At 48.3% G+C, this 115,343-nt stretch carries 109 protein-coding genes, 1 pseudogene, 2 riboswitches and 1 other annotated feature (2 of these 113 running past the window's edge); of the genes and pseudogenes, 15 read left to right on the forward strand and 95 right to left on the reverse strand.

Annotated elements, in window-relative coordinates:
• Together FD09_RS02725 and FD09_RS02730 are read right to left on the reverse strand one after the other, a co-directional pair.
• A protein-coding gene (locus tag FD09_RS02725) for a RecQ family ATP-dependent DNA helicase (protein ID WP_057818065.1) crosses the window boundary here: on the reverse strand, nt 1–38 show its start. Its footprint begins 1,432 nt before the window's first position; 38 of the gene's 1,470 nt are visible here — the first part of the coding sequence; the start codon lies at nt 36–38; its stop codon lies beyond the left edge, outside the window.
• Entirely contained in the window at nt 31–993 is a 963-nt protein-coding gene (locus FD09_RS02730) for a YpbB family protein (RefSeq protein ID WP_057818067.1), read from the reverse strand. Before FD09_RS02730 ends, FD09_RS02725 begins: the two co-directional genes overlap by 8 nt.
• 47 nt (nt 994–1,040) lie before the next feature.
• Here FD09_RS02730 and FD09_RS02735 point away from each other — a divergent pair, with 47 nt between their 5' ends.
• Complete coding sequence (locus FD09_RS02735) at nt 1,041–1,331, forward strand: ferredoxin (protein WP_057818070.1); 291 nt, start codon at nt 1,041–1,043, stop codon at nt 1,329–1,331.
• Between the two features lie 68 nt (nt 1,332–1,399).
• On the opposite strand, the gene FD09_RS02740 is transcribed toward FD09_RS02735, so the two are convergent.
• The 11 genes from FD09_RS02740 to dnaE form a co-directional block, all read right to left on the reverse strand.
• Nucleotides 1,400–1,963: an ECF transporter S component gene (locus tag FD09_RS02740; RefSeq protein WP_057818072.1), complete on the reverse strand. Its 564-nt coding sequence runs from the start codon at nt 1,961–1,963 to the stop codon at nt 1,400–1,402.
• A 79-nt stretch (nt 1,964–2,042) separates the two neighbouring features.
• Nucleotides 2,043–2,166, reverse strand: a riboswitch (FMN riboswitch).
• Nucleotides 2,167–2,222: 56 nt separating this feature from the next.
• On the reverse strand, nt 2,223–2,951 hold the full coding sequence (locus FD09_RS02745; protein WP_057818074.1) for a pseudouridine synthase: 729 nt from the start codon (nt 2,949–2,951) through the stop codon (nt 2,223–2,225).
• A 10-nt stretch (nt 2,952–2,961) separates the two neighbouring features.
• A complete protein-coding gene (scpB, locus tag FD09_RS02750) occupies nt 2,962–3,576 on the reverse strand; it encodes an SMC-Scp complex subunit ScpB (RefSeq protein ID WP_057818076.1) in 615 nt (204 codons plus the stop codon).
• On the reverse strand, nt 3,573–4,343 hold the full coding sequence (locus FD09_RS02755; protein WP_057818078.1) for a segregation and condensation protein A: 771 nt from the start codon (nt 4,341–4,343) through the stop codon (nt 3,573–3,575). The genes scpB and FD09_RS02755 overlap by 4 nt, the downstream gene beginning before the upstream one ends.
• Nucleotides 4,340–4,720 (reverse strand): hypothetical protein, encoded by a 381-nt coding sequence (locus tag FD09_RS02760; protein ID WP_057818080.1) that lies wholly within the window; start codon nt 4,718–4,720, stop codon nt 4,340–4,342. The genes FD09_RS02755 and FD09_RS02760 overlap by 4 nt, the downstream gene beginning before the upstream one ends.
• Nucleotides 4,721–4,789: 69 nt before the next feature.
• A complete protein-coding gene (gene xerD / locus FD09_RS02765) occupies nt 4,790–5,680 on the reverse strand; it encodes a site-specific tyrosine recombinase XerD (RefSeq protein ID WP_057818082.1) in 891 nt (296 codons plus the stop codon).
• The gene (locus tag FD09_RS02770) at nt 5,670–6,560 is read right to left on the reverse strand and encodes a CvfB family protein (RefSeq protein ID WP_057818084.1); all 891 of its coding nucleotides are present in this window, start codon (nt 6,558–6,560) and stop codon (nt 5,670–5,672) included. Before FD09_RS02770 ends, xerD begins: the two co-directional genes overlap by 11 nt.
• Before the next feature lie 7 nt (nt 6,561–6,567).
• The gene (locus FD09_RS02775; protein WP_057818086.1) at nt 6,568–7,050 is read right to left on the reverse strand and encodes a DUF441 domain-containing protein; all 483 of its coding nucleotides are present in this window, start codon (nt 7,048–7,050) and stop codon (nt 6,568–6,570) included.
• Nucleotides 7,051–7,202: 152 nt separating this feature from the next.
• On the reverse strand, nt 7,203–8,972 hold the full coding sequence (gene pyk, locus FD09_RS02780; protein ID WP_057818088.1) for a pyruvate kinase: 1,770 nt from the start codon (nt 8,970–8,972) through the stop codon (nt 7,203–7,205).
• 60 nt (nt 8,973–9,032) lie between these two features.
• Nucleotides 9,033–9,992 carry a 6-phosphofructokinase gene (pfkA, locus tag FD09_RS02785; RefSeq protein ID WP_057818091.1) on the reverse strand — a complete coding sequence of 320 codons (960 nt, stop codon included), beginning with the start codon at nt 9,990–9,992 and terminating at the stop codon, nt 9,033–9,035.
• A gap of 110 nt (nt 9,993–10,102) precedes the next feature.
• Nucleotides 10,103–13,474 carry a DNA polymerase III subunit alpha gene (dnaE, locus tag FD09_RS02790; RefSeq protein WP_057818092.1) on the reverse strand — a complete coding sequence of 1,124 codons (3,372 nt, stop codon included), beginning with the start codon at nt 13,472–13,474 and terminating at the stop codon, nt 10,103–10,105.
• 124 nt (nt 13,475–13,598) lie between these two features.
• Between dnaE and FD09_RS02795 the strand changes: the two genes are divergently transcribed.
• Both FD09_RS02795 and FD09_RS02800 read left to right on the forward strand, forming a co-directional pair.
• Nucleotides 13,599–13,787 carry a YjzD family protein gene (locus FD09_RS02795; protein ID WP_057818094.1) on the forward strand — a complete coding sequence of 63 codons (189 nt, stop codon included), beginning with the start codon at nt 13,599–13,601 and terminating at the stop codon, nt 13,785–13,787.
• A 150-nt stretch (nt 13,788–13,937) separates the two neighbouring features.
• Nucleotides 13,938–14,882 carry a GntR family transcriptional regulator gene (locus tag FD09_RS02800; RefSeq protein ID WP_057818096.1) on the forward strand — a complete coding sequence of 315 codons (945 nt, stop codon included), beginning with the start codon at nt 13,938–13,940 and terminating at the stop codon, nt 14,880–14,882.
• Here the strand turns inward: FD09_RS02800 and FD09_RS02805 are convergent.
• From FD09_RS02805 to FD09_RS02870, 14 genes are all read right to left on the reverse strand, one after another.
• On the reverse strand, nt 14,872–15,696 hold the full coding sequence (locus tag FD09_RS02805) for a hypothetical protein (protein ID WP_057818097.1): 825 nt from the start codon (nt 15,694–15,696) through the stop codon (nt 14,872–14,874). The two genes, FD09_RS02800 and FD09_RS02805, sit on opposite strands and share 11 nt — an antisense overlap.
• Nucleotides 15,697–15,698: 2 nt before the next feature.
• Nucleotides 15,699–17,285 (reverse strand): bifunctional metallophosphatase/5'-nucleotidase, encoded by a 1,587-nt coding sequence (locus tag FD09_RS02810; RefSeq protein WP_057818099.1) that lies wholly within the window; start codon nt 17,283–17,285, stop codon nt 15,699–15,701.
• Nucleotides 17,285–17,824, reverse strand: a complete 540-nt coding sequence (locus FD09_RS02815) for a DUF1836 domain-containing protein (RefSeq protein WP_057818101.1) — start codon at nt 17,822–17,824, stop codon at nt 17,285–17,287. Before FD09_RS02815 ends, FD09_RS02810 begins: the two co-directional genes overlap by 1 nt.
• 193 nt (nt 17,825–18,017) lie before the next feature.
• Nucleotides 18,018–18,215: a 50S ribosomal protein L32 gene (gene rpmF / locus FD09_RS02820; protein WP_057818103.1), complete on the reverse strand. Its 198-nt coding sequence runs from the start codon at nt 18,213–18,215 to the stop codon at nt 18,018–18,020.
• A 141-nt stretch (nt 18,216–18,356) separates the two neighbouring features.
• Nucleotides 18,357–20,990 carry an ATP-dependent chaperone ClpB gene (gene clpB, locus FD09_RS02825; protein WP_057818106.1) on the reverse strand — a complete coding sequence of 878 codons (2,634 nt, stop codon included), beginning with the start codon at nt 20,988–20,990 and terminating at the stop codon, nt 18,357–18,359.
• 22 nt (nt 20,991–21,012) lie between these two features.
• The gene (locus tag FD09_RS02830; RefSeq protein ID WP_057818108.1) at nt 21,013–21,435 is read right to left on the reverse strand and encodes a LapA family protein; all 423 of its coding nucleotides are present in this window, start codon (nt 21,433–21,435) and stop codon (nt 21,013–21,015) included.
• A gap of 22 nt (nt 21,436–21,457) precedes the next feature.
• Complete coding sequence (locus FD09_RS02835) at nt 21,458–22,264, reverse strand: SDR family NAD(P)-dependent oxidoreductase (RefSeq protein WP_057818110.1); 807 nt, start codon at nt 22,262–22,264, stop codon at nt 21,458–21,460.
• Complete coding sequence (gene rnz / locus FD09_RS02840) at nt 22,248–23,204, reverse strand: ribonuclease Z (RefSeq protein ID WP_057818112.1); 957 nt, start codon at nt 23,202–23,204, stop codon at nt 22,248–22,250. Before rnz ends, FD09_RS02835 begins: the two co-directional genes overlap by 17 nt.
• A gap of 37 nt (nt 23,205–23,241) precedes the next feature.
• Nucleotides 23,242–25,236 (reverse strand): acyltransferase family protein, encoded by a 1,995-nt coding sequence (locus FD09_RS02845; protein WP_157053665.1) that lies wholly within the window; start codon nt 25,234–25,236, stop codon nt 23,242–23,244.
• Between the two features lie 29 nt (nt 25,237–25,265).
• On the reverse strand, nt 25,266–26,564 hold the full coding sequence (gene obgE, locus FD09_RS02850) for a GTPase ObgE (protein WP_057818116.1): 1,299 nt from the start codon (nt 26,562–26,564) through the stop codon (nt 25,266–25,268).
• A gap of 282 nt (nt 26,565–26,846) precedes the next feature.
• Nucleotides 26,847–27,317 (reverse strand): class Ib ribonucleoside-diphosphate reductase assembly flavoprotein NrdI, encoded by a 471-nt coding sequence (gene nrdI, locus FD09_RS02855; RefSeq protein WP_057818118.1) that lies wholly within the window; start codon nt 27,315–27,317, stop codon nt 26,847–26,849.
• A 30-nt stretch (nt 27,318–27,347) separates the two neighbouring features.
• Nucleotides 27,348–29,144 carry an excinuclease ABC subunit UvrC gene (gene uvrC / locus FD09_RS02860; protein ID WP_057818120.1) on the reverse strand — a complete coding sequence of 599 codons (1,797 nt, stop codon included), beginning with the start codon at nt 29,142–29,144 and terminating at the stop codon, nt 27,348–27,350.
• Nucleotides 29,145–29,347: 203 nt separating this feature from the next.
• Nucleotides 29,348–30,088, reverse strand: coding sequence for an amino acid ABC transporter ATP-binding protein (locus FD09_RS02865; protein WP_083487464.1), 741 nt, complete (start codon nt 30,086–30,088; stop codon nt 29,348–29,350).
• A complete protein-coding gene (locus FD09_RS02870; protein ID WP_057818122.1) occupies nt 30,081–31,538 on the reverse strand; it encodes an ABC transporter substrate-binding protein/permease in 1,458 nt (485 codons plus the stop codon). Before FD09_RS02870 ends, FD09_RS02865 begins: the two co-directional genes overlap by 8 nt.
• Nucleotides 31,539–31,713: 175 nt before the next feature.
• Between FD09_RS02870 and FD09_RS16540 the strand changes: the two genes are divergently transcribed.
• Entirely contained in the window at nt 31,714–31,866 is a 153-nt protein-coding gene (locus tag FD09_RS16540) for an SPJ_0845 family protein (RefSeq protein WP_164480540.1), read from the forward strand.
• Nucleotides 31,867–31,934: 68 nt separating this feature from the next.
• Here the strand turns inward: FD09_RS16540 and yihA are convergent, their stop codons facing one another.
• The 21 genes from yihA to mgtA form a co-directional block, all read right to left on the reverse strand.
• Entirely contained in the window at nt 31,935–32,525 is a 591-nt protein-coding gene (gene yihA, locus FD09_RS02875) for a ribosome biogenesis GTP-binding protein YihA/YsxC (RefSeq protein WP_057818124.1), read from the reverse strand.
• Between the two features lie 31 nt (nt 32,526–32,556).
• Nucleotides 32,557–33,798 (reverse strand): ATP-dependent Clp protease ATP-binding subunit ClpX, encoded by a 1,242-nt coding sequence (gene clpX, locus FD09_RS02880; protein ID WP_057818126.1) that lies wholly within the window; start codon nt 33,796–33,798, stop codon nt 32,557–32,559.
• Nucleotides 33,799–34,004: 206 nt separating this feature from the next.
• Complete coding sequence (gene tig / locus FD09_RS02885) at nt 34,005–35,288, reverse strand: trigger factor (RefSeq protein ID WP_057818128.1); 1,284 nt, start codon at nt 35,286–35,288, stop codon at nt 34,005–34,007.
• A gap of 165 nt (nt 35,289–35,453) precedes the next feature.
• Complete coding sequence (gene tuf, locus FD09_RS02890) at nt 35,454–36,644, reverse strand: elongation factor Tu (protein ID WP_057818130.1); 1,191 nt, start codon at nt 36,642–36,644, stop codon at nt 35,454–35,456.
• A gap of 231 nt (nt 36,645–36,875) precedes the next feature.
• Nucleotides 36,876–37,832: a hypothetical protein gene (locus tag FD09_RS02895; protein WP_057818133.1), complete on the reverse strand. Its 957-nt coding sequence runs from the start codon at nt 37,830–37,832 to the stop codon at nt 36,876–36,878.
• Complete coding sequence (locus FD09_RS02900) at nt 37,832–39,586, reverse strand: ribonuclease J (protein ID WP_057818136.1); 1,755 nt, start codon at nt 39,584–39,586, stop codon at nt 37,832–37,834. Before FD09_RS02900 ends, FD09_RS02895 begins: the two co-directional genes overlap by 1 nt.
• A gap of 184 nt (nt 39,587–39,770) precedes the next feature.
• On the reverse strand, nt 39,771–40,820 hold the full coding sequence (locus tag FD09_RS02905; RefSeq protein WP_057818138.1) for a hypothetical protein: 1,050 nt from the start codon (nt 40,818–40,820) through the stop codon (nt 39,771–39,773).
• 106 nt (nt 40,821–40,926) lie between these two features.
• Complete coding sequence (gene rpsO / locus FD09_RS02910) at nt 40,927–41,196, reverse strand: 30S ribosomal protein S15 (protein ID WP_057818140.1); 270 nt, start codon at nt 41,194–41,196, stop codon at nt 40,927–40,929.
• Between the two features lie 146 nt (nt 41,197–41,342).
• Entirely contained in the window at nt 41,343–41,597 is a 255-nt protein-coding gene (rpsT, locus tag FD09_RS02915; protein ID WP_057818142.1) for a 30S ribosomal protein S20, read from the reverse strand.
• Nucleotides 41,598–41,965: 368 nt separating this feature from the next.
• Nucleotides 41,966–43,003, reverse strand: a complete 1,038-nt coding sequence (holA, locus tag FD09_RS02920) for a DNA polymerase III subunit delta (RefSeq protein ID WP_057818144.1) — start codon at nt 43,001–43,003, stop codon at nt 41,966–41,968.
• On the reverse strand, nt 42,973–45,264 hold the full coding sequence (locus FD09_RS02925; protein WP_057818146.1) for a DNA internalization-related competence protein ComEC/Rec2: 2,292 nt from the start codon (nt 45,262–45,264) through the stop codon (nt 42,973–42,975). Before FD09_RS02925 ends, holA begins: the two co-directional genes overlap by 31 nt.
• Nucleotides 45,261–45,998 (reverse strand): helix-hairpin-helix domain-containing protein, encoded by a 738-nt coding sequence (locus FD09_RS02930; RefSeq protein WP_057818148.1) that lies wholly within the window; start codon nt 45,996–45,998, stop codon nt 45,261–45,263. Before FD09_RS02930 ends, FD09_RS02925 begins: the two co-directional genes overlap by 4 nt.
• 68 nt (nt 45,999–46,066) lie before the next feature.
• Nucleotides 46,067–47,131, reverse strand: coding sequence for a SepM family pheromone-processing serine protease (locus tag FD09_RS02935; RefSeq protein WP_057818150.1), 1,065 nt, complete (start codon nt 47,129–47,131; stop codon nt 46,067–46,069).
• Nucleotides 47,121–47,630 (reverse strand): pantetheine-phosphate adenylyltransferase, encoded by a 510-nt coding sequence (coaD, locus tag FD09_RS02940; protein ID WP_057818152.1) that lies wholly within the window; start codon nt 47,628–47,630, stop codon nt 47,121–47,123. The genes FD09_RS02935 and coaD overlap by 11 nt, the downstream gene beginning before the upstream one ends.
• A 3-nt stretch (nt 47,631–47,633) precedes the next feature.
• On the reverse strand, nt 47,634–48,185 hold the full coding sequence (gene rsmD, locus FD09_RS02945; RefSeq protein ID WP_057818154.1) for a 16S rRNA (guanine(966)-N(2))-methyltransferase RsmD: 552 nt from the start codon (nt 48,183–48,185) through the stop codon (nt 47,634–47,636).
• Nucleotides 48,185–48,466: a YlbG family protein gene (locus FD09_RS02950; protein ID WP_201782853.1), complete on the reverse strand. Its 282-nt coding sequence runs from the start codon at nt 48,464–48,466 to the stop codon at nt 48,185–48,187. Before FD09_RS02950 ends, rsmD begins: the two co-directional genes overlap by 1 nt.
• The gene (locus FD09_RS02955) at nt 48,453–49,640 is read right to left on the reverse strand and encodes an FtsW/RodA/SpoVE family cell cycle protein (RefSeq protein ID WP_057818157.1); all 1,188 of its coding nucleotides are present in this window, start codon (nt 49,638–49,640) and stop codon (nt 48,453–48,455) included. The genes FD09_RS02950 and FD09_RS02955 overlap by 14 nt, the downstream gene beginning before the upstream one ends.
• A 129-nt stretch (nt 49,641–49,769) precedes the next feature.
• Nucleotides 49,770–51,617 carry a translational GTPase TypA gene (gene typA / locus FD09_RS02960; protein ID WP_057818159.1) on the reverse strand — a complete coding sequence of 616 codons (1,848 nt, stop codon included), beginning with the start codon at nt 51,615–51,617 and terminating at the stop codon, nt 49,770–49,772.
• Nucleotides 51,618–51,730: 113 nt separating this feature from the next.
• Nucleotides 51,731–52,522, reverse strand: a complete 792-nt coding sequence (locus tag FD09_RS02965; RefSeq protein WP_057818161.1) for an inositol monophosphatase family protein — start codon at nt 52,520–52,522, stop codon at nt 51,731–51,733.
• The gene (locus FD09_RS02970; protein WP_415649235.1) at nt 52,515–52,817 is read right to left on the reverse strand and encodes a UPF0223 family protein; all 303 of its coding nucleotides are present in this window, start codon (nt 52,815–52,817) and stop codon (nt 52,515–52,517) included. The genes FD09_RS02965 and FD09_RS02970 overlap by 8 nt, the downstream gene beginning before the upstream one ends.
• 95 nt (nt 52,818–52,912) lie before the next feature.
• Nucleotides 52,913–55,543: a magnesium-translocating P-type ATPase gene (mgtA, locus tag FD09_RS02975; RefSeq protein ID WP_057818163.1), complete on the reverse strand. Its 2,631-nt coding sequence runs from the start codon at nt 55,541–55,543 to the stop codon at nt 52,913–52,915.
• A gap of 261 nt (nt 55,544–55,804) precedes the next feature.
• A riboswitch (M-box (ykoK) riboswitch) is annotated at nt 55,805–55,970 on the reverse strand.
• 116 nt (nt 55,971–56,086) lie between these two features.
• Between mgtA and def the strand changes: the two genes are divergently transcribed.
• Nucleotides 56,087–56,641, forward strand: a complete 555-nt coding sequence (gene def, locus FD09_RS02980; RefSeq protein WP_057818164.1) for a peptide deformylase — start codon at nt 56,087–56,089, stop codon at nt 56,639–56,641.
• A gap of 53 nt (nt 56,642–56,694) precedes the next feature.
• Here def and FD09_RS02985 read toward each other — a convergent pair whose 3' ends face one another.
• The 3 genes from FD09_RS02985 to FD09_RS02995 are packed head-to-tail and all read right to left on the reverse strand — an operon-like array spanning nt 56,695 to nt 60,750.
• Nucleotides 56,695–58,467, reverse strand: coding sequence for an ABC transporter ATP-binding protein (locus FD09_RS02985; RefSeq protein ID WP_057818166.1), 1,773 nt, complete (start codon nt 58,465–58,467; stop codon nt 56,695–56,697).
• Complete coding sequence (locus FD09_RS02990) at nt 58,464–60,191, reverse strand: ABC transporter ATP-binding protein (RefSeq protein WP_057818168.1); 1,728 nt, start codon at nt 60,189–60,191, stop codon at nt 58,464–58,466. The genes FD09_RS02985 and FD09_RS02990 overlap by 4 nt, the downstream gene beginning before the upstream one ends.
• A 58-nt stretch (nt 60,192–60,249) precedes the next feature.
• The gene (locus tag FD09_RS02995; protein ID WP_057818170.1) at nt 60,250–60,750 is read right to left on the reverse strand and encodes a hypothetical protein; all 501 of its coding nucleotides are present in this window, start codon (nt 60,748–60,750) and stop codon (nt 60,250–60,252) included.
• 196 nt (nt 60,751–60,946) lie between these two features.
• Between FD09_RS02995 and FD09_RS03000 the strand changes: the two genes are divergently transcribed.
• The 3 genes from FD09_RS03000 to FD09_RS03010 all read left to right on the forward strand — a co-directional run bounded on the left by FD09_RS03000 (nt 60,947) and on the right by FD09_RS03010 (nt 63,949).
• Nucleotides 60,947–61,159: a DNA-directed RNA polymerase subunit epsilon gene (locus FD09_RS03000; protein WP_057818172.1), complete on the forward strand. Its 213-nt coding sequence runs from the start codon at nt 60,947–60,949 to the stop codon at nt 61,157–61,159.
• Between the two features lie 3 nt (nt 61,160–61,162).
• A complete protein-coding gene (gene rnjA / locus FD09_RS03005) occupies nt 61,163–62,848 on the forward strand; it encodes a ribonuclease J1 (RefSeq protein WP_057818174.1) in 1,686 nt (561 codons plus the stop codon).
• A 96-nt stretch (nt 62,849–62,944) separates the two neighbouring features.
• Nucleotides 62,945–63,949: a diacylglycerol/lipid kinase family protein gene (locus FD09_RS03010; protein WP_057818176.1), complete on the forward strand. Its 1,005-nt coding sequence runs from the start codon at nt 62,945–62,947 to the stop codon at nt 63,947–63,949.
• Nucleotides 63,950–64,007: 58 nt separating this feature from the next.
• On the opposite strand, the gene FD09_RS03015 is transcribed toward FD09_RS03010, so the two are convergent.
• The 10 genes from FD09_RS03015 to FD09_RS03060 form a co-directional block, all read right to left on the reverse strand.
• Nucleotides 64,008–65,222: a GNAT family N-acetyltransferase gene (locus FD09_RS03015; protein WP_057818178.1), complete on the reverse strand. Its 1,215-nt coding sequence runs from the start codon at nt 65,220–65,222 to the stop codon at nt 64,008–64,010.
• Nucleotides 65,222–67,678: an SF1B family DNA helicase RecD2 gene (gene recD2 / locus FD09_RS03020; protein WP_420806835.1), complete on the reverse strand. Its 2,457-nt coding sequence runs from the start codon at nt 67,676–67,678 to the stop codon at nt 65,222–65,224. The genes FD09_RS03015 and recD2 overlap by 1 nt, the downstream gene beginning before the upstream one ends.
• The gene (locus tag FD09_RS03025) at nt 67,638–68,315 is read right to left on the reverse strand and encodes a tetratricopeptide repeat protein (RefSeq protein WP_057818182.1); all 678 of its coding nucleotides are present in this window, start codon (nt 68,313–68,315) and stop codon (nt 67,638–67,640) included. The genes recD2 and FD09_RS03025 overlap by 41 nt, the downstream gene beginning before the upstream one ends.
• A 20-nt stretch (nt 68,316–68,335) precedes the next feature.
• Nucleotides 68,336–68,998 carry a histidine phosphatase family protein gene (locus FD09_RS03030; RefSeq protein ID WP_057818184.1) on the reverse strand — a complete coding sequence of 221 codons (663 nt, stop codon included), beginning with the start codon at nt 68,996–68,998 and terminating at the stop codon, nt 68,336–68,338.
• Between the two features lie 115 nt (nt 68,999–69,113).
• Nucleotides 69,114–70,238 (reverse strand): tRNA 2-thiouridine(34) synthase MnmA, encoded by a 1,125-nt coding sequence (gene mnmA / locus FD09_RS03035; protein ID WP_057818186.1) that lies wholly within the window; start codon nt 70,236–70,238, stop codon nt 69,114–69,116.
• 354 nt (nt 70,239–70,592) lie between these two features.
• The gene (locus tag FD09_RS03040; protein ID WP_057818188.1) at nt 70,593–70,940 is read right to left on the reverse strand and encodes a DUF1831 domain-containing protein; all 348 of its coding nucleotides are present in this window, start codon (nt 70,938–70,940) and stop codon (nt 70,593–70,595) included.
• 76 nt (nt 70,941–71,016) lie between these two features.
• The gene (locus tag FD09_RS03045) at nt 71,017–72,186 is read right to left on the reverse strand and encodes a cysteine desulfurase family protein (RefSeq protein WP_057818191.1); all 1,170 of its coding nucleotides are present in this window, start codon (nt 72,184–72,186) and stop codon (nt 71,017–71,019) included.
• Between the two features lie 347 nt (nt 72,187–72,533).
• The gene (locus tag FD09_RS03050) at nt 72,534–73,226 is read right to left on the reverse strand and encodes a 5'-methylthioadenosine/adenosylhomocysteine nucleosidase (protein ID WP_057818193.1); all 693 of its coding nucleotides are present in this window, start codon (nt 73,224–73,226) and stop codon (nt 72,534–72,536) included.
• A gap of 26 nt (nt 73,227–73,252) precedes the next feature.
• Nucleotides 73,253–73,513 carry a hypothetical protein gene (locus FD09_RS03055; protein ID WP_057818195.1) on the reverse strand — a complete coding sequence of 87 codons (261 nt, stop codon included), beginning with the start codon at nt 73,511–73,513 and terminating at the stop codon, nt 73,253–73,255.
• Nucleotides 73,503–74,105 (reverse strand): NUDIX domain-containing protein, encoded by a 603-nt coding sequence (locus FD09_RS03060; RefSeq protein WP_235812198.1) that lies wholly within the window; start codon nt 74,103–74,105, stop codon nt 73,503–73,505. The genes FD09_RS03055 and FD09_RS03060 overlap by 11 nt, the downstream gene beginning before the upstream one ends.
• Before the next feature lie 164 nt (nt 74,106–74,269).
• Between FD09_RS03060 and FD09_RS03065 the strand changes: the two genes are divergently transcribed.
• On the forward strand, nt 74,270–74,998 hold the full coding sequence (locus tag FD09_RS03065; RefSeq protein ID WP_057818197.1) for a 5-bromo-4-chloroindolyl phosphate hydrolysis family protein: 729 nt from the start codon (nt 74,270–74,272) through the stop codon (nt 74,996–74,998).
• Nucleotides 74,995–76,218 (forward strand): toxic anion resistance protein, encoded by a 1,224-nt coding sequence (locus tag FD09_RS03070; RefSeq protein WP_057818199.1) that lies wholly within the window; start codon nt 74,995–74,997, stop codon nt 76,216–76,218. Before FD09_RS03065 ends, FD09_RS03070 begins: the two co-directional genes overlap by 4 nt.
• A gap of 74 nt (nt 76,219–76,292) precedes the next feature.
• Here the strand turns inward: FD09_RS03070 and FD09_RS03075 are convergent, their stop codons facing one another.
• The 17 genes and pseudogenes from FD09_RS03075 to FD09_RS03155 all read right to left on the reverse strand — a co-directional run bounded on the left by FD09_RS03075 (nt 76,293) and on the right by FD09_RS03155 (nt 93,966).
• Nucleotides 76,293–76,514 carry a cold-shock protein gene (locus FD09_RS03075; RefSeq protein WP_057818201.1) on the reverse strand — a complete coding sequence of 74 codons (222 nt, stop codon included), beginning with the start codon at nt 76,512–76,514 and terminating at the stop codon, nt 76,293–76,295.
• Nucleotides 76,515–76,538: 24 nt separating this feature from the next.
• On the reverse strand, nt 76,539–79,325 hold the full coding sequence (gene ileS, locus FD09_RS03080; protein ID WP_057818204.1) for an isoleucine--tRNA ligase: 2,787 nt from the start codon (nt 79,323–79,325) through the stop codon (nt 76,539–76,541).
• A 244-nt stretch (nt 79,326–79,569) separates the two neighbouring features.
• Nucleotides 79,570–80,454: a DivIVA domain-containing protein gene (locus tag FD09_RS03085; protein WP_057818206.1), complete on the reverse strand. Its 885-nt coding sequence runs from the start codon at nt 80,452–80,454 to the stop codon at nt 79,570–79,572.
• Between the two features lie 23 nt (nt 80,455–80,477).
• Entirely contained in the window at nt 80,478–81,260 is a 783-nt protein-coding gene (locus FD09_RS03090; protein ID WP_057818208.1) for a YlmH family RNA-binding protein, read from the reverse strand.
• Nucleotides 81,261–81,282: 22 nt separating this feature from the next.
• The gene (locus FD09_RS03095; RefSeq protein ID WP_057818210.1) at nt 81,283–81,576 is read right to left on the reverse strand and encodes a YggT family protein; all 294 of its coding nucleotides are present in this window, start codon (nt 81,574–81,576) and stop codon (nt 81,283–81,285) included.
• Between the two features lie 14 nt (nt 81,577–81,590).
• A complete protein-coding gene (locus tag FD09_RS03100; protein ID WP_057818211.1) occupies nt 81,591–82,031 on the reverse strand; it encodes a cell division protein SepF in 441 nt (146 codons plus the stop codon).
• 493 nt (nt 82,032–82,524) lie between these two features.
• A pseudogene (gene ftsZ / locus FD09_RS03105) lies at nt 82,525–83,476 on the reverse strand (cell division protein FtsZ); the annotation flags it as partial.
• 25 nt (nt 83,477–83,501) lie between these two features.
• A complete protein-coding gene (ftsA, locus tag FD09_RS03110; protein ID WP_057818214.1) occupies nt 83,502–84,875 on the reverse strand; it encodes a cell division protein FtsA in 1,374 nt (457 codons plus the stop codon).
• A 142-nt stretch (nt 84,876–85,017) separates the two neighbouring features.
• Nucleotides 85,018–85,893: a cell division protein FtsQ/DivIB gene (locus FD09_RS03115; protein ID WP_057818217.1), complete on the reverse strand. Its 876-nt coding sequence runs from the start codon at nt 85,891–85,893 to the stop codon at nt 85,018–85,020.
• 28 nt (nt 85,894–85,921) lie between these two features.
• On the reverse strand, nt 85,922–87,019 hold the full coding sequence (gene murG, locus FD09_RS03120; RefSeq protein ID WP_057818220.1) for an undecaprenyldiphospho-muramoylpentapeptide beta-N-acetylglucosaminyltransferase: 1,098 nt from the start codon (nt 87,017–87,019) through the stop codon (nt 85,922–85,924).
• Entirely contained in the window at nt 87,016–88,398 is a 1,383-nt protein-coding gene (gene murD / locus FD09_RS03125; RefSeq protein ID WP_057818222.1) for a UDP-N-acetylmuramoyl-L-alanine--D-glutamate ligase, read from the reverse strand. Before murD ends, murG begins: the two co-directional genes overlap by 4 nt.
• A gap of 27 nt (nt 88,399–88,425) precedes the next feature.
• A complete protein-coding gene (gene mraY / locus FD09_RS03130) occupies nt 88,426–89,382 on the reverse strand; it encodes a phospho-N-acetylmuramoyl-pentapeptide-transferase (protein WP_420542915.1) in 957 nt (318 codons plus the stop codon).
• Between the two features lie 12 nt (nt 89,383–89,394).
• Nucleotides 89,395–91,578 (reverse strand): penicillin-binding protein, encoded by a 2,184-nt coding sequence (locus tag FD09_RS03135; RefSeq protein ID WP_057818225.1) that lies wholly within the window; start codon nt 91,576–91,578, stop codon nt 89,395–89,397.
• A complete protein-coding gene (gene ftsL / locus FD09_RS03140) occupies nt 91,575–91,967 on the reverse strand; it encodes a cell division protein FtsL (RefSeq protein ID WP_057818227.1) in 393 nt (130 codons plus the stop codon). Before ftsL ends, FD09_RS03135 begins: the two co-directional genes overlap by 4 nt.
• Nucleotides 91,968–92,008: 41 nt before the next feature.
• On the reverse strand, nt 92,009–92,953 hold the full coding sequence (gene rsmH / locus FD09_RS03145; protein WP_057818230.1) for a 16S rRNA (cytosine(1402)-N(4))-methyltransferase RsmH: 945 nt from the start codon (nt 92,951–92,953) through the stop codon (nt 92,009–92,011).
• Between the two features lie 9 nt (nt 92,954–92,962).
• Entirely contained in the window at nt 92,963–93,394 is a 432-nt protein-coding gene (mraZ, locus tag FD09_RS03150) for a division/cell wall cluster transcriptional repressor MraZ (protein ID WP_057818232.1), read from the reverse strand.
• A 209-nt stretch (nt 93,395–93,603) separates the two neighbouring features.
• Entirely contained in the window at nt 93,604–93,966 is a 363-nt protein-coding gene (locus FD09_RS03155) for a DUF3397 family protein (RefSeq protein WP_057818234.1), read from the reverse strand.
• Nucleotides 93,967–94,017: 51 nt separating this feature from the next.
• Here FD09_RS03155 and FD09_RS15840 point away from each other — a divergent pair, with 51 nt between their 5' ends.
• Nucleotides 94,018–94,167: a DUF4044 domain-containing protein gene (locus tag FD09_RS15840; protein ID WP_083487476.1), complete on the forward strand. Its 150-nt coding sequence runs from the start codon at nt 94,018–94,020 to the stop codon at nt 94,165–94,167.
• Here FD09_RS15840 and FD09_RS03160 read toward each other — a convergent pair.
• The 16 genes from FD09_RS03160 to FD09_RS03235 form a co-directional block, all read right to left on the reverse strand.
• Nucleotides 94,124–94,996 (reverse strand): amino acid ABC transporter substrate-binding protein, encoded by an 873-nt coding sequence (locus tag FD09_RS03160; protein WP_057818236.1) that lies wholly within the window; start codon nt 94,994–94,996, stop codon nt 94,124–94,126. The genes FD09_RS15840 and FD09_RS03160 overlap by 44 nt on opposite strands.
• Nucleotides 94,983–95,633, reverse strand: a complete 651-nt coding sequence (locus FD09_RS03165) for an amino acid ABC transporter ATP-binding protein (RefSeq protein WP_057818238.1) — start codon at nt 95,631–95,633, stop codon at nt 94,983–94,985. Before FD09_RS03165 ends, FD09_RS03160 begins: the two co-directional genes overlap by 14 nt.
• Before the next feature lie 15 nt (nt 95,634–95,648).
• The gene (locus tag FD09_RS03170) at nt 95,649–96,296 is read right to left on the reverse strand and encodes an amino acid ABC transporter permease (RefSeq protein ID WP_057818240.1); all 648 of its coding nucleotides are present in this window, start codon (nt 96,294–96,296) and stop codon (nt 95,649–95,651) included.
• A gap of 355 nt (nt 96,297–96,651) precedes the next feature.
• Nucleotides 96,652–97,449 carry a septum site-determining protein MinD gene (gene minD, locus FD09_RS03175; protein WP_057818242.1) on the reverse strand — a complete coding sequence of 266 codons (798 nt, stop codon included), beginning with the start codon at nt 97,447–97,449 and terminating at the stop codon, nt 96,652–96,654.
• Between the two features lies 1 nt (nt 97,450).
• The gene (locus tag FD09_RS03180) at nt 97,451–98,119 is read right to left on the reverse strand and encodes a septum site-determining protein MinC (protein ID WP_057818244.1); all 669 of its coding nucleotides are present in this window, start codon (nt 98,117–98,119) and stop codon (nt 97,451–97,453) included.
• Nucleotides 98,120–98,137: 18 nt separating this feature from the next.
• Nucleotides 98,138–98,659 (reverse strand): rod shape-determining protein MreD, encoded by a 522-nt coding sequence (gene mreD, locus FD09_RS03185; protein WP_057818246.1) that lies wholly within the window; start codon nt 98,657–98,659, stop codon nt 98,138–98,140.
• A gap of 5 nt (nt 98,660–98,664) precedes the next feature.
• Nucleotides 98,665–99,525: a rod shape-determining protein MreC gene (mreC, locus tag FD09_RS03190; protein ID WP_057818248.1), complete on the reverse strand. Its 861-nt coding sequence runs from the start codon at nt 99,523–99,525 to the stop codon at nt 98,665–98,667.
• A gap of 56 nt (nt 99,526–99,581) precedes the next feature.
• On the reverse strand, nt 99,582–100,586 hold the full coding sequence (locus tag FD09_RS03195; protein WP_057818250.1) for a rod shape-determining protein: 1,005 nt from the start codon (nt 100,584–100,586) through the stop codon (nt 99,582–99,584).
• Nucleotides 100,587–100,781: 195 nt separating this feature from the next.
• Entirely contained in the window at nt 100,782–101,447 is a 666-nt protein-coding gene (gene radC, locus FD09_RS03200; RefSeq protein ID WP_057818252.1) for a RadC family protein, read from the reverse strand.
• A gap of 177 nt (nt 101,448–101,624) precedes the next feature.
• Complete coding sequence (locus tag FD09_RS03205) at nt 101,625–102,275, reverse strand: HAD family hydrolase (RefSeq protein ID WP_057818255.1); 651 nt, start codon at nt 102,273–102,275, stop codon at nt 101,625–101,627.
• Nucleotides 102,262–103,575 carry a bifunctional folylpolyglutamate synthase/dihydrofolate synthase gene (locus FD09_RS03210; RefSeq protein WP_057818257.1) on the reverse strand — a complete coding sequence of 438 codons (1,314 nt, stop codon included), beginning with the start codon at nt 103,573–103,575 and terminating at the stop codon, nt 102,262–102,264. Before FD09_RS03210 ends, FD09_RS03205 begins: the two co-directional genes overlap by 14 nt.
• Nucleotides 103,572–106,226, reverse strand: coding sequence for a valine--tRNA ligase (locus tag FD09_RS03215; RefSeq protein WP_057818259.1), 2,655 nt, complete (start codon nt 106,224–106,226; stop codon nt 103,572–103,574). The genes FD09_RS03210 and FD09_RS03215 overlap by 4 nt, the downstream gene beginning before the upstream one ends.
• A gap of 53 nt (nt 106,227–106,279) precedes the next feature.
• Nucleotides 106,280–106,479 (reverse strand) — a binding site (T-box leader).
• 15 nt (nt 106,480–106,494) lie between these two features.
• Nucleotides 106,495–107,175, reverse strand: a complete 681-nt coding sequence (locus FD09_RS03220) for a redox-sensing transcriptional repressor Rex (RefSeq protein ID WP_057818261.1) — start codon at nt 107,173–107,175, stop codon at nt 106,495–106,497.
• Nucleotides 107,176–107,335: 160 nt separating this feature from the next.
• Nucleotides 107,336–108,556 carry a tRNA uracil 4-sulfurtransferase ThiI gene (thiI, locus tag FD09_RS03225; RefSeq protein ID WP_057818263.1) on the reverse strand — a complete coding sequence of 407 codons (1,221 nt, stop codon included), beginning with the start codon at nt 108,554–108,556 and terminating at the stop codon, nt 107,336–107,338.
• A 10-nt stretch (nt 108,557–108,566) separates the two neighbouring features.
• The gene (locus tag FD09_RS03230) at nt 108,567–109,739 is read right to left on the reverse strand and encodes a cysteine desulfurase family protein (protein WP_057818265.1); all 1,173 of its coding nucleotides are present in this window, start codon (nt 109,737–109,739) and stop codon (nt 108,567–108,569) included.
• 279 nt (nt 109,740–110,018) lie between these two features.
• Nucleotides 110,019–111,734 carry a septation ring formation regulator EzrA gene (locus FD09_RS03235; RefSeq protein WP_057818267.1) on the reverse strand — a complete coding sequence of 572 codons (1,716 nt, stop codon included), beginning with the start codon at nt 111,732–111,734 and terminating at the stop codon, nt 110,019–110,021.
• A gap of 137 nt (nt 111,735–111,871) precedes the next feature.
• On the opposite strand from FD09_RS03235, the gene FD09_RS03240 reads away from it, so the two are divergent.
• Both FD09_RS03240 and rpsD read left to right on the forward strand, forming a co-directional pair.
• Nucleotides 111,872–112,339, forward strand: a complete 468-nt coding sequence (locus tag FD09_RS03240; protein ID WP_057818269.1) for a GAF domain-containing protein — start codon at nt 111,872–111,874, stop codon at nt 112,337–112,339.
• A 175-nt stretch (nt 112,340–112,514) separates the two neighbouring features.
• On the forward strand, nt 112,515–113,126 hold the full coding sequence (rpsD, locus tag FD09_RS03245) for a 30S ribosomal protein S4 (RefSeq protein ID WP_057818272.1): 612 nt from the start codon (nt 112,515–112,517) through the stop codon (nt 113,124–113,126).
• 73 nt (nt 113,127–113,199) lie between these two features.
• Here the strand turns inward: rpsD and msrA are convergent, their stop codons facing one another.
• Nucleotides 113,200–114,030: a peptide-methionine (S)-S-oxide reductase MsrA gene (gene msrA, locus FD09_RS03250; RefSeq protein ID WP_057818274.1), complete on the reverse strand. Its 831-nt coding sequence runs from the start codon at nt 114,028–114,030 to the stop codon at nt 113,200–113,202.
• 140 nt (nt 114,031–114,170) lie between these two features.
• Between msrA and FD09_RS03255 the strand changes: the two genes are divergently transcribed.
• On the forward strand, nt 114,171–114,614 hold the full coding sequence (locus FD09_RS03255; protein ID WP_057818276.1) for a YueI family protein: 444 nt from the start codon (nt 114,171–114,173) through the stop codon (nt 114,612–114,614).
• Nucleotides 114,615–114,640: 26 nt separating this feature from the next.
• Nucleotides 114,641–115,343, forward strand: the 5' portion of a protein-coding gene (locus FD09_RS03260; RefSeq protein ID WP_057818278.1) for a replication-associated recombination protein A. It continues 587 nt past the right edge of the window; only the first 703 of its 1,290 coding nucleotides appear in the window; its start codon is at nt 114,641–114,643; its stop codon lies off the right edge, out of view.

The following is a 115,343-nucleotide window of genomic DNA, read 5'->3' on the forward strand; positions in this document are numbered from 1 at the left end:
CCAAAGTAACGCTGCAAGGCAGCCCTTAAATCATTCATCGATGATGTCCTCTTTCATTCGTCGTGCCGCGATAGCGCTCAACCGATCACGGAAAAAATCTTGGACATGGTCGCACCCGACCGGTGCCAGTCCCCATTCCGGTGTTTCGGTTAATACTTGATCACCCAGCATGGCCGCTTCTAGAATATGTTCACGAATCGTACTTTCGGCTAGACGGCGCTTTGCCGCCACTTGATGGATCGTTCGCCCAGGTAATAACTGCATCGTCGTTTGAGCACTCGCCGTGACAGCGGCGGTGGGTGGCGGAAACAATGGCCGCCAGTATTGATTCTGCGGTTGCTGGCACAGTGTATAAAGCTGGGCGATTCCGTCCACCCACATGAGCTGCACAATAAATGGGTCTAAATGGCACTGTTTAGCTAAGTCATCCCACGAAGCGACATCTAAATTGCGGCCCATGAACCGATTAACGACCACCAGGGCTTGTATTGGCGGTAACTGATCGAGCAAGTCGGCCAGCTCGGCTGTGACCGCCGCCAAGTGAGACTGGGCCACTTGCCGATACCACTGTTTCACCCGCTGTTGAATGAGTATATGCGGTGTGACTGGAGCAAAATGAGGATCATGCTGGCTCAGCTGGCTGAGCAACTGCACCGCCAACGTCAATAAGTCACCGCTCTCCCGATACGGGGGCATGACTAATCCCGCCACATGCCGCGGCCACCACATCGGGGACTGGTCTATCTCAGTCGTGTCCGTCACAGTCAAATAACCGTCCGGGTCAGCAACCAACTGGTTTCGCCGAATCAATGATTGGATTTCTTTTTCGTAAGCTGCTCGTTCCAGATGGGGAAGCAACCCCCAATACGGTAATAAATCATTGATGAAGGCTGCATATAAATTGGAAAAAGTTCGTTTTCCGCGTAAAATATGATACATCGTAATTGGACGAACATGCCGCTTTTGAAATAGCTGAACTAAAAACGTCGGCATCATGTCGCTCCTCGCAAATAATTGAATTTTAGAAAGAATGGTCATTCATGACGGACAAGCCGTCCAAAACTGACTGGTACACCAAGATCGACCGGCAACGCTGCATCGCCTGCGGACTATGTGCACTGCATGCCCCCGCACTTTATGATTACGATGAGGACGGAGTTGCTTTCGCTAAGGCAGATCATAACACGGGACAAACACCGATTTCCCCGGAGCAACTGGCCGCCTTCAAAACCGCCTATAAAGACTGCCCAGTGCAAGCAATTCTCCGTAATCGACACCCATTTCCTCCTGATCCACCGAAAAACGCGCCATCAATTCATTATACAAATTGAAAATGCGAAAAGAAAATAGAGGACCCTGCGACGAATTGTCGCTTAGGTCCTCTATTATTAATACACTTTTAGTGCACCATTGTGCGGCGGCGAATCATCCATGGCACAATCTTATAAAATGGCAGGAATACCACCGTTAACACGACTCCCTTGAGCAGGTTGAATGGCACTACCACCGTCAAGATATAAGTGGACATCGCTGTGCCCAGATTAAAGTTCATCACAGCTGCGTATAGCGGCACCAATACTGCCCAATTCAACAGCGCCATGATGATAGTTAAACTGGCGGTGGCTATCGCTGCAGCCAGTGTCCGCTCCCACCAGTTACCGGTGTGCCGAATGAACAGGAAGTATAGCGGAACCACGAAGGCTACTGAGGAAATAAAGGCCGCTGTGTCGCCAATTAATGCACCAACACTGGCTCCTGCCAAGATAAAGTGCACCACGACTTTCATCGCGGCGACGCCAATTCCGGCACCCACACCATAAATACTCATGGCCAGTAACACGATCACATCACTGAGATCGAGCTTGAGAAAACCACCCACCGGGATCTCAATAAACATGATCGAGGCAGCTAATGCGCCAAATACGGCGATACCAATCGCCTTTTCCAAACGGTTTGATTGCATTGTTAACACCCTCCATAATGCGAGGCTGCTTCAGGAAAAGAAGAGGAGCCAAACAGAATATGCTTGTCTCCTCTTCCTTGCATATCTTCTTCCATCTAGACTTTACTATCGGTCCCGGAATTGCACCGGGTCAGCCGCAGTATTCACTGCAGGTCGCGGACTTTACCGCCGGTCGGGAATTACACCCTGCCCTGAAGACAAACCAAATATTTTATTTTAAAGACAGTATAACCAATATACTTACTTTTGACAAGCAAATCTACTTCTGCTTTTCCAACAATGCGTATAACTGGTGCACTTCTTCGTGCCGCAGTGAACGATATTCACCCGCTGTCAAACTGGTAAGATCCAAAAAGGCAAACTTTTCACGCATCAGTTTTTCTACGGGTAAACCAACCGCCTCAAACATCCGCTTGACCTGATGGTGCCAACCTTCATGGATCGTGATCTGGACGATTGTGTACTGCTTGGCCTGCTCTGTCCGGATGACCTTCACCTTGGCGGGGCGTGTCCGGCGTCCATCCAATACCACCCCATGCGTCAGTGTTCGTAAAGCATCGGGAGTCGGGACACCCTTGACCCGGGCCACATAAGTCTTATCGATTTGGAACGATGGATGCATTAAACCATTAGCCAAATCGCCATCATTCGTTAACAACAGCAGACCTGATGTGTCATAATCCAGCCGGCCCACAGGATAGACCCGTTCTGGTACATCGCTTAAAATATCCACCACGGTTTTGCGCCCCTTGTCGTCGTGGGCAGTCGTCACGACCCCCCGGGGCTTGTAAAGCAGATAATACACTTTTTTTTCCTGGGAAAGCGGCACGCCGTCCACTTCAATGGTATCGCTGGAATCAACCTTAACACCCATTTCAGTGACTATTGCACCGTTGACTGTGACGTGACCCGCCGCAATTAATTTTTCTGCTCGCCGCCTGGATGCGACCCCGGCATTGGCAATGGCCTTCTGTAATCGTTCACTCATATGTGTTTTCTTACTCCTTTTCTGAGTCAGCTGATGCTGATTCATCCGTGTCGCCGAGTTCTGCGTTGAATGTCGCAAAGAGATCCGAGGACTCTCCTATATCAGCCCGGCTGCGAGTCAGCGGCGGCAAGTCACTGAGCGCCGTTAATCCAAAATAATCGAGAAACGCCGGTGTCGTCTGATACAGAATCGGCCGTCCTGGTGCATCTTTACGCCCTGCTTCAGCAATCAAGTCATGGGCCAGTAATGTCTGCAGCGCACCCGCACTGTGAATTCCGCGAATCTCATCAATTTCAATCCGCGTGATGGGCTGTTGATACGCCACAATGCTCACCACTTCGACTGCTGCCTGGGAAAGATGGCGGCTGCCGGCGTCCACCAGGTAGTTGCGAATCATGTCCGCAAAAAGAGGTTTGGTCACCAATTTGTAGCGCTCACCAAAATGGGCTAGATATACGCCACGGTCTGACGCCGATTGTAATTTTTGTCCCCATTGGGTAATTTGTTCGCGCATCGCCGGAACAGCAATATTGAGTGTGCTTGCCAGGTCGGGTAATGTCATACCGTCTTCGCCGGCCGCATATAGAACTGCCTCCAAGGCCGCCTCATAGCCTTGTTCACTCATGAAATCATTCCCTTCGCGACATTTTGCGCCGAGCGCCACTGGACGAACAGTGGGGCACCAAAGCTTTCTTGGGTACATGTAATCTCTTCATCTTTGAGCATTTCTAATACAGCTAAAAATGTCGTGACCACTTCATCGACTGAGGGCGTTGTCGATAATAGTCGCTCAAAATGAACGGCACGCTTTGCCCCGACTGCCCGTAAAAATTGGCGTACCCGTTTGATTTGCGTGCCAATAACGTGTTTCTCCAACGGAATTGTTCGTTGGGGGAACTTTGGCCGTTGTTCCCGCTGCCAGATCCGTTCCATCGTCAAGCGGAGGGCATCAATGGTTAAAAGACCCGGTGCTAAAGGCTGGACGGTGTCCGACGGTGGAGCCTGCGGCGGGCGATCAAATGATAATGCTCGTTTATCTGCCATTTGCCGTAATATCACTGCCGCTTTTTGGTAACTTTCATAAATCAGCAGTTGATTGACCAGCCCTTCCCGCGGATCTTCGGTGGCGTCATCCGTTTCTTCTGTCAACGGGTTATTTGGCAACAACATTTTGGACTTAATCGCCATTAAGGTGGAAGCCAACACTAAATAATCCCCCGCCGAATCCAGCGCCAGCACCGCGTTGTGGTGAATATAATCCAGGTACTGACTGGTAATTTGAGCAATGGGAATATCGTAAATATCAATTTTTTGCTGGCGAATCAAGTGGAGCAATAAATCTAACGGGCCGGTATAATCCTGTACTGAGAAAGTCAGTCCCAGTGTACTCATTGATTATCCTCAGCTTCTTGATTTTGTGACTGTTCCCACTTCACCAATAGCGGCGTGGTTTCAAACGTCCCCATTAGCTTTTGGTGCGGATATAGTTTAGCCAGCTCGGTAAAAATCAGGTACGTTTGGTGGCTGCCGCGCTCAGAAGGCATCAAAGAAACGTGCCGGACGAGCACAATATCACTGCTCAATTGAATCCCCACCACGCCAGAAAAATCACGATCACCCTCTGGTCGCCATAAATATAATAAGTATTCTGGATCATTTTGATACAAGGCCATTTCGGTTTGTAAATGATTCAATGGCTTCAGATCCGGAACATACGAAAGCAAACCCATGGCTATCTTTTCGTAGTCATTCTTGTACTTTACTAACATCGTGTCCTCCAATTTGCCTGTTGTTCTCTTACATAAGGTAGCACAACCCAAAATTTGCAACAAGCAGGCTCATTCGTAACGGGGATGGTACTTGGCATACACATCTAATAACCTGGTCTTAGAAATATGGGTATAAATCTGGGTCGTCGCGATATCAGCATGGCCCAGCAATTCTTGGACAACCCGCAGGTCTGCTCCATTTTCCAACAGGTGGGTGGCAAAGGAATGGCGCAGTGTATGGGGTGTCACATCTTTTTGAATCCCCGCCTGAGCAACATATTTTTTGATCATTTTCCAAATACTTTGTCGAGACAGACCGTTGCCATGAAAATTCAAAAAGACAGTTTGGTCCCGGCCGTGCAAATACCCCGGACGAATATCTCGCAAATATTGTTCCAACCAATTGACGGCTGTATCACCAATCGGAACGATCCGTTCCCGATCACCTTTCCCCACAACTTGCACCAATCCAAGATCCAGATGCAGTTGTGTAAGTTGCAAAGTGGTCAATTCCGAAACCCGCATACCGGTGGCATACAGGACCTCCAAGATTGCCCGGTCACGCATGCCCAATGGCTTACTCGTATCGGGTTGGGCCAACACGGACTGCACTTCGCCTATTGAGAGCACATCAGGCAGATGGTGAGTGGCTTTGGGGGCATCGACCAGCGTCATGGGATCATGAGCAACCAAGTGTTGGTGGATGGCAAAACGATAGAATTTACGCAGTGATGCGACCAACCGAATTTGGGACTGGACGGCCTTGCCCGCAGCTGCCTGGGTCTGCAAAAATGCTTCAATCACCGGTGCACTGGTGGGCAATGGTTCATGTTGTTCGTTCAGCCATGATAAAAAGGTGCGCACATCCCGGCAATAACTGAGCCGGGTATTCTTCGCCAATCCTTGGTCTAATTGCAAAAATCGGGAAAAATCAGCCACCCAATCTTGTTCACGACTCATCCTTGGTCACCAGCTGCAATTGGCCGTCTTTTTGTTCAATTCGATGCTGCTTAAGCAGATTACCCACAGCCCGTTTGAAGGCCCCCTTGGAAATTGCAAATGTGGCGGCGATGTCTTCAGGCGTACTCTTGTCGGAAAATGGCAGCACCCCTCCTGGGGTTTGTTCCAGCATCGCTAGGATCATCTGTGCATCATCCGAAATTTCTTCGTAAGCCATGGGCTTCATCGATAAATTCAAACCATGGTGTTGGGTGGTACCAATAACCCGGGCCTCGATCTGTTCGCCCAATCGGGGCTGTGTGAACCATTCTGAATAATGGATAAAGGCGCCTTGATAGTCGTCCGTCAATACATTGATTCCCACGTCCCGCACACGGACGACTGTGCCGTGGATAGTCTGATTACGTTGTCCCGCTTTAGCAGGTGAGGCAATAGCTTGGACAATGTCTGGACCAGCCAATTGGCCCCACAACCGGCCCTTACGATCCACCGTCAGAGAAACCAGTAATCGATCATTGGGCTGGGGCCAAATAGACGGATCTTCCGGTAAAATATCCAAAGACACCACAATGTCTTTATCGGGTAGACCGATATCTACAAACACGCCTAATTTGGGTAATTTGCGGGTGACCGTGCCAAAAGCATAATGATCGATACGGACCAAGGGCAGCTTTGTGGTGCCGCGCAAATGGTCATGCATGTCGGTATAGACAAATAATTGTACGTCGCTGCCAGTGGCTGGAACTTCTGTAAATTCAGTCAGGGGAACAGCAGCAGTTTGGCCCGCGACTTGGACAAATACGAACTCGTCATTATGATCGCTGATCTGGCCGGTGAGTACCTGACCTTGAAGCGATGCTTGTGTTTCATTTTCACTCATATGCCTATTAACCTCCTAAGCCAGCGGGCAACTGATGGATCACTGTTAAAATTGTATAGGTGATGCCCGCCGCAATCACTGGTCCCGCAGCGATTCCCTTTAGGAAAACAACCCCTAAGATCGTGCCAAAGACCAAAGCGACGGTCATTTCTGGACTGGCTGCTAACAGCCCGACTCCTTTGGCGGAAAGAATGGCCACCAGGATACCGCAGATCACTGCGATATATCCTGCAGGCGAACGGAAAGCATTCATGAGATCCGCAAAACCAATTTTACCCGTTGCAATGGGAACCAAGATCGTAATTGAAATAACGGTGACTCCCCAATCAATTCCAGAAGACCCAATCGTGTCCAACAGTTGATCTGTTCCGGGTATTGCTTTTAATAATCCAACCACCAATACGGCAATGATCAAGGAACGATTCTTGCCAAGTGTTGCGACGACTAAAATTGCGGCCAGGAAAAGCCAGCTTTCCCATTGATTCGTCATGTTCGCCCTCACTTTCCTAATTGTTCTTATTGTACCCGAATTTGTGCTTGGACAAAACGGGTCAGTCATTTTTCTATTAACTAAAACAGATCCCGCTCGCCGAGAAGCGAACGGGATCTGTTCATCCATGAATTGATTAATTCACTTGCGGATTAAAGAGCGTTGCTGGCACCACGATAAATCATGCCGCGACGGGAATCAACAGTGATGACCTCACCGTCTTGTACCAGCTTCGTCGCGTCTTTAGCGCCAACGACAACTGGAATACCCATTGCAATACCGACAACAGCTGCGTGAGAAGTTAAGCCGCCAGTCTCAACGACGATAGCGCTAGACTTCTCAATGGCTGGCAGATAGTCCTTATCGGTTGTCTTAACAACCAGGATACCGCCGTCAACGGCCTTTTCGTTAGCTTCTTCAGCAGAGGAAGCCACAACAGCCTTGCCGACAACAGTTTCATCACCAACACCTTGGCCACTGGTCAACTTGGAGCCGATCAGTTGGATCCGCATCAAGTTGGTTGTGCCACTTTCACCAACAGGAACACCGGCGACGATCAAAATCAAGTCGCCTTCCTTGGCAAAGCCTTGGTCTTGGGCTAATTGAGCAGCCGCATTGAACATTTCATCAGTATTAGCCGGACGCTTAGTCAATACAGGATGAACACCCCAACTGACAGTCAAGGCACGTTCTGTATTTTCATCAAACGTCATAGCCAAGATATCAGCAGCCGGACGATACTTAGCAATCATCCGCGCAGTGTAACCGGAATTAGTGGCTGCCACGATCGTCTTGATGTGTAAGTCATTGGCCGTATTCACAACCGCTTCACCAATTGATTCAGTGGCGTTAGCGCCGCTGTATTCACGAATCCGTTGATAGGAAAGCGTACCAGTGGCATCCACTTCTTGTTCTGTCCGTTCGTCGATCCGAGCCATGGCAGAAACAGATTCAACAGGATACTTACCATTAGCTGATTCGCCAGAAAGCATCGTTGCATCAGTACCATCTAATACTGAGTTAGCCACATCGGTCACTTCAGCACGGGTTGGCCGCGGGTTCTCTTGCATGGAGTCCAACATTTGAGTCGCCGTGATAACTGGCTTGCCCAATTGGTTGCACTTCTTGATCAAACGTTTTTGAACAAACGGTACATTTTCAAACGGAATTTCAACACCCATGTCGCCCCGGGCAACCATTAAACCATCGGAGACCTTCAGAATCTCATCAATGTTGTCGATACCTTCTTGGGATTCGATCTTTGGGAAGATCATGACATGTTCCATGTGCTTTTCTTCCAGTAATTCGCGAATGTCCAAGACATCTTGCGCCTTACGAACGAAGGAAGCAGAAATGAAGTTGATGTTGTGATCCAAACCAAAACGAATATCGCTGGTATCCTTTTCAGTGATCCCAGGCAACCGAATTTCAACACCAGGTGCGTTAACCCCTTTACGGGAACCAATGTAACCATCATTTTGAACTTGGGTAACCAGTTCACGGTGGGCATCATCTTTTTCCGTGATCTTCAAGTCCACCAAACCATCGTCAATCAGGACGTGGCCACCAACGTGGGTGTCATCGTACAGACCAGGATAAGTTACAGCGATCTTGTCGGGTGTTCCTTCCAGATCAGCATCCATAGAAACACGGATGACGTCACCGGTATGTGCTTCAAAGCCCTTGTTCTTTTGAACAGTTGTCCGAATCTCGGCACCCTTCGTATCCAAACAGATACCAACGATCTTGCCTGTCTTCTTTTCGGCTTCATGCACCATGTTCATCCGGGACAAATGTTCAGGGTGATCACCGTGAGAGAAGTTGAAACGGAAAACATTTGCGCCGGCTTCAATCAACTTAACGATTGTATCGACGTCGTTGCTGGCTGGTCCTAATGTACTAACGATTTTGGTCTTTTTCATAACTTGCAAAAACCTCCTGTGATTTAGTTACCGCACAACACACTTCTATGGTACCAAAGATTAATGGGATAAGTCACTGTTCAAATCATACAATGACATATCCGCCTTGTGCTTGGAATCGAACAAATCATCCATCTTGTGGTAAGTCAGTTCGTTGTTTTCGATGCCAACAGCCAAACCGCCCTTGCCTTGCATCAGCAATTCAACGGCATAGGCCCCCATCTTAGAAGCCAATACCCGATCCCGAGCGCTTGGTGCACCACCCCGTTGAACATGGCCCAACACGGTGGAACGGACATGGAAATCACCGAATTTACTGAGTTCTTCAGCAAATTCTGGTGCGTGCATGACACCCTCTGCCAAAATCACGACAGAGTGCTTGCGACCGGCTTGCCGATCGGTGTTGATATGAGCGGCCACTTGGGCAATGTCAAACTTCTTTTCTGGGATGATAATTTCTTCAGCCCCTCCGGCGACACCTGCCCAAAGCGCAATATCACCAGCGTTGCGGCCCATCACTTCCACGATGAAAGTCCGTTCGTGACTCGCTGCGGTGTCCCGAATCTTATCGATGGCATCCAGAGCCGTATTCACTGCCGTATCAAAACCAATTGTGAAATCTGTGTAGGGAATATCATTGTCGATTGTGCCTGGCAGGCCAATTGCATTGTAACCATGTTCCGTCAAACGCAATCCACCATGATAGGAACCATCGCCGCCGATGACGACCAATGCCTCAATCCCAAACTTTTCCAACTGTTTGATACCGGCTAATTGTGCGCTCTCCTGCGCAAATTCTGGATAACGAGCAGAATAAAGAAAAGTACCGCCCCGTTGAATGATATCCAACACGGTGTCCTTATCCAGTTGGAAAATGTCCCCAGCAACCAGGCCAGCGTAGCCATAGTTAATACCATAGACTTCGATGCCTTCGTGCAAGGCTTTGAGGGTGACGGCACGAACGGCTGCGTTCATGCCGGGCGCGTCGCCGCCACTCGTCAAAATACCAATGCGTTTCATCTTTTCACCTCAGGAATAAAATACTGGAACCACACGTTCCATAACACTAACAATATATCACGTTCATGTAATAAAATCTTGTTTTCTTCTGAATTTTCATGACCGTTTTCCTAGTGACTGGCCCGCAAGACCACATTGGTCGACCCCAATAAGTCGATCAACGCTTGCTGCTGTGCCTTGGCGCCCGAGAAACCGTGGGGGGCGGCAAACAACCGCTTCTCACCCGTCTTTGGTCGATACAGTACAATTGGAATTTGCCCCTGCTGCTGACCCAGCAAGTGCATGATTTCCTGATTCACTACAGGGGTATCCTTTTGTGCAGGAATCTGCAAGTAAAGAGTTGCTGGAATATTTTCAGCCAATATGGTCTGGGCGTTTTTGATCGTATCCGCAACGACTTGGATTTCCCCATTGCGCTCCTGAGTTTTGCCTTGAATTAAATAGACGGCGTCTGATTCAAGATGCTGGCCCACTTGCCGGTAAAGATTAGGGAAAACTGTCACATCGGCACTGCCGCTGGCATCTTCTACGGTTAAAAACGCCATCTCGTCGCCCTTTTTAGTTCGAATCACCTTGACCTTGCGCACATAGAGCAATAGTGTGACCGCCATATTAGACGTCATGTCACTCACGTTCTTAATCGGAAAGCGGCCTTTCAATAGCACATACCGATCGGTAGGATGACCGCTGATGTAAGCGCCTAAGTATTCCGCCGCTAAATCAGCCCGCTTTGCCGGTTCATAATCCGGAATTTCTTCCTCTTTAGGCTGCAACACACTAAACAACGACGTATTCTCGCCGGCAAACTCGGCGCTCTTAACCCGGCCAGCAATATTAGCCGCCAGTTGCCGCCGGTTCTTATCAAACCGATCAAACGCCCCTGTTAAAATCAGCGCGGTCAGCGCATCCTCTTTCAAAAATTTGGGGTTTTGCCGCCGCAAAAAATCATCCACGGACTGAAATGGTCCATGATCATGCCGCTCCGTCAAAATGCTGTGGGCAAAATCCGTGCGAATTCCCTTAATCAACGTCAAGCCAAAGTGAATCGTGTTTTGGTACACACTGAAATAAGCACCAGATGCATTGATGTCCGGTCCCACCATTTTGACCCCATGCTGCCGTGCTTCCTGCACATAGGTTTTAATTTTGGCATCATTGCCGCGGACCGAATTTAATAATGCTGCAAAAAACGGGGCCGGATAATGGACCTTCAAAAAGGCTAACCAAAACGCAATCATACTATAGGCCACCGCGTGGGACCGGTTAAAGCCATAGTTGGCGAAGCTTTCGATATAGTCGTAGACCTTTTGTGCATCTTCTACCGAGTAGCCCTGGGTCTGGGCGCCTTGCAAAAAGTCCGCCCGTAAACTATCGAGCACGCCCTTCTTCTTCTTACTCATGGCTCGCCGCAAGGAATCGGCTTTGGCCAAACTGAAGCCGCCCATGACATTGGCCACTTGCATGACCTGCTCTTGATACACGAGCACGCCATATGTGGGCGCCAAGATGGACGTCAACGCCTTGGCGGGATATTCAATGGGTTGCTGCCCGTGCTTACGAGCGATAAAGGTGGGGATGTTGTCCATTGGGCCCGGCCGGTATAAAGCGTTAGTCGCCACGATGTCCTCAAAGCTGGTGGGCGCTAACTGCCGCAAGACATTTTTAATGCCGCTGGATTCAAACTGGAAAACACCATTGGTATCGCCGGCGCGGAAAAGCGCCAGCGTCGCTTCATCAGTCAACGGGATCTTGCGCGGATCAAACGCCTGCCCAGTTTCCCGCGCAACCGAATTTATTGTTGCCGCTAAAATTGACAAATTACGCAGCCCCAAAAAGTCCATCTTTAACAGGCCTAGCGCTTCAGCATTGCCCATGGGCTGCTGAATCAGCTTGACCCCATTGCTGCCAGCCTGTACAGCCACCACATCAGTTAAAGCGTGATCACTGAGGACGATCCCCGCCGCATGGGTAGAGGTGTTGCGAGGCAACCCTTCTAACCGTTGGGCGGTGTTAAATAACAGACGATTACGATCATTATCATTAATTCGGTTTTGCAGCGGCAGTGATTCTTTGGCAGCCTGGGTTAATGACACGTGCAGCACCGGCGGAATCGTCTTTGTCCAGGCATTCAGCTCGGGCATGCTCAAACCAAATGTCCGGCCCACATCCCGCAACGCTGCTTTAGCGGCTAGTGTACCAAATGTGACGATCTGGGCCATATGCGTATCGCCGTATCGTTCGTGGACGTATTGAATGAGTTCTTCTCGGCGGTTATCTGGAATGTCCAAGTCAATATCGGGCATCTGCTGCCGCTCGGGGTTGAGGAAACGTTCAAATAGTAGGTGGTACTGAATGGGATCCACCTCGGTAATGGCCAATGCGTAGCTGACCAGTGAACCGGCTGCAGAACCCCGTCCTGGCCCAGTCATGACGTTGGTCTCGTGCATATGTTTCATGACGTCCCAGACAATTAAGAAATAATCAGGAAAGCCCATTTGATCGATCACGGATAATTCATACTGTAGCCGATCCTGATACTCTTTTGGAATGTTTTCTTTGCCAAAGCGGGCACGCAACCCCTTCTGGGCTAATTCAGTCAAATAGGCCAACGCAGATTTGCCGTTTGGTGTGGGAAAATGGGGTAATTCCGCCCGTTTAAAGGTCAACGTCACGTCTGCTTGCGCCGCCAGATCAGTACTTTGAGCCAAAGCGCCCTCCAAGTGAGCAGACTGGTAGGCCTGCTCCACTTCTGATCGGGGAGCCAATGAGAAGCGCCCACGGCCGGTAGCCAATGTTTCGGGATGTTCTAATACTTCGCCCCGATCCACCGCTTGTAATACCCGAGCAGAAAAAGCATCATCGCTATCCAAGTAGCGCACATCATCTACCGCCGTTAACGGCAACTGGGTGGTGATACTCAGTTGTCTTAAAAACGATTGCTCCATACTGGACTGGTGCCGACTGACTCCGAGATATACGGGCGTATCACCAGCGGCAGCCTGTACCCGAGCCAGGATAGCGTGTGCCCCAGCGGTGTTTTGGCTGTGCCCAAAATAGGCCACCTGGCTGCCAAACGGCGGCACAATGATTGCCAGGCCTTGATGATAAGCGGCCAAATCAGCCCAACTGCATTGCTGTGGTGTGCTGGTCATGACAGCACTGGAAAGCATGATCAGATTGTGGTAACCCGTCTGGTCCATGGCTAATAATAAAAGACGGCCACTGGGTGCTTGGGCAGCCTCCCCCGCCACCAACGACGGTTCATCGGCAGGGGCCATATTCACGATTAATCCTAAAATTGGTTTAATCCCCGCGCTGTTGGCCAACCGATAAAAATCAACCGTGCCATACATGACGTTGACATCAGTTAAGGCGATGGCATCATAACCGCGATCCGCCGCGGCTTGGATCAAATCCGCCACCCGGGTTGGGCTGGTCAGTAGACTGTAAGCAGACAACACCTGTAATTGCGCAAACGCCATTCGTTCATCAACCTCGTTCCTAAATCTCTTCTTTACAGTATAGCAAATAATAGTACTCATCATTGAGCTGGATTAGCCGCCTGTGGTATACTGACACCAGTTTACAGAAAGAGGGTCCATCGCCGTGAAACACATTATTACGATTATCTGGGGCGGAATCTTAGGTCTGGTCATTGGCTTCATTGGTTCTGCATTGACCCAGACCCAGTTTCAGTTGCAGACCGCAGTGACGGTCACAGCTATCGGCGGCTTGCTGCTGAACGTCTTGGCGATGTATATGGAGAAACAAGCCAAACCCACCAAAACGGAGTAAGTCATGTCATTCCGTTAACCAAATATTCCGTTACCCGTTTGGCGGTAACGGTTTTTTTGTGCCCGTCAAAGGCTGAAATTAGTATGTGTTTCGCGAAAAATATGATATATTTAATTTGAAAGTTAGTATATCTTTTATGGAGGCGTTACAATGAGTCAACCCCGATATCGCCAGATTGAAGCGGCCGTGAAGGAACGGATCATCAGTGGCACTTATCCGCCAGGGAGCCAAGTACCCACAGAGAAAGCCTTGGCTGCTGAATTCAGCGTCAGTTTAATCACAAGCAAACGCGCATTAACCGAATTGGCGGACCAGGGCCTCATCGTCCGTCGGCGGGGCGCAGGCAGCTTTGTTCGCCAGACCGCCACCGGGCACCCACGTTCAGCAGCCACATTAAAGACTGAGCGCACAACTTATTATATCGATGCCCAAATCCCCTTGTTCTTAACTGATATCCAGCAGCTGGCATTGCCCCTAACCCGCATTCACCAACTCAATGAAGCATTACCGACAAGCGGTCCCGTCGTCATGGTGGGGCCAGTTCCGGCCACTGAAAAGATATACTCTTTAACCAATAAAGATATACCTTTTCTCGTTGGCAGTACCGCCGCCCAAAGCCTACCTTTTCCCCAAGTTTCCTTCGCAAATGATGCCGCTGCAACACTCACTAAGCAGGCCATCCAAATGCGTGGTCCAGGCCAGTCACTCCCACTCTTTTATGATGATGATGGGACCGCCCCATATTCGGACCAATTAAGTGCGCAAGCGCGGTATATTAGTTTTAGCCAGACATTTACCGATCTCCAACCTATGCCGCAAACAATGTCAGATGGTATTTTTGTATTCAATGAGCTGGAGCGGTTACAGCTTTTTTTGGCAAAAGAAAAACACGCTGATATTCAGCGTGTGGCATACTTCTTTTTAATTACGTATTTACCCTTACAACTAGCCAAACAACTTCAACGGTACCTCGTAAATGCCGGCGTACAGGTCATCAATTTCGATTGGCAAGCGCTGCTTTCAGCCGCGACAACCTGGCCGGGAACGATGCAGCCATGGCAAAAAACTGTGCCCCCCCGCTTTGTTACCGTGTGATATAGATGTACAGTTTGGTCGGTGAAAAGCCAATGTTGAAATGCACGTTTTTAGACACTATGGTTTTCATTGTGGTTTGACTGCTTTGGGCATCTTTTTGCTGTTTCTGGAAGTCCTTCAAGACGTTTTTGGCGTCGGCGCCCATCGTGCTGGCAATGAGCGAGAAGGTCGTGATGAACGATGCCGCTTCTTTCTTATTTTTCAGTACACTTGTCGGCACGATCGTGGTCAATCCAATTAACTGCTTGTCTTGGACATTGACCCGGACTACGGTTTGGCCAATTGTCGCCAAGTTATGGATACCTTCTGCAGCGGTGAGTGGCAATGCCCCCTTCTGCTGGTTGGCAGCTTGTGCCATCTGGGCCTTCATTGCTGCTTCCGCCTGTTTGGCCGCCGGTGTGCTGGCTTGGGTGGATGAGCTGTTCTGCGCGCTGGTGTCTTTCTTTTGCGGGTTATTCATTTGCAACAAAATAAAATTGTATTTTTGCGCAAATGCGGCATATTGGCCAAATCCAGCGCTGGCGGCCACCGTAATCGCCCGTTTCGCTGAACCACTGTGAAAGACTACTTGTTGGGCCTGCGTTGTCGGCGCAACAGTGTAAACAAAGTTGCCGTCATGATTGGTGATTTTTTCGGTCTTTTTGCCGGCAATCGTGGCTGTGATCTTCTCGTTATGGGGGGCAGTTCCCTTCACGACTGCCACCATACCATCAGCTGCATAGTGCCGTTGAGGGGTGGTGATTTTTTGTTGTCCGCACCCGGCCAACAACGCCATGCCGAAGACTGCGATAACTGGTAATATCTTCTTAAACATTGTTAATCCTCCGCTGTATTTTGATTGGTACTGTTAATCACGTGAAAGTTGTGATCCGCTTGGGCAGTGATTACCGGATGCTTGCGTAAGTAATCCGCAATCAATTCGGTCATGTCTTTTTGGTTTTCTCGAATGATTGAATCAGCACCAAACATCGCATAATTGCCGCCGCCCACGGCTCGATATTGATTGACGACAACAGCCAACTCTTGTTTCGGTTGAACTGGCGCACCGTGATAATTTAACACCACAATTCTCTGACCCACCGGCTGCGCGACATCAATCGTATAATCGATTCCTTGATACATATCGTAATTGTAACGTTGCGGCTTGGGCTTAATAAAGTGGGGATTCACAGCCACAGTGCCTTGGGGGCCAGGCATGAAATACTCCGCACTTTTTTCCAAAGCAGCCTTCAACACTGCCCCGTTTAGTTTTAGCACGGCCAGTGTATTGGGATAAATGTAATTGGTCATCACGTCCCGCAGTGAAATTGTTTCACCAAAGCCGGCCCCTTCATTGTTAAAAAGGGCGGTCCCTGAAATATCGGTTTGGGTCGCTGCCATTTGCACCCGTTGAATAAACTCAATATAAGGGCTCTCGTGGATGCGGGCGTCATCGGGGTCAGTAATACGCATATCACCGGCCACTCGGCCCAGCGGCTTGTCCAGCCAATCCTCCACGGTATTTTCCACGGGAGCCATCAGAGCCGTGATGGCTGGATCTGGCACTGCCTCCCCGGTGGGCAGTAATTTAGCCGCACTATCGGTCACTTGCCACTGGCCGCCTTTTTTCGTGATGGTCAAATCAATGCGTCCCACCATTTCTCCGCGATACCCAGGCTGCGTGGTAGGCACACCAAACAGATGATCCGCAATTTGCCTGTGTTGGTGACCGGTAACTAACGCATCAATTCCTGGAATTTGGGCCAATTGATAGCCGACATTTTCGCCGGTCTGCCGCTCAGTTGGCCGACCAGTGGCCAGATCCCGTTCAAAACCGCCGTGATAAGCCACGACGACGACGTCCGCCTGCTGCCGCAGTATCGGTACCCAGTGCTTGGCTGTGGCCAGCACATCCGCAAACGTGAGTCCTTCAATATGATCGGGGCTTTCCCAATGGGGAATATAATTAGTGGTCAACCCCAATACGGCAATCCGAATTCCTGCCTTCTCAATGATCCGGTAAGGTTCTCCAAACGCCGCATGATCATTGTGCAAAATATTGGCTTGCGCCAGTGGATAGTTCAATGTATCCAGTGCTTCTGCTAAGTAATCGGCACCATAGTTAAATTCATGATTGCCTAGCGTCCCGACGTCGTAACCCACGGCATTATACGCTTGAGTCAATAATTCCGGCGCAAAATGGCCTGTGCCCTTTACCGCGTAATAGGCCAGTGGTGAGCCTTGTAAAAAATCGCCATTTTCAATGACTAGAGTGTGGTCCGGATCCTGTTGCCGCACTGCTTTAATCACCGTTGCTGCACGGGTCAAGCCGAAAGGCAAGGCCGCATGCCGCCGGACGTAATTGGTCGGAGAAACAAAACCATGGGTGTCGCTGGTCGAAAGAATCGTTAAGGTGACCGCCATTATTTGCCCTCCTTTGCCACTGGTTCTGCGACCAGCGCATGGTGGACAATAGCCTTTTGAATCACGCTCAAGACCGCGATCTGAATGATTGGCGCGCTCATTGCCACGATCTGTCCTTCTGTCTGACCAGGAATCAAAATATCCTGTTGAAAATTCGTGGCATAACGATGCACATTGTTCAATGTCGTGAGTACAAAGAAGTCATAAATACGGGCTGCTTCAGCGGGCTTGCTGAGTAACGTCACCCCGGCATGAATATCGCTCAACGGGTAGACTTCAGAGAAAAAGGCGATGGCCATGATGGCTGCGATCCCCTTCTGATCAAATTTTTTCTTGCTGGCTTCCGTGACCACTTTCTGTTTGACCCAGTAATTAATATCGCTGGTCGTGACCGCGGCAAAACCAAACGGGGCAAATGCCTTATTCACAATGTCTGCGGCCTGTTCGGCATAGACCGGAAACGCCGGTAAGTCTGCCCACCGCGGAATTGCCAGTTGCTGTAATTGGGTAATGTATGTTGTCACTGCTGATTGTGCCAAGAAAAACGCCTACCTTTCAAGTTAACTGTCACAAATCATTGTAACACCCGCCAGGACGCACCGGGAATAACTTGCGGCCATGATCGGTATTCACCACAAAAAAACTGATCCCGGACTGCTTCCCAACGGAATCAATCCAGTGATCAGTTTGCTGACGTTAACAAACATCGCGTCCAAAAACACACGAGTTTGATTACTTGTTATCGGAACTATCGTCGGCGGCCTTCTTGACCACTTGTTCACCCTTGTAGAAACCTTTGGGGGAAACGTGGTGGCTCAGGCGATATTCGCCGGTGGCTGCGTCAAAATGCATGTTAGGAACAGTCAATTTGATGTGTCCACGACGCATGCGCTTCTTGGTTTTAGATGTTCTCCGTGCAGGAACTGCCATTGTCAAAACTCCTTTACGATGGATTGATGATATCGACGTATCAACGTACCGGCCAGTTAGCCGGTCTGCTGTCAAGGAAATACTATTGACAGCTCACTCAAAATATAATACTATCTTTTGCCCCGCGGGGCAAGGGTTCTTTCACGATTTTGTCTCCGCTGCCCCTATATTCTCAGTATCTGCGCTGTTAACCGCTTTGAAAACAAGTTGATCATGATCACCACGATCTACCGCAATCGTGCTGTTCGGTGCGAAATCACCAGCGATGATTTTCTTGGCCAACGGAGTTTCCACCGCCGTCGTAATCAACCGCCGTAAGGGCCGCGCACCAAATGCCGGATCATACCCATTGTCCGCCAGCCAATCGATAGCGGCGCTGGTTGCTTTTAAGTGCAGATGTTGATCAGCCAACCGCGTACTGAGCGCCTGGAGTAAATGACCGACAATTTGGTGAATGGCGCCGCGACTCAATGGTGTGAACATAATAATGTCGTCAATTCGATTCAGAAACTCTGGTTTAAAATGGGCCCGCACAATTGTGTCCACTTTTTGCCGCGTGGCATCGGTAATGTGCCCATCTTGATCCAATCCCTGCAACAAGGCTTCGGAACCGAGGTTACTCGTCATAATGATCAATGTATTCTTGAAGTCCACGGTCCGCCCTTGACTATCCGTTAAGCGACCATCGTCTAAGACTTGCAGCAAAATATTGAATACATCGGGATGGGCCTTCTCAATTTCGTCCAGGAGGACAATGGTGTACGGATTGCGCCGCACTGCCTCAGTCAGCTGGCCGCCCTCTTCGTAGCCAACATAGCCGGGCGCAGCGCCCACCAAACGGGACACGGAATACTTTTCCATGTATTCACTCATATCAATGCGGACCATGTGCTTTTCAGAGTCAAACAGATTATCTGCTAATGTTTTCGCCAGCTCCGTTTTGCCCACACCGGTGGGACCCAGGAAAAGAAAGGAACCCAGGGGCCGATTAGGATCCTGTAAACCTGCGCGAGAACGCAACACCGCATCGGCCACGGCGTTGACTGCTTCGTCCTGACCAACGACGCGCTCATGCAAGTGATCCGCCAAATGAAGCAATTTATCCCGGTCGCTTTGGACTAATTTAGCCACTGGAATACCCGTCTGACGCGCCACGACAGCGGCAATTTCGGTCGCTGTGACGGATTCCTGAACTAGCCATTGACCGCTGTGCTCTTGCGTTTCTAACGTCTTTAATTCTTTTTGCAGCCGCGGCAAATCGCCGTGCTGAATTCGAGCAGCTGTTTCCAAGTCATACCGCGACTGGGCATCGGCCAAGGCATGCTGGGTATGTTCAATCTCACTTTTCTTATCGTTCACAGCTTTGATCGCTTGTTTCTCGTTTTCCCATTGCCCAGATAACCGGTGATGAACCTCCCGCAGATCGGACAATTGTTTATCCACCGCTGCTAAGCGATCCTTCGAGGGCGCATCGGTCTCACTCTTGAGAGCTTGCTGCTCAATTTCCAGTTGCATGATGGCGCGGGTGTTTTCATCCAATTCAGTGGGCATGGAATTCATTTCGACGTTAATCGTTGCAGATGCTTCATCCACCAAATCGATGGCCTTATCGGGTAAGAAACGATCCGTGATGTACCGATCTGATAAACGGGCAGCGGCAACCAGTGCATCATCGTGGATGCGGACGCCGTGGAAAATCTCAAAGCGCTCTTTCAAACCTCGCAAAATTGTAATTGTTTCGGCCACTGTCGGTTCCTGGACTTGAACCCGCTGAAAACGACGTTCTAATGCCTTATCCTTTTCAATATTATTACGGTATTCATCCAGTGTCGTCGCCCCGATCAGATGTAGTTCGCCCCGGGCCAACATTGGCTTGAGCAGGTTGCCGGCATCCATACTGCCCTCAGTTTTGCCAGCCCCCATAATAGTGTGAATTTCATCGATAAACAGAATAATTTGGCCATCACTCTTTTTGACTTCATTCAACACCGACTTGAGCCGCTCTTCGAACTCACCACGGTACTTGGCCCCAGCAATTAAAGCGCCCATGTCCAGTGAGATCACGGTTTTGTCCCGCAAATTTGCCGGTACGTCGCCGCGGACAATACGTTGGGCTAAGCCTTCCACAATGGCCGTTTTCCCCACCCCGGGAGCGCCGATCAACACTGGATTGTTTTTGGTCTTGCGGGACAGGATGCGAATGACATCCCGAATCTCATCATCCCGACCGATAATCGGATCTGGATTGCCTTGACGGGCTTCCTGGACCAGATCTGTGCCGTATTTTTTTAACGCTTGATAATTTGCTTCTTGATTTTGAGAACGGACATGTTGTCCGCCACGAATCTTGGTGATGATATCGCGTAACCCTTTCTCGGTTAGCCCTTGCGCGACGAGAAACTGCGTCAGCGGATGATACTGCAGCTGATACAATGCGAGAAACACCAATTCACTGGAAAGAAAATCATCTTGAAATTCCTTGCGTAGTTGATCTGCCGCCACCAGCAACTGATTCAAATTCTGGGATAACACACTGCCATAATCACTCACGCCGCCAACTTGGGGAATGGCATCCAACTCCTTATTCAACTCTGCCTGCCACAGGCCAGTATCAATATGGGCCTGAGTGAGAATGGTTTGGCCTAATGTCTCCGGTAAAGTCAGCGCCAAAAATAAATGCGGAATGTCCACTTCTTGGTGGTGCCGCACCACCGCTGTTTGCCGTGCTTGAGTCAACGCGTCTTTCACTGCCTGGGTCATTTGTTCCGGATTCAAGGTACCCCCACCTCTCTACCAATTATTGGAGATTATCGTTGCCCTCGCTGCTTTGCCCCTTTTGCTGAGTCAATGTGTTGCTTTGCCGTTGCAATGCTTTGATTTGGGTGTCTTTTTCCGCCAACGCCTGATTCATTTCCGTGGTCATGCGGTCAGTTTCATTCTGAACCGCGGCGTCAACGGCTACCTGTTGGGCCTTGTCGGCTTGGGCGACCTTAGCTTCAGCGTCTTTGACTTGTTTCTTCATCTGGTTCTGCTGGCCAATGGAAATGAGGCCAGTAATCACGACACCAATAAAAACAGCCCCAATGATAACCAGCACTAACGGCATTTGGACTTTGGCAAAGCCGAAACTAATGGCGACGGAATCCACGTTGAGTACCGCAAAAATAACAATCAGCAACGTGAGTGTGACCGTAATAATTAAACGTACTTGTTTTTGCAAGGTTCTCCCCACTTTCCTATTCTTACTTTTGGTTCCCGAAAGTACCGGCAATCACATCTCCAATACGGGGTGCCAATGGATAAAGTACACTGGCCACGGCCATAATGAACGGTGCGTTAATTTCTCGTTTCGTGGTCCCCATTGCATTCACAATTTTCGTCGCCAAAGTACCCGGATCAATCGTGAACGCAGCTACTTTATTTAAGTATTGACCAGATTTGTCTGCAATATTGAAGAAGTTAGTGGCCACGGGTCCCGGGTTGATACTGGTCGCAAGAATGCCGAAGGGTTTTAGTTCCAATCGTAAAACGTTCGTAAATTGAATGACTGCAGCCTTGGCGGCTGAATAATAAGCAGATTTCGGCGTGGGCATTTTACCCGCCATTGAACCGACATTCAAAATGTGACCATGTCCCTGAACCATCATTAAACTGACAATTTTTCGCGAGAAGTACATTAAACCCAGTACATCCACTTTGAACAGTTTTTCCACCACTGCCCAATCTGTGTCGACAATGGATTCAAAATCGCCAAAACCGGCTGCATTGAGTAGGATGTCCACCCGACCGGTCAATGTGTTAATTTGCTCGACCGCGTCGTCAATGGCGGCCCGGTCACCCACGTCCACCGGTACCACATACGCAGGCGCTCCAGAAAGAAGCGTCACGTCTTGGGCGAGTGCTGTGAGTTTATCTGCGGAACGCGCCATTAGAATAAGCGTAGCCCCGCGCCGGGCAGCCTCATAGGCCACGGCTTCCCCGATCCCGGAACTGGCTCCAGTGATGGCGACAACAGAATTGGTTAATGATTGCTCATGACTTGCTTGCATAATCCACACCCTGCTTTCTGAACGGAATTTTGATTGTCTCTAAATCATGAACGATTTTCGTATTGGGAAAAACGGTTCGTGCCTCAGTGACTAACTGATGAGATGCATTGCCTAAGTAACGGGCCGAAATGTGCGTCAGTAATAACAAGCCCACGTGGGCTTGCTTAGCCGTCTCAGCCGCGCTTTTACTGGTGGAATGATAGTAACGATGAGCCAATTTGGCCTCACTGGCGCCAAAGGTACTTTCATGAACCAAGACATCCGCATCCATGCCTAATTTTACCGCATTTGGCGTCTTTCTCGTATCCCCAAGAATTGTCACGATCCGCCCAGGCTGCGGGCGATCGACAAAGTCTGCCGCGTGAATCACGCGGCCATCGTCCAAGGTCACGTCCTGACCGGCCTTAATCCGTCCGTATAACGGTCCAGAGGGGACCCCGGCCGCCTGTAGCTCATCGACGAGTAAGGCCCCCGGATGCGGTTTTTCGATGACCCGATAGCCAAAGCTTTGAATCCGGTGATCAAGTTCGCCAGCAGAGACGGAGAAAGTGGGGTCGTCAAAAATCTCACCCGCGCGCTTCAGCTCCACAAATCGCAACGGATAGCTAAGATGAGTGTCAGAAACGCGTAGGGACGTTTCTAAGAAGTCTTTGACGCCAACTGGGCCATAAACAGTTAGCGGCGTGTTTCCTCCTTGAAATGAACGAGAGGCCACCAAACCGGGCAGCCCGTATAGATGGTCGCCATGTAAGTGAGTAATAAAAATCTTGGTGATCTTGCGGGGGCGTATATTGGTCCGCAAAATTTGGTGTTGGGTGGCTTCACCGACATCAAATAGCCAAATTTCGTTTCGTTCTGCCAGCAATTTTAACGCGATACTGGTCACGTTCCGTGATTTAGAAGGAACCCCGGCACCAGTACCTAAAAAAACCAACTCCATAAGTTATCGTTCTCCGTCCTATTTCAATGTGGTGTACTCATTTCTTCTCTGGCGCCTGTTGGGCATTCTTTTCGCCATTGAGTACTTCTTTGGCGACGAATGTCGCGTAATATGGGCTGCCAGTGTTGTTGGGGTGCACTTGGTCATTCCAGAACCAATCATTGTGCGGGTTAGCATATGCGAACCAATCAATAATATGCAGGTTGGCATAGCGTTTGGCGGCATCGGCCAATGTACTATTCACCTGACCCTGCCACTGCCGCGTAGGTACCCGTGCATTGATCCAATAAACCCGACGGTTTTGCCCCACGGCCTGCATAAATTGATCCAGCTGATCCATGGTGAACGGTCCATTCGTCCCCAAACCAACCAGGACCACATCGGCCATCGCGCCCTGCGCGGATAAATTCTTCACGCTGTCGATCGTATTGACCATCTGCTGACCGACATTGGCTTGAATATAAATTTTCGGAAAAATCCGGGTCAACAGTGGTTGCCCATCAATCATCACTGAATCACCAAATGCGGTGATCGGTAATTGCTGAGCCCGTTGCAGCTGCACTTGCGTCAAGCCGTACTTTTCTAAATCTTGATTCACTGGATGTTCCTTAGCTCGAGATTCTTCTGCGGCGCTTTGAGACTTGGAAAGCGACTCTGACAATGATTTATTTTGTGCCGCCTTTTTCTTTTCTTCGTTTGCCTTCTTAATCGCGGCCAACTGCGACTTACTGCGCTTATCATTAGCCTTCGCATTGGCTTTGATCTTTTGAGCCAATTCCGATTTATCAGCCGCATCTGGGTTAGTCTGCGCACCTTGAACTACAGCCACACTGCCACCCACCATAATCAAAGCAACGATTGCTGAAACAGTACGGGTAATCCATTCCTGGGGCGTATTGCCGTGGAACAAGTCTGAGAACCACTCTCCGATTCGGCGGAAATCAAATTGGCCAATGGGTTTTTCGATCCACCGATAGGACACTTCACTGATCGCAACAATTAAGACGACTTCAATGACGGGGTAAAGAATCGGATGATTCGCCACATCAGGAAATTTGGACTCAAAGAAAATCATCACCGGGAATTGATATACATACAATCCATAACTGCGCGATCCGACCCAGTCAAAGAACGGATTGCTCATAATACGATTCCAATCTGCACCAGGATGGGCAATGACGGCAATGGCGAGCACCGTGAATAACGTGAACAGGAACATGCCGCCACGGTAAGTCCAACTGTTTTGGGCATCCAATGTAAAAATCAGCCAAAGCATACCGGCAATCCCGATCAAACCCGCGACATCCAAAGTCCAACGATCACGATTGCCCACTTTTCCTCGTAAACGATCCGTCGGCCAGACAAAGGCCAAAGCCACACCAAGGAAAATGCTAAAAAGCCGCGTATCTGTCCCGTAATATAGACGGCTAGGGTCCACATGCGGCTGATAAAGAACCGCCATTAATAATCCTGAAATCACCGAGATTAACAGTGCCGTATTAAACAACCACTTCCGATTGTTTTTGAACAGGTGGAACAGCAAGATGATGAGCAGCGGTCCGAAGATGTAAAACTGATTCTCAATCGACAGTGTCCACATGTGCGTGAACGGTGATTCATTATTGGCAAAACGTTCAAAATACGACTGTCCATTGAAAATTTGCCACCAGTTATAATAATTCAAAAGGTTAGCGGCCACGATCTTGTGCAGATTAGCCAGTAAATTCCGTTGAAACAGCACGATATACGTACTAGTCGCAAACAACATCACGATCAATGTCGGATAAATTTTCTTTAAGCGGCGGCCATAAAACCGGCGCAACCGAAAATGTCCGGTGCTGCGTAATTCGCGCATGACTTGGTCCGCGATTAAATAGCCCGCTAAGGCCAGAAAAATCGGAACCCCTAAATAACCACCGCGGAAAATATTGGGATTCAAATGATACAGGATCACGCCCAGCACCCCAATGGTGCGTAATCCGCTAAAACCTGTAATGAAGCGCCGCTTCTTTGTCTGCCCAGCCCGTTGCATTACTTCCCTATCACCTTTCATGGTTCATGTTATTCTACGAAGTCAAAGGTCAATTCACCAATCGTCACGGTGTCGCCATCCTGGGCACCCGCCTGACGCAGTGCCTCATCGACTCCCATACCGTGTAATTGACGGTCAAAGCGAATGAGTGAGTCTTGATGGTCCAAGTTGGTCATCTGGGCCAATCTTTCGACGCGCTCCCCAGTCACGACAAATACACCATCTTCATCACGAGTGACGTGGAAGGTCGGAGCTGCTTGCTCCGCCGTGTAGGTCCGCTCTGTCGGACCCGCCTCTTTCGCTGCAGCCGCTTCCTCGGCTTGGACTGAGTGTAACAACGCCGCTGTCTTTTGCAGTAAAGGCCGCACACCCGCATGGGTTACATTGGAAATGGGCATGACCGGTAACTCAGACCATTCAGACTCAGCCAGCTGCTTTTGAAATTCTGCCAACCGCTCCTCGGCACCCGGAATTTCGATTTTTGTGGGCACCACAATTTGCGGCCGATGCAGCAGCTTTTCATCGTACGTGACCAGCTCATGTTCAATTTGTTGGAAATCATCAAAAGGATCCCGGCCATTATCCGGGTCCATATCCACTAAATGCAAAATTACCCGAGTGCGCTCGATATGCCGCAAGAATTGGAAGCCTAACCCGACGCCCTGCGCAGCACCAGCAATTAATCCTGGCAAGTCGGCTAGCACAAAGTCATTACCGTCATCGACCCGGACCATCCCCAAATTAGGGGTCAAGGTCGTGAATTGATATGCCGCAATTTTTGGTTTGGCTTTGGTTACCACAGATAAAAAGGTGGATTTCCCGACAGAAGGATAACCGACTAAACCCACATCTGCTAACAATCGCAATTCTAGCCGAATGCGTCGCTCCTCACCAGGCGCGCCATTCTCTGCAATTTCCGGAGCAGTATTGCGACTGGTGGCAAAATGAATATTACCGCGGCCGCCCCGACCACCCTTGGCAACTACCAAAGTTTGGCCGTCTCTGGTAAGATCGCCAATTTCTTCTCCGCTGTCTGCGTCATAAACCACAGTGCCAGCGGGGACTTTGACCTCCACATTGTCGGCACCGCGACCATACATACTCTTAATCATCCCATTTTGGCCGGGTTTAGCCTTAAAATGGTTTTGGTATCGAAAATCCATCAGTGTCCGCGAGCCTTCATCAGCTACGAGCACCACATCCCCACCGCGACCGCCATCACCGCCGGCTGGTCCGCCCAAAGGAACGTACTTTTCATGGCGGAAAGCGACTGAGCCGTCGCCCCCCTTACCTGCCTTAACATTGATTGTCACTGTATCGACAAACATCGAAAAACCTCCTAAATTCACTGAAAAAGCCGCGTGTACTTGAATGTTGAATGAAAAATAGCTCTCACTCAGACCGAGTATGCTTCCCTTCAATCGGCGGAAACCGCTATCAGCGGCCGCCGTGCGTGTATATTCCTTGTCTCATTCTAAAGAAATCACCGTCGTTTGTAAACGGACAGTCATGTTTCTGAAAAGAAAAGAAAATGGGGACGGCTTTGCGTTCCCATATTTTTTATTATGTTAACTAACTTTTGAAGCACAATGTGTGGATGCCCAAAAGTATTAATGGGCCGCCGCTGACGCAAATGTTTTCTTCAAAACGTCGTATATCCGAACCACATCTTGGTCTGTCCCCCGCAGCTCATAATCCGCAATAAAGGGTGCATCAAAAGCTGCCGCATAGCGCTTAGCCGTCAGACAGTATTGACGGTTAAAATTTTTATTACCGCTGCCGATGATGCCAATACATAAGCTTGTATTGCCGCCATCCGCAATGTATTCACCCAAAGCGTTGGTCATAAGTTCTTTAACACCGTTATCCACGCCGTTGCCGCCATCCAAATATGTCGGTACCATGGCGACAAACGGTCCAGCTTCTTTGGCTGGGATCGTTGCTTCGGATACTTCTCTTAATTCAATTTCAGGCTCAACAGCGTTTTTTTCGTGCTGAGTGGTGGCATATTCCGCCAATTTTTGAGCAAATGATCGTGTGTTACCGGAAATGGAAATATAAAGAACCTTGATTTTTGTCATATAGCGCCTACTTTCTGTCCCTGCAGCAGCTTACAAACTGAGCAAAATGGTTTGCGCCACTGTTTTTGCAATGCCGAGCGACTCAATATCTGCCACGGAGGCTTCCTTGATCTTGGTCACCGAACCGAAGTGTTTCAATAACTTGATGCGCGTCTTTGGACCCACACCATGGATAGATTCCAATTTAGAAGACAATGAATTCTTATTATGGGTTTGCCGATGGAAAGTGATGGCGAACCGGTGGACCTCATCTTGCACTCGGGTCAGCAAGAAAAAGCCCTGTGATTGCCGATCCAAATCGATAATTTGCGGCGGATTGCCATACAGCAGGTCCGCCGTCCGGTGTTTATCATTTTTTACCATGCCGGCCACAGGAATGTGGAGATTCAATTCATTGACCAACACGTCTTTTACAGCATCCAACTCAATCTCGCCGCCGTCCATCAAAATCAAATCCGGCAATGGCTTCTTTTCTTTCAACAGTCGAGTATAGCGCCGCCGAATCACTTCCCGTGTATTGGCAGCTTCATCGGCCCCATTTTGATGCTCCACGGCGCCTTTTAACTTGTATTTGCGGTACATACTCTTGACGGCCTTACCATCCTCATAATACACCATCGCTGAAACCGGGTCGGTACCTTGGATGTGAGAATGGTCAAAAGCTTCCATCACATGGCCATAGGGCAAACCCAGCGCTGTAAAGATTTCCTCTTGCGCGCCCACGGTCTGGCGGTTGTCCAACTCCAATAGACGGAACTTCTCTTGCAACGCTAACTTAGCGTTTTCTTCCGCCATTTCCAGCAATTGCCGTTTCTGTCCGCGCTGGGGTGTTCTAAACGGCACACCGAGAATTTCTGCCAGCACATTCTTTTCAATTCCCGCCGGGACCAGAATTTCTTTGGGCAATACCTGATTCTTCCGGTTATAAAACTGCAAAATAAAAGTGGCCAATTCTTCCTCCGGCGCATTAATACTGGGAAAGATTCGCTTTTCTCGTTTCATCAAGCGCGCTTGGCGAATGAAGAAGACCTGCACAGAGATCCACCCCTTATCCATGTAAAAGGCAAATAAATCTCGGGGAGTATGGTCATTAGAAATAATCCGTTGTTTTTCGACAGTCTGCTCAATGTAACGCAACTGATCGCGCAAATCTGCGGCTAATTCAAATTGCAATTTGGCGGCGGCATCATTCATCCGCTTAGTCAAAGTGCGTTTGGCTTCAGTGACGTGGCCAGCTAAGAAACGCTTAATTTTCGCAATCTGGGCATCATATTCTTCCTTGGGTACATCCCGAAAGCAGGCCCCTAAGCACTGGCCCATATGGTAATACAGGCAAGGACGGCCCAAATGGCCAGGACACCGGCGCAAGGGATAAACCTTCTGTAAAAACTGGATCGTTCCCTGGGCGGCATAAACGTTTGGATACGGGCCAAAATAATAAGCACCATCCTTTTTGATTTCGCTGGTCAAAACCAACTGTGGATCCCGTTCGTTGGTAATTTTGATATAGGGATAACCGGTCCCCCGCTTCAATTTAATATTGTAATAGGGCTGATATTTCTGAATCAGCGTGATTTCGAGTAAAAAAGCTTCCTTCTCTGTTGTGGTCACGATGGTGTCAAAATCAGCAATTTCCTCATCGGCAATTTGCTCGATTAAGCGGGCCTGACCATTATTTTTATCGCCCTTAAAATAGGATCGCACCCGATTTTTTAAATTTTTCGCCTTGCCGACATAAATGATTTTGGCGTTTAAATCCTTCATCAGATAACACCCGGGTAAATCGGGCAGCAGTGCCAACTTATGTTCAATATGGGGAGACGCCATGGTCACCGATCCTTTCCGACACAATAAAAAAAACAAGCGTTCGTCATTATAGTATACCAATAGTCATCGTAATCGTGAAGCCAGGCGACTCCGTTCACTGCGTTAAGGGAGCCGCTCAATCGTGACCGCCAAAAAAGAGCCGCATCTTTTTTCGGATGCCGCTCCATCAGCGCAAATTTATTATACAGGCTCTGTCAACCGAGTTATTGGACCAATACTTTAGCCAAGAATGACTTGGTCCGTTCATTTTTGGGATGGTCAAAAATTTGCTCGGGTGTGCCTTTTTCTGCCAGCACACCGCCATCCATAAACCAAACTTGATCGGCTACTTGACGGGCAAAGCCCATTTCATGGGTCACGACCACCATCGTCATCCCTGCCTTAGCCAAGGCCTGCATCACTTTCAGGACTTCACCGACCATTTCCGGATCCAGCGCAGAAGTAGGTTCATCAAACAGCATCACATCTGGATCCATGGCCAACGCTCGGGCAATGGCGACCCGCTGTTGTTGACCACCGGATAGCGAGGCGGGAAAGGCGTCGGCCTTATCCGCCAAACCCACCTGCTCTAACAACTGTTGCCCTTGTTCGTTAGCCGCAGCCGCCCCTGTTTTCTTGACCCGTTGCGGCGCCAAGGTCACATTGGCCAGGACATTCATGTTAGGAAAAAGATTGAAGCTTTGGAACACCATCCCCATCTTTTCGCGCACAGTATCCAACTTATTCGTTGGCAGATGAGTAATATCCTCGCCTTCGAAGAATACAGAACCGGCAGTGGGTTGTTCCAACATGTTGAGCATGCGTAAAAAGGTTGATTTACCCCCACCAGAAGGACCAATGACCACAATCACTTGCCCCTTTTCAACCTGCGCATCAATTCCCTTGATGACTTCTGTGTCCCCAAAACTCTTTTTTAGACCAACTGTCTGAATCATACTAGGCATGCTGCATCTTCCTTTCGGCGAAATTCAGTAACCGGGTCAACCCGAATACGAGAACGAAGTAAATGACCATCGCGACAGCATAAGGAGCGATTCCCTTGTAAGTGGCTGCTTGTACCAACCGCAATTGGTAGATAATGTCTGTCACCCCGATAACTGAGACAATGGAACTTTCCTTAATCAGTGAGATAAATTCGTTCCCCAATGATGGCCAGATTATTTTCAATGCTTGGGGCATAATCACGTAGCGGAGCGTGTCTTTAGACGATAGCCCAAGAGAGCGGGCCGCCTCCGTTTGACCCTTCGCGACAGAATCGATACCGCCCCGGATATATTCAGCCACGTACGCCCCAGAGTTCATCGCCACCCCGACCATACCGGCAGTCAATGCCGGTATGTTGAGACCAAAATATAGGAACATGACTTGAATCATCAACGGTGTACCGCGAATGAATTCCACATAACCGGTGGCTAACCACTTCAACGGGGCAATGCTGCCCAACCGGCAAAGTGCCAGCAACGTCCCCAGCAGGACCCCAAGCACAACGCCAACCAAACTAATGAGTAAAGTGTAGCCGATCCCCTTAATAAAGTAGCTGCGGTAACTCCACATGGAGGTATCTGCGACATTGACTTTCAAACTCTTGCCCGCATCAGCTAAATATTTAGTGGTCAGCTTTTGCTGTTTGATCTTAGTAATTGTTTTATTAACTGCAGTGACCAAAGAGGTGGAGTTCTTGGCGAAGGCAATGGCGGTGCCATCACCGGTATCTGTCAAGTCAAAGCCGCCATTAATGACCACGAGATCCGGATTGTTTTTCACATATGCGGTTGCCACAGCAGATTCAGCGACCAGCCCATCAATCTTGTGGGTCTTGAGGGCAATAATCAAATCGGTGACCTTCGTTAAACCAGTCAGTTTAGCACCCTTGATCTGCTTTTTTACCAGGTCATATTGAAGTGACCCTGTTTGAGCCCCTACTTTTTTATTGTAAAAAGATTTGTAGTTCTTGTAAATTTCTTTGTCGGCCTTATTGATAATGATAGATTGGCCTGAAAAGTAATATGGCTCAGAAAAATCAACACTTTGCTTCCGTTCTGGCGTGGGCGACATGGCAGATAACACCATATCAATCTTATGGGTCTCTAAGCCCACCAACAGAGCATCGAAATCCATTTGTTTCACAACCAGCTTGACGCCTAAGTCCTTCGCAATTTGTTTCCCAATGGCGATGTCCATGCCCACTGGTTTATTGTTAACTAGAAATTCGTACGGCGGATAGTCCGGCGAAGTCCCCATAACAATGGTGCCTTTCTTCTTTATTGCCGCCAGTGAATTATCATTTGCGGCCGCTTGAACATTTTGTGTTTGACTGATACTGATGGCTGTCGTCAGTGTGATCAACATACTGCACCAGATCAACAGTTTAACTAACCAGTGCTTTCCCTTCATTACGCTCACTCCAAATTTCATAATAGAACTAATATACCTGCTCTTATTGTAATATTCAAGATAATCTTAAATTTATGCGATTATTTGTGCATAATTTATTAATAAGTGAATACAAAACAAAAAGGATGCGCTTTAACGCAGATTTTGTTAAACTAGGGGCACAGAGGTGAAGACCATGGGATTAACAGTCAAACGCGAGAACACCCTAACAAGTTTATTCGACCAATTTGCCACCTTGCCGGCCGACCTCAAAGAAAAGGTAGACCTCAAAGACGGCGAAAAGAAAGAACAGAAGCCGACAGATAAAAAGGCTGACAAGAAGAAATAAGTCAGCGACGCAAAAAAACTGCTGTCCGCAATCACTAGATTGCAGACAACAGTTTTTTGTTTTGTCCTTTATTCAGCGGCCATATGCGCTTCGATCCAATCCCAGACGGCATCCTTGCCAAAGCCCTCTTGGGCGGAAAAGAGCACCACACGCGTGGCAGGCGTCAATCCCAAGGTCTTGCGAATCATACTCTCACTGCGATTGAACTGGCTGCGCTTAACCTTATCCATCTTCGTTGCCACGACAAGTACCGGCAACTCGTAATAAGCCAAGTAGCGATACATAGAGACATCGTCGGCGGTAGGCACATGCCGACCATCAACCAATTGCACCACACCGCGCAGAACTGAGCGCTTAGTGAGATACGCTTCAATCATGGCACCAAATTCCGCTCGTTGTTTCTTGGACACCTTTGCATAGCCATAACCGGGCACATCTACTAAAAATAACTCGTTTTCTACGGCATAAAAGTTCAATGTCCTTGTCTTTCCGGGTGCACCAGACGTCCGGGCCAATGCTTTGCGGTTAATTAATCTATTGGTTAAAGACGACTTGCCGACATTGGAACGACCGACCAACGCAATTTCGGGCCAACCATCGGTCGGGTATTGACTAGCGGCCACTGCACTAATGCGCAATGAGACATCGTTCACCAACACGGTGACCACCTCTTTTCTTCACTACTGACCATTAGGATGCTTTCTTCAATTCGAGTTCTGGCTTCTCGTCGCCACGGACGGCGGCAGCATTTACAACGACCCGATTCACATTGGGTTCACTCGGCACCTCGAACATGGTGTCCATCATGACTTCTTCCATAATGGCACGTAATCCTCGGGCACCCGTATTACGTTCAATGGCTTCGTGCGCAATAGCTTGCAATGCGTCTGGCGTGAACTCCAAATCAACATTATCCAGCGATAACAGCTTCTTATACTGCTTGACAAGCGCATTCTTCGGTTCCTGTAAAATCCGTACCAAATCATGCTCAGTAAGCGTCTCCAGTGCCGCAATAATGGGCACCCGGCCGATGAATTCGGGAATAATCCCAAATTTCATTAAGTCTTCTGGGATGATTTGCTGCATCAAACTCTTAGACGTATCAATATGCTTCTCCGAATCCGTGCCGAAACCAATCGTCTTTTCACCAAGACGATTACGCACAATCGTCTCAATACCGTCAAAGGCCCCACCCACAATAAACAGAATATTAGTGGTGTCGATTTGAATAAACTCTTGTTGCGGGTGTTTACGACCACCCTGGGGCGGAACATTGGCAGTAGTGCCTTCCAGGATCTTCAACAATGCCTGTTGAACACCTTCACCAGAAACATCCCGGGTAATGGAGACGTTCTCGCTCTTCTTGGCGATCTTATCGATTTCATCGATATAGACGATCCCCTTTTGGGCGCGCTCCACGTTATAATCCGCGTTTTGCAACAACTTCAAAAGAATGTTTTCAACATCCTCCCCGACATAACCTGCTTCGGTCAATGTCGTCGCATCCGCAATGGCAAACGGCACATCCAGCAGTTTAGCCAAAGTTTGGGCTAAGAATGTCTTCCCTGAACCCGTCGGGCCGATCAACGCAATGTTTGACTTCTGCAGTTCTGGACCATCACTGTGGGGATCAGACATTTCGTTGACCCGCTTGTAATGGTTGTAAACCGCTACTGCCAATGCCCTTTTGGCATCATCTTGACCGATGACGTACTCGTTGAGCGTCTTCAAGATGTCAATGGGTTTGGGCACTTTTAACAAATCATCATAGGAGTCTTCCTTGAATTCCTCGTCAATGATTTCTTTGCAAAGATCGATACATTCGTTACAGATATATACACCCGGGCCAGCCACAATTTTTTTGACTTGGTCCTGTGTCTTACCACAAAAAGAACACTTGATGGGACCAGTCGTGTCAATATTATCGAACATTAAACCAACCCTTCTTTAAATCCAATCGATTCACAGGCTACTTATCATCACAAAGAATAACACAGAGAACGCATGGGCGTAAAGAAAATTGCCCAGTGGGAAAACAAGGTTATGCTGTGAATGAAACACGCAACTATCGACCATGGTTTACCAATGGCGACAGTTGCGTGCGTACTGCGAACAAAATTAATGTCGGCTAACTTAAATTATGCTTCCTTAGCAGAAGAAACAATCAAGTCGATGGCCTTCTTGATGCCAATATCGTGTTGCAACATGTCATCCGTCAATGTCTTGCGGACATCTTTTTCAGCCATGCCATATTCAGCAGCTAAGCTCTTGATCTCGTCATTGATATCCTCTTTGGATGCTTCAATGTGTTCCGCTTTAACGATGGCTTCCAACACTAAGTCGGTCTTCACCCGTTGACTAGCATCTTGTTCGAACTGCTTGTGCAGGTCTTCTTCGCTAGTCCCAGTCAATTGATAATACATTTGAGGATTGATACCTTGCCGTTGTAAATTGCCCAGGTATTGATCCATTTGGTTGTGCACTTCGTTGTCGATCATTACTTCAGGCAAATCCTTGATCTCAGCATGCGCCACAGCCTGATTCACTGCAGATTCTTGAATAGCGTCATCCGCTTTTTGATCTTTTTCCTGCTGCAGCTTTTCCTTTTGCTTGGCTTTTAATTCGTCTAAAGTATCGACATCTTCGTCAACATCCTTGGCAAATTCATCGTCCAAAGCCGGCAACTGTTTTTCCTTAATTTCGTGAATCTTCACTTGGAAGACTGCATCCTTACCGGCTAAATCTTTAGCTTGGTAATCTTTCGGGAATTGAACGTTGACTGCCACTTCTTCACCAGATTTGTGACCAATCAATTGGTCTTCAAAGCCAGGGATGAATGAACCAGAGCCAATCTCCAAGGAATAATTGTCAGCTTTGCCGCCATCAAACGGCGTACCATCAATACTGCCTTCATAATCAATGACAGCAGTATCACCCTTTTCAATCGCACCGTCTTCCTTCAGAACAAGTTCAGCTTGCTCTTCTTGCAGAGAATGCAGCTTGTCTTCTAAATCCTTATCGCTGACTGTCCGGTCCTGCTTGGGTACGGTTAAGCCCTTATAATCACCCAAGGTGACTTCTGGCTTGACAGTGACTTTAGCAGAAACGACCCAAGGTTCATTGGGATCCATCTTCTCAACATTGAACTTAGGTTGATCAACAGGAGCAATGGCGGCTTCTTTGACCGCTGCGTCGTAAGCATCGGGCAGCACAATATTTAAGGCATCTTCGTACAATGCGCCTTCGCCAAACATCCGGTTGAATACTTGCCGAGATACATGGCCCTTACGGAAGCCAGGTACATTGATGTTCTTCTTGACCTTAGTAAAGGCTTGATCCATACCCTTTTGGATCGTGTTTAGATCGATATCAAAAGTCAAAGTACCATCATTCGTACCTTGCTTTTCCCATTTTGCAGACATTTAAATACCTCCGGTTACATTTCACATTTTTACTGGCACACCAAAGCGTGCATCGCATACCTAACAATGATATACGAAACAACCGCAGGTGTAAACAGATTAGAAATAAAAAGCCCCGTATCCATAGGGATACGGGGCAATAACTATCTTAGACTAGGTCTAAAATTAGTCCAGAATGTCGGTTACCTGACCGGCACCAACAGTCCGACCGCCTTCACGGACGGTGAACTTCGTACCCTTTTCGATAGCGACCGGAGCAATCAGGTCCACTTCGAAGGTTACGTTATCGCCAGGCATAACCATTTCAACGCCTTCAGGCAATTCAATTACACCAGTCACATCGGTGGTATGGAAGTAGAATTGCGGCCGATAGTTGGAGAAGAACGGCGTATGACGGCCACCTTCTTCTTTCGACAGGATATAAACTTCACCCTTGAACTTGTTATGAGTTTGGATAGAACCTGGCTTAGCCAAAACTTGACCACGTTCTACTTGGTCCCGACCAACACCACGGAGCAAGACACCAACGTTATCGCCGGCTTCACCAAGATCCAGGGTCTTACGGAACATTTCCAAACCAGTGACAACGGATTTGATGACTTCTGGCTTCAAACCAACGATTTCAACTTCTTCGCCGACTTTGATTGTACCACGATCGATACGACCAGAAGCAACAGTACCACGACCAGTGATTGTGAAGACATCTTCGACAGGCATCAAGAACGGCTTATCAACGTCACGTTCCGGTGTCGGAATGTATTCATCGATAACGTCCATTAATTCCCAGATAACCTTCTCTTGTTCGGGGTCGCCTTCCAGTGCCTTCAATGCAGAACCGCGCAATACTGGAATATCATCACCAGGGAAGTCGTATTCAGACAACAGTTCACGAACTTCCATCTCAACCAAGTCGATTAATTCTTCATCGTCAACCAAGTCAACCTTGTTTAGGAAGACAACGATGTAGTTAACACCAACCTGACGAGCCAGCAAGATGTGTTCACGTGTCTGCGGCATCGGGCCATCAGTAGCGGCAACGACCAAGATCGCACCATCCATCTGAGCAGCACCGGTGATCATGTTCTTAACGTAATCGGCATGCCCAGGGGCATCGATATGCGCATAGTGACGCTTTTCAGTTTCGTATTCAACGTGGGCAGTGTTGATGGTAATGCCCCGTTCTTTTTCTTCCGGAGCTTTATCGATTTCAGCGTAATCTTCAGCTTTTGCCAAGCCTTTGGATGCCAATACCTTTGTGATAGCAGCGGTTAAAGTTGTTTTCCCATGGTCAACGTGGCCAATTGTACCAATGTTAACATGGGGTTTAGTTCTTTCATAATGTTCTTTTTCAGCCATGAAAAGAAACCTCCTATGTTTTTCGAGGACTGTGCACAATGACGCACAGTCTTTAGATAAAATTGTACTACTTTTGTTGGGAAAACAAAAGGTTTATTTCCCTTCAAAAATATCCTCTTAGCATTATACGGTGTTTAAAAATGTTTGTAAACACCATCAGCCGGGTTTTTCATTACTAAATCCTAAGCCGGACCACGCCGTGTTGTCAAGACATGCATCAAATCACGCCATTCACAAAGGCTGGTCATTCAATGCTGCTAATTCATGATCAAGCCGATCCTGCCAACGCTTCACCACGGATGCTTCAGTGATGACTTTTTCATTACCGCTCAGCCGTCGAACCACATAATTTGCCCACTCATCCGGGTCAGTCACGACGCTGGTCACCCGCGGAAACAGTAACAGCAAATATAAATGCAGTTCCTGATCAACCATGGTGGCCAATTCAGGTTCGTTGTTTTCGTATTCGTCGACAAACTTTGTCCACGCGGCTTGTACCGAATTATCAAAGGGGTTGTCAACTTGGGCCGGCACAAAGGTGATATCCTCGTCGAACCACCGTAATCCTCTAGTTTCTTCGTCGCCGAGTGTGACAAAATGCAATGCCACCGTGTTCCGCAGTGCCTGGGGCAAATATTGTTCCGTTAATAACCGCGGAGCAATCTCATTGAACGTGGCTAATGGCAGGTTATCCATGTCACTGACCAGCTTGGTCTGCATGAGAACGGACTCCCCGGCAATACCTAAATACTGTTTTGTTTGGGTAGCAATGGCCTCTTTTTCTGCATCCAGATATTGCTTTTCCCGCCCTATCAAAAAATCGCCGGCTTCACTGAACCGCGTTTTTTCCTCAGGTGTGTGGACAAGTGAGCTGAGACTGCGTAACCACTCGTGAGCACCTAAAAAGCGATGACTTTCCGTCAAAACCTGCGCAAACAAGATGCCATCGGTCAACGTCCGGGCATAACCGGTAATAAATTCCTCCGCCACACTCTGAGCTTCCTGGAAATGACCGGCATGCAGCAACGCCTCCGTCAGCATGCGACTGACAGCAAAAGTGTGCTCGTGCGTATAGGCCGCTTCGAAGTGTTCTGCAGCTTGCTCAAACTCGCCAGCGTGCATGGCAGCACGCCCCAGATCTAAATGATGTTCGTCGTTGTGGGGAAATGCCACAATTTTGTTATTCATTACTTCTCCTTGTCGACTGAATTTGCCGGGGTGGCCGGCTTCTTTTCTGGTGCACGTAAACGGCGGCGCGGTTTGACCTCCATGATTACCGGTAAAATAACGGGATGTCGTTTGGTTTGTTCAAATAAGAAATGGGAAAGTTTCTCCCGCATATTCTGTTTCAAATTAGACCAATCCATCTCTTTATTGTCCAGATCATGTTGCACCGTTTCTTTGACAATGGTGGCACTTTCAGCCATCAAATCACGGTTCGCCTTCATATAGACAAAACCACGGGCCGTGACTTTAGGCGCGGATACCACGATCTTTTTGCGGCGATCAATCGAAACCACTGCAATAAATATACCATCATCAGCCAGCATCTTGCGATCCCGTAAAACAATATTACCGATGTCGCCGACGCCCAAACCATCAATCATGGTATTGCCGGCAGTAACTCCTTGGGCCAGGTGCATTCCACTCTTGTCGTAGGAAAGGACATCCCCAATTTTTGTCAAGAAAATATGATCTGCTGGAATACCCGTTTGCTTAGCAATTTCTGCATGAGCGTTCATGGACCGATATTCGCCCTGAATGGGAATCAAGTATTTGGGGTGCACTAAATTGAGCAGCAGTTGTAAATCATTGCGGTATGCGTGCCCCGAAGCATGCAAATCGTCAGAAATTGCCTTCACTTCACCACCGGCCCGATAGATCATATCTTTCGTTTTGGCGACTGTGGTTTCCATGGCATAGGATGGTGTTGTTGAAATAAATACCAGGTCCCCCTGATGAATGTGCACCGTCCGGTGTCGATTGGTTGCCATCTTTTGCAACGATTTGAGGGGCTCGCCAGACCGCCCTGTTTCCAAAATCACCAATTGATGATCGTCATATTTTTTGATGTCTTTGACTGGTACCAAAATATTTGGATTCGGTAACCGTAACAACTTCAAATGCAAAGCTGTTCGGACAATCTTAGCCAAATCGCGGCCAGTCAAAATGACCTTGCGCCCAGTTTTGCCAGCGGCGTCTAAGACTTGCTGAATACGCATGATGTTGGACGCCACTGATGCAACAATGATCCGCCCGGAATGGTATTCAAAAGTCTCCAACACATATTTGCCAATGTCCGATTCACTGGTGTTGGGGTACGGTGATTCAGCGTTGGCAGAGTCAGCCAATAACGCTAATACCGGTTCCGTACCAATTTGGGCAAGGCGGGCAAAATCAGTCTGAAACAACGGCGATGCGGCCTGATCAAATTTGAAGTCACCCGTGTACACGATTTGACCAACCGGTGTTTTAATGACTACGCCGAGTGATTCGGGAATCGAATGAGTTGTTTTAAAGAAGCTCACTGTGGCGGCGTCAAAATCAATCGCCGTATTTTCATCAATGACATGAAAATTATTGAACTTCCGTGATGCCTTAACCGACTTCACTGTGATTTTGGCCAATTCCACAGTCAATTTTGAACCAAAGACCGGAATGTCGTGGTTCCCAATCAAATACGGCAATGCACCAATGGCATCCGCATGACCGTGGGTTAAGAAAATCCCGGCCACCCGATCAATATTCTCCTCAATATACGAAAAATCTGGAATGACGACATCTACGCCGAGCATTTCATTTTCGGGATATTTGATGCCACAATCTAAAATAAAAATATCTGAATTAACTTCCACAGCATAAATGTTTTTTCCGTTCTCGCGGACACCACCGAGAATGACAACGCGAACTTTATCCTGCGTTTTTTGTGTTTTCTGTACCATATTCCACCTCAACTAAAGCCCGCACATCGGCGCGGCTCTTTATTGCCTTTCTGTTTTTCTGATTCACAGATTCTTTTGACACAAATGTGCCACCCGTACATCAAAAATATCTAGTGGTAATTGTAACATATTCGGCGGCAGAGGGGGAAACGCCCTGTCTTGGTATGATAACGCTCACGCCAGACTAATGGTTGGTGAGAGAATGCCGACCTCCTAATGCGGCCGACCGTAGTTTGACCAACGCACGGAAATTCTGCTCGTCGCTAATCCTCAGCTGTTGGGCCATTTGCTGCCAAAACAACACCGGTTGCGGTGTATCCAGACAACCGTGCCAGCGCCATTCATCCTGAGCAGCGCAGATGCGCGTGAGATGCCCTTGACTGACAGGCACGGTCGTACTCCAATAAGGTAAAGCCGACGAGCCTGTGAGCAATGCACTGCCATTTATCCACAAATCCGTTAAAAACAAGCCCTTTCCCAACACTTGGACTGCTGTCTGTGGCAATCCGGCTAACAACCAAGCGGTATCGGCAGATACAGATGGGTGATCACTGGTACCAGCGGTCACAGTGATACTGGCATTTCCTTGACTGAGATAGAGAAGGATCGTGGCGGCTGGTGTGTCCAGCCATGTTGTAAAGCGCGGCGGTGTCGATAAAATCACCGTGGCCACTGGTGATTTCGCTTGCACTGGTGCGGCCAGTCGCCCCAGTGCAAGAACTCGTCTGCTGTAGTTTATCAACACCTTTATCGATGCCTGCCCATTGGCTAAAGAAAAAGTGTCCTGCGGGGTGGTCCCAAGCACGGCGGAAATACCCTGGTCATCACCGCTCACGATAAGTCCGCTCCGGTTTGACCAAGTGAGTTCATGTAAATAATCGGCTGCTAGTAATGTACTGTGGCCGTTGGTTTGTTGATACAGCGAAACGCTGATGGCCACACTCATTACCTGCACAAGGGTATTGACCCGATGGCCAAGAATGACTGTGAGTGCCACGCCAGACCGCTCCCCGGGAACAGGCAACAGACATTGAGTCCAAAATTGGGCGGCCCAACTATTAAGCAGAAACTGGCCGGGAGTGGGTTTCAGCCATTTGATCTGGACGGCCGACTCTTCCATTGGCGCCACTAGCACCATCGTGTCCTCCGTGCGTACGGTCATTGTACCCACGGGCATTGTCGGTAGCAGCTGGGTACTAATCATCTGGTTGCCGATTCGCTGTCTGATCAGCATCGTCTATCATTCCTCCCCGTTTCTTTCTCTCACTGTACGGTCTTCCTAAAATTTGCGCAAGAAAAAACGCTGCTAGCGAATGCCAACAGCGCTCCAAATTTCTAAATTAACGACGCAGACCTAAGGATTGAATCAAGTCGCGGTAGCGTGCAACATCGTTGTCCCGCAGATAAGCCAGCAAATTACGCCGGTGACCAATCTTCTTCATCAAGCCAACATAGGAATGGTGATCCTTCTTGTGTACCCGCATGTGGTCGGTTAACGCATTGATGTCAGCTGTCAAAAGGGCAACTTGGACTTCAGGAGAACCTGTGTCGCCATCATGACGTGCGTACTTGGTAATGATTTCGGTCTTTTGAGTTTGGCTAATGGCCATTGTAACTCCACCTTTCTTCGAATACTCGCCGCACTGTGTCCTCGTCGGTGATTCGTGGAACAAAGTGTGCGAAAAAGTAATAAAACGGCGCTAATACCGCCTTACATAAAGACATTCATAATGATGAATGTGCTCAGGATGCCTGTTTACTTGTTCAGTAAGCGAGTCAAACGAGACTTGTCACGCGCAGCCTTATTAGCGTGGATCAAGCCCTTGTTGTGGGCCCAGTCGATCTTGCTGATGGCGGCAGTATACAGATCCTGCTTGTTATCAGCACCAGCTTCGTTCGCCGTCAGGAAGTTCTTGACAGCAGTCCGCATCGCACTCTTTTGCGATGCATTTTGCAATTTTGCCTTGGTAGCGGTTTTAACCCGCTTCTTAGCAGATTTAATTTGCGGCATGAATTCACCCCCACATGTAGTTTATGTTTAAGTTCCTTATTAAAACTCAACGTCAACCATTATACAGATGGTACTGGTGCATTGCAATAAAAGATTGCAGAGGGCAAAGCCGAGCGGTTAGAAGCGTAGAGATAAGGCAGGGGCGGTGAAAAACTCGCACTTAAGTTTTACACCGCCCCTGCCTTATCTCATAGCTTCTGCTCGGCTTTGCCCGTTTCGGGGAGACTAAGCCCGTTTACGGAGGCTACGGTAAAGACATTTACCCTGCCGTGCAATGCTGCGCCATTCAGCCTCCGATCGCTCCGCATAGGCACTATATTCAGCGTGACGCGGATTTATTCATTTCCGCAAAATCGAAAAAACAATCTCTACCCCACACTCTTCCCCGCCGGTACCGATAAATGATGTACCACCCGCAAAAACAGCAGCATCGGGTCGGGCTGCTGGCTCTTAAACAGCACCTCATTATGGATAAGCTCCGTGAAACATGCAATGAGCGTGGTTAAGCTCAGGGAATGGACACTACGCAAAGCCAATTTGACCCGATATGGATGAACACTCAATTCTTTGGCGATCGCCATTTGACTCAAACCTTTACGACTCAAAATCTTCGTTTGTACCAGCAACCGGAACTGACTAACCAACAGAGCATTCAACCGCAAAGGCTCTTCTTGATTGGCTAACAATTCTTGATACACGCGGACAGCTTCGCCAACATGCTGTTGCGCCAAGGCATCAGTCACTGAAAAGACATTGTCCGTCAGCGTATTGGGGACCAAATCACGGACCAGAGGTAAAGAAATTATTTTGTCTGGTAAAGACCCTAAATATAGCTTAGGCAACTGGGTCACCATCCTCGAATAACTGGCATCGCTTTTGCGGAGAAATAAATTGAGTGCGTCCTCCTCGATTTGGTACCCTGCTGTGCGAATCTGCTCTGCCACTTGGGCACCCACCGCTCCGGCTGGAACTTGTTGGGCATCGATAAGCACCGCATTTTTACGTAATTGCTTGACGATTTTACGGCGTTCATCCAATTTGGGATAAGGGGCGGCGATTACCAATGTCGTGCTTTCAGAGGGATGGGCGAAATAAGCCGTTAATCCGTCAATATCTTCTTTCAATTGGTCCTTACCGGCATTGCCGGTCAAAAATTCTGGTTGAGTCGCCACGACCACTCGCCGCTCACCCAGGAAAGGCATCGCTGTGGCTTCCCCTAATAAATCACCGACAGTGGCGGTGGTCATATCCAAGTGGGCATAATTCATCGTTTTCTCGTCCGCAGTTAATAAGTGTGCAAAAAGTGACCGAGCCGTCTCCTGCAATGCTGTTTCTTCACCAAGAATAAGGTACAACGGAGCAATATCACCGGTCTTCAATTTTTGCTGTAATGTTTTAACATCCATTGTTTTTGCCTCCATTGGCGCATTGTGTGCCAATATGGTTCACCAAAAATTGGCGCCACATATTCAATGTATCCCTGTTCTGCTGTGTTCAAAGCAGTCACTTGGTTGTGTCGTAATCGCTCCACCGTGGTTGGTGCAGGATGATGATAACGATTGTTTTGGCCTGCCGAAATAATACCGATTTGCGGTTTAAGAGCCTGTAATAGTGCGTCCCCGGTGGAAGTTTTCGACCCATGATGACCCAATTTAATGATATCCGCCGTAAGGGAAAAGTGCTGCATGATCCTTTCCTCACCAGCAGTATCCAAATCACCCAACCACAACAAGTTATGGTGTTGCAGTTGAGTCTGTACCACCAGAGAATCTTCATTGGTGCCCGAGCCTGCTTGGAAAGGATGAACGACATAGAAAGTCATCCCGCGAATTGTCACATTTTGGCCAGCTGTCAAAGGAATGACCGCTGGCTTCTGGCGTGCTCTAGTCACAGCCGCGCACAACCCTTCGTGCTCTTGCATCCCAGACGGCACAAAGATCTGATTCACTGCCACCTGTTGTAGTAGATCGCCGAGATTGCCCATATGATCCGCATCTTGGTGTGAAATAAACACCGCGTCCAACCGCCCAATTCCCCAGTAGCGTAACACCGGTAAGACATGATAATCGATTGGCGGCGAATAGTACCGAGTTTGCCATTTTGGACGAGTAAATTGCAATTGCCCGCCGGTATCAATTAAAACCCGGGGACCACTGCCCCGGGCGATAACCAAACTGCTGTCCCCTTGACCGACATCAATAAAGGCGACCCGATCTTGCAGAGGCCACTGACGCCAAATTGTTAAGCCCACCAGCAATGTGCCGAATACACCAAGTGCCGCCAGACGCCAGCGCGGAACAAAGGCAATCAGCAAACTGCAAATAATTAGCACACCCAACATCATACCTGGAATCATCCCAATCGTCCAAACTGCTCCGGGTAGTTGGGCCCACCATGCGAGATGCTGATCCAGCCCGGTCAGTCCAATTTCTAGCATGCGCCAACCGGGCATCCCTATCAGGGCCAAAATCGTGACGAGAAAGACAAGCGGAAAAACAACAAAGTTAAAAAGCGGAATCAGTGCGATGTTCAAAAGCAATGTAAACGGTGACCACTGATATTGAAAGTACACCACAAAGGGCAAACTTAATAAATTGATCCATAGACTTTGCCGCCAAAACTTTGCTGGTGCGTAATACAAGCAAAATGCGAGGAAGAAACTAAGAATATTGCCCAACAATAAGACGCCTAACGGCCGTCCCAAGGACCACCAAATGAACACCACCCCCATCCGGTCCAAGGGGCCTAATGACCACCGGGCTGGTAAACCATGGGCTAAACCAAACATTGCCACAGAGCGCGTGACCCCTGTCGGCCAATCAGTTAACAAGCCATAAGCCAGCAGCAGGCCGATAACCACATATCGGGCCACTTCATAGGGACATCGACCAATCGAAAGAAGACACAGCAAAGCCGTTCCCAATAGCATAACCTGCATCCCCGACAAGCTCCAAAGATGAATGATGCCCAACTTGGTTTGATCAGCCTGTAATGTTTTGGCCAATACTGAATGGTCCTGACCTCCTAGCAACAATCCTTGGACATATATCCGCAGATGCGGCGGTAATGTATCGATGCGCCGCCGCAGAACTTGCCGCCATCGTTCACCGACAAAGCTGAACCATGTCCGCCATGACGGCGTTGGAGTAGTCTGGATCGTGCCGCCTGTCATTTGCCACCGAGTGTGAATATGGTATTGATAATGCGCAAATTGCTGAAAATCAAAAGTTCCGGGGTTGCGGCGGCTAGTTAATGCAGACCGTTCCACCAAACCGGAAATGATGAAAGGTTGATTCTGAGCAAGCAATGATTGTTTTTCCACAGCAGAAGATAATTTGTATTGCCACCATACCATTTTCTCACTTTCTGTGTCTTGAACCCGACCGGTCAACAAATCACCGTTGACTTTTAATCGGCTCGGATAGACCAAAACAGACGCCTGGCCACTGCGCGCCTCTGCAAAACTGGCCGACGGCAATGATAATTGCCATAATCCCGCCCAGCAAACAAGGGTTACGAGCGTCAATAACACGGCCCGCCAGCCTAGCTGACCACTGTGCATCAACGCAAAGAGCAGCAATAAACCACCGCCAAGATGACCGCCGCCAAACAAAATTGCTGCCCCCACAACGGCAATTGCCGTCCAAAAAGCAGTGTGCCTTTTCATACCGTTAATGCCGTTTTTAAATTGGCAATCGTCTTTTCGCCAATTCCGCTGATCTCCTTCAGATCATCCACGGATTGAAAAGGGCCATGGCTTTCGCGATAGGCAATAATTTCTTGGGCCCGCTTTGGTCCAATACCACTGATTTCTTCCAACTCAGCTTGACTTACGCTGTTCAAGTTTTTGGGCGCCTCTGATGCGCCATCAGCAGGCCCACTAGTCGCACTCGCCGCCGGTACCCCGCTCGATGCACTGGCGGCCAGTGGGCCCTGTTCGCCTTGCTGGGGAATATAGACAGCTGTCCCGTCGGTCAACGATTGGGCTAAATTCACTTGGCGACGATCTGCATTCCCCGTTAATCCGCCAGCCATCCGCACGGCATGATCCAGTCGACTGCCGGGAGCAAGTTGGTAAACACCCGGTTGATTGACTGCACCTTGAACATCAACCCAAATTATCGTTTTTTTTGCAACTGTTGTGGATTGCTTCATTTCCTGCTTTGATGAGGTCGAACTGCTTACCTGACCAACCATCCCTTGACGCGTCTGTCGCGCTGATTTCGGGATACTGGCCGGTTGTGTTGGTGTCAATACTGTGGCAGGCTGGATTTGCCGCAAATACCAAAATCCCAGCAACGCCAATGCCGCGAACACACCGACAAAACCGTACCAATAGCGCCGAAAGAAAACGGACCAGCCCCTTGACTGATCCGTTCGCTCACTTCGTTGTCTATGCATGACATCCCCCTCCTTTTCTCCTGACTATCTATTAGATACGAGAAAAGGCGCAAAAGGTGTCGGTTGTTTTAGTGTGTTTCTAAATATTTAACGGCATCACTGAATTTTTCTACAGGGACGACGGTGATCTTTAGGTGGGACGCTTTGGCCGCACGTTTCGCAACCGCATAATTATCTTCTAGGCCCGGCGCGGCTTTTTTAATGGCTTTAGTGATCTTCATGTGCGGCGCGAAGAAAATAGTCGCGCCTGATTTGGCTGCGATATACACTTTCTTCTCTGGTCCGCCAATTTGACCAACTGTACCATCCGCGGCAATTTCACCAGTACCCGCAATCTTGCGGCCCTTACGGAGTTGGTTGCCGGTTAATTGATCATAAATCTGCAAAGAGAACATCAATCCGGCAGAGGGCCCGCCAATATCGCCAGCATTAGCAGTGACCGGAATCCCGGTGGTTGTTTTGGTCCGATCTGTTAGCGTAATGCCAATCCCTGGCTTCTTGGTTTGTGCGAGTTGATAAAGCTTGCCGCTGGCCGTTTTCGTCGTTTGATCATTGGCATACGTGATAGTCACCGTATCCCCCACCTTATGGTTACGCAGGTAATTGATATAGCCCGTACTGGCATCAAAATGATGCCCGTCAATCTTCGTGATTGTGTCCCCTACCTGTAATTTACCGTAAAAGGGCGACTTTTTCTCTACATCGAGGACATAAATCCCGAGATAATCGGTGTGATACGGCTTTTTTGCCGCTTTGAAAGAGACGGTTAAAGCGTTATTGATGGCACTCGTCATATAATAGTTCTGAACTTTTTGGTAGGTGCTGTTGTCCTCCGTACCCATTAGGTCGTTGCGAGAGATTATTTCTTCGTAAGGCTTAAAATGGCTAGTCACCAGTGTTAACGCCGTCGCAGATTGGATACCCACGGTGGTCAGGTTAAAACTACCCTTCGCGGTGTCCCGTTTTCCATCAACCTTTACAAATTGGGCAAGTGGCTCTGCAGTTCCCGGCATTTCAATAAACCAGTTGGGTAATGGGACATACGCCGCCGCCAAGGCCAACAATACCAGTAGACCGGCAACAACGTGCCACCAGCGCAAACCGCGTTTTTGGGGTGTTTGTTTATCGGCCATTCTCATCACGTCCTTGGACAGCAAACTTTTGATGCAGGGCAGCAGCGACATTGGCGGGCACCAGTGTGGAAACATCACCACCGAAATGTGCGACTTCTTTAATCATCGAAGAAGAAACAAAAGCAGTATCTGAATCCGCATAAAGGAATACCGTTTCAATATCTGCATCTTGGGTACGATTGATTTGGGCAATGCCTGCTTCATATGTAAAATCAGCTTCATTGCGTAAACCGCGCAGTAAAAAATGCGCCCCCACACTTTCGGCGACTTGCACGGTCAGCTGATTGGGTGCACTCATCACCCGGACATTAGGCAAATGCGCAATTGCTTCCGTCACCAACTGTTCCTTTTCGTCTGGTGTAAACAAAGCGTGTTTACTCACATTGGTCATCACCGCAATCACAATTTCATCAAATAAGCGGCTGGCGCGTTGAACAGTTTGCAGATGACCATTGGTAAAAGGGTCAAAACTCCCCGGAAAAAGTGCAATTCGTTTCATTAATTATTCTCCTTCATACTGAAAAATGGCGAGTTCTGTAATGCCATAAGCCACTTGCCGGGTCAGTGAAAATTGCGGCACCACGGGGTAAGTCACTTGTGTATCTGTTTCAGCGATGATTTGGGCACCCGGTGCGAGCATCTTTGCTTGCGCCAATTGTTTAATGGTGTCCACAATTTGCTGTTTGGCATATGGGGGATCTAAAAAGACCAAATCAAATTGCATGTGTCCCGCCGCCCGTTTCAAATACGCCGCCGCCGTGCTGTGCACAATCGTGAAACGGCTAGGCGCCTTGGTCACTGCCACATTGCGCGTGATCACTTTAATGGCAGCCCCTTGCCGATCTACTAGTACAGCTTGGTCCATTCCCCGGGAGACGGCCTCAATGCCTAAGCCGCCAGTACCCGCGAATAAATCAAGGACCCGACCACCAGAAAAGTAAGGGCCAATAATATTAAATAAATTCTCTTTGATTTTATCCGTGGTTGGCCGTGTTTTATTCCCTGGCACAGCCAGCAAGTGACGGCCGCCAAATTCACCAGAAATAATGCGCATTAAAGATCGTCATCCCTTTCGCCAATCAACCGATGCTCATATTCCGTCGCAATCGTCCCATGGGGCGATACATCCACAGCCCGGACAAAACGTTGCTTTTCCATTTGTTGAATCGTATTGGCTGCTGCAGTGGAATCGACATACATGACCACATATTTCATTCGTTCTGAAACGTAATAAATGAGGCCATAACGGCGAAGCTTACGGGCCTGCTTAGCAGAATAAAGCCATACAATGATCCCCGTCCGCGGATTGGGAATATTCGTGTCACGCGGTTGCACTCGCCCACGCCCTTTCTTTTTCAATTTGTTCCATACTGCTCACATTCATGACCAGCCCTACGCCAATGGACAACATCATCGTGGAAGAGCCGCCGTAACTAATGAAAGGCAGTGTCACCCCGGTGAGTGGCAAAATACCTAACATGCCGCCAATATTAAAAACTGTCTGGATGAAAAGCCAGGCGCCGATGCCATAACACAAAAGTGACCGATAAGCGGAACGAGAACGAACACCGACCAAAATAATTCGGCAAATGAGAAAGGTCAAAATACTCAAAATAATGATTGCCCCGATGATGCCTAACTCTTCCGTGGTAATAGACATGATGAAATCAGTATACGGCTCAGGTAAGTAACCCTTTTTCTGAATACTATTGCCTAGGCCAACTCCGAAAAAGCCGCCATTACTGATTGCATAGTACGAGTTAACCAATTGCCGCCCACCAGAATTTTCTAATTTAAACGGCGTAAAAAAGGCCAACAAACGTTTGAACTGATAGCTATCTTCAATCCAGGGCAAATGGGCGGTTCGTAAGAAGGATAACATTCCCACGATACAAAGCAGTACAAATCCCACAAAGCTGGTGCTGTAATACCAGCGAATACCAGAAGCCGCCAACATGATAATCGTCAATGTGAGCAAGATCGCGGTCCCGCCCACATCCGGTTCCCATAAAACAAGGACTGCCATTAACCCCGCGACAATCATGGGCGCTGTCAATTGGTGCAGCGCCGTGCGTAATTCAGTGAGTTTTTCTTCCCGGCGGGACAAAATACGCGCGAGATAAAGAATCAACACCAATTTAGCGATCTCGACGGGTTGGACATTCACTGGACCAACTTTAAACCAAGCCACTGACCCGTTGATCGCCATACTTGGCCGCAAATAGCGCATGACGACCAATATAGCCAGCAATAGCAAAGTCACCAATACGGCCAGTCGGGTCAGCCGCCCGTCTTCCACCACGCGTAAAGCGATAAAAAAACTAAAAGCAGCCAAAAAAATACCGATCACGGCAAAAATTGCCTGCCGTTTTAAATACATCGTGGCTGGAAGACCCTGAACGGTCAGGTTATCAGAACTTGCCGAGTAAACCATCACAATTCCGACCCCAATGAGTAATAGGTACGGAATCAAAATCAAATAATCAATGTGTTTCAATCGAGTCCGCATCCAACACACCTTTTCGTGAAATTTTAGAATAGCCCCATTATACCACGTCCGCAAATTCGGCCGGTACATCCTCGAAACGAAAAAAGCACCAGCTCTCAGATGAGAACCGGTGCCCTATCAGTGATTATATTATGCGTCTTTCGCTGCAGTTTTAGCCCGCTTAGCCGCTTTTTGCCGCATGGACGTATTCAAGATTTTCTTACGTAACCGAATATTTGTTGGTGTGACTTCACAATATTCGTCTTCATTCAGGAATTCGATGGATTCTTCCAGTGATAATGACTTCGGTGTCCGGATCGCTGCCGCGTGATCCTTCCCTGCTGCCCGAGTGTTAGTTAAGTTCTTACCCTTGGTAACATTGACACCAATATCTTGCTCTCGGCTGGATTCACCGACAATCATGCCCTCATACACTTGTGTCCCGGCATCAACGAACAATGTGCCCCGATCTTCAACCCCTTGGAGGCTGTAAGTGGTTGCTGTGCCTTGATTAATGGATACCAATGCGCCAGTCCGCCGACCAGGTGTCCAGTTCTTGATAACTGGCATGTATTTCTCAAAAGTATGGTTCATGATGCCGTAACCACCGGTTTGAGACATGAATTCTGTGGAATAACCAATTAAACCCCGCGCCGGTGCCAAGAAGGTTAACCGAGTTTGGCCATTTTCGGTCGTTTCCATATTCTTCATTTCGCCCTTACGCTGGGACATTGAATCGATGACACTGCCCACATATTGATTAGGAGTGTCAATTTGAACAGATTCAAATGGTTCGCAGGTTTCACCGCCGATTTCCTTGTAAATGACTTCTGGTCGAGAAAGTTGCAACTCAAAACCTTCCCGCCGCATTTCTTCCACAAGAATAGATAAGTGTAATTCACCACGGCCAGAAACGACCCAGGCACTAGGCGTATCGGTATCTTCAACCCGGAGGGATACATCTGTATGCAACTGACTCTTCAGACGTTCTTCCAGCTTACGAGAAGTGACCTCGGTACCCTCCTGACCGGCAAACGGTGAATCATTCGCTAAGAAAGTCATTTGCAAAGTAGGTTCATCAATCCGGAGAATTGGCAAGGCATCTGGATGATCAACCGGTGTGACAGTTTCACCCACGAAGATGTCTTCCATCCCAGAAACAGCGATCAAGTCCCCGGCCTTAGCGGAATCGACTTCCACCCGTTTCAAACCAAAGAAGCCAAAGATCTTTGTGACTCGGAAATTCTTCTTCGATCCATCAAGTTTCAGTACCGAAACGTTGTCTCCTAAGTGAATCGCACCGCGGAAAATCCGGCCAATCCCAATACGGCCCACATAGTCGTTGTAATCCAACATGGCGACTTGGAACTGCAAAGGTTCATCACTATTGTCGATGGGTGCCGGAATAGTCTTCACAATGGTATCAAATAGATACTTCATCGTGTGTTCCTGTGTTTCAGGATCAGAATCGAGACTGGATGTTCCATTGACCGCAGACGTATAAACAACCGGGAATTCCAATTGTTCATCGTCGGCCCCTAATTCAATGAAGAGTTCCAATACTTCATCGACCACTTCTTCGGGCCGAGCGCCTGGACGGTCGATTTTGTTGATGACCACGATGGGGGTCAAATGTTGTTCCAAAGCTTTTTTCAATACAAATCGCGTCTGGGGCATCGTGCCTTCATAGGCATCGACAACTAAAAGCACCCCGTCGACCATCTTCATGATCCGTTCGACTTCGCCACCGAAGTCTGCGTGCCCTGGGGTATCCAAGATATTGATTTTGGTCTTGCCGTATTGGACAGCCGTATTCTTGGAAAGGATCGTGATACCCCGCTCCCGTTCAATTGCGTTGGAGTCAAGTGCCCGGTCCTCCAAGTGCATATGCTCATCCAATGTATCGGACTGCTTCAAGAGTTCGTTAACCAACGTCGTTTTGCCGTGGTCAACGTGGGCTATGATCGCAATATTCCGGATATCTTCACGAGTTTTCAAATTTTATTTCTCCCTTTCTGAAACAAATACAGCATTGTAAGCGGTATAATTGTGCTCATATGACAAGAGACTGGCCCTTGAGGTACCAGTCTCCCATGGAAACAAGAATAATCTTACGATGGTGTTGCTGCTAACGCAATCGTTCGGATTGCAGCATCCGTTGATGCTGTCGCAATTAATACATCGCCTGATGTTACCATATCCAGCGGGTGACCGTCAAGGCGCGATAACTGCATTCCTAAAGTCTCGGCCATCACCCGTCCAGCGGCGACATCCCATGGTGCTAAGTGACTCATGTAGGCAATTTGCCGGCCCTCAAGCAATTGGATATATTCAATGCCGGCGCTGCCAATCATGCGGACACCCGAACAGGACTTGAACAACTGATGCGTATGGTACCGATCATAGGCAAACATGCCCGCGTTCATACCGATCAGACCATCTGGCAGAGCCAACGGTGATACATGGTCAATCGGAGTTTCGTTTCTGAAAACACCCAACTGCGGTCCGCCCCAATATAGTTCTTGGCGCATCACATTCAAGATAACACCGACCAAAGGATGCCCATTTTCATAAGCCCCGATCATCACTGCAAAATTAGATTTTTGTTTGACGAAGTTCATGGTGCCATCAATCGGGTCCACAAAGAAAACCAATCCAGACAGATCGGTGACATGATCACCACTGCCCTCTTCGCCCATAATTTGCGCTTGGGGATATTCGGAACGAATTGCAGAAATTAAGGATTTCTCAGTTTGCTTATCCAAGTTCGTCACTAAGTCCACTCGACTAGACTTGGTTTTGACCTGTAAAGGATCATGAATATGATGGCGAATATGCGCCCCGGCGGTACTGACCCAAGCTCGCATGCGCAAAGCCAGCAGTGCTGTCTCAGGCTTATTCATCTGGCTCGCCTCCCTTGAGATGAACCATGGGCTGCTCTCCCATACGGGCAGCCTGCATCGCCCGATAGAGCGAGTAACCAGAAGACTCATTGAATTCGGCATCCAATTGCTTCTCGGTCATTTTGTCGGGAACGACTTCTTTAAACGCTTGATATGCGGCCAACAGTTCTTTGCGGGGGAACCCCTTTTCATAAACCGCTTCGACAGCATTATAAAATGCCATCACGGTAATAATTTCGTCCGTTCGCCATTCAGAGCGAAGCGGGTAGGAATAATTTGGCGTCACTTTTGACACAATGACGGACTCCTTCGTGTTCAGATTTGTTACTTACATTGTAGCGGACGAACCATCAACTGCCAATGGTGCGAACCATTATTCACAGAATTTGGCTACAACCATTCACCTGTTCGCCGTACATAGATCGACTTGGCGATTTCCACAGTCAATAAGTAGGCCAAAATAATCACGGCGACCACAGGCCAGTAAAGCCATGGTAAATGACCAAAGTCAAAGGCTGTACGTAATGGCGAAACGACCAGCAACAAGCCGACTAATAGAGCGGCTGCCGTGGACAACAGGACAACGCCACTGGCTGGCGTTCGCAAACTGGGCACATGGCGTGTCCGGAACACATGAACGATCAAAGCCTGGGTAAACAGTCCTTCGATGAACCACCCTGCTTGGAACAGGTGCTGCCAGGGGATGCTGGCGGCATGGGCACCCACGCCAAGGCCGAACCACAAGAACGCAAAGGTCAGGACATCGAAAATCGATGAGAGGGGGCCAAACAATACCGTATACCGAAATAGCCCTTCCGCCCGCCAAGGCGTGGGATTAGCCAATGTCTCATCATCGACGTTATCCCATGGGATCGCCATTTGGGCGGTGTCGTAAATCAAGTTTTGTACCAGTAGTTGGATCGAGAGCATCGGTAAAAACGGCAAGAAAATGCTAGCAATCAGGACAGATAAGGCATTCCCAAAATTAGACGACACCGTCATCTTGATATATTTCATGGCGTTGGCGTAAACCCGCCTGCCTTCTAAAATGCCATCTTCTAAAACCAACAGGCTTTTTTCTAGAAGAATAATACCGCTGACTTCCTTCGTAATATCCGCCGCAGTATCCACGGATATTCCGACATCAGCCTGTCGTAAAGCGGGGGCGTCATTGATGCCATCACCCATGAAGCCAACCGTGTGGCCATGGCCTTTCATTACGTTGATGATGCGCGCTTTTTGTACTGGATTCAGCTTTACAAATAAATCATGGGTTCCCACGGCTTTGGCCAGGTCAGAATCAGCCAAGTCATCCACATCGTTTCCTTGCAGAACTGCCGGATTAGTAATACCCACTTGACGAGCGACGGTTTGGGTAATCACGGCATTGTCTCCAGTTAAAATTTTGACGTGCACACCATGATCATTCAGCAACTGGATGGCTTCCTTGGCATCTGGTTTTGCCGGATCAAGGAAACCCACAAATCCAGCAATAATCATGTCATGTTCGTCGGCCACAGAATAAATACTTTGTTCATGGACATCCATGCGATATGCCACGGCGATGACCCGCATGCCTTCTTCATTGAGGTGATCATTCGTGGCAATCAAGCGGTCGTGCAGCGCCCCAGTCATTGGCGTCACCTGACCATTGATCAGGACATAATCGGAGACTTGAATCATTTCTTCGAAAGCACCTTTAGTAATCATCCACTGATGCTTATCATTTTCGACCACCACAGTTAAGCGGCGGCGATCAAAATCGAACGGAATTTCATCGATCTTATTGAGATCATCTGGTATTTCAGCCTGTTCCGTGTGATGTTTTTGCATGTAATCAATAACCGCCTGGTCCATTAAATTGCGCCAACCAGTCTGATAATTGGAATTCATGTACGCCAACCGTAAAACAGAGTCATCTTTTTCACCCAGTGCATCGACATACTGCATGACGACAACTCGATCCTCGGTAATCGTCCCGGTTTTATCGGTAAAAAGCGTGTCGATCGCGCCAAGATTTTGGATGGCATGGAGACTCTTCACGATCACTTTCTTCTTGCCCATGGCCAGGGCGCCCTTAGCCAGATTGCTATTCACAATCATGGGCAGCATTTCTGGTGTGAGCCCGACCGCTACAGCAATCGCAAAGAAGAATGCCTGGGACCAGTCATGCTTAGTCAACCCGTTAATCAAAAAGACAATCGGTACGAGAATCATCATCATGGCGATGAGGAACCGGCTGATTTGCCGCATACCAGTATCAAAGTTGCTGGGACCATGATGCTCACTGGCACTTTCCGCGATATCACCAAAGAAAGTAGCCGGACCAGTCTTTACAATAACGGCCAATCCAGAACCAGATAAGACATCGGTACCCATATAGACTAAATTAGGATAATCAAAGGCAGTGGCCTCGTCACTTAAGCGATCTACATCAAACTCTGCTTTTTTCTCCACCGGCATGGCCTCACCGGTCAGTGAAGACTGATTAACGAATAAGTCTTTGGTTTTAAGCAAGATAGCGTCTGCAGGAATCATGTCGCCAGTGGTCAAATTGACCACGTCGCCCGGGACCACTTCGTCCATGGAAATTTCCCGGGTTAATCCATCCCGAGTTACTGCCGTCGTATTTTGAATCAATTTTGTCAAAGCGGCACTAGCCTTTTGCGAACGGTATTCTTGGGTAAACCGAATGCTCACCGACAACAAGATCATAATGGCCATGACAATTGCCCCGTCCCGATCGTTAGTCAAGGCGGACACAATCATTAAAAATAGCAGGACGTATACAAATGGGTCGTTAAATGCGCCGAGCAGCATCCGATAGGCTGGTAACGTATTTTGTGAGCGAACCGTATTCTTGCCGTATTGGATCTGCCGCTTTTGTACTTCAGCCTCATCTAAACCGCTGATCCGGCTTTGGAGTTGGCTGAAAATTTGCTCGTGACTTTCTAAACTGAATTGCTTTAATTCTGCTTGCTTGGCAGCAGCAAGGGTGGTTTGGTTTTTTTTAATAAACAATGTCAAACTCCTCTCTTATTGCGCAAGGAAGTTTGGCCGTCATCCATTTACCTTAGCGGCTGCCACGGGATGGCGGCAAAAATGAAGCTTCTCCTGCGCGGTCTATCATCCGGGTCAGCAGGGGAAGGTAAGGATTCATGTTTCATTTTGGTCACCATCCTTTCATCGATTAATTTAATTGGGCCGTGTCGTTGACTGTTTATTTGGCAGCCAAATTGATCCACGAAAAAAGGTGTGCTCCCGTTCGAGCACACCAAAAATGAGATGTCCCGACGTTGAGCTTTAGCACTGTATGACGTAGAAATTGATCTTTCAGCTGCATTAGGAAAAGCCTTCATCAGCAGTTCCAGTTGACTCGTTGGCATCTCTCGATGTTTCTGAGCAGTAGCATTTGTCCATACAGGAGCCTCACCTAACAGGGTACGGCGATCCAATTGATCTAGCTCTTTAAGTATACGGAAGGCACAGATGCCTGTCAACCGACACAGAAAGACACAGTTTGTGGTACCATATTCTTTGATTCTAAGTATGGAGGTTAAATTAGTGATATTGATGAAAGACATCGTCCGGGATGGCGATCCGGTGCTGCGCGCGGTCGCTCAACCAGTCGCCTTCCCTCTCAGTGCAGAAGACAAAAAATTAGCTGACGACATGATGGAATATTTGGTCAATAGTCAGGACCCAGAAATTGCTAAAAAACATCAACTCCGGGCAGGCGTTGGCCTGGCTGCTCCTCAAGTTGGTGTGTCGATCAAAATGGCCGCCGTGCTCGTACCTGGTGACGACGGTAAAATATTACTTAAAGAGGTCTTATGCAATCCCGTGATCGTCCGTGAATCGGTCAAACCCGCTGCCTTGGCAGAAGGCGAAGGTTGTTTGTCCGTTGATGAGGATATCCCTGGATATGTAGTCCGTCACGACCGGATTACCATTCAGTATCAAAATGTGGCTGGTGAAAAGAAGAGTATTCGGGTGAAAGATTATCCTGCAATCGTGTGTCAGCACGAAATTGACCACTTGAACGGTCATTTGTTCTATGATCATATTAATAAAAAAAATCCCTTCTCGATTGCTCCCGATGCCGTCATCGTTCAGTAATCAGTGTCATGAGGATACACAAAAAGCCGCTTACAGCGGCTTTTTGTTTGCCCTTATTCGCTATCTGCCAAAGAATCGGCATCCGCAAACTGTGAATTATACAATCGTGCATAGAAACCGTTAGCGGCGAGGAGTGAATCGTGGGTACCTTGTTCAATGATGTGACCATGGCGCATGACCAGAATTAAATCTGCATTACGAATGGTCGACAAACGATGGGCGATCACAAAACTGGTGCGATGGGCCATCACCCGGTCCATCGCTTTTTGCAACAGTAATTCCAAGCGAGTATCGACTGAACTGGTCGCTTCGTCCAAGATCATCATCGGTGGGTTCTTGATCACAGCTCGGGCAATGGTCAACAATTGCTTTTGCCCTTGGGAAACATTATCTGCGTCTTCCGAAATCATCATCTGATACCCGTCTGGCAGGGTATGGATAAAGTGATCCACATTGGCCGTTTTGGCTGCCTCGACTACCTCGTATTCGTCAGCGTCTAACCGGCCAAACCGAATGTTATCTGCTACAGTGCCATGGTAAAGCCAAGCGTCCTGCAGCACCATCCCGAATTGGTTGCGCAATTCCTGCCGGGGCATGGCGCGAACATCGATGCCATCCACGAGAATTTGTCCAGAATCAATGTCGTAAAAACGCAAAAGCAAATTGATCATCGTGGTTTTCCCAGCACCGGTGGGGCCAACAATAGCCACGGTTTGTCCCGGCTCAGCGACAAAATTTAGATCTTCAATCAATGGCACATCAGGTCGATACCGGAAAGACACGTGTTTGAACTCGACGCGGCCCTGTTTGGCAGCGGGCAGTTTCGTCGTCCCGCTATCATCTTCGGGGGTTTCATTCAAAATAGTAAATACCCGTTTTGTTGCGGCGGCAGCGGATTGGAAAACAGCCGACAATTGTGTAAGTGATGATAGCGGCTGATTGACTTGCCAAATGTATTGGACAAAAGCCTGCAAATTACCCAATGGGATTTGCCCACTGAGTACGTTCAATCCACCCAATGTTGCCGCGGCGGCGTAACTCAAGCTGGCGGTAAAGCCCACCAAAGGACTCATCATGCCGGAAATAAAAGCCGCTCGAAAGCCCTTGGCAGCCAGGCGATGGTTTGCAGTGGCAAATTTCTTTTCGGCGTCTTCCTCTTGACCAAATAACTTGATCACTGTAAACCCAGTGAATGACTCCTGCACTGTGCCATTCAAGTCCCCTAACGCGTTTTGTTGGGCCTGGAAGAATGGTTGACTCCGACGGACCACCAGGCGAGAAATAATAAACGACGCGGGCAGCATCCACAGCATAATCGTGGCCATCAGCCAATTGATGCGGTACATCATGAAGACCGCCAACGCGATTCCAATAATGGAGGTGACCACTTGGATTACCCCTTGTTGCAGGGCATTGGTAATGGCATCCACATCATTGGTCACTCGAGAAAGCAAATTACCCTGCGTATGATCATCGAAAAACCGTACCGGCAGCCGGTTCAGTTGGTCGCTTAAGGCCCGCCGTAAATCGCGGGTTGCTCGCTGCACCGCAATCGTCATCCAATAGGTGGATAGAAACAGCGTGATTTGGTAAATCAAGGCATTGCCCAGCATGGCGACGACAACTTTGCCCACATAGGGTAGATCAATCGCCGCATGGGCCGCCACGTTTTCACCAATCCGGGTCACAGCTAGGCCCATGATAACTGGCCACACCGCATTACTGACAACAGAAACCAAAGTCGCCGCTAATGCGCCAAAGAAGAACAAACGATAGGGCCGAATATAACGGAATAACCGTCTTAATGTAATTAATCCACGGCTCATGCTAATTCCTCCTCACTCAGTTGGGACCGGGCAATCTCTTGATAAATCGGGTTGTTTTTCATCAATTCATCGTGGGTACCCATCCCCACCAGGTCACCGTTGTCCAACACCACTATTCTGTCCGCATGGCGAATGGTGGACACCCGTTGGGCTACGATAAACACGATGGCCGCTTGCGTCACTTGTTGTAAATTGGCCCGCAGTTCTGCATCAGTCTGGTAATCCAGTGCTGAAAAGCTGTCATCGAAAATATAAATGTCGGGGCGCCGGACAATCGCCCGAGCAATCGCCAACCGCTGCTTTTGCCCACCGGAAAGGTTAGCGCCGCCTTCGGCTAGCACGGCATCCAAACCATCCTTTTGTTCAGCAACAAAATCTTTGGCTTGGGCAATACGCAAAGCCTCCCATAAGTCATTGTCTGTAGCCGCGGGTGCCCCATAGCGTAAGTTTTCAGCGATCGTGCCCGTAAATAAAACTGCCTTTTGTGGAACAAAACCAATTTTTTCCCGTAATGCAGCGACTTGATAATCCCGCACATCGGTACCATCCACCCAGATGTGGCCAGCATTGACGTCAAATAGGCGCGGAATCAACTGAATCAGCGTCGATTTACCGCTGCCGGTACTGCCAATAAAGGCCACCGTCTGCCCTGGTTTGGCACTGAAAGAAATATCGCGTAATACAGGGGCTTCGCTGCCGGGATATGCAAAATCAACATGATCAAACTCTAAACCAGGAGCAGACGACCCTTGCGTCTGACGACCATCGTGACCCTCAATCTCATTCTTCGCAGTTAATAACTCCCCGATTCGCTGCGCAGACACAGCAGCCCGCGGATACATCATAAATACGCTCGCAAACATAATGAACGAAAAAAGAACATGGAAGATGTATTCAATGAACGCAATTAAAGAGCCGACTGCTAACTGGCCCTGGCCAATGGCCACTGCACCTTGCCAGATAATGACCCCCGTAATCACATTGAGCACCATAGAAAATCCAGGTTGAGCAAAAGCCATCAACGTGAACAACTTAATGGAACTATTGGCGTAGGCATCATTCACTTCGCCAAAGCGGGATTGTTCAAATTTTTCCCGAACGAATGCCCGAATAACCCGAATACCGCTCAATTGCTCCCGCATCCGGCCGTTAATGGCGTCCAAGTTGCGCTGCTGACGCTGGGACAAAGGCTTAGAGAGGTACGCTATCAGCCATACCCCCAACAAGAGCAGCGGAATCCCAATGAAAACCATCCAGGATAAACGGGGACTGGTTTGTACGATTAAGAATGCACTGGCCACCATCATCATGGGGGTCATAAAACCAGTCCGTAAGATCATCTGTAAAAACGTCATGATCTGGTAAGCATCATTAGTCGTTCGCGTAATTAAGGATGCGGTTCCGACCGCATTATGTTCCTTGTTAGAAAAACGGATCGTCCGGGCAAAAATGTCGTCCCGCATATCTCGCACCACATTGGTCGTAATTCGGCTCGCAAAATAAGCCAAGCCAATTAACCCGATCAAACCAATCAGAGCCACCACCACCATCATGGCCCCATAGAACCAAATCGGTCCGGCCTGGCGGCGGCTGATCCCTTTGTCGATCATTTGGGCTAAGAGGGTCGGCAGACCCAGCTCCAAAATAATGAACCCAAAAACACAAATAAAATTGCCTAGTAATAGGCGTTTGTACCGCAGTACGTACTGTAACATCAAGCGCAAAGCAAACTCTCCTATCCCGGTGTTTACTCATCGGCCAGAGTCAAACGTACCGGTTCATCTATTTTTTCTCCTTCAGTGCATCTTCTTCAGCCGCGCGGGTAATATCCTGCACGTATTCAATGGTGGATTGGTTAATTTGAAACGCGACCGAAAAATGTTTCTCTTGAGCCCGCTGCCACACATCTACCACAGCAAATGGGCTAAGCCCCACGGCGGCACTCACGATTCCCATTTTGTGAGCAGCCTGATCAATGGCTGCCTGCAATTCTGCTTTGGCTTTCCCTGTATTATTCAGCGACTCGCCAGTGGCCGCAAACTCATACACCATAATGGCCTTTTGCCCCCAATCCCGGGTATGGGCAATGGGGGTGAGCGGCAAGTGTGCCTCGTGCCATTGTGTGGTGCCATCCTGCAACTGTCCCAATGCGGCATTCACGACTTGCGCAGTCACGCGACTGGTATATTGCCGCATATTGTTCATGGCGTGCCGCCGATGCCATACCCGCCGGGCATATAGCAAGGCCAGTATGAGCACGACCAATAAAACAATGATCAGCATTATCACAACTATCGTGATCCCCTGCTTTCTCCGTTCCAAGCGGCTGGTTATGTGACTACTTTAGCATAATCTGCTGCTCCAGGGGAACCGATGACTTTGCTCCGTCCTGTATTTATGCTACAATTTTTGTTAATCGTTGATTTCTGTAATCAACCCCACGTTCGGAATGACAAACATTTTCAAAGGAGATTACCTAATGATTTACAAAGTATTGTACCAACCCGACAAAGTGCAGACACCTCGCCGGGAGACGACCCGTACCCTCTATTTAGAAGCCGATAATGCGGTAGCCGCGCGCCAACTCGTTGAAACAAAGACCCCCTATAATATTGAATTCATCGAGGAACTAACCGGCAACCATTTAGCATACGAGCAAAAGAGCCCCGACTTCAAGTTGACGGAGCTTTAATACATGGCCATTCACATTAAGAATAATGAAGTGGCCGTTTTCGCCATCGGGGGATTAGGCGAAATTGGCAAGAACATGTATGGCGTTCAATTTCAAGATGAAATTATCGTCATCGATGCCGGTATTAAGTTTCCAGAAGATGATTTATTGGGGATTGATTATGTCATTTCCGACTACCAATACCTGGTCAATAATCGGCAAAAGATCAAGGCACTGGTGATCACTCACGGTCACGAAGATCACATCGGCGGAATTCCGTTCCTGTTGCAACAGTTGCCGGAAATTCCCATCTATGCGGGCCCCTTGGCCTTGGCCTTAATCAAGAGCAAATTGGAAGAACATAACCAATTACGGACGACAGAGTTGCATGAACTAAACGAAGATTCAGAACTCCGCTTTCGTAAATTAAGTGTGACGTTCTTCCGGACGACCCACTCCATTCCAGATACTTTGGGTATTGCAGTGCATACACCTCAGGGTATCATTGTGCAGACTGGGGACTATAAGTTTGATTTGACGCCGGTGGGCGACCAACCCGCACCTAATTTGCAGCGCATGGCGCAACTTGGCGCAGATGGTGTGCTGTTATTAATGTCCGATTCGACGAATGCCGAAATTCCAACATTTACAAAATCCGAACGGTTTGTTGGGAATTCCATTCGTCATATCTTCGAAAAAATCGAAGGTCGGATTATTTTCGCGACGTTCGCGTCAAATATTTCGCGAATTGCTCAGGCCAGCGAAACTGCCATGGCTAATGGCCGTAAAATTGCGGTTTTCGGGCGGAGCATGGAAGCAGCGATTGCCAATGGCCGTGAATTAGGTTATTTACACATCCCTGACGATGTCCTAATTGATGTCAATACACTCAACCACTTACCCGCTAACAAGGTGATGATTCTTTGTACTGGTTCCCAGGGTGAACCTATGGCGGCACTATCCCGCATTGCGGCTGGTACACATCGGCAGATTCATATTCAACCCGATGACACCGTCGTCTTTTCTTCTAATCCGATTCCAGGGAATACAACTTCCGTCAACCATACGATCAACTTGTTGGAAGAAGCCGGTGCCCATGTCATTCATGGGAAAGTCAACAACATTCATACTTCCGGCCATGGTGGGCAGGAAGAGCAAAAGCTGATGTTACGGTTGATGAAGCCCAAATACTTCATGCCGATTCACGGTGAATATCGAATGCTGAAGATCCATACGGATTTAGCTGAGCTTTGCGGTGTGCCTAAGGATCGTTCGTTCATCATGGAGAATGGTGACATGCTCGCCCTCACCAAGGACTCGGCGCGTATTGCCGGTCATTTTGCGGCTGATGACGTGTATGTCGACGGCAGTGGCGTGGGTGACATCGGTAACGTCGTACTCAAGGATCGGCGCATGTTGTCTGAAGAAGGTCTAGTGGTTGTGGTGGCCACGATTGATTATCAACATGGCAACATCTTGGCCGGTCCAGACATTCTTTCCCGCGGTTTTGTCTACATGCGGGAATCCGGTGAATTAATTGGGCAGGCACAGCGTCGAGTATTCCGCGCAATCCGCACCACCTTCAAGGGTGACAATACACCGACAGAGGGCATGGTGCGAGATGCCATTACCGATACGTTGCAGGATTTCTTGTTTACCAAGACGGAGCGTCATCCGATGATCCTACCAATGTTAGTGAATGCTCAGTAATTTCGTTTGCCGACCAATCAGCGTTTATTGAAGCTGATTGGTCTTTTGTTTGTTATTTCGGCCCGGTAACGGGTTAGGAGAGGTTGACCGACGGGAATGGTTGTCAAAGAGCAAACTTCGGTGCATTACGCGATCTTGGTGAATACCCACGCCGGTAACGGCAACGCGGGCAAAGTTTGGCCTGCCCTGCATAACCATTTACAAGCCTCAGGGGTTTCTTTTACTGTCTTTGAGTCACAGTATCCCGGCCATACCACTATTTGGGCGCGTTCGCTCACCCGGACAGAACAACACACTGACCCGCAAACTGTGATCTTAGTCATCGGTGGGGACGGTACACTACACCAAGCTGTTAACGGTGTCCAATCTGCCCTGCAGGATAATCCTAAACTCAATCCCCTCCCGATTGCGTATGTGCCCTCAGGTTCCGGAAACGATTTTGCCCGGGCGGTGAAATTACCGCAAGATCCGATCGTTGCTTTAAAACAAATACTGGCTGTTCGCCACCCTGGATTCCTGGACATCGGTCATTACTTCGATCACCGTCACCAGCGCAGTGAGTTCTTCACCAATAATGTCGGTGTCGGTTTTGATGGCCGTGTCGTCACGACGACGAACTACTCGCGAGTAAAAAGAGCGCTGAACGTCATTCACTTGGGTGGATTGGCGTATCCTGTTCACTTTTTTGGCGCGTTATTCAAACAGCGGACTTTTTCGGTGCGAATTCACAGCGCTCAAGGCACCCAACGATTTTCCCAGGCGTGTTTAGTCACAGCCACCAATCATCCTTTCTTTGGCGGTGGTGTTGCAGTTGCTCCCACTGCCTCCATGGTCGATGGCAAATTAGATCTCGTCATCTTGGAACAGACCAATATTTTCCAATTTTTTTACCTCTTTGCCTTAATGGTGCTGTTTCATAATCACCTCGATCAAAAACACGCCCATCATCTGGTGGCTGATGAATTAGATGTGACCTTTGGGGATGCTGAATTTGGTCAAGAAGACGGTGAAATAATGGGCCGGCACACGTACGATTTTTCTTTCGATGTGCACCAACAGTTGTTTTGGCTGCCGCTGACCGATCACGAACCAAATGCATAGTACGACAAAAAATGACCGGGACACTAATGAAGTGTCCCGGTCATTTTTTGTATCTGCATCAGAAGTAATCGGAAAAATATGGTGTTTCTGTCGGGATGATGCGTTCCAAGAGCTTAATCGCTGAACGCGATCCCACCAGGCGTTCAATCTGTGCCAAATAAGATGGCCGTCTGTAACTCATCAACATTGTTGTAAGTGTCTGGACGTTACAGGCTACACCTTCCCCCACTGGCCGGCGGGTGATATGCGCTTTTTCCTCTTTATCCCAATATACACCAAAGACACCGTTATTCCAGTCAGCCAACGGGTCATTGATTGTAAAATGGATCGGTGCCGAACCGGGTTCAAAGGGAAACTGTTTGAGGAATTGCTCAACATCCACAATTCTGCCCATGAAATAAGGCTTGATTGTTTCCGTGATATCCCCATCATCCAGTAAGAATGCCAATGGTTCATCTTTGTAAATATTCCCTTTTACATGCGTGATCATTGAGAAGTGGGCACTGATGAAGTTCCATAGGGCCACCCGAGCTTCCTGATTTAAATAAATCATCTCTTTAACATGGAAGACCTCATCGGCAATCCAATACATGACATAGCCAGTGGGCCGTTCCTGAGCATCATAGTAAATACCCACAAATCGTTCTTCTTCATTTTCCCAACGCCAATATTCATCCCAGTTCAATTGGTTACGGATCATCGCTCCATGGGTTTGGTGCGCAAATTGATCATATGTCTTAAATACATCCGGATCATCAATTTCGCTGCGTTCGACATGCCCTGGAACAATTTCTTGTTTTGGCAGCTGGGTGTCACGCACATTGAAAGTCAGATGATCCGAAATGATTTCCCACCCCTTCTTTCGATAGAACGGAATGGAATACGGATATAAAAACGAAATCCATTGTTTATGGGCGCGCATATGGTTCAGTCCCATTTTGATCAGATCATGCATTAAGCCGTGCCCGGAATACTCTGGATAAGTCCCTACCCCGGTCAATCCGGCCATATCGTATAAAACACCGTGAATATTCACGCGGCAAGGGTAAATCGCCATCGAACTCACTAATTCGTCACCCTTAAACCAGCCAATTACATCAGACTCTTTAATGACGGGTAACTTGGCCCGCACGATTTCGCCACTCTCATAGCCACTATCTACTAACTCCTGATCAGTGACTTGAAATACATATCGAAGCAAATCATTATACTGACCAACTTCGTTTACTGTGACGGGACGTATCTCTAATTGATTGCGTATCTCGTCCATCATTATCCTTCCTTATCATCATCTTGCACCATAAAATCTTGCGGTGTCACATGGGCCATCCCAATCATGGGGTCGATTACATGCTGTAATATCATCTTGTATGTCAGCGGCGGTGCCGGCGCTTGTGATATCTCCGCCGGCTCTGTGCTTGGATTAGCTGGTTCGTCTTCTTTGCTCACTGCGCCAAATTGTTGCTGCAGGCGTTGTGGCAGTGTGGTGGTTCGTTTAGCTCCCGGCGTTTCGATAGCTCGCCGGACAGCAACTTCTTCTCCCACCATGATCAATAACCGCTCAGCCCGGGTAATCGCCGTATACAACAAGTTGCGCTCCAGCATACGGCCATATTCATGGACCACTGGCAAAATAACCAATGGGAATTCACTTCCCTGGGCCTTATGGATGGAGGTGGCATAAGCCATGGCGATGTGATTAAAGTCGCCACGGCCATAATCTACTTCGGTTTCGTCGAAAGCAACAGTCATCCGGTCCCGATGCTGTTTATCTTGCTTGGCGGGAGTGATGGCCGTGATGCGACCGATTTCACCATTAAAAACATTGCGTTCTGGATCGTTTACGAGTTGCAGGACCTTGTCGCCGATCCGATAATGATTTATCCCCACCACAATTTCTTTGGTATTATCTGGGGTACTTGGATTTAATATTTCCTGAACCACTTCATTCAGATGATTCACACCGGCCGGTCCCCGATACATTGGTGCCAGTATCTGGATATCCATCGGCGTGAACCCTTTCAGATGAGCGCGGGTCACGATTTGGCCAATTACCTCTGGCACTTGCCCGGCAGAAACGGCGAAAAAGCTGCGATCAGCCTGATTTTTGAACAATTCTGGAGGAGTGTCCCCTTCATTAATCGTATGGGCCAACGCCACAATGGAAGAACCGGCCGCTTGCCGATGAATTTTGGTGAGATACGCCGCCGGTAACACACCACTGTTCAATAAATCGGCAAATATCTGGCCTGGCCCCACGGACGGTAACTGGTCTTTATCCCCCACGAGGACTAATTGCGTACCGGGAGTGACCGCCCGCACTAATTGACGAAACAGAAACATATCCACCATGGACATCTCATCAATAATGATCAACTTGGCGGTAAGCGGTCCCGGTTCCTTAAACATTTCACTGCGATCGCGCCCGGTCAAACCCAGCAGACGATGGATCGTGCCTGCGGGCAGGCCAGTTAATTCGGTCATCCGCTTAGCCGCCCGGCCAGTCGGTGCGGCTAATTGAATTGGAAAAGGTGTTTCTGTATAATCTTTGGGATCCAAAGACACTTGATGCAATTCTGCATACGCCGCAATTAAGCCGCGAATCACAGTCGTTTTACCGGTTCCTGGCCCGCCGGTCAGGAGGAAGACTGGTTGCGTCAACGCTGTTGTCAGTGCGGCGACTTGACTATCATCGTACGCAATGTGCAATTGCTTGGCCGCTGCCAGCACTGTCTTCTTCACTTTTGTCATCGTCAGCTTAGGTTTAAGCGGCGCAGTGCTTAAAGTATGCAAACCACTGGCAATCTGCCACTCTGCTTCATAATAACTGGCGAGATACAAACGACCGGATTCTGAAATCACCGTCTTGTCCTGCACCATCTGGGTTAAAACGTTCGCCAATTCGGGCAGTGTCGGCAATGGGGACATCACCCCGCCGCTAAGAATATGCTCAGCGACCCGCAGGAGGAGTTCTGCGTTCGTATAAATGGCGCCTTCGTCATTGTTCAATTGAGCAAAAGCCGCCGTAATGGCACACTGCAGACGCCGACTATCCGTAGGGCCGATTTCAAGCGACAGGGCAATACTGTCTGCTCTTCTAAAGCTGACCCCCATCACGTCTGTCACCAGACGATAAGGATTCTCCCCCAGCTTTTCTAACGTGGCCTCTTGATACCGCTGATAAATCGTGCTCGCTAAACTTGCTCGGACACCCCACGCATTCAACTGCAACATGACCCGCTCCATGCCGTATGTGCGTTTCAAGGCATCGACAAAATCATCCCGGACAGTTTTTGCCAACCCCACTCCCGCCAGTACGTTGGGATCTTTCACAATTTTAGTAATGGCGTCCGTGCCAAGCCGATCCACGATCCGTTCAGCTGTTTTTGGACCAATTCCCTTAAACTGCTTTTCTGACAGATATTCGATTAACCCTGCTTTGGAGGTGGGAGTTTCTTTTTCATATCGGTCAGCCGCAAATTGATGACCGTATTTGGGATGATTGACCAAATGCCCCACACACTTTAAGGTGTCATCCTGTTTCACTTCCCCAAATGTACCTGTGACAACAATGTCATCGTCGTCCCAAGCCACTGATATTTTCTCAATGTGTAACAAGATAATCTTGAAAAAATTGGTGGGATTTTGAAAGAAAATACTACGGACTTGGCCGGTGACCTCTGCCTGTTCACTCGCCGGCATCTGGTTGAGACCCCTTTCCTTGATCATGAAGCATCGTGCCGATATCTTGAAACAAACTTTCCTGGTGTTTGAATTGGTGTGGATCTAATGCCTTAGCCCGCGCCATTGCTGTCTGGCCGGCTGCCACTTGACCATCGCCAAGAAGGGCCACTGCCAGATCAAAATGCGGTTTGAACTGGTGCGGCGCTAATTTGACCGCCTCTTGCAACGCTGGAATCGCCAACGACCACTTTTCTAAGGCACTTAACACATCACCATAAAGCAATTGATAGTCGCTATCCGTGGGTCGCTTCTCGACTGCGGTTAACGCAAATGCCAGCGCTTTGGGGAATTGTTTCTGGTTGAAAAAAATTTGTGCTTGAGTGTATGCCTTGTCACTCAATAATTCCGGCGCGTTTACTTGATCCAACAACTTTTGTGCGGCGGGATACTCGATCGCTGTCGTATAAACCACTGCCAAATTGTATTGAAGCAATGGATCATTGGGCATTAGGCCAAGTCCCTTGGTCAAAAGAGCCGCTGCCTGTTTCAAATCGTGTTGAGCAACTAATAAATGAGCCAGTTCGATAATTGCTGCCCGATCTTTGGGATCCCTGTCAATTTGCTGCACGAGGGCATGGACCTGAGCAGCCACTGTTGAAGGTGCTGCTTGATTATGAACCATCGTGGCTGTCTCCTCTCTGGTCAAATCGTATCCGTTTTTGTCAGTGTTTTATGCAAATAACTCGTTTCGTTCCACTTCACCAGCTGGAAACTTTGGCCAGCATCTTCAGTCTTAATAATCGTCGTGGAAGTATTGGTCAACCCGCCTTGTTTACGAATATCTGCTAACGGCGTGCCCAGCAGCGATTGAATTAATGCAGTTAAAGCCGCGCCATGACTCACCAAAATAATCCGGCCATCACCTGTCCGATCCCGCTTTATTACTTTGTTGACTACTCCGCGCATCCGTTGAATGACTTCAGGAAAGGTCTCACCATCAATCGGGCGCGGATCATAAAGTGCCGGTTCAGAGCGAAATGCTCTAATCTGGCTGGGAAAACGTTGTTGGACATCGTGGAAACGCATTCCCTCCATTTTTCCCAAATTGAACTCACGCAAACCTTCATCAATGTAAATCGGAAATGTTTGTGCGAGTTGTTCTTGCAAGAAAATAGCGGTCATCTTGGCTCGCGGTAACGGGCTCGTGTATAGCGCCGCATAACGGTGATCGGCCAAAAAACGGGCCAGCCTTTCAATATCCGCGTAACTTTCCGGCAGTAATGGTGAATCACCGTGACCACCCTGATAGCGGCCCTCTAAATTCCATTTCGTTTTTCCATGACGAATAAAATATAACGTAGTCATTAAACACTGACTCCTTTGCAATAAATGCTTTGCTTTCCATTATAGCAGAGACTGCGGAGATAACTAAAAAAATCCCGTCTGCATCCAACGATGCAAACGGGACATTAATTACTGGTTAGACATACTGCAACTCACGCTCATGGGTAAAGGCATGGTCGATCGTCGCCCCGCCCAGACACTCGTCACCATCGTACAAGACAACGGCCTGGCCAGGAGTAATCGCCCGCACCGGCTCGTCGAAGTCAACGGTCATTTGACCATCAGCCTGTAAATGGACAGTGACACCGACATCGGGCTGGCGGTATCGGAACTTCGCGGTGCAGTGGAAATCATTGCCCCGATTATTTGGCGCAATAAAGGTCGTCCCTGTCGCCGTCAAAGAAGTGGCATAGAGCCGCGGATTGTGAAAACCCTGATCCACGTAAAGAATATTCTTGGCCAAATCTTTCCCAACGACGAACCAAGGCTCGTTAGATGTACCGTTTCCCCCCAGACCAAGGCCAGAGCGCTGACCAATGGTGTAATGCATGAGACCGGTGTGCTCACCCATCTCCTGACCATCGGGAGTCATCATCTTGCCCGCCTTGGCTGGCAAGAACTCGCTTAGAAAATGCCGGAAATTGCGCTCCCCGATGAAACAAATACCGGTGGAGTCCTTCTTATGGGCGGTTGCTAGCCCCGCTCGCTCGGCAATTTCCCGGACATGGGGCTTCTCCATCCCGCCGATGGGGAACATGGCCTTAGCCAGTTGCTCCTGACTGATCTGGGACAAGAAATAAGTCTGATCCTTATTACCATCAGCACCACGTAACATGTGGGCGACACCATCAGTGTCCACCATTTTCTGGGCGTAATGCCCCATCGCAATGTAATCGGCATCCAGCTTCTCGGCATACTCTAAGAATGCCTTGAATTTGATTTCCTTGTTACACATCACGTCCGGATTCGGGGTACGGCCGGCCTTGTATTCGGTTAAGAAATATTGGAATACGCGATCCCAGTACTCTTTCTCGAAATTGACTGAGTAATACGGAATGCCGATTTTTGCGGCGACTTTGGCGACATCTTCCCAATCTTGGGTTGCTGTACATACACCATCATCATCGCTGTCGTCCCAATTCTTCATGAATACACCGATGACGTCGTATCCCTGCTCTTTCAGCAATAATGCACTGACGGAAGAATCGACGCCGCCGGACATACCCACGACAACTCGGGTTTGTGCGTTTGGCTTTGTCATTAAGTCACCATCTTTTCTAGATTGACGGCGGTAAAAACAAAAGAATGTCTGGAGGACCCGTGCCAAAGCTGCGCAATCTCCGGTGTTCTGGGGCTGGAACGCTGTGACGGCGCTCTGAGCCCGCAAAGTGCGCGGTCTCAAAGACGCCTAACCACATCAGCGCAAAAAGCGCGCTGTGTGGTTTCCACAGCTGAGCCCCAGAACACCTCCGATTGCTCCACATTGGCACTATATCCACTCAAACACAGAATTCTTGCCCTACCACCGTTTTATGAACACAGGTAATACGAAAAAATATTACCCACTTACTCGCGTTCATTTCCACGATTTGAAGGTCGCAAAACTTACGCAATTTTATTTTTCAACAGCCTCTAAAATGTCCCGTTGAATTAAATTGTCAATAATGAAGTGATACTGCTCTACAGCACCCTTGGTTTCTTGTTTCTGGAAAATATTGACGGCACGCATGCCGGAGACATCCGTGACGGTCATTTGTAATCCAGAGAAGTCTTTGGCAATGGTGACTTTGATACGGAATGACGGTGAATAAGGCCCTTCCGTACTCAGTGAACGATCGAATTGAAAGTTACCATTGCGACTTTCCGTGAAGCCAACATCCATTAAGGCATAGCGCTTAATGCCCGGGGCTAATTTGTAGGCGACAGAATCCCCCATTACTTTTGCTGTTTCTTTAATTGCCATGATTACTCACGCCTTTCTGACTTTTCATTTCCTAGTATACCGTACTTTTAGGAATGAAAGCGCCTCGTTGGGTCAATTAGGAGAGGACTTGGGCGTTTTTTGTCTGCATTTTACCGGCAATTTGTACGAGCTTTTCTGCAAAATCCTGAATTTGGGCACCAGTATTAATACTGCCAAAACTAATGCGAATCGATTCGCGTAAACGCGGGCTGTCCGATCCAAACATGGCCGTTAACACATGGGAAGGCTCTAAACTGCCTGCTGTGCATGCTGAACCGCCGGAGACAGCAAAACCTGCCAAATCCAGATTCACCAGCAAAGCATCTGTCGGCACACCGGGGAGCCATAGGTTCAATACATGCTGCAACTCGGTGGGTGCTAAGGAACCATTCACTGCGAATTTGATACCAGCGTCTTGCAAAGCACCCACAATCATCTGCTTGAAATGGGCGAATTGCGCTTGGCGGGCGGCCTTGACGGCCGGGGTCAAAGCTTTAACAGCTGTCGCAAAACCAATTACACCAGGGACATTTTCGGTACCTGCGCGCCGCTTTTTTTCTTGGTCGCCACCTTTGATCAAGGGCTTGAAGTGGACATTGTCTGATTCAAACAAGAAACCCATAAACTTCGGCCCATTAATCTTATGTGCGGAAGTGGATAGTAGATCGATATGATCCGCGACAACATCGATATCTGTCAACCCGTACGCCTGCACAGCATCCGTGTGAAACCACGCCTGATGATCCTTAAGCAGCTCCCCGATCTCAGCGATCGGTTGACGACTGCCAACCTCGTTATTGCCATACATAATGGAGACTAAAATCGTATCGTCACGCAACGCAGCCGCCACATCGGCCACGGCCACATGGCCAGTCTCATCCACCGGCAAATACGTCACATCAAAGCCCAGGGTTTCCAAATACTTCATAGATTCCAGGATCGCCTTGTGCTCAATCTGGTCAGTGATAATGTGCTTGCCCAAATGTTGCCGTGCTAAAGCGGTCTGGACCACTGCGGTATTGTCGCTTTCACTACCGCCACTGGTCAGCACAATTTGGCCAGGTTGGGCATTGATCGAGTTGGCCAAAACGATTCGCGCATTCTCCAATGCCTGCTTTGCATGCCGACCAAAGAAATGAGTGGAACTGGCATTCCCCCATGTCTCCTGCTCTGCTTGGCTAATCGCTTGGATCACAGCCGGAGAAGGCGGCGTTGTCCCCGCATTGTCCAAATAAACTGGTTGCATCCAATCACTCCTTTCTAGACAAAAATAACGTTAGCAGATTCTGCTAACGAAAAATAAGTGTACCATGGGTTTCACGATGGAACAAGTGTGCTTAATAGCACCGGACCATCGTGCAGTAACTGCAATGGATTGAATTGTGGTCGTGTATAGTGCCAATGCGGAGCAAGCGGAGGTGGCAGGGGGCTCAGTGGTGAAACCGCAATAAACTTGCCCCGGTCCTGGGCAAGTTTATATGCGGTTAGGCGACTTTGAGACCGCGTTCCTCAGCGGGCTCAAAGCGCCGTCACCACGTTCCAGCCCCCTGCCACCGCAGCTTGCGTAGTATTGGCACGGCAAGTAAAAACAAACTAAGCCATGTTTTCCACAAACCGAATGAAAGTCTCCGCAGATCGCTTCCCCGCGTCCACAATGAACGCATCGAAACTAACCTGCGCTTCTTCATTCCCATTATCACTCATCGCTCGAATAATCACGAAAGGCGTATGGAACTCATGCGCCGCCTGTCCCACAGCCGCGCCTTCCATCTCCGCAGCCAATGCCTGGGGAAAATTCTTCTTAATTTGCGCGATCTGACTTTGCGAAGCAATAAACTGATCGCCAGTGACAATCAACCCCTCATGCACAGCTTGGCCTTTTGTTGTCGCCGCCTGCGCAAACTGCTTGACAAAAGTCGGATCAGCCTCAAAGATTTGCGGTTGATCCGGTAATTGACCAGGTAAATAACCAGCCGGTTGCAGATCTACGTCATGGTAAGCCACACCAGTGGAAATCACCACGTCACCAACCTGTAACCCTTCACCAATTCCACCTGCTGAGCCAGTATTGACAATTAAATCCGGTTTAAAATGAGCCAACAACAACGCTGCGTTAATACTGGCCTGTACTTTACCGATTCCGCTTTCAATCAAAACTACCGATTGACCGTGCATTGTTCCTTCATCAAACACACTCGTCCCAATGGTGACTTGTTGACGATCGGCCAATTGGCCTCGCAATACCCGGATTTCTTCTTCCATGGCACATAACACACCGATTTTCATTCAATTGCTCCATTCTTTTCATTAAACTAATCCACAAACCAGAGGATCAAAAATACGATGATCAGGCCTACCACCAAACCCAAGATGGCCCAATTAAGGCGTACTTTTAACCGATGGCTGTGGGCTTCGGCCAACTCTCCTGTCAAAGCGCGGGCTTTGCGCCGTTGATCCTGGGCGTACGCTTTTTCGACTGCAATTCTCTTAGCGTCACGGGCCTTAAATGCGTCCCGAGGGCCAGCAGGTCGTTGCCCTGCGTCGTTTGGTGCCTTCTTCCCTTTACCCCACATGGCCATTCTCCTGGACATTTGTCCGTTGTAATGCCCACCAATAAATGGCAGTGATTGTCTTGGCATCCACAATTCGTCGATCAGCCATCGCTGCTTGGGCATCCGCCAGCGATAACCATTCCACAGTCAAAAACTCGTCATCATCCAATGGCCGTTTGTGGGCCACCGGTTGAATATGAGGTGCATAGTAGAGATGCAGCAGCTCTGTGGAATAACCGAGACTAGAATAGAATTGCGTAATTTCTTTCATCGGGACGGTGGGGCCATACCCAATTTCTTCATTTAATTCTCGCTGAGCGGCAGTCACGGGATCATATTCACCAAGATCGAGCTTGCCTGCTGGGATTTCTAGTGACAACCGCTTAATTGGTTCACGCCATTGCGTGACAAACGCCGCTTGGCCGGCTTCGTTCAACGCCAATATGGCCACTGCGCCATGGTGATGGATAATCTCCCGCTTGGCTTTGGCACCATTCGGTAACCGCACTTCCTCTAAATGAAGAGACAGAATTGAGCCGTCATACAATGTTTGATCACTAATCTGTGTTTCTTTAAGTCGTTTCTCATGCACAGCAAAATGGTTGTCGGTCAACACAATAACCTCTTTCCGTTTCTGGATCGCTGTTTCATTTTATCGTGGATACACATAAACCACAACGGGTGCCGACTACCGAGGGTAAAATCCTTCTTTAGCCCGACCCCGTTACGTCGCTTTCTATGCTAGACTGATTTTGTTGAGACAAAGGAGGCATCGCCATGAGCCGCAAAGATCATTTTGGATCTGGCACCCGAGGAATATTGATGTTGCTGGGTGTCTTTATCATGCTTGGTGGCGTCGTTCCCATGTGTGCCGGAGGCCGGCACAATACGTTATTAGGAATAGGAGCGGTGTTCATTATTATGGCATTCTTATTTAGAAAAAAGCGCAAACCAACAAATGTATCACCTAATCCCACACCACCATTATCAAAGAAAATGCAGGCCCACTATCACGAACTGGGTATGCAGGACGAAGATATTGCCTTTTTCCGTGCTCAGATGGCGGAAGCCAAGGAGAAAATTGACCATCTTCAAGCCAGTATCGAAAAAAGTCCAAAACTCAAAGCAGTCGATTTAAACTACGGCATGGTACGCGTTTCTCAAGCGATGTTCCAGGCAATCGTGGATGATCCGATGAATCTTTCCAGTGCTGGTGATTTTCTTTATCGTCATTTACCAAATTTGGTCAATTTAACAGACAAATATATTGAAATCTCCCATCATGAGGTTAAAACTAAGGATACCTGGACAGTATTGGCGAAGAGTATCGAAGTGATTACCCAGTTGAGCCAAACTATTCAGGATGATTATACGGCTTTTGTCCACTCGGATATCACGGACATGGATGCTGAGATTCAAACAGCTACCAAAAACATTCATGACCATGACCAGTCAGATGAGGCTGTCCCTCATGAATCTGCTGAAGGAAAGGATCAAACTAAATGAGTACAGACGATAAACAATCAAAGCCCACAACCGCACCGGAAACGGACAATATGTTAGAAGGTTTGCTCAGCGATCCGTTCAGCGAAAAGATGCAAGCGCCGGCAGCTGCTGCGGATGAAAACAAAGACAGCGAAGCAGTGGCATTAATCGATAAGCTGCCTGCCGCTGAACAGGCAAAAGCCCAGGAATTGGCTGGCCAAATCGACGTCCACAATCAGGAGGCGGTCATGAACTATGGTGCAGCAGCCCAAAAGCAATTGGGTCAATTCTCTCAGAGCATGCTGAACCAGGTACAGAGTAAAGATACAGGTGCGATTGGGGATTCTTTGACCGATCTAATGTATCGCTTGAAGGAGGCCGACCCGGAAGATCTCCGGGCTGAAGACGCAAACGTATTTCGCCGCTTATTCGGCAAAGTCAAAAAGTCGATCTACGAAACAACGGCCAAATACCAAAAAATTGGCGCTCAAATTGACGGTATCGGCGGTAAGCTGAACACTGAGAAGAATGGATTATTGGCTGATAACCGCGTATTGGAAGAACTTTATCAAAAAAACAAAACGTATTTTGATGCGCTCAATATTTACATTGCTGCCGGTCAACTTAAAATTAAAGAATTAACCGAGACAACGATTCCCGAGATGGAGAAAAAGGCGCAAAACAGCAATGACCAAATGGCTTTGCAAGAGGTCAATGATCTGAATCAATTCAAAGTCCGGCTGGAAAAACGAACCTATGATTTACAATTGGCGCGGCAAATCACACTACAGCAGGCACCTCAAATCCGGTTGATTCAAAATACCAACCAGGCGTTGGCGGAAAAAATTCAAGCTTCCGTCAATACGGCTATTCCTCTTTGGAAAAATCAAGTGGCCATTGCCCTCACCCTCTTGCGGCAAAAGAATGCCGTGACTGCTCAGCGTCAAGTATCGCAAACAACGAACGACTTACTCAAGAAGAATAGTGAGATGTTGAAGATGTCTTCTATCGAAACGGCGAAAGAAAACGAACGCGGTGTCGTAGATATCGAAACCTTACAAAAGACGCAGAATGATCTGGTGGAAACACTCAACGAAACATTGCAGATTCAACAAGAAGGCCGGGAAAAGCGGAAGAACGCTGAACGTGAGTTAGATACGATGGAACAGGATCTCAAGCAGCAGCTGCTCAATTACACCCACGGTCATCAAACCTCTGCGGAAGGCCACCGAGAAGTTTAGAAGTCGTTTCAATTCCACATAAAAAGCGCAACCCATGGAAAAATCATGGGTTGCGCTTTTTTGATGGCTAATGCTTATTGCCCCGTTGCTTGTTGCGTAACCAGCGATACCTCTGCCGCCTGGGGACCATTCTTCCCTTCAACGACCACAAACTGGACATGTTGACCGGCATGAAGGGTCTTATACCCCTCTTCAATAATTCCAGTAAAGTGAACGAAGATATCTCCTTCAGTGGGCGAAGTAATAAAGCCGAAACCGTGATGCTCATCGAAACTTTTCACGACACCATACAACATATGCATTTCCTCCGTGATTCTCACTTACGCTTCCAACCCCGTCTCTTTGGTTTCTGGAAACGCTGCCGCCACTATTTTAGCACATCGGCCGCACAATTCGGGATAATCTTTATCAATCCCAATATCTTCCCGAGTCATCCGACACCGTGGGCATACTTCCCCAGGCGCATGACTCACCACAATGGTGGCATTGTCATATTGATCACCATCGGCGGGTTTAGCCGCTGCAGCATCTGCAATGGTCAATTTAGACACAATGAGCAGTTGCGCCACATCGGTGTTCAGATCTGATAATAATTGTGCAAGATGCTTATCCGGATAAATTGTCACCGCCGCTTCAAATGATTTACCGATATCCTTGCGATTCCGGGCTTCTTCAAGAGACTTCAGCACTTCATCGCGGAACTTCATGAATTCTTGCCACTGCGCCAAAGTATCGTCAGTGTCTGGATACTGTTGGACGACAGGCATATCCGCCAATGCCGCATAATCCTCGTCTTCCTTCAGGAAAGTCCATACTTCTTCCATCGTGTACGGCAAGATTGGCGTCAATAACCTAGTCAACGCGCTTAAAGCGGCGTACATCACCGTTTGCATCGCCCGCCGCTTCGGATCATTTTCAGCCTCGATGTAAACCACATCTTTGGCAAAATCCAAATAGAAGGCAGATAAATCATTTGTTAAGAATGCATTGACGGTCTTGAACACCTTGGTAAAGTCATAAACCTTGTAGGCATCCAGTGACGTTTGCACAACCTGATTCAGGCGCATCATCATATATTGGTCCACAGTGCGTAATTCGCCAAACGGTAAAGCGTTTTTCTTCGGATCAAAATCAGTAGTGTTAGCCAACATATACCGCAGCGTATTGCGGATCTTACGATAACTTTCTGCGATTTGCTGTAAAATACCCATCGACACGGGTACGTCAGCACTCGCATCCACTGATGCCACCCATAACCGAATGATATCGGCACCCATCTTGTCGGATACCTCCGTGGGAGAAATGCCGTTGCCGGCGGACTTACTCATCTTGTGCCCCTTGGTATCCATGACGAACCCTTGGGAAACTAGCTGCCGGTACGGCGCATGGCCAGTGACTGCCACAGAAATGATCAAGCTAGCATTAAACCAACCACGGTATTGATCAGAGCCTTCCAAGTAAAGGTCCGCTGGGAATTCCAATTCTGGTCGTTGTTTCAAAACAGCCTGTGAGGAAGAACCGGAATCAAACCACACATCCATGATGTCCTTCTCTTTGGTGAATTTGCCGTTTGGTGAACTGGGGTGTGTAAAACCAGCCGGTAATAAATCTTTTGCATCCCGTTGGAACCAGACATTGGAACCGTATTGGGCAAACAAATCCGCGACGTGTTTGATGGTCTCCGGCGTAATGATCGGATCACCATTTTCTGCATAAAAAATGGGAAGCGGTACACCCCACGCGCGCTGCCGGGAAATGACCCAGTCACCGCGATCTTTGATCATGTTGTACAACCGAGTCTTACCCCAGCTGGGCATATAAGTGATTTGATTAATTTCATCTAAAAGCCGCTCGCGAATCGGTTCGATGGACGCGAACCATTGCGTGGTCGCCCGGAAGATCACTGGTGTCTTGGTTCGCCAGTCATGGGGATAACTATGGGTGATCCATACCAGCTTCAATAAACTACCATTTTCTTTCAGCTGATCCACGACCTTCTTGTTGCCATCATCGTAGAACATGCCCTCGTAACCAGGGGCTTCTTTAGTGAAATGCCCTTGAGCATCTACCGGTGACAAAATTGGCAAGTGGTACTTCATACCAACATTGAAGTCATCCGTCCCGTGGCCAGGGGCGGTGTGGACTAGGCCGGTCCCTTCATCCAATGTGACATGATTGCCCAACGTCAGCAATGAAGTACGGTCATAAATAGGATGTTGGGCAGTCATGTATTCCAACTGAGCACCCTTAAATGTCTTCAATACCTCGACGTTTTCCCAACCGAGCGTCTCTTTCATGAAATCCAAGCGGCCAGCGGCAATGACATATTTCTTGCCATCCGCTTTAATTTGTACATAGTCAAACCGCGGATTGGCCGCGATTGCTTCGTTGGCAGGAATCGTCCAGGGTGTCGTCGTCCAAATAATGAAGCTTGTATCTGTGTCCAGCAAGCCTTTGCCATCCACAACTTTAAATGCGACGTAAATGGACGGCGCCTTAATATCGTGATACTCCACTTCCGCCTCAGCTAATGTGGATTCGGATGACGGTGACCAAAAGACCGGTTTTTTACCCTTGTAAATTAAACCTTTCTCGAACATTTGGCCGAAAACGCGAATCTCTTCCGCCTCATAAGCCGGATGCAAAGTGACATATGGGTGATCCCAGTCGCCTAAGACCCCTAATCGTTTGAACCCTTGCCGCTGTAAGTCAATTTGGCTCTCTGCAAATTTGGCACAGAGCTCGCGATAGGCAGCCAGGTCCATCGTCTTTCGGTCGACACCTTGTTTCGTTAACTGTTGTTCGATCGGCAAACCATGCGTATCCCAACCAGGAATGTACGGTGCGCGCTTGCCATTCATCGCATTGAAACGAACGATAATGTCTTTACTGATCTTGTTTAAAGCGTGCCCCATGTGAATCTCACCATTGGCGAATGGTGGGCCATCATGCAAAATAAAAGTGGGTTTGCCCTCATTTTTCTTTTGGATTTGTTCGTACAGATGGTTGTCTTCCCATCCCTTTTCCCATTCTTTTTCCCGGACAGGTAAATTACCCCGCATGGGAAACTTGGTTTTCCCCAAGTTCAATGTATCTTTGATCCGCATAGCAGCGCGTCCTTTCTAAAATAACGTAAAAACAAAAAAAGAGACCCTGTCTCTAGGACGAAGATCTCGTGGTACCACCTATTTTTGGAAAGTAAACTTTCCCTCTTGCGATGGATAATGGCATCACCCGATATCCGTGAGTGATCGCTTGGGCAACAGCACTGTCGATCTTCCACCATCTACCGACTCGCTGAAAGACTGTCCGCCTAAGTTCTGGCTCACATCATCTATCACACTTAACACTTCACCGATGATGCGTTGTGATGGCACCACCATCTGGAAATTCAATGACAGGTCCATTGTTTAAAGAACCGGTCGTTTCAAAATAATCGGGATCTAATCCAGTAGGCGCTGACGCACCGGAAGCGCTGGCCTGATTGTTCTTCTGGTCAACATCTGCTGATGTCGGTGCGCCTGATGCCGCCGATCCATCAGTCTCCGGGGTTTGCGAATCATTCGCGCTTTGAGCCGGTTCCGGTTCAGCTGGTACTGGTTCGTCTGGATATTGCTGATTATCCGAGGATTGCGGAAATGTCGCATCGTCCTGACTCTCATCGAAGTTTAAACTACTTAACGGGGTATTGTCAACCGTTCCTTGGGTGCCATTGGGTAACGCGTTTTGGGGAACATTATCATCCGCCAACAAATCATGCCACTCAGGACTCTTCACGATTTCTAACTGCGACTCCAACATCACTTGCAAACGCTGGCGGAAGATCCGGGTCTGCTTTTTAAGCTCGCCAGTTTCGAGAGTGATTTGCCGAGCCTTCTCAGAAGCTTCCTGCAATATATGGTTGGCCTTATCGGTTGAATCATCCACCATGTTGCGGGCCTGTTTTTCGGCTTCGCTCTGAATAATGTTAGCCTCCCGTTGGGCATTACTTTTCACTCGATCAGCCGCATCTTGGGCCACAATAATTGACTGATTGAGCGCATCCTTCAGGTCCGTAAAGTACTGAATTTTATCGTTGGCATCTTGAATCTGCTTTTGTAAATCCGCATTTTGTTTCAGCAAATCCTGATAATCGCTGATGACTTGATCCAAAAAAGCATTGACCTCATCTGTATCGTATCCTCGTAACTTCTTCGAAAACTTTTTATTATGAATGTCCAATGGTGTTAATGCCACGATTATTCCCCTCTTCGTCCCAATTATTTCCGCAATACGTTGACCGTTAACTTGATTCGGCCCTTCTTCGTTTCACCAGCCGTGGCTGTGATCTGAATTCTGCCAAATCCTCGGACAGAAACAATATCCATTAATCCCAGTGCAAAGTCTGGCTTCATGAACGGCTGCCAATTTAACTTGACCTTTTCACCCTCGATCAACGCCTTAGCCCGTTGCCGTGACATATGGTAAACCTCACTAATTAAGGCATCGAGCCGGAGCGAAGAAACTGTCGCGCTCTCCTGTGCCCAGGCATCCTTAGGAACAATCACATTCACCTCTGGGGTGGGCAGCAGCTGTACGTTGATTTTACCGATTTTGGTCACTTCATTTTGAATATACGTCGCTAAACTTTTTTCAGTCAAAAATTGCCATGTTTCGCCATCGGTGAGAATGTCACCAAAAGCATCCCGTTTCAAACCCGAATTAACCAACGTACCCAGGATTTGGGAATGGCGCAGTGTCGCAAACTTTTGCGGATACTTAATCGTGAACAGTTGGATGTCAAAATCTGTCTGTTCGGGTGTGAAATATTCAGGGGCAATGATGACCCGTTGACGCTCGGCCGCTTCGTAACCCCCGGCAAAAAAGTAATGCACCGAACCATGTTTGCCCACCAATTCTTCGACAATAAACATTTGTCGCGGATCCAAAAAATCAGAAAGAATTGGCCGATATTCCACATTGGCCCGTTCCATCCATTCATTGACCTGATCAATGAATGGCGCTTCTTCTTTGCGGAAGTGTTGATACACAGTCGCATCCATAATTATCTTACACTCCTATAACTTAATAACCGGCGATAAGCCGGATCACCCATTGCGCGATGACGATCAATCCTTGACCGAACAACTCCAGTGCCACTATCGCAATTAGTGGGGCTAAAGAAATTCCAAAAATAGGCGGCACAAACCGGTTGAAGAAATTCAAATAAGGTTCAACCACTCGCGCAACCAAATTTCCCAAACGTGTATTGAAAACACTGGGAATCCATGTCAATAACGCATACACAATGATCAAACCGGCATAAATGTTAATTGCATAGTTGATCAACCGTGCCAGTTCAAAAATGAAATTGATCACGCTGTCACCTCATCCTAAGAATAATCACTGTCTAAGTCGCTGTCACTGCCCGAAAAAAGAGCCGCAATGTCCCCGTCAACTTGAAAACGCGGTGGCGTGACAAGAAAAATTTTATCTCCGACACGTTTGATTTCACCGTGAATGGCGAACGCCACGCCGGTCAAGAAATCCACAATGCGTGCCGCTGACGCACCATCCACAGAATCAAAGTTAACAATGACGGCGCGATTGTTGAGCAGATGATTGCCAATTGCCTTTGTATCTGAATAGACACGGGGTGCAAAGAGCACAATACGACTGGCTTGCTGCGGTTTAGCGTTCATTGCAATTACGTTACCTTCATCGCTGTTTACCTGTGTATCTTTGGCCGTCGCGCTACCCGCGGCAGTTGCATCATCTTGGTCATACTCATCGTCGCTCACACCGAAGAACCGATTCAATTTATCGAAAGCCATAACAATTACCCCCTTTCAGGTCAATGGCAAGCTCACCACTGCCCCTATTGTACCGCATCACCTGAATGACGGCTTAGATGAGGAAACAAACACCGTACTGACTAGGACCGATTGCGCCGTTTGAAGAAAGGCGGCGTCGTATCGTCATCATCATCTGTATTGTTCACGTTGCTTTCTGGTTGATGAAAGATGTCGAACGCCGGCTTATCATCATTTGTCCGGGCCGCTCTGCGCCGTTCAGCATCCTGACTGTTGTGATGCAATAAATTCCAATCGGAACCAAATGGTGTTGTGGGATCTTCACTCGAATGGACTTCGGTATGCCCCCCATTGTCATGAGCTGATTTAGCTGGTTGTGCTTGAGTAGGTGCCGGCTTTTGCTCAGCTGACCGATCCGTACCCGTCTGATGAGCAGGATTGACCCCCTGCCGGCCACGGTTCGGCCGACCAATGTTCTTGTCGTCTTTTTCCTCTTGCGCTTTGAGTTCTTTATCATCGATACCCGTGGCGATCACTGTCACAACGACTTCATCGCCTAAGTTTTCGTTAATCGAAGTCCCAAAGATAATGTTCACATCACTTGTTGCAGCATCTGATACGATGCTGGAAGCATCTTGGGCCTCAAATAAGGATAGATCTGGTCCTCCGGTGATATTCAGCAGGACTTGCTTGGCCCCATCAATGGAAACTTCCAACAATGGGGAAGAAATTGCTGCTTTCGTGGCCTCCACTGTTCGGTTTTCACCCGTAGCTGAGCCAATCCCCATCAAGGCAGACCCTTGATTAGCCATCACAGTAGTGACATCCGCAAAGTCCAGGTTCACGTATCCCGGTGAAGTGATTAAATCAGAAATTCCCTGAACCCCTTGGCGCAATACGTTGTCGGCATCCCGGAATGCCTCCAGCAGCGGTGTCTTTTTATCGACAGTTTCTAACAAGCGGTTATTGGAAATAATCACTAGTGTGTCTACTGCCGCCTTTAAATTGGCAATTCCCTCTGCGGCATTACGCCCGCGCTTAGGTCCCTCAAAAGTAAATGGCCGGGTTACCACACCAACGGTTAACGCCCCAGAATCTTTCGCAATTTTAGCCACAATGGGAGCCGCACCAGTCCCGGTACCACCGCCCATACCAGCAGTGACGAAGACCATGTCGGCACCCTTCAAAGCGTCCGCCAGTACTTCTTCGCTCTCTGCGGCCGCCTTCTCGCCAATTTCAGGATTGGAGCCGGCCCCCAATCCCCGAGTTAATTTAGGGCCAAGTTGAATCTTGGTTTCCGCCTTGGCCGCGCTGAGTGCTTGGGTGTCTGTGTTGGCTACAATAAACTCAACACCTTGAACGCCTTCATCGATCATTCGGTTAACAGCATTGCCACCGCCGCCGCCAACACCGATCACTTTGATCTTAGCGCTGGGAACTTCTGTATTTTCCATTTTATAATCCATACCGTGTTCCTCCTATTGTCCGCATCTAATCGAAAAAGTTGGTGAAAAGATTTTTGATTCGTTGCGTCTTCTTTTTCTTTTTCGGATTTGGTCGCTGCGTTTTTTCTGGATCCTTTTTTTCTCGTGTTGGCGCAGGGGTGGGCGCCTGCACGGGTTGATCAGGGACCCGAGTGTCAGTCGTGGCCGTCGCCAGCGGCCGTGCAGCACGGGGCGTAGCCTGACGCGGACGAATTTCTGCCGGATCAACAACACGCCGAATCAACGTGTTAATTTCGTTTAAGTGGGCCACATACGACACAATACTCAAGCCCTGGGCAAATGACGGATGACGCAGACCCATTTGATCTGGGATGTACCGTTTCACTTGCCGCTGATAGACTTTCTGAACCAGTTCGCTGACTCCCGGTAAAGCAGCCACGCCGCCAGTAATCACGATTCCGCCAGGCAAATCAAAGGCATGGACTTTGCTCAGACCACTCCCCAATCTTTCCAGGATCTGTTCAATCCGGGCCTGAATGATCTCCGCAAGATAGTCCTCACCGACCATTTGCGGATTTGTCTGCCCAACAATCTCTACGGGGAATTGATCCGACCCTTTGACAAGTGCCGCGTCGGCGTTCCCATATTCCCGTTTTAACCGTTCCGCATTCGCAAGCGTCGTATTTAATACCACGGAGATATCCTTCGTGATATATTCGCCGCCTTCGGGATCGACATGGGAATATTTCAACTTATGATCGTGAATCACCGCTGCCGTACTCTGACCGCCGCCCAAGTCTAGAATAATTGTACCAAAGTCCTGTTCGCCATCATCCAAAATGAGTTGGCCTAAGGCTAATGGATTGATCACTAATCCAGACAAATGCAGCCCGGCCTGGGCAATAGCCTTACGGGTATTGTGAATCACTGTTTTGGCAGCAGTGAATAAAATGCCGTGGAATTCCAATCGAATCCCCACCATCCCGCGAGGATCTTTAATCCCATCAAACCCATCCACAATGAATTCAGATGGTAATACGTCAATAATCTCCCGTTCCGGCGGAAGATTCCGAATCAATGCCGAGTTGACAACCTGCGCGACATCTTGGGTGGTGATTTCTCGAGAAGTGTCCCCGACAGCAATAATGCCGTCGCACTTTTCAATATTCAACATGTTGGCAGGAATTCCTGCGTAGACCGTTGTAATTGGTACATTGGCCTTCTTTTCAGCATGTGCTACCGCACTTTTAATCGAGGCAGCCGCCTTATCAATATCAACAATGACACCCCGAGACAGGCCTTGGGAGCGTTCACTGCCCACGCCGATCACATTCAATTGATCCTGAATCGATTCCGCCACAATTACCTTAATCGATGTGGTACCGATGTCGAGCCCAACGATGACCTTGGACTTATCCATGAATTGTGGCCTCCTTATTAGTCGTAATTAATCGAATACATGGAATACACGGCAAGATGACCAAACGACAGTCACGCGCCTATGTTCACTAAGTTAAATTTTAACACACCCACCACCGCGGGATAAACAATTGACCGTGAGATTAAGGGTTCTTGGCACTATTTTCACTTTTATTGGGAATCGCATAAGCCCCCACCTCCAAATCCACGATCCCGGTTCCTTTGAGCTGCGTCTTCATTTTCGGATAATAAATGATCTTCTGTTTTAATGTGGTCAAATCTGCAATGACCTTATTTTGATCATTCATATACAGCATCACTCGATTGGGGTTGCGCTGATCACTAGTATCATGCACTTCTGAAATATCCGCCTGCACGTGTTGAGAAAGACTAGTATACACTTTCACCGCAAATGCCAGATGCTTAGCACTGGTAAAGTCAGCATAGATTGGTGAATTCCCCACCGGTTTACTCTGGCCGTCTTTAAGGACAGTGCCTGTACTCAAGACGGGATAATAAATACCCTGCTTCACGGTATAACCCACAACAGGATACTCTTTCACCCGGAGAGTAATGTCATTAATTCCATTGGGGACAATCTGCGCACTCTGCAAGATCGGCATACGCTTTTTTAGATCGCGAGTCATGGTGTGGCGATGCAAAAAGATGTGCATCAAGCTTTCACCAGAACGAATATGGCTCTCATCAATGACTGCTTGGTCCGCGGCAACATTCGTTCCTTGCACAGAAATCTCTCGCACACGGCTGAAAGGAGTTAAGAAATACGCTGTCACCAAGCCAACCACTAGAAAAACCAACAGCACAATCGTCGTGTTCTTCACCAATCGGCGTGTCCGTTGCCGATTCCACTGGGGGAGGGTTTTGGAAACGTGCAATTCTTGACTAGGCTTAGCAGAATTCGCATTTTCTTGTTTGGCTAGGTAATGTTCCCACGGTTGAATTGTCCGTTGGGGATCGACCCGAGACTTGGGTTTTTCTCCTTTTTGCTTGCGCCGCATCACGCGCCACTCCTTTCACTCACTTAGCTTATGCCTGAATCAAGTCTTGCATGAGTTGAATAATGTCATCTGATGCATGGGGATGACCGAGTGCCAATGTCGCTTTTTTCATTTTAGCTTGGCGATCGTCATCCCCCATAATGGCGGTGATCGCATTCAGTAATGTTTTGTCTGTCAATGCCGTTTCCGGCAACATCACGGCAGCTCCCGCCTGGGCCATACTGCTAGCATTTTTAGTTTGGTGATTGTGAGTCACATAGGGGGAAGGAATCAGAATGCTGGGAATTCCCAATGCGGTGATTTCCGCAATGCTGGTGGCCCCTGCGCGTCCGACAAGTAATGTGACATCCGGCAAGATGGCAGGCATGTCGTCCACGTAAGGCACAATCTTGACGTTGTTGGGCACGGCTTTATCGCCCAATTGATCCAAAACATTTTGATAGTGCACATTACCGGTAACAAAGAGGACCTGATAGCTTTGACTGCCAAATTCGGCCAATGCCGATAAAACAGCCTCATTAATTGGCGCTGCCCCGCGGCTGCCGCCGAAGATCAGGACTGTCGACCGATTAGGCGACAACTGAAAATCCGCCAGTCGTGCGTTGGGCTGGAGTCCAGCCACTTCTTGTGCCCGAGGATTACCGACCAAAACAATTTTATCTTTTTGTCGAAATTGATCAGCTGCGTCCGGAAAGGCAATCAATATTTTATCCACGTAATGGGCCAGAAATTTATTGGTGACGCCAGCGATGGAATTTTGTTCATGAATCATGGTTGGAATATGTTCCCGTGCGGCCGCATATACCAGTGCTGATGACACATAACCGCCGGTCCCGATGACAATATCTGGCTGAAACTCGCGCACCATTGCTTTGGCTTTATGAACAGCCTTCAAAAACAGATCCACCGTTCGAAAATTTGCGAACAAATTCCGACGATTAAACCCCTGTAATTCAATGGTGCTAAAGGGAATGCCCGCTGCGGGTACAATTCGACTTTCCAATCCGTTGGGCGTGCCGACATACTGGATGGCATCCAGTAATTTTCTTTCTTGCAGCCGGCGAATCAGCGCCAACGCGGGGTATATGTGGCCGCCGGTGCCGCCACCAGAAATCATCAGTCTCATGATGGATTCTCCTTGATGAACTGGTTGACATCAGCGATGAAGCGATCGCCCCGTTCTTCAAACGTATGGAATTGATCCCAACTGGCGGCAGCTGGTGAGAAAAGCACCACATCACCGGGCCGACTGGCATGCATGGCTAACGGTACGGCTTCATCCAGGGTATCAACCACCGTTAAATTTTCGATTCCTGCTTGTTTGGCTGTCGCCGCCATCAGCTTCTTGGTTTGACCGTACACCACCATGGCCCGGACATGATCTTTCAGCAATGGAATCAATTTTTCAAACGTGAAACCACGATCCAATCCGCCGCCGATCAATACCACGGGACCTGGGAAAGAACGTAACGCGACTTCTGTCGATACAATATTCGTCGCTTTAGAATCGTTGTAAATTTTTCGGTTTTGCCAGGTCTCCACATACTGCATCCGATGCTTGACCCCTGGGAAAGTTTTCAACACGTGGGCAATGGCATCGTTATCCTTTTGCCCGGCCAATTTAGCGGCAGCAATGGCCGCCAAAGCATTTTCTATGTTATGGGCCCCCGGAATCCGAATATCCTCTGCCGCAATGATTGGAGTGCCTTGGAAATACAACTCACCGTCTTTTAAATAAGCGCCATTAGACACCACCTGTTTGCGAGAAAACGGAACGACTTGGCCTTTTGTCTGATGCGACAGTCCCTGCCATTCTGGACTATCCCAGTTCACGACAAAGAAATCGGCGGCATTTTGATTAGCCACAATCTTCATTTTTGCTGCGATGTAATTGGCCCGGGTCTTGTGATAATCCAGATGGGCAGAATAAATATTGGTTAATACGGCAATATGGGGCCGTAAATGCGTCGTGCCGGCTAATTGGAAACTGGATAATTCAACCACCATCGTATCTTGCGGTGTCACCTTCTCGGCCACCGCACTAGCTGGGATACCGATATTACCCGCCAGATATGCCTTGCCCTCAGTCCGTTTGGCATTTAACATTTCAGCGATGAGGGTCGTCGTGGTGGTTTTACCGTTGGTGCCGGTAATGCCGATCCAGGGAGCCTCTGAAATTTCAAACGCCAGCTCAGGTTCAGTAATGATTGGTATATGCTTTTTTTCAGCACGATCCACTAAGGGATTGTCGTACGGAATACCCGGATTTTTGACGACTAAGGAAAAGTCTTCATCCATCAAAGCCAGCGGCTGCTTGCCTGTAATCACGCGAACGCCATCGTCAAGCAAGGCCTGGGCAGCCGGATTTTCATTAAACGGCTTAATATCAGTCGCCGTGACAAACGCGCCTAATTTATCTTGCAGCAACCGGGCGGCATTGGCCCCGCTTTTGGCCAAACCAATCACCAAAACCTTTTTATTCCGGTACGTTGTTACCATTTTCAAGATACTCGCTCCCTTAGATACAATTAATTACCAAATCAATAAGTATAATAATCCGCCTAACGCGCCAACAAACCAAAATGTTAATACGACCCGCCATTCACTCCAGCCGCTCATTTCGAAATGATGATGAATCGGGGTCATTTTAAAAATTCTTTTGCCTGTTAATTTGAAACTGGCCACCTGTAAAATCACACTGGCTGTTTCCACGACAAAAACGATCCCAACCAACAGCAGCGACCATTCTCGATGCAGCATGATGGACACGGCAGCTAACAAACCGCCTAATGCGAGGGACCCTAAGTCACCCATGAATATCTTGGCCGGTTTATGGTTAAAGATGAGGAAAGCGGCCAAGGATCCAACCACTGCCAGGGTTACCAATAACACATCCATGCGCTGCTCTTGCCAAGCAATCCAGGCATACACACCAAAAGAAATGATCCCCAGGCCAGCTACTAAACCGTCTAGACCGTCAGTCAGATTGACGGCATTAGAAAAACCGACTAGCCAAAAGACACAAAATAGGCAGAAGAAGACGGCACTGGTAACGAGACCAAATCCCGGAATGACCAACGTATAGGGCATATGTTCGGAAAAATAAACCCAGAGAAAGATGGCACTGATCACAATTTGTCCGAGCAGCTTTTGCCAGGCTTTGAGACCCATGTTGCGTTTGTAAAACAACTTGAGCCCATCGTCAGCAAAACCAATGAGTCCAAATCCCACTAAGACCAACAACAGCACCAGTAATGTACGCCGGATCTGGCCGGTCACTGCCGCAACGATCAACACAGTGAGTGTAGTCGCCGACAAAAAGCCAATACCGCCCATCGTCGGCGTGCCGCTTTTCTTAGCATGCCATTTGGGCCCTTCCGCACGAATCTTTTGTCCTTCATGGTGCCGTCGGAAATACCGAATCAATAATGGTTCAGCTGCCGCCGTCACCAAGAAGCTCACCAACAATGTTACCAATTCAATCATGATTCACTCTCCAACTTATCGGGGTTTTAATGTTACTGTCACAGTCGACGCAGTGGTAATGACGCTGTTTGCAGCCACAGATTGCGCAATCGCGTAACCACTACCGGTAAATGATACATGAATCCCAGTGATTTCGGCCAGCTTCAAAATATCATTTTTTGACCAGCCTGTCACATTAGGCATTAAAGCAGCGCCATTCGTTAACAGGACAGCGCGTTGACCAGATAGGAGTTTGGTGCCAGTCCTGGGCAACTGCTGGACTACCTTCGTGCCGCTGCCAATGATGGCGGGATTCAAACCGACATTAGCCAACGCCGCTTTGGCCTCCGCAGTGGACTGATTCGTCACATCCGGCATCGACACGGTGTCAGTGGTAGCCGCACTGCCCGTCTTGCCATAACTGATCACGCGGGTCATCAACGGTTTGAAAATACTAGCCAAAATTGTTTCGGCCGGTGCAGTCATTTTTTGAGGCTGTTTCATCGTGATGTAGAGGATATATTGTGGATTGCTTGCCGGTGCCATCCCCACGACAGAAAATAAGTAATTATTGTTACCAGTCAGATAACCGCCGCCCTTTGGATCCGCAATCTGGGCCGTCCCCGTTTTGACTGCCAAGTCGACACCTGGAATTTGATAAGCCATACCAGTGCCGATTTCTTTGTTGTTCACCACAGTGCGCATCTGGTCGAGGACATTGGCCGCCGTGGCGGCAGTAATGGGTGTGCCGACTTGGTGGGGACGATACTTTTTTGTTTTGCCCGTATTGGGATTGGTGACACGACTTACAATTTGCGGCTGCATCATCTTGCCACCGTTGGCCACAGCAGAAAACGCCTGCATCATCTGCATCGCAGTCACATTGATTGCTTGCCCAAAGGATGTATTAGCCTGATCCACTGCCTGCTTAAATTGATAAGAGCCAGAGACTTCACCTGGCAATGAAATACCAGTTTTTTCACCCATATGGAATCGGTTCAGATACTTTTGCCAAGTGGCTTTGCCCATGAGTTCTTCCAAATGGACCATGCCCACATTGCTAGAACGCGGTAATACTTGATTGAATGGGATCGTCCCCCACCCGGAATAGTTCCAATCCCGAATCGTACTGCCATCCAGGGTCACTGCGCCGGATTGATAAGTGGCATTCGGATTGTAGTGGCCAGAGTCAACCACGGCCGCCATGGACAAGACCTTCATGACTGACCCTGGTTCATAAGCATCCTCCACCAATGTATCGCGCCACATGGCGGCCATGCCTTTTTTAGTCGATGCATCAAAAGTCGGCCGTTGTGAAGCTGCTAAAATTGCCCCCGTCTTAGCGTTCATCAGAATCGCATTCATGCCCAGTGGTTGGTATTTGTCCTGTACACCTTGCATCAACGTTTCCAAGTTGTTTTGCAGCCGGGAGTCGATGGTCAACGTCATGTTGTCACCGTCCTTGGCCTTCTTAGTAATCACCTTAGATTGGGGTAACTCATATCCATAAAGATCGGTCTGGACTTGTTGACGGCCATTGACCCCTGTAAGCATGGCATTGAATTGTTTTTCAATGCCCATGACACCCGTTAATTGACCATTTTGATCCGTCTCCTCCTTGCTTGGATCTTTTAATTGAGCGATACCGATCACATGACTAGCAAAGGTGCCATTTGGGTATAACCGAGCAGGTTGGGCTCGGAAAAAAATTCCAGGCAGCTTAGCGTCTGCGATTTTATTTTTAGTGGCCAAGTCAATATTTTTACCCGCAGGTCCAAATTCAACTTGATTAATCTTTTTACTCGTTGGTTGCAAGTAATTCTTAATCTGGTCAGCAGATAACGATAGGTATTGACTCAAAACTTGGGCGGTTTTATCCACGTTAGTCACATAGAGCGGTTTACCTTTCAAATCCACATTGCGGTGGTTAATGACCGCAAAAATCGTGTAAACACTGGAATCTTCTGCAATGACATCGCCATTGCTCGCATAAATCGTACCGCGCTTGGCTTTGAGGACAGTCTCCTGCGTATAAATTCGACGGGTCTTCGCTGCCAAATTAACGCCGTCCACCTGACCGCTGACAGTGATATAAAAAAAGCGAAAGACGACAAGCCCAAAGAATAGCAGGACCGTCGTCAACAGGATAATACCGACGATTTGGCGATTGCGCCGGGTCTTTGGGTTAGTAGACTTTCGTTCAGGTTGTTTTTGTTTCATCGACCAATATTCCTTATATTTCCTTCAATGAGCGTTAAACCATGGCTCTTGGCAAATTCATTCAATCGTTGAGAACTCGTTAACTCTCCAATCTCTTGCTGTAAGTCGTTATTTTGTGATCGCTTATCGGCCACCGTTGCCGTCACGTTTTGATATTGCCGCTGGGTCGTGGTCAAACCTACCTGCATGCTGACGATGGTGAGCATACAGATTCCGCTGATTAGCGCAATTGCCGCAATTAGCACCCGTTCCAAACCATTGAGCGGTACTCGGCCTGGTACAGGCTGTGCAGCAGGGACTGGATTGGGCTGTTGCTTGGGTGCAGGCGCCTCTTTTCGTGCAGGTGCGGCACCACCTTGTCCCCAATTAAGTTCCTTTTGTTCAATCATCGTCAACAACTCCTTACACTTTTATAAATTAAGTTTTCCTTTTAAAGTTTTTCAGCGATCCGCAGTCGAGCACTGTGCGCACGGTGATTAGCGGCCAATTCCTCTGCACTAGGACGGATCGGTTTACGCGTGATCAATTTCATGTCGACATCAGGCGGTGGGCCCAACACCGGTAAATCCGCAGGTTGCTTACTCGTGGCATGTACCTGCATCACTTTTTTAACAATCCGGTCTTCTAATGATTGGAAGGTAATGACAGATAAGCGCCCCCCGGCAGCCAACACTGTAATCGCCTCTTCCAGTGAATCTTGCAGTGCCCCCAGCTCATCATTGACCGCGATACGAATGGCCTGAAAAGTTCGTTTAGCCGGGTTACCGCCGGTGCGGCGAGCAGCCGCCGGAATCGCTTCTTTCACCAAGTCAGCGAGCTGGCCGGTGGTTTCAATTGGATGAACGCCGCGGGCCAAAACGATTCGTTTGGCAATTGATCCTGCGAAGCGTTCCTCCCCATATCTGCGAATTGTCCTGGCTAAATCTTGCTGGGACCATTCATTGACGATTTTTTGTGCAGTCAGTGGTTGGGTTTGATCCATCCGCATATCTAAAGGACTGTCGAACCGGTAACTGAATCCCCGTGTAGGATCGTCAAACTGCGGTGAGGAAACGCCTAAATCGTATAAGACACCCCGAATCGGCGCCGCGGTGATGGTGGGAATGTCGGTGGCAATATGCCGAAAGTTGTCGTGGACCAAAACTAACCGGTCATTTTCAATTTCTTGAGCAAATCGCTTATGGCCTGCTGCAATAGCCGCTTCATCAGCGTCAAAAGCAATCACTTGACCACTGTGCGCTAATGTCTCTAACAACAACTGTGTATGACCGCCCCGGCCAAATGTGGCGTCGACGTAAGTTCCGCCTGCCTCAATCGCCAATCCGGTCACGGCTTCTTGCCGTAAAACTGTGTGGTGTTCATAGACCACTGACATTCACTTCCCTTATAAATCGATATCCATGAGGTCCTCCGCCAATTGATCGAAATTACCGGCAGATTGCTCCATGTAATTTTTCCAAGTCGGTTGATCCCATATTTCGATACGAGACGACACGCCGACGAAGACACATTCTTTGGTTAACTTTGCAAATTGACAAAGATTTTCTGGGACATTAATGCGGCCCTGCTTGTCGACAATCATTTCAGCAGCCGCCGAATAGAAGAAACGGGTAAATGCCCGCGCGTCTTTTTTGTTTGTAGGAAGGTGAGCAAGCTGTTCTTGGATGTTTTCCCACTGTTTTAGCGGATAACCGAACAAACAGTTGTCCAATCCCCGTGTCAGAACAAATGTTGGGCCTAATTCCGAACGAAACTTAGCCGGTACAATCAAGCGTCCTTTTGCATCGATTGTATGGTGATATTCACCCATGAGCACCTGTCTCACCCCCTGGGAACCTGATAAAATCAGTTTACCACAATCCCCCACCTGCCACCACATTGCCCCAGAAAAAGGAAATATTTTTCCACCAAGCCACTATTATTCGTAAAACCGTTTGTAAAATAGTACACATGTTCGCCTGTCACCCCAAAAAAAAAAACGCCGGCAAATTTGCCCACGTCTGCTTCACAAATATTATATCAGTGTTAAAAATTGGTGATTCCCCACAGGATTAGCGCAAATACATACCAACCGCCCGACAAAAGAGCCAAATAACGCCAGTAGGACCGGAAAAAATCCCTTAGTAACAGGTCGTGATCCCGGACGATCCTTAAAATTAAGTACAAAATGCCAAAGCCCACTGCGGTCAAAATACAGATCGGTAGCAAGGTCACCCCGATGCCATCTTTGGGATACGTCAAAATGAAAATACCAAGCAGTTGCGGTATCACCAACCAGCTAGCCAACCGAAGAGGTTTGCCGTGCCACCGTGTCGATAGAAAATTATATCCGCCGCCCACAATGAGCAGCAACAAGGGTAAAAATCCTAGATATACCCAACGCCCCATTTTCTTCCTCCAATTGCACAATCATTAAATCAATAGTAAACTAAGCGCAGCATGAAAAACAAGGTGGTAGGTATTTTGAAAAAAGAACGGAGCACCTTTGACAAGATCTTGCACATTTTCATTTGGGTGATGCTCATCTTCACCGTCGGATCTGTCGTTATTGGCGCGATTTACTATTTGTCGTCAGCCCCTCAAGCGTAGGCGCAATCACCGCTGCGTCACCAAACCATTTCTTTGCGAGCCGAGTAATTGTCCCGTCTGCGGCGCAGGCGCGTAATGCTCGGTTTATTTTTGTGCGTAATTGGTTGTCAGATTTACGCATTCCCACAGCAAATTCTTCACTGGGAAAACCGCTGTTGATGATCGCATACGCTTTTGGATCACCAGAATGCGCAATCGTATACTCCCCAAACACCGAATCGAGCACCAGTCCTTGAATACGGTTCGCGCCTAAATCAATGAATGCGTCATTGTAACTGTCATAAAGAATTGGCGCATGATTTTTGACTCGATTCTTCAACAATTTAGGAAACCGATCAATATCCTGGGCTGCAGAGGACCCTGTTTGAGCGCCAATGATTTTATCTTTTAAATCAGCAATTGTCCGCACACCACTGGCCCTGGTCACAGCAATAATTTGCTGGTTAGTCAGATAGGGCAATGAAAAAGCGACATGCTGCTTACGCTCGGCAGTCTCAGTGTAGCCATTCCAAATGAGGTCAATGGTGTGATTGCGCAGTTCTGTTTCTTTCATGTCCCAATCAATTGGCTGGAAGACCATCTTCAAGCCTATTTTTTTGCCTACTGCTTTAGCCAGATCAATATCGAAGCCGGATAGTTGACCATTTTTCGCTCGAAATCCCATTGGGACAAATGTCTCATCCAGCCCCACCACGATTGTTTTGCGCTGCTCAATTTGGCTCGTACTGTCGCCGGCAGGGATACGGCGCGCACAGCCACTGATCAACAAAATCAAGAATACCGCAAAGACGAGCAGTGTCATTCCCCGTCTTTTGTTAGACAATTTCATCCGTATTCTCCTCCCCCACTTGAATCACCCGGGGTGCCAATAGGTCAATAAACGGCATGTCGTGGGTAACCACCACCTGGGTCATACCTTGTTCGGCAAATTGGTTAATTAAGGCCGCGACATCCTTTGTCATGGCCGGATCCAGTGCTGAAGTTGGTTCATCATATGCCAATACGGCAGGTTGCAAAATAAGTGCGCGGGCAATGGCCACCCTCTGTTTTTGACCGCCAGACAGTTGGTATGGATAGTCCTGCAAGTGATCGGCTAATCCTAATTGCGTCAAAAGCGCTGTGGCGGATTTTTGCGTCGTTTGTTTGTCTTCAGCCAACGCATTAAGTGGACCAATCATCACATTGGCGAGTACATTAAGGTGCGGAAACAATTGGAAATCTTGGAAAACGACCCCAATCTTACCCGCATCCCGGCGATTACGATATGGATCAATTATTTTATCTGCCAACAAGATTTCTCCTTGGTCGGCTGGTTCCAAACCGGTCATGATGCGCAGCAATGTGGTTTTCCCGGCACCGCTGGGCCCTACGATTCCAACGGTTTCACCGTCCGCAATCGACATATTGAAATTGTCATAAATCACCCGATCGCCAAACTTCTTTGAAATGTTTTTCAGTGTCAGCATCATTTTTTCCTCCAATCAACGATAGTACGCATAGTGCTTTTCAAGAGAGTGCAATCCCCAGGTGAGTAATGCAGTCAACAGGAGATACACTACGCCCACTAACACCAGCGGCACCAGGGTCACATCACGAGCAGATGCAATATTGCCCGCCCGTAACAAATCACCGATCCCTAACACATAAACCAACGATGAATCCTTGACCAGGTTAATGACCTCGTTACCGACTGCTGGAATAACTGATTTGACCACTTGCGGCAAAATAATCAACCGAAATGTCTGCCACGAACTCAATTTAAGGACCTTCGCAGCGTCATATTGTCCTTGATCAATACCTTGCAGTCCACCCCGGAATATTTCAGCGAAATACGCCGCATAATTGAGAACAAAAGCCAAGAAAACGGCACTCATCCGGTCAAAGTAAATTTGAATCACTGGTAATCCGTAAAAGATAAAAATTAATTGCAACAGTAACGGCGTGCCTCGCATCAACCAGACGTAACCTTTCAATATCCATGCCAATGGTTTGAAATGGCTGCGCAAACCTACTGAGACGACAATACCTAAAGGTACCGAAAGCACTAAAGTCGTGAAAAAAATGACTAATGTGGTTTGTGTACCCGCCAGCAGTGCAGGTAAAATTGAACTGATATATTGCCAATTCATGACCGAATCCTCCTCTTGATATCTCTTCAGCGTGCCATCAAACTGCGCGAATACAAAAATACGCCCTTAAGATCATCTTGATCTTAAGGGCGTATTGCGCGCTGTCCCACCTTATCTTCTCTGGGTCAAAAAATACCCAGACTCTATCACCGTCAAACAACGGTGCCGACAATAACGGGTCTCCCCGGAGCTCCCTACTGGTGTTCAGGAGTCACAAGACACGGATGTGGTTCATACCTAACCCTGATCTTCTCACACCGACTGAAGACTCTCTGGACAGGATAGCGGCATTACTCTTCCGCACGCTGAATGAATATGAAATTAAAAATAAGCATACTGACCATGGCCGACTTTGTCAACCCCGGTTAAACAACTTTGCCCAAAAACTTTTTTTAATCGTTGGTACCGGCAACAGGGGCGTTTGCGGGTTGATCAATCTTTCAGTGATGTTCCGGAAGCACGCCCCGGGTTTAGAATTAGTGTCAAACACCACCGGTTCACCGCGATTGTCCGCCGTAATGATTGCATTATCCTCCACAATAAAACCTAAAAGCGGTAAGGCTAAGCGATGGGCAATGGCCGGTACACTTAAACTGGTGCCAGCAGCGATCATTTCTGGCTGCACCCGATTCACGATCAAGCGAGGGGAAATTGGCATTCGGTGTGCTTCGATTAATCCAATTACTCGGTCAGCGTCACTCATGGCCGACAATTCCGGAGTGGTGACCACCACCGCCCCATCTGCTCCAGCCAAAGCATTGCGAAATCCTTGTTCTATGCCAGCCGGACAATCGATTAAAATATAATCAAACTCACTGCGTAAAGCTTCCACAATATTTCGGACAGCAGCAGGTGTCAATACATTTTTATCCGCATCTTGGGCCGCTGGCAACAGTACTAACCGGTCTTCAAACCGGGTGTCTTTCACCAAGGCCTGGTGCAACGTCGCCCGGCCCTGGACGACATCCACAATGTCATAAATAATCCGATTGCCTAAGCCAATCATGATATCCAGATTGCGCAATCCCAAGTCTAAGTCGACAACACAAACACGTTTACCCATGATGCTGAGGGCTGTGCCAATATTAGCGGTAGAAGTGGTTTTACCGACACCACCTTTCCCAGAAGTGATGACTAATGCAATTGCGGGCATGTTATTCCTCCAGCTTCTGATATAATCGCGGCCGTAATTCTTTAAGCGCAATATCGTCAGCATAATCCAACGCGTGCAAATCATTCACATAAGCAAATGAATGCGCCGTGAGCTTGGTATTATGGGCATCCACGATATCCATGGTGTCCGCAATATGAACTTGCGTGGCCCCCGTAAAATCGCCCACTGCAATGGCCTCGGCATCATTTGGATAACCTGCGTGCACAATACCTGCCACTTCACCCAAGCAGAAAATGTTACCAGTTGCGCGTAACACACCTCCGTAATGAACAGCCCCAATAAATAATACGTCACCGTCAAAACGCCGTTCCTGGCCACTGCGAATGACGCCGACAGCAACCGGTACATGCGGTGTCGCCAAGAGGTTCGCCACTTTGGTTTGGGGGATGACTGCGGCAGAAAAATTAATGATTTGAAATCCAGGATAAGGCTTGAGTAATGCCTGAATCGCTGCCTTTTGATCTTCATCAAGCAACCGCTCTCCACTCGCAATCGTAAACTTAGCGGATTCTTCGTGCAATAATGCTTGCTGGGTCTGCACCTGCTTAAACAAAGCCGCTAAATCTGACAGGTTCTCGGCGAATGACGCCGATGCTGCCAACTGGATTTCATAACCATCTTTTTTACCCTTCAACGTCGCACTTGCCATTACTTCACCCCATCTGACTTAAGATTCCACACGCCATCGAGCCAATAATCGATTGCACGGGACATATAACAAACCCGCAACCACGACATTGACCACGATTGTCGGCCATAGCACTTGACTGACGAATCCGACAAAGCCCTCGCCGCCAACACCAAGAAACCGATGGCCAAAATATACACCGCTGGTCACCACAACAATACTTATAAAGTATAGCAGAACCGCATACACACCGGAAATCGGTAAATATTCTCGGGCCCATTGGATACCATAGACGATTGCAGGAAATGCGATGGCGTAAAAACCGATGATTCCGGAATAGTAAAAGTCATAGACAATACCTAGCCCCACCGCTAGCCAGAGCAATCGGCCGTCACTGGGCATTAGGTATGTCACAAACGTCAGCCAGAGTAATAAAAAACTGGGTGCGACCTGCCATTGGGGAGTGATCAAGATTCCCTGCCCGGCAAATGACAATGCCCCATCCAGTAAAAGCCCCAAAAAGGCCACAATTGAGATATCGATGAAATGTCGTCGATCCATCCGCATTACCCCCCTTGTACATCCCGACTAATCACTGTCACAACAGAAAAGTCATTCAAGTTAGTCGCTGGTTTAAGGTAAACGGTAGCTGGCCGACCATAGTCATCATTTTTGACACTGACCACTTTACCGACATACAACCCCTTGGGAGTTAAACCACCGAGTCCAGAAGTAATGACTGTGTCCCCCTTCTCGATGGCATTTTTGGTGTTGATTTGGGTCATCGTCAAGGCCTCGTCCGTTTTATCGTAACCCGAGACGATCCCATTGATGTGTTCATCCTTCTTGTTCACGATTTCCACAGCTGTGCGATCAGCGTTGGTATTGGCAGTGGAAATAAGTTCTACCTTGGATGAGATATTATTGACTTCAATCACCCGACCAATTAACCCAGCGCCAGACACAACGGGCATATTTTTCTTGACACCTTGCAAGCTGCCCTTATTGATCATAAAAATATTTTCCCAATCCGCGGGTTGCCGAGAAGTGACGCTCGCCGGAATTTGTTTGTAATCAGACAGTGTGGCATTCAATTTCAACTGCTTTTTGAGCTGACTGTTTTCCTGCTTCAACGTGCTGTTCGTGGCTTTCGTCTGCTGCCATTGTGTAATATCCTTCTTCAATGCTTGGTTCTCGTTGTATGTGTTGACTAGATCCGTCACATTGTTGAAGCCGTCATGAATCGCGACCATCGGTGCGGAAACAATCGCCGCAGCTGTGTTGCTGATGTCATTGGCCACACGTTGAATAAGCGGTGGCGCACTGCGATTCTCACGAACACGAAAAGATAACGCCACGGTGCTAAGCGTGGCGATCAAAATAATCATGACGATGATCAATTTCTTGTTAGCAAAGAATTTGCGCATTCCCGTTTCTCACTCCAATACCAATCTGTGCAAACACAATGCAAACACAGTTTGCATTACCGGGAACGACGTTTCATCAACTCGATATGTTTCAGCGACTCCCCTGTGCCAATTGCAACACATTCCAGTGGATCTTGTGCAATGAATACTGGTACACCGGTGGCATCAGAAATCACGCCCGGCAAATTCTTAAGTAATGCACCACCGCCAGTCAGCACAATGCCGCGATCAATGACATCTGCCGCAATCTCCGGTGATGTCTCTTCCAACGTATCTTTGATGGCTTCGATAATGGCCTGGACCACTTCTTGTACGGCTTTGGCCACATCTTCACCAGACACATCAATCGTCTTTGGCAATCCAGAAACCAAATCCCGGCCGCGTACGGACATCGGGCCTAAATCCTTTGCCCCTTCGATTGAGGCAGAGCCAATTTCCATCTTGATCTGTTCTGCGGTCCGTTCACCGATCAACAAGTTGAATTCTTGACGAACATAGGAAGTGATTGCTTCGTCCATCTTGTCACCAGCCATCCGAATAGACCGGGCAGAAACAATCCCACCCAGTGAAATCGTGGCCACATCTGTCGTCCCGCCGCCAATGTCGACAACCATACTGCCAGTCGGATCCATGACAGGCAAACCTGCACCAATTGCCGCGGCATAAGGCTCTTCAATGACGTAGGCGTCCTTAGCGCCAGCCACCCGGGTCGCGTCTGTCACTGCCCGTTTCTCGACTTCTGTGACTCCAGAAGGTACACAAACCATGACATAAGGCTTGCCAGTAGAACCAGCCTTTTGTAAGAAATACTTCATCATTGCCACGGTGGTGTCATAGTCTGCAATGACCCCATCCTTCATCGGCCGAATCGCCACAATACTGGCTGGTGTACGGCCAATCATGTCCCGAGCCTCAGAACCGACTGCCAGCACGTCACCAGTATTGGTGTCCTTGGCCACGACAGAAGGTTCACTGAGCACAATACCTTTGCCTTCTACATATACCAATGTATTGGCTGTGCCCAAGTCAATACCTATATTTTTCGCACCAAATCCAAACACGAGAATTTCTCTCCTTCAAAGCGCATCCGCGGATACTTAATATCGATAATTATAACATAGTCGCTTCTCTGCCACTACGTCTCCAGTATAACAGTGAACGGGTTTTCCATCGCTGTTTTCAATTCCACATTACCGTAACATATTGCACCAGTCGCGCCCAATTTTTCAGGAGATATTTAGAAAAGCTTCGGATTTTTACCAAGGATGACAGCTACGAATGGAGGCATAGTCATCTTGCCCAACGATCAAGTGATCCACCACTTCGATCCCCACAATTTCACCGACACTAACCAACCGTTCAGTTAACATCAAGTCTTGTTGTGACGGAGTCGGATCGCCGCTAGGGTGATTGTGCGCGACAAGGATGTGGGCAGCAGCAAAACGCAGTGCGCCGGCGAATACCTCACGGGGATGGGCAATAGATGCCGTCAGACTTCCTTTAAACAACATTTGTTCGGCAATGACAGCATTTTTTGCATCCAAGTAAATTGCAATGAACTCTTCTTGAGTACAACCAGCGTAGTAATCCATAAGATGTTTGGCGGCACTCTCTACCGAATCGATTCGGCCAAACCGGTCCCCGAGTTGATGGGCGACCCGCCGTCCGAGTTCGATGCCGCCGGCCAGCATCAATGCCTTAGCCGGACCGACACCAGCAATTCGAGATAATTCTGCGAGCCCAGCATATTGCAAATTTGGCAAAAAGTGATATTGGTTAATGATTGCTTCCGCAATTTGAAATACGGACTGGTAACGGCTCCCGCCGCCCAACATGAGTGCAATCAACTCCTGATCGGTTAATGCCCCGACGCCGAACTGCGTCGCTTTTTCCCGGGGTAACATCACTGCCACTTCTTCCATGCCTAATCGTCCTCTCTTGATTGGTCCTCACTCACTATATATGCAGAAGAACAAAAGTTTGGGCATCAATCAGTGCACAAAAAAGACCAAGATAAAAGTTTTTCCCCACATTGGCATTACAGCCATCATGGTTCAAACCTTTATCTTGATCTCTGTGTATGCACTGGCAGCTGATAATTAAAAGAGTTCAGCAATGTGCAGGAGGTCGGGAGCAACCAGGATTGGCCGACCGACTTCTTGTACTACTTGTTCCGCAGAACGCAGGTCGGGGATGAGTACCGGTGTCATCTCGGCATTCAGCGCAGCTTGGATACCATTCACTGAGTCCTCCACGACCAGTGCGCGGGTTGGATCGATGTCTAAAGCTTTGGCAGCAGCCAAAAAAATGTCAGGCGCTGGTTTGCCATGGGCTACATCATCACCCGTTACAATCGCTGAGAAACGATCCGTGATGCCAATCTTGGCCAGAAACCGATGGACCATTGTGTGATAATTACTGGAGCCAACAGCCAACGGAATCCCGGCTTTTTGCAAAGTTTCTAACAGCTCGGCAACACCGGGTTTGGGTCGTAAATCACCGGCCGCAACATACTCATCCACCAAAGCGTATGTGTCATCCAAAAATTCTTGGGCTCGGTTGCCAGGAAAATACTTCTGGTAAAACGCCCGGGCTGTGGCATTGGTGGTGCCGGCCAATGGTGCATAATCAGCGGCCGTCAAAGTCAATCCTTGGGCCTTGCCAGCGGCCAGGTTAGCCTTTAAATACAATCGTTCAGAATCCACGAGGACCCCATCCATATCAAAAATTACACCATTATACGTCGTCATCATCACCTCCTAACAAGGATTCCCGCACAGTGGAAACAAAATGCAAAGAACCCGCAATAATGATCAAATCGTCCTCATCTGTTTCCTGCAGCACAACCGCCAATGCCGCGCGCCAATCATGAATATGACGAATTGGCTGCGGCATCTCAGGCCACTGCGCCAGAGGCAACAAACGCGGATCTTTAAAGTCTGTTCCGACAATATCAAATCCTGCCCGGATGTAATATTGCAACATTTTTTTTGCATCTTTGCCCTGTAAAAACGAGGCAATCAAGTGCACAGTCACACCGGGAAAAGCCTGTTGGACACTGTCGATCAGTGCCCGTACAGCGGGTACATTATGGGCACCATCCAGAAGTACAAAGGGCTTTTCGTGCAGCAATTCCATCCGCGCGGGCCAATGAAAGTTAGCCATTCCTTCACGAATGGCACCCTCACTCAACTGCCCATGATTCTGCGCGAAATACAGTACCGCGACTTGAATGGCCGTGGCCGCATTATGGACCTCATAAGCCGAAATACTGGGCAACGCAATATTTTTATAATGCATCCCCGCAGCTTCATTTGCAAAGTCAAACAACCAGCGATGTTGTGCCGGTTGCAAGCGCGGGTGAAGCAATTGAAAGGCTTCACCAAAGTGGAAAAGCGGTGCATGCTCTCGCAGCGCATATGCTTTGATAATCGCCAATTGGGGGGCGGCAATTTCCCCCACCACTACGGGTACGCCTTTTTTGATGACACCCGCTTTTTCAGCGGCGACATCATCTAAGGTAGGCCCAATCAGTTCCAAGTGGTCCGCTCCAATCGTCGTGATGGCCGACACATCGGGGGTGATCACATTGGTTTTATCGTGGGCCCCGCCAATGCCGACCTCAATGACCGCTACAGCCACTCTTCGTTGAGCAAAATAATAAAAGCCCAGAGCGGTCACAAACTCAAATTCAGTGAGTGCAAAGTCCGGCCGTTCCGCTTGGATGTGCCGCAACACGTTGGCCAGATACGTAGTGGTGTCAGCCAAGTCGGTATCACTAATATTGTGACCATCGACTTGGATACGTTCATTAAACCGAGTAATAAACGGAGAAACGAATCGACCGACCCGCAGGCCGCTGGCCAATAAAATTTCAGTTACCATCTCGGCAACCGAGCCTTTACCGTTAGTGCCAGTCACGTGAATAAAATGGCCCTGTTGTTCAGGATGCCCAATAGCGGCCAAAAATTCTTTAATCTCCGTCAATTCCCGACTACGGTGCAATCGGGGTCGACCGTGAATAAAGTGAATCGCTTCTTGGTAATTCATGCGTCATTTTCCCGTAAGTCGGCCAATCGCTTGGTCAATGTCTTCAACTGTTCTTGATACTCAGCCAGTTTTTGCTTCTCAGCAGCGACTACCGCCGCTGGTGCTTTGGCGACAAAGCCCTGATTGGCCAATTTTTTATTGGCCCGATCCACTTCTTGCTGCAAGTGGTCGTGTTCCTTCGATAAACGTTCAATCTCGGCATGCATATCCACCAGTTCAGTCAATGGGATAATAACTTCCCCGCCTGGAATAACAGCAGTCATGACCTTGGCTGATGCCGCCGGTTGAGTGCCCGTTAAAGTCTCCATGTCGCTGGCGTTCACAAACCGCTGAATGAACGGTTTGTTGGCATTAAAGACCTGGCCAAGCCGTTCTTCTGCCAGATACACTTGCAGTCTAATGGGTTTGCTCAATGGCGCGTTGGCCTGGGAGCGGATGTTACGGACAGAACGAACCAACGCAATAATCCAGTCCATATCTGCCGCCGCCGACGCATCCGCAAATTGATCATGGGCAAGTGGGTATTGGGCCAACATGATCGTCTCACCCGCATGGGGCATGGCTTGCCAAATTTTTTCTGTGACAAAGGGCATCGTGGGATGCAGCATACGCAGTGTCATGTCCAGTACCCAAAGCAGATTACGGCGTTTTTCCGACTTCTTTGTTTCATCCGTGCCGTAAAGAACTTCCTTACTCATTTCCACATACCAATCGGCAAAATCATTCCATGTGAAGTTGTAAAGCGCCCGCCCAGCTTCACCAAACTCAAATTGATCCGTTAGCCGGGTGACCTTCTTGATGGTTTCATTCAACCGGAAGAAGATCCAACGATCTGCCAAATCAAACGTCTGCGGATCCGGGGGAGTATTGCTGGCTGGTGTATCCGCCAGATTCATCAAGACAAAGCGAGAAATATTCCAAATCTTGTTGATGAAATTCCACGCCGCTTCCAGTTTTTGTTCACTGAAGTTAGCATCTTGCCCCGGAGTTGAACTCGTGGATAAATACCAGCGTAAGGCATCTGCACCATATTTACTGATAATATCCATGGGATCGATCCCGTTACCCAGTGACTTTGACATCTTGCGTCCCTGAGAATCCCGCATCAGGCCATGAATCAGTGCATGATCAAAAGGCCGCTGATTCGTGAAGTGTTCACTTTGGAAAATCATCCGGGCCACCCAAAATGGGATGATATCGTAACCGGTAACCAGCGTATTGGTCGGAAAATAACGCTTATAATCAGGCGCCTGTGTATCAGGCCAACCGAGTGTTGAAAATGGCCATAGTGCACTGGAGAACCAAGTATCCAGCACATCTGGATCCTGTTCCCAATTTTCGGGATCTTCAGGTGCATCCATGCCTACGTAAATTTTACCGGTCTCCTTGTTATACCAAGCCGGGATCCGGTGACCCCACCACAGTTGGCGAGAAATCACCCAATCATGAATGTTTTCCATCCAATTAATGAGTGTGTGTTCAAATCGTTCTGGCACAAAGTGAACCTTATCATCCGTTTTTTGCTGGTCTAATACCCGCTTAGCCAACGGCTTCATTTTTACAAACCATTGAGTCGACAAACGCGGTTCGACTTGCACGCCAGAGCGCTCAGAGTGCCCAACGCTGTGGACAATGGGTTCAACGGACAGTAAGTAACCCTCTTTTTTCAGATCCGCCACGATCGCTTTGCGCGCCTCGAACCGATCCATGCCCGCATACTTGCCGCCTTGATCATTAATTGTCGCATCGTCGTTCATAATGTTAATGCGTTCCAAGTTGTGACGATTACCGACTTCAAAGTCATTGGGGTCATGCGCTGGAGTAATTTTCACTGCCCCAGTACCGAATTGCATGTCCACGTAACGATCGGCAATGATCGGAATCTTTCGGCCAACCAGTGGTAAAATCACTTCTTTACCGACAACCGCTTGATAGCGTTCATCGTCAGGATGCACCGCGATGGCTGTATCACCAAGCATAGTCTCTGGCCGAGTGGTCGCAATTTCAATATACCCAGAACCATCCACGTAAGGATATTTCACGTGATAGAACGCGCCCTGATCATCTTGGTGGAGCACTTCAATGTCAGAAAGAGCCGTCCGCAACTCGGGATCCCAGTTAATGATGTATTGTCCTCGATAAATTAGGCCTTCATTATATAAATCCACAAAGACTTTGCGGACCGCCTTTGACAGACCCTTATCCAAGGTGAACCGTTCCCGCGAATAATCCAGCGACAACCCCATCTTGGCCCACTGTTCATGGATTGTTTTGGCGTATTCGTCTTTCCATTCCCACACTTGCTGAATGAACTTATCCCGACCAAGATCGTAACGTGATACACCCTGCTTCCGCAATTTGGCTTCTACCTTAGCCTGAGTCGCGATCCCGGCGTGATCCATACCAGGCAGCCATAATGTATCAAACCCCTGCATCCGTTTTTGCCGGATGATCATATCCTGAAAAGTCGTGTCCCAGGCATGGCCCATGTGCAGCTTACCCGTGACATTGGGCGGCGGAATTACAATGCTGTATGGTTTAGCCTCTGGATTACCGCTGGGCTTAAAATAGCCAGCGTCACGCCACTTTTTATACATCCCAGCCTCGACAGTCGTGGGATCATACTTTGTTGACATATCTGTTTCACTCATAACGTCACTCCCTAACGAATTAAAATCGATCGAACAAAAAAATCGCCCCAAAAAATTAGGACGATTTGCTCGCGGTACCACCTAAGTTGTGTGCACAGCACACCTCTCAATCCGATAACGGTGGTTCCCGGATACCACTTCCGCAGTCGCAGTATCTACTCCCGAGCTACCATGCCAGGCATTCGGCCGATTCACACCGTCCATCGGCTCGCTGAATTCCCTGTCCCGTCATGCTCTCGATCAAAGTGTTATCTGCATTATAGCGTATTTAATTCGACTCAGCAAAGGCTGGATCATACTTTTCTGCGGCATTTTCATCCACATCAGCAAAATACATCAAGGTTTGGATCTCACTGGTTAAATCAATGTATTTCACGTGTACGCCGGGATTCACTTTGAGTCGCTGCGGAGCAAAATTCAAAATAGAATGGACCCCAGCTTCGGTCAGCTGGGCGACGGCCTCCTGAGCATGAATGCTGGGAACCGTAGAAATCGCTGTTTTGATGCCTTGCTCTTGAATCTTCTCCACCAGTTGATCCATGTGATAAACCGGCACCCCATTAATAATGGTACCGATTGCTGGGCAATCGGTATCAAAGGCACATGTGATTCGTAAATTATCATTACGGCGGAAGTTATTTTGAATGAGTGCACGTCCCAGATTACCGACACCGATCAGGGCAATCTTATGCAATTGATCCACCCGCAGCATTTGAGCAAATGTTTGAATCAAGAAGTCGACATCATAACCGTACCCACTCTTACCTAGTTCGCCAAAACACGAGAAGTCCCGTCTGATCGTGGCAGAGGGTATGTGAATGCTTTTGCTAAGCTCATGGGACTTGATTCTCTCAATGCCTTCTGCTTTATACATGCAGAGATATCGATAATACAGTGGAATGCGTTTGGCAGTGGCACGGGGCAGCACGCCCGGGCGAGATTCAACCATTTTATTCACCGTCCTATTTGTTTGCTATTTCACATATCAATATACCATGATGCTCACTACTGCGCAAGAAGAATTTTTCTCTTCGGTACAAAAAAAGTGAAGAATCCAAAACACAGATTCCTCACCGTTATCACGCTTGCTTATCTGGTTTAACGGTCGCCTATAGCAATGCGGCGGCCTCATCGGCGTGGACATTCATAAATTCATCGTTGGGATGAATAGTGGTGATCTTCATTCCGGCCAATGCCCGATCCATCATGGGTTCGCCATCCAGTGCAGCCTCATATTGCCGTGCACGATCCAAATTCGGTTTAGTCTTCGGTCGTGGCGGCGCAAAAATTGTGCAACAGTCTTCAAAGGGCATAATGGACAAGTCAAAGGTCCCGATCTTCTCCGCTAATGCAATGATTTCGGTTTTATCCATCGTCACTACCGGCCGCAAAATTGGCGTGGTAGTCACATCATTGATTGCAGTCATGCTTTCTAACGTTTGGGAAGCCACCTGACCAACAGATTCACCATTAAAGATGGCTAACCCGCCACGCTGAGCTCGGATTCGATCTGCCAGGCGCAACATGAACCGGCGCTGAACAGTCATTAAATAACCCTCTGGCACATGACTCTTGACCTCTTCTTGAATCTCTGTAAACGGCACTTCAATAAATGTAATCGAACCCGCATAAGGGGCCAACTTAGCTGTCAGTTCCTTAGCCTTATTCAGCGCGTCAATACTCGTATAAGGCGGACTAAAGAAATGGACCATTTCAATATCCACTCCGCGTTTTAAAGCAAGGTAGCTGGCCACCGGACTGTCAATGCCGCCAGACAACATCAAAACTGCCTTCCCAGCTGAACCGACGGGCAAACCACCTGCTGCTTTAATCGTTTCCGTGGACAAATAAATACCATCACGGCGCACTTCCACGCGTAAAGTGACATCTGGGTGTTTCATCTTCACCTGGATGTCTGGTAACGCATCCGTGATCAAATTGCCTAGATCCAAATTCATTTGGTTCGTATCCAATGCAAAAGTATGATCAGAACGCCGTGTATTGACCTTGAACGAAGCATTCGGCGCCGGCAGAGTCTCTTTGACTAACTCTAGGGCAGTTTGATGCACCACAGTCATATCTTTGGGCAACTTGATTGCCGGACTATAGTTTTGAATGCCAAATATTTTATCCAGAATGGCCATCACCGGCTTGGCTGGAGTACCATTTAATTCGATGTGCATCCGATCCCGTTTAGGATGAATGCTCAGATCAGGGTAATTTTTTAGCGCTTTAACCACATTACCAGTTAACCGTCCAATGAAGTTGCGTCGATTTTTTCCCTTAGTAGAAAGCTCGCCGTAGCGCACCATAATTTCAGTATATTCCATATTGTCTCCTTTACGCGTGATGCGCAACCGTCACGTTCGTGCGCAACTTAGCAAATTGCTCGTAAAGCTGATCAAAAACACGATTAAATTCATCTGCTTCTGCCAGCGTGTTGTGTTCGTCCAACGACACCCGCACTGCACTGGTGGCGATGTGGCTGGGCACTTGCATTGCTCGTAATGTACTGGACTCGGTTCCCTTTTTCGATGAGCAAGCACTCGTCGTAGAAATGTAAATCCCGTGTTCCTCAAATGCATGGACAATTGTCTCCCCGCGCACACCGGGTAATGCGAAACACAAAATATGCGGTGCAAATTGGTTAGTTAATGGTGAAAAGATGGTCACGTCTGGGTACTGCGAAATGTGGTTTTCGATCCGTGTACGCACCGCTTGTTGATTGGCTACATTCGCTGATTCGTTGGTTAATAACAACCGCAGTGCCTTAGCCATCGCCCCGATAGCCGGCGTATTCTCTGTACCAGAACGCCAATCATTTTCCTGGCCACCGCCTGTTAGCAACGGCGCAATTTTACGACCGCGTTTTGCATAAATGAAACCAGTACCCCGGGGCGCATGGAATTTATGCCCAGAAAAAGTAGCAAAATCAACCCGCGGATCGCGAATTAAATCACGCAATCCTTTACCCACTGCTTGCACGGCATCCACGTGATAATGAATTGTCGGATAATCTGCCAACACTTTAGCCACTTCATGAATGGGTTGGATCGCGCCAATTTCGTTATTGACCACCATCGTCGACACAAGGATTGTTTTATCCGTAATCGCATTGGCCAACATTTGCGGATCAATGAAGCCATTCTTGTCCACCGGTAAATAGGTCACTCGAAATCCCAGTTTCTCCAACTGTTTCATTGTATTAATTACCGCCGGGTGTTCGATCGCAGTGGTAATCAAGTGATTCCCAAATTCCCGTTTTTCAATGGCAGTGCCTTTAATGATCCAATTGTCGCCCTCTGTACCGCCACTGGTGAAATAAATTTCATCAGTTTGGGCATCGAGAAGATCAGCAATTTGTTTACGGGCAGACTGCAACATATCATTAGCCTTCGTCCCCACCGCATGCAAACTCGATGGATTGCCAAAAAAGTTGTTACTAATGGCATCATAAGTTGCCAACACAGCCGGATCAATTTTCGTCGTTGCACTGTTATCAAAATAAATCAAAAATGGCCACTCCTTGTTCTAAAGAATCTGCTTGGGAAATGTAAGTAACAAGAATTATAGATAAAAAAGAGGAAAGGTGCAAGAGGCAGAGGGCGCAGCGGGCCGGTTAGAGGCGTAGAGATAAGGGCAAGCAGGCATAAAACCCGGTTTTAGGTTTTGTGCCTGCTTGCCCTTATCTCCTAGCCTCTGGCCCGCGGAGCCCGTTTAGGAAAGACTAGCTTCTGCTCGGCTTTGCCCGTTTCGGGGAGACTAGCTTCTGGTCGGCGGAGCCCGTTTCCCCTAAACCTGCCCCTGCCGCTCCCGGTAAGCCGCCTCAATCCGCTTATACGCCCCCGGTTCCGCCGTCTCCACAGCAGTCGCAATCGTATCTAGTGCATGGGGATAATCAAAAGTCGTGTTAAACGCTTGTGTCGCTTGAATACTAGCCTGGGCCACCGCTTGGTGATCCTGCTTTAATGCATTCGCATATTGCAGCATTTCCTGGGTCAACGCCGCCGCATCAATCAAGTCCTCAGTCCGTTGTTGCAGAGTTTTTAGATCTTCCTGTGTCATAATCAACTGTTTGGTGATGCCTTCCAGATTGATTTTCACCTGATTTAAGTCATGATCCAGCTTTTCAATTTCCTGTCGGACAATGCTGGCAAAGTTTTGATAGGACTTGGGCAGGCCAGGCAAATTTTGCTGGGCCATTTTGCGATGGGTTTCTCGGTACTCCATCATAAAACGAGCCAAATTTTGCCGCGCAATCTCTTCTCCCGAACGCAAACCACTCAGGTCTTGATCCATGGCCACTTGTTTTTTTTCAATAGCTGCCAGTTCGGTTTCAATTTTTGCCAAATCTTCCTGAATCAAGGTGAAAACCGCTTGATGATCGTGGATCTTTTGTTCATCTTGGGTGAATTTTTCTTGAGCTTCCGCGATTTGACGTCCAAACTTAGCAGTGGTTTGGACTTCATCATTGTTTAGAAAATAGCTCTCATCCAGATGTGTCACTTCTTCTTGCAGTGTCTTATTTTGTACAGCAGCGTGGGTGATGAATGCAGGTAACTCGTTCCGCTGCTGTTCCACCGCATCTTTGGCATCAATTTCCTTTTGCATGACATCATATAAGTGATCAATTGCCTGAGCAATTTCCTTATTGGTCTCAATCAAGCCAGCAATATCGTATTGTGCCAACTGATTCTCTGCTTGATGGATATCATCATCAATTTTTGTCAATTCTTGGGGAATGTTAATGTCAAAAAAGCGGAACCCTGCTTGCCGCAGACGGTGATAACCGCTGATCAATTCTTCGCTTTGACCAGGAAATACATTGGTCAGCTCGTTGACCCGCGGTGGCAATTTTTCGACTGCGTCTGCCAATTTGTCCAACTGATCGGTGATGTCGTCCAGCTGACTACGCACCTTCAGATGGTCACCGTGGCTGGCCGTCACACTGACTTGTTGGAAGGCATCGTTAATCGCGGTCAAGGTGCTTTGTAAATGGCTCAATGCACTACCAAACGAGAAACTTTGCACTAAGACAGTCTTGCGCAACTGTTTATATCGCTCTAACGCTGCCTGTTGCGCGGCTTTATTCTGTTGGGCAACATCTTCGATTTTGGCCAAGGCAGCAGTGATATTCTCGGCGATACGTTCCTCATCGGCCACTAAAACATTCAGCGTCGCTATAATTCGTTTAGCCTGTATAATGTGGTAACCATCGTTTTCATCCGCGGCTTGGCTCAATAGATCAGCCGCTTTGGGAAACTGATCTTCCGTTAACCGCACAAATTGATGCTGCCATTTATGAAAAATTTGCAGACTTTCCCCACTCAGATTGGCCTGGGCCAACTGACCGATCTTTTTGTGTAGAGAAAGATCGGCCAGCTTTCGTTGCCGCTTGGTCAATTCTTCTAGTGCAGCTTTGTTTTGAAACTGACCAAACAGCACATACGCAGCACTCACGCCAACAACGAGCAAGATACAGACTAATATGATTCCCCACAATGGCACACGACACACATCCTCACACAATTTGGTAACAGTTTGCATTACCACCTATTTCAGCATACAATACATCTCAAATTATAACAGACTGCCAGGCAGGGTTGACACTGTTGCCCAACCTTTTAATGAAATGAGGAGTATTCATGACCGAAACAGCATTACTGACAGAACAACTGCGCAGTTTAATTGACGGTGAAAACAATCAGATTACAATTCTCGCCAACGCCTGCGCCCTATTGAACGACACGTTGGCCGATATCAACTGGGCAGGCTTCTATATATATAATGAAGGAACCAACGAACTTGACTTAGGCCCCTTCCAAGGCAAAGTGGCCTGTATGCACATCAAACCAGGTCGCGGTGTTTGCGGCACTGCCTTTGCCACCCAACAGACACAGCGAGTCGCCGATGTGCATCAATTTCCCGGCCATATTGCCTGCGATTCAGCAAGCAATTCAGAACTGGTCATTCCCTTGGGCCGCTTTGGTGTGTTAGACATTGATTCACCAAAACACGATCGTTTTTCTGCCATTGAACAATCCCGCTTAGAGGAATTTGCCAGTGCGCTGTGCGATCACCTTGACGCCGCACCCTCTTATCCAGTACAATAGTCGCTGTGTGTAAAATAAGCAGCAGCAAGCGGCAAAGCCGTCAACAAATGACGACGCTACAATAGTTCAATCGTGTAACCTCTGGCTGCAAAGGTGAAAATTGTAACGTCATTTGAACGATTGCTGAACTTGCACGGATTATTTTACTCCAAATAATATTATTGGAGGATTTTCTATGTCTCGTTATACAGGCCCTCGCTGGAAATTATCCCGGCGTTTAGGTATCTCCTTGTCAGGTACCGGTAAAGAATTAGCACGGCGTCCCTACGCACCTGGTGAACATGGTGCAAACAATCGTCGTAAGGTATCTGATTACGGTGCACAATTAACAGAAAAACAAAAGTTACGGTTAATGTTTGGTTTGAACGAACGCCAATTCATGAACTTGTTCGTTCGCGCCGGCAAGATTCGCGAAGGTAAGCATGGTGTTAACTTCATGGCCTTACTGGAATCCCGTCTGGACAACTTGGTTTACCGATTGGGCTTTGCCTCCACTCGGCCCCAAGCTCGTCAATTAGTCAACCATGGTCATGTCACTGTGGATGGCAAGCGGGTGGACATCGCTTCTTACGAAGTAAAGCCCGGCCAAGTGATTGGTCTGAGAGAAAAAGCCAAGGATTTGCAAGTTGTCAAAGATTCCTTGGAAAACACCGTGGCTCGTCCGCCATTTGTTTCTTGGGACGAGAATAACCTGACTGGTGAATATGTTCGTTTGCCAGAACGGGAAGAAATGGAACCAGAAATCGACGAATCCTTAGTCGTTGAATTCTACAACCAACGTCTGTAATTTTATTACATTCCTTGGTTACAAAAACAGCCTCGGCAACGAGGCTATTTTTGTGTCTGCTGAATTGTCAGCATTACTCTGGCAAATGGTGGACAAATCGCCAAACCCGGTTCTGTAATGCCTGAAATTGGATTAGCTGATGCCTGGCCCGAGCAATTTGGCGATACCGCTTGGGATTCTTTTTGTAGAATTGTTGATGAAAATTCTCTGCTGGCCAAAAAATCGTGGCGGGTGCAATCGTCGTGACGATTGGTCTGTGAAAACGGCCGGAAGCTTTGAGCCGTGCCTTTGACTGGTCTGCGATTTCTTTTTGTGTTTTATTTTGAAAGAAAATGACTGGCCGGTATTCATTACCCCGATCTTCAAATTGACCCATTGCATCTGTGGGATCGGTCAGCTGCCAATAAAGTTCAATTAATTGCTGATAAGTGATCACATGGGTATCGAAAATGATTTCCACAGCTTCCACATGCCCCGTTCCACCGGCCACCACCTGGTCATAGGTGGGATGCGGCGTGTGCCCGCCTGTATACCCAGACAGCACAGACACGATTCCCGGTAACGTTTCAAACGGCTGCACCATGCACCAAAAGCAGCCGCCAGCAAAAATTGCGCGTTCTTGACCAGCCAAATCAGGCATCGTGTGCCGTGCATAATCAAACACCCGCACTCCTTCTGAATTTCGTGTTAAGCGCAAATAGAAATCCGTGACATCTGGGGTTAAATTGTTGCGCAGTGCTAAAGGCCGCAATTTAGCCTCTAACTGATCCACTACCCTGCTCACCAAGTTGCCGGTTTCAATTTCATTTTTGGCCGTGATCAATTGCTCGCGTTCCCATGCACGCGTACCCGGATTCAGAATCAGGTTATAGATATCAATTAATTCCGTATCTTGCGGAGTCATTTATATTCACGCCCCCTTGTTTTGTCGTTATCATCCCGTGGATAATCTCTGGCGTCAAGAAAAACGCCTACAATGGCGGTATCATCGTGATTACAAAGAGTATGTTATACTATTCTCAAATTGAACGAGGAGGATTAGCCATGGCAACAGATGATGTCAACCAACGAATCGAAGATAGTGCCCTGGGCGGGCGCCAAACTAAACCAGACGAGCGCCGTCAATACATGGGTTCATTACGGGAAAGGGTATTTTTAGCCATTACTGTGGGACAATTAGCCGATCCGGCGATTTTAACCACTTTCACCCAGCACTGTGCAGATTACCAAGGTTACACTGCTCTGCTCAATGGTAAAGTATCCAACAGCATTATGGGCGATTATATGAAGGCATTGAATAACAAGAATGTGCCGTTTACATTAGTCAATGACCCTGACACTCCGGCAGACGCGGCGGCCATGGGAGTTCTTATCGTGGCCAAAGATGCGATCAATCGGTCCGTCATTAATATTAAAGATCTTTTTCCTGACACCACTAACAAACCCATTGAAAAGAAGCACAAGGGCTTTTTTGAGTCCCTGTTTTAATTGTTTCCCAGAAAGGAAGTGCCGTAATGGTAGAGCCCTTGGCCTATCGGATGAGACCCACCAATCTTGATGAAGTGGTCGGTCAACAAGATCTCGTTGGTCCTGGCAAAATTATTCGCCGAATGGTTCAAGCAAAGCGGCTAAGTTCCATGATTCTCTATGGTCCCCCGGGGATCGGCAAAACTAGCATTGCCTCCGCAATTGCGGGGAGTACCAAATACCACCTGCGCATTCTCAATGCTGCCACAGATACCAAAAAGGATCTGCAAATCGTGGCCGAAGAGGGCAAGATGAGCGGCTCTGTGATTTTACTGCTTGACGAAATTCACCGACTCGATAAAACCAAACAGGATTTTCTGCTTCCACATTTAGAAAGCGGATGCATTATTTTGATTGGTGCCACCACCGAAAATCCGTATATCAATATTAGCCCTGCGATTCGGAGCCGCACTCAAATTTTTGCATTACATCCCTTGGCCGGTACCGACATTGTCCGCGCCTTAAAACGAGCGTTAACCGATAAACAGAAAGGCCTGGGCGATTATCCAGTTGCCATTCAAGATGATACATTGGCCATATTAGCGAATGGCGCTCATGGCGATTTACGCTCGGCCCTCAATACGTTAGAACTGGCGGTACTATCCACTCCCGTTGATGCACAGGACAAAAAGATTCATATCACAGAGCAAGTATTGGTTGACTCCGGCGCACGGCCGCCCATCGCTGGAG

This window comes from Schleiferilactobacillus perolens DSM 12744, from assembly GCF_001435585.1.
In the GTDB taxonomy this organism is placed as follows: domain Bacteria; phylum Bacillota; class Bacilli; order Lactobacillales; family Lactobacillaceae; genus Schleiferilactobacillus; species Schleiferilactobacillus perolens.

Bases quoted from the DNA above. Each gene is read 5' to 3' on its own strand.
- FD09_RS02730 (WP_057818067.1), bottom strand. From the start codon at position 993: ATGCCGACGTTTTTAGTTCAGCTATTTCAAAAGCGGCATGTTCGTCCA.
- FD09_RS02735 (WP_057818070.1), top strand. From the start codon at position 1,041: ATGACGGACAAGCCGTCCAAAACTGACTGGTACACCAAGATCGACCGG.
- FD09_RS02740 (WP_057818072.1), bottom strand. From the start codon at position 1,963: ATGCAATCAAACCGTTTGGAAAAGGCGATTGGTATCGCCGTATTTGGC.
- FD09_RS02745 (WP_057818074.1), bottom strand. From the start codon at position 2,951: ATGAGTGAACGATTACAGAAGGCCATTGCCAATGCCGGGGTCGCATCC.
- scpB (WP_057818076.1), bottom strand. From the start codon at position 3,576: ATGAGTGAACAAGGCTATGAGGCGGCCTTGGAGGCAGTTCTATATGCG.
- FD09_RS02755 (WP_057818078.1), bottom strand. From the start codon at position 4,343: ATGAGTACACTGGGACTGACTTTCTCAGTACAGGATTATACCGGCCCG.
- FD09_RS02760 (WP_057818080.1), bottom strand. From the start codon at position 4,720: ATGTTAGTAAAGTACAAGAATGACTACGAAAAGATAGCCATGGGTTTG.
- xerD (WP_057818082.1), bottom strand. From the start codon at position 5,680: ATGAGTCGTGAACAAGATTGGGTGGCTGATTTTTCCCGATTTTTGCAA.
- FD09_RS02770 (WP_057818084.1), bottom strand. From the start codon at position 6,560: ATGAGTGAAAATGAAACACAAGCATCGCTTCAAGGTCAGGTACTCACC.
- FD09_RS02775 (WP_057818086.1), bottom strand. From the start codon at position 7,050: ATGACGAATCAATGGGAAAGCTGGCTTTTCCTGGCCGCAATTTTAGTC.
- pyk (WP_057818088.1), bottom strand. From the start codon at position 8,972: ATGAAAAAGACCAAAATCGTTAGTACATTAGGACCAGCCAGCAACGAC.
- pfkA (WP_057818091.1), bottom strand. From the start codon at position 9,992: ATGAAACGCATTGGTATTTTGACGAGTGGCGGCGACGCGCCCGGCATG.
- dnaE (WP_057818092.1), bottom strand. From the start codon at position 13,474: ATGGCGTTTGCGCAATTACAGGTGTTGTCTGCTTACAGTCTACTGACC.
- FD09_RS02800 (WP_057818096.1), top strand. From the start codon at position 13,938: ATGAGTCAACCCCGATATCGCCAGATTGAAGCGGCCGTGAAGGAACGG.
- FD09_RS02805 (WP_057818097.1), bottom strand. From the start codon at position 15,696: ATGTTTAAGAAGATATTACCAGTTATCGCAGTCTTCGGCATGGCGTTG.
- FD09_RS02810 (WP_057818099.1), bottom strand. From the start codon at position 17,285: ATGGCGGTCACCTTAACGATTCTTTCGACCAGCGACACCCATGGTTTT.
- rpmF (WP_057818103.1), bottom strand. From the start codon at position 18,215: ATGGCAGTTCCTGCACGGAGAACATCTAAAACCAAGAAGCGCATGCGT.
- FD09_RS02835 (WP_057818110.1), bottom strand. From the start codon at position 22,264: ATGCAAGCAAGTCATGAGCAATCATTAACCAATTCTGTTGTCGCCATC.
- rnz (WP_057818112.1), bottom strand. From the start codon at position 23,204: ATGGAGTTGGTTTTTTTAGGTACTGGTGCCGGGGTTCCTTCTAAATCA.
- FD09_RS02845 (WP_157053665.1), bottom strand. From the start codon at position 25,236: ATGCAACGGGCTGGGCAGACAAAGAAGCGGCGCTTCATTACAGGTTTT.
- obgE (WP_057818116.1), bottom strand. From the start codon at position 26,564: ATGTTTGTCGATACAGTGACAATCAATGTTAAGGCAGGTAAGGGGGGC.
- nrdI (WP_057818118.1), bottom strand. From the start codon at position 27,317: ATGACAAAAATCAAGGTTCTTTATATTTCCATTTCCGGTAACACACGA.
- uvrC (WP_057818120.1), bottom strand. From the start codon at position 29,144: ATGGCGTCTCCCCATATTGAACATAAGTTGGCACTGCTGCCCGATTTA.
- FD09_RS02865 (WP_083487464.1), bottom strand. From the start codon at position 30,088: ATGCCTAGTATGATTCAGACAGTTGGTCTAAAAAAGAGTTTTGGGGAC.
- FD09_RS02870 (WP_057818122.1), bottom strand. From the start codon at position 31,538: ATGAAGGGAAAGCACTGGTTAGTTAAACTGTTGATCTGGTGCAGTATG.
- FD09_RS16540 (WP_164480540.1), top strand. From the start codon at position 31,714: ATGGGATTAACAGTCAAACGCGAGAACACCCTAACAAGTTTATTCGAC.
- clpX (WP_057818126.1), bottom strand. From the start codon at position 33,798: ATGTTCGATAATATTGACACGACTGGTCCCATCAAGTGTTCTTTTTGT.
- tig (WP_057818128.1), bottom strand. From the start codon at position 35,288: ATGTCTGCAAAATGGGAAAAGCAAGGTACGAATGATGGTACTTTGACT.
- tuf (WP_057818130.1), bottom strand. From the start codon at position 36,644: ATGGCTGAAAAAGAACATTATGAAAGAACTAAACCCCATGTTAACATT.
- FD09_RS02895 (WP_057818133.1), bottom strand. From the start codon at position 37,832: ATGAATAACAAAATTGTGGCATTTCCCCACAACGACGAACATCATTTA.
- FD09_RS02900 (WP_057818136.1), bottom strand. From the start codon at position 39,586: ATGGTACAGAAAACACAAAAAACGCAGGATAAAGTTCGCGTTGTCATT.
- FD09_RS02905 (WP_057818138.1), bottom strand. From the start codon at position 40,820: ATGCTGATCAGACAGCGAATCGGCAACCAGATGATTAGTACCCAGCTG.
- rpsO (WP_057818140.1), bottom strand. From the start codon at position 41,196: ATGGCCATTAGCCAAACTCAAAAGACCGAAATCATTACCAAGTACGCA.
- rpsT (WP_057818142.1), bottom strand. From the start codon at position 41,597: ATGCCGCAAATTAAATCTGCTAAGAAGCGGGTTAAAACCGCTACCAAG.
- holA (WP_057818144.1), bottom strand. From the start codon at position 43,003: ATGGATGTTAAAACATTACAGCAAAAATTGAAGACCGGTGATATTGCT.
- FD09_RS02925 (WP_057818146.1), bottom strand. From the start codon at position 45,264: ATGAAAAGGCACACTGCTTTTTGGACGGCAATTGCCGTTGTGGGGGCA.
- FD09_RS02930 (WP_057818148.1), bottom strand. From the start codon at position 45,998: ATGCATAGACAACGAAGTGAGCGAACGGATCAGTCAAGGGGCTGGTCC.
- FD09_RS02935 (WP_057818150.1), bottom strand. From the start codon at position 47,131: ATGGCCGATAAACAAACACCCCAAAAACGCGGTTTGCGCTGGTGGCAC.
- coaD (WP_057818152.1), bottom strand. From the start codon at position 47,630: ATGAAACGAATTGCACTTTTTCCGGGGAGTTTTGACCCTTTTACCAAT.
- rsmD (WP_057818154.1), bottom strand. From the start codon at position 48,185: ATGCGCATTATTTCTGGTGAATTTGGCGGCCGTCACTTGCTGGCTGTG.
- FD09_RS02955 (WP_057818157.1), bottom strand. From the start codon at position 49,640: ATGCGGACTCGATTGAAACACATTGATTATTTGATTTTGATTCCGTAC.
- FD09_RS02965 (WP_057818161.1), bottom strand. From the start codon at position 52,522: ATGAATAAGCCTGAGACAGCACTGCTGGCTTTGCGCATGCGAGCTTGG.
- FD09_RS02985 (WP_057818166.1), bottom strand. From the start codon at position 58,467: ATGAGCCGTGGATTAATTACATTAAGACGGTTATTCCGTTATATTCGG.
- FD09_RS02995 (WP_057818170.1), bottom strand. From the start codon at position 60,750: ATGCTGATCATTGTTTTATTGGTCGTGCTCATACTGGCCTTGCTATAT.
- FD09_RS03000 (WP_057818172.1), top strand. From the start codon at position 60,947: ATGATTTACAAAGTATTGTACCAACCCGACAAAGTGCAGACACCTCGC.
- rnjA (WP_057818174.1), top strand. From the start codon at position 61,163: ATGGCCATTCACATTAAGAATAATGAAGTGGCCGTTTTCGCCATCGGG.
- FD09_RS03010 (WP_057818176.1), top strand. From the start codon at position 62,945: ATGGTTGTCAAAGAGCAAACTTCGGTGCATTACGCGATCTTGGTGAAT.
- FD09_RS03015 (WP_057818178.1), bottom strand. From the start codon at position 65,222: ATGATGGACGAGATACGCAATCAATTAGAGATACGTCCCGTCACAGTA.
- recD2 (WP_420806835.1), bottom strand. From the start codon at position 67,678: ATGATCAAGGAAAGGGGTCTCAACCAGATGCCGGCGAGTGAACAGGCA.
- FD09_RS03025 (WP_057818182.1), bottom strand. From the start codon at position 68,315: ATGGTTCATAATCAAGCAGCACCTTCAACAGTGGCTGCTCAGGTCCAT.
- FD09_RS03030 (WP_057818184.1), bottom strand. From the start codon at position 68,998: ATGACTACGTTATATTTTATTCGTCATGGAAAAACGAAATGGAATTTA.
- mnmA (WP_057818186.1), bottom strand. From the start codon at position 70,238: ATGACAAAGCCAAACGCACAAACCCGAGTTGTCGTGGGTATGTCCGGC.
- FD09_RS03040 (WP_057818188.1), bottom strand. From the start codon at position 70,940: ATGGCAATTAAAGAAACAGCAAAAGTAATGGGGGATTCTGTCGCCTAC.
- FD09_RS03045 (WP_057818191.1), bottom strand. From the start codon at position 72,186: ATGCAACCAGTTTATTTGGACAATGCGGGGACAACGCCGCCTTCTCCG.
- FD09_RS03050 (WP_057818193.1), bottom strand. From the start codon at position 73,226: ATGAAAATCGGTGTGTTATGTGCCATGGAAGAAGAAATCCGGGTATTG.
- FD09_RS03055 (WP_057818195.1), bottom strand. From the start codon at position 73,513: ATGTGGGGTAAAGGGAAGAAGGCACCAAACGACGCAGGGCAACGACCT.
- FD09_RS03065 (WP_057818197.1), top strand. From the start codon at position 74,270: ATGAGCCGCAAAGATCATTTTGGATCTGGCACCCGAGGAATATTGATG.
- FD09_RS03070 (WP_057818199.1), top strand. From the start codon at position 74,995: ATGAGTACAGACGATAAACAATCAAAGCCCACAACCGCACCGGAAACG.
- FD09_RS03075 (WP_057818201.1), bottom strand. From the start codon at position 76,514: ATGTTGTATGGTGTCGTGAAAAGTTTCGATGAGCATCACGGTTTCGGC.
- ileS (WP_057818204.1), bottom strand. From the start codon at position 79,325: ATGCGGATCAAAGATACATTGAACTTGGGGAAAACCAAGTTTCCCATG.
- FD09_RS03090 (WP_057818208.1), bottom strand. From the start codon at position 81,260: ATGGATGCGACTGTGTATCAACACTTCCGCAAAGAAGAAGCGCCATTC.
- FD09_RS03100 (WP_057818211.1), bottom strand. From the start codon at position 82,031: ATGGCTTTCGATAAATTGAATCGGTTCTTCGGTGTGAGCGACGATGAG.
- ftsA (WP_057818214.1), bottom strand. From the start codon at position 84,875: ATGGATAAGTCCAAGGTCATCGTTGGGCTCGACATCGGTACCACATCG.
- FD09_RS03115 (WP_057818217.1), bottom strand. From the start codon at position 85,893: ATGCGGCGCAAGCAAAAAGGAGAAAAACCCAAGTCTCGGGTCGATCCC.
- murG (WP_057818220.1), bottom strand. From the start codon at position 87,019: ATGAGACTGATGATTTCTGGTGGCGGCACCGGCGGCCACATATACCCC.
- FD09_RS03135 (WP_057818225.1), bottom strand. From the start codon at position 91,578: ATGAAACAAAAACAACCTGAACGAAAGTCTACTAACCCAAAGACCCGG.
- ftsL (WP_057818227.1), bottom strand. From the start codon at position 91,967: ATGATTGAACAAAAGGAACTTAATTGGGGACAAGGTGGTGCCGCACCT.
- rsmH (WP_057818230.1), bottom strand. From the start codon at position 92,953: ATGTCAGTGGTCTATGAACACCACACAGTTTTACGGCAAGAAGCCGTG.
- FD09_RS03155 (WP_057818234.1), bottom strand. From the start codon at position 93,966: ATGGGGCGTTGGGTATATCTAGGATTTTTACCCTTGTTGCTGCTCATT.
- FD09_RS15840 (WP_083487476.1), top strand. From the start codon at position 94,018: ATGAAAAACAAGGTGGTAGGTATTTTGAAAAAAGAACGGAGCACCTTT.
- FD09_RS03160 (WP_057818236.1), bottom strand. From the start codon at position 94,996: ATGAAATTGTCTAACAAAAGACGGGGAATGACACTGCTCGTCTTTGCG.
- FD09_RS03165 (WP_057818238.1), bottom strand. From the start codon at position 95,633: ATGCTGACACTGAAAAACATTTCAAAGAAGTTTGGCGATCGGGTGATT.
- FD09_RS03170 (WP_057818240.1), bottom strand. From the start codon at position 96,296: ATGAATTGGCAATATATCAGTTCAATTTTACCTGCACTGCTGGCGGGT.
- minD (WP_057818242.1), bottom strand. From the start codon at position 97,449: ATGCCCGCAATTGCATTAGTCATCACTTCTGGGAAAGGTGGTGTCGGT.
- FD09_RS03180 (WP_057818244.1), bottom strand. From the start codon at position 98,119: ATGGCAAGTGCGACGTTGAAGGGTAAAAAAGATGGTTATGAAATCCAG.
- mreD (WP_057818246.1), bottom strand. From the start codon at position 98,659: ATGGATCGACGACATTTCATCGATATCTCAATTGTGGCCTTTTTGGGG.
- mreC (WP_057818248.1), bottom strand. From the start codon at position 99,525: ATGCGCAAATTCTTTGCTAACAAGAAATTGATCATCGTCATGATTATT.
- radC (WP_057818252.1), bottom strand. From the start codon at position 101,447: ATGGAAGAAGTGGCAGTGATGTTACCCCGGGAAAAAGCGACGCAGTTC.
- FD09_RS03205 (WP_057818255.1), bottom strand. From the start codon at position 102,275: ATGACGACGTATAATGGTGTAATTTTTGATATGGATGGGGTCCTCGTG.
- FD09_RS03210 (WP_057818257.1), bottom strand. From the start codon at position 103,575: ATGAATTACCAAGAAGCGATTCACTTTATTCACGGTCGACCCCGATTG.
- FD09_RS03215 (WP_057818259.1), bottom strand. From the start codon at position 106,226: ATGAGTGAAACAGATATGTCAACAAAGTATGATCCCACGACTGTCGAG.
- FD09_RS03220 (WP_057818261.1), bottom strand. From the start codon at position 107,175: ATGGTTGAATCTCGCCCGGGCGTGCTGCCCCGTGCCACTGCCAAACGC.
- thiI (WP_057818263.1), bottom strand. From the start codon at position 108,556: ATGGAATATACTGAAATTATGGTGCGCTACGGCGAGCTTTCTACTAAG.
- FD09_RS03240 (WP_057818269.1), top strand. From the start codon at position 111,872: ATGACCGAAACAGCATTACTGACAGAACAACTGCGCAGTTTAATTGAC.
- rpsD (WP_057818272.1), top strand. From the start codon at position 112,515: ATGTCTCGTTATACAGGCCCTCGCTGGAAATTATCCCGGCGTTTAGGT.
- msrA (WP_057818274.1), bottom strand. From the start codon at position 114,030: ATGACTCCGCAAGATACGGAATTAATTGATATCTATAACCTGATTCTG.
- FD09_RS03255 (WP_057818276.1), top strand. From the start codon at position 114,171: ATGGCAACAGATGATGTCAACCAACGAATCGAAGATAGTGCCCTGGGC.